Annotated in this window: 107 protein-coding genes and 5 pseudogenes (2 of these 112 cut by a window edge); 55 read left to right on the top strand and 57 right to left on the bottom strand. The window is 72.0% G+C overall.

The genetic code is table 11. The features are described 5' to 3' along the window. On the top strand, positions 1-322 hold the 3' end of the coding sequence (locus ACQP0U_RS24460; protein ID WP_433311233.1) for a helix-turn-helix transcriptional regulator. The gene continues 2,576 nt to the left of window position 1, outside the view; only the last 322 of its 2,898 coding nucleotides appear in the window; its start codon lies beyond the left edge, outside the window; it ends in the stop codon at positions 320-322. A 114-nt stretch (positions 323-436) separates the two neighbouring features. On the opposite strand, the gene ACQP0U_RS24455 is transcribed toward ACQP0U_RS24460, so the two are convergent. Next, positions 437-2,161, bottom strand: a complete 1,725-nt coding sequence (locus ACQP0U_RS24455) for a hypothetical protein (protein ID WP_433311230.1) — start codon at positions 2,159-2,161, stop codon at positions 437-439. A gap of 53 nt (positions 2,162-2,214) precedes the next feature. Further along, positions 2,215-3,210: a lipoyl synthase gene (lipA, locus tag ACQP0U_RS24450; protein ID WP_347659387.1), complete on the bottom strand. Its 996-nt coding sequence runs from the start codon at positions 3,208-3,210 to the stop codon at positions 2,215-2,217. 453 nt (positions 3,211-3,663) lie between these two features. On the opposite strand from lipA, the gene aspS reads away from it, so the two are divergent. Continuing rightward, the gene (gene aspS, locus ACQP0U_RS24445) at positions 3,664-4,950 is read left to right on the top strand and encodes an aspartate--tRNA(Asn) ligase (RefSeq protein WP_433311227.1); all 1,287 of its coding nucleotides are present in this window, start codon (positions 3,664-3,666) and stop codon (positions 4,948-4,950) included. Positions 4,951-4,988: 38 nt separating this feature from the next. On the opposite strand, the gene lipB is transcribed toward aspS, so the two are convergent. The 3 genes from lipB to ACQP0U_RS24430 all read right to left on the bottom strand — a co-directional run bounded on the left by lipB (position 4,989) and on the right by ACQP0U_RS24430 (position 8,862). Then, a complete protein-coding gene (gene lipB, locus ACQP0U_RS24440; protein ID WP_433311224.1) occupies positions 4,989-5,630 on the bottom strand; it encodes a lipoyl(octanoyl) transferase LipB in 642 nt (213 codons plus the stop codon). A gap of 48 nt (positions 5,631-5,678) precedes the next feature. After that, a complete protein-coding gene (locus tag ACQP0U_RS24435; protein ID WP_433311221.1) occupies positions 5,679-6,938 on the bottom strand; it encodes a hypothetical protein in 1,260 nt (419 codons plus the stop codon). A 91-nt stretch (positions 6,939-7,029) separates the two neighbouring features. After that, positions 7,030-8,862, bottom strand: coding sequence for a DUF2079 domain-containing protein (locus ACQP0U_RS24430; RefSeq protein WP_433311218.1), 1,833 nt, complete (start codon positions 8,860-8,862; stop codon positions 7,030-7,032). 217 nt (positions 8,863-9,079) lie between these two features. On the opposite strand from ACQP0U_RS24430, the gene ACQP0U_RS24425 reads away from it, so the two are divergent. Next, positions 9,080-10,303 (top strand): extracellular catalytic domain type 1 short-chain-length polyhydroxyalkanoate depolymerase, encoded by a 1,224-nt coding sequence (locus tag ACQP0U_RS24425; protein WP_433311215.1) that lies wholly within the window; start codon positions 9,080-9,082, stop codon positions 10,301-10,303. A gap of 114 nt (positions 10,304-10,417) precedes the next feature. Here ACQP0U_RS24425 and ACQP0U_RS24420 read toward each other — a convergent pair whose 3' ends face one another. Next, the gene (locus tag ACQP0U_RS24420; RefSeq protein ID WP_433311212.1) at positions 10,418-11,317 is read right to left on the bottom strand and encodes a TIGR01777 family oxidoreductase; all 900 of its coding nucleotides are present in this window, start codon (positions 11,315-11,317) and stop codon (positions 10,418-10,420) included. Positions 11,318-11,636: 319 nt separating this feature from the next. Between ACQP0U_RS24420 and ACQP0U_RS24415 the strand changes: the two genes are divergently transcribed. Further along, positions 11,637-12,488 (top strand): NAD(P)H-binding protein, encoded by an 852-nt coding sequence (locus ACQP0U_RS24415; RefSeq protein ID WP_433311209.1) that lies wholly within the window; start codon positions 11,637-11,639, stop codon positions 12,486-12,488. A 30-nt stretch (positions 12,489-12,518) separates the two neighbouring features. Here the strand turns inward: ACQP0U_RS24415 and ACQP0U_RS24410 are convergent, their stop codons facing one another. After that, positions 12,519-13,517, bottom strand: a complete 999-nt coding sequence (locus tag ACQP0U_RS24410) for an aldo/keto reductase (protein WP_433311206.1) — start codon at positions 13,515-13,517, stop codon at positions 12,519-12,521. A 56-nt stretch (positions 13,518-13,573) separates the two neighbouring features. Between ACQP0U_RS24410 and ACQP0U_RS24405 the strand changes: the two genes are divergently transcribed. After that, positions 13,574-13,960: a MerR family transcriptional regulator gene (locus ACQP0U_RS24405; protein WP_433311203.1), complete on the top strand. Its 387-nt coding sequence runs from the start codon at positions 13,574-13,576 to the stop codon at positions 13,958-13,960. Here the strand turns inward: ACQP0U_RS24405 and ACQP0U_RS24400 are convergent. Further along, positions 13,957-14,439: a hemerythrin domain-containing protein gene (locus tag ACQP0U_RS24400; RefSeq protein WP_433311200.1), complete on the bottom strand. Its 483-nt coding sequence runs from the start codon at positions 14,437-14,439 to the stop codon at positions 13,957-13,959. The two genes, ACQP0U_RS24405 and ACQP0U_RS24400, sit on opposite strands and share 4 nt — an antisense overlap. Before the next feature lie 114 nt (positions 14,440-14,553). After that, on the bottom strand, positions 14,554-15,891 hold the full coding sequence (locus ACQP0U_RS24395) for a low temperature requirement protein A (protein ID WP_433311197.1): 1,338 nt from the start codon (positions 15,889-15,891) through the stop codon (positions 14,554-14,556). 154 nt (positions 15,892-16,045) lie between these two features. Here ACQP0U_RS24395 and ACQP0U_RS24390 point away from each other — a divergent pair, with 154 nt between their 5' ends. Next, positions 16,046-16,981, top strand: a complete 936-nt coding sequence (locus ACQP0U_RS24390) for an SDR family NAD(P)-dependent oxidoreductase (RefSeq protein WP_433311194.1) — start codon at positions 16,046-16,048, stop codon at positions 16,979-16,981. Positions 16,982-17,044: 63 nt separating this feature from the next. Here the strand turns inward: ACQP0U_RS24390 and sucB are convergent, their stop codons facing one another. Both sucB and lpdA read right to left on the bottom strand, forming a co-directional pair. After that, positions 17,045-18,883: a 2-oxoglutarate dehydrogenase, E2 component, dihydrolipoamide succinyltransferase gene (gene sucB / locus ACQP0U_RS24385; protein WP_433311191.1), complete on the bottom strand. Its 1,839-nt coding sequence runs from the start codon at positions 18,881-18,883 to the stop codon at positions 17,045-17,047. A gap of 66 nt (positions 18,884-18,949) precedes the next feature. Continuing rightward, the gene (gene lpdA / locus ACQP0U_RS24380) at positions 18,950-20,341 is read right to left on the bottom strand and encodes a dihydrolipoyl dehydrogenase (protein ID WP_433311189.1); all 1,392 of its coding nucleotides are present in this window, start codon (positions 20,339-20,341) and stop codon (positions 18,950-18,952) included. Between the two features lie 178 nt (positions 20,342-20,519). Between lpdA and ACQP0U_RS24375 the strand changes: the two genes are divergently transcribed. Continuing rightward, positions 20,520-20,849, top strand: a complete 330-nt coding sequence (locus tag ACQP0U_RS24375) for a hypothetical protein (RefSeq protein WP_433311186.1) — start codon at positions 20,520-20,522, stop codon at positions 20,847-20,849. 47 nt (positions 20,850-20,896) lie between these two features. Here the strand turns inward: ACQP0U_RS24375 and ACQP0U_RS24370 are convergent, their stop codons facing one another. Further along, complete coding sequence (locus ACQP0U_RS24370; RefSeq protein ID WP_433311183.1) at positions 20,897-22,471, bottom strand: leucyl aminopeptidase; 1,575 nt, start codon at positions 22,469-22,471, stop codon at positions 20,897-20,899. Between the two features lie 162 nt (positions 22,472-22,633). Here ACQP0U_RS24370 and gcvT point away from each other — a divergent pair, with 162 nt between their 5' ends. Continuing rightward, entirely contained in the window at positions 22,634-23,764 is a 1,131-nt protein-coding gene (gene gcvT, locus ACQP0U_RS24365) for a glycine cleavage system aminomethyltransferase GcvT (RefSeq protein WP_433311181.1), read from the top strand. An 82-nt stretch (positions 23,765-23,846) separates the two neighbouring features. Here gcvT and ACQP0U_RS24360 read toward each other — a convergent pair whose 3' ends face one another. The 5 genes and pseudogenes from ACQP0U_RS24360 to ACQP0U_RS24340 form a co-directional block, all read right to left on the bottom strand. Then, complete coding sequence (locus ACQP0U_RS24360; RefSeq protein ID WP_433311178.1) at positions 23,847-25,151, bottom strand: DUF2314 domain-containing protein; 1,305 nt, start codon at positions 25,149-25,151, stop codon at positions 23,847-23,849. A 67-nt stretch (positions 25,152-25,218) separates the two neighbouring features. Further along, a pseudogene (locus ACQP0U_RS24355) lies at positions 25,219-25,991 on the bottom strand (adenosylcobinamide-GDP ribazoletransferase). Further along, positions 25,981-27,887: pseudogene (locus ACQP0U_RS24350) on the bottom strand (bifunctional adenosylcobinamide kinase/adenosylcobinamide-phosphate guanylyltransferase). The pseudogenes ACQP0U_RS24355 and ACQP0U_RS24350 overlap by 11 nt, the downstream one beginning before the upstream one ends. Positions 27,888-27,946: 59 nt before the next feature. Beyond that, positions 27,947-28,555 (bottom strand): hypothetical protein, encoded by a 609-nt coding sequence (locus ACQP0U_RS24345; RefSeq protein ID WP_433311176.1) that lies wholly within the window; start codon positions 28,553-28,555, stop codon positions 27,947-27,949. 144 nt (positions 28,556-28,699) lie between these two features. Continuing rightward, positions 28,700-29,773 carry a serine/threonine-protein kinase gene (locus ACQP0U_RS24340; RefSeq protein WP_433311174.1) on the bottom strand — a complete coding sequence of 358 codons (1,074 nt, stop codon included), beginning with the start codon at positions 29,771-29,773 and terminating at the stop codon, positions 28,700-28,702. Positions 29,774-29,917: 144 nt separating this feature from the next. Here ACQP0U_RS24340 and ACQP0U_RS24335 point away from each other — a divergent pair, with 144 nt between their 5' ends. Continuing rightward, positions 29,918-30,118, top strand: a complete 201-nt coding sequence (locus ACQP0U_RS24335; protein WP_433311171.1) for a hypothetical protein — start codon at positions 29,918-29,920, stop codon at positions 30,116-30,118. Next, on the top strand, positions 30,118-30,915 hold the full coding sequence (locus ACQP0U_RS24330; protein WP_433311168.1) for a site-2 protease family protein: 798 nt from the start codon (positions 30,118-30,120) through the stop codon (positions 30,913-30,915). The genes ACQP0U_RS24335 and ACQP0U_RS24330 overlap by 1 nt, the downstream gene beginning before the upstream one ends. Before the next feature lie 58 nt (positions 30,916-30,973). Here the strand turns inward: ACQP0U_RS24330 and ACQP0U_RS24325 are convergent, their stop codons facing one another. From ACQP0U_RS24325 to nadA, 6 genes are all read right to left on the bottom strand, one after another. Then, entirely contained in the window at positions 30,974-31,972 is a 999-nt protein-coding gene (locus tag ACQP0U_RS24325; RefSeq protein ID WP_433311165.1) for an aldo/keto reductase family protein, read from the bottom strand. A gap of 44 nt (positions 31,973-32,016) precedes the next feature. After that, positions 32,017-36,846 carry a WG repeat-containing protein gene (locus tag ACQP0U_RS24320; RefSeq protein WP_433311163.1) on the bottom strand — a complete coding sequence of 1,610 codons (4,830 nt, stop codon included), beginning with the start codon at positions 36,844-36,846 and terminating at the stop codon, positions 32,017-32,019. Between the two features lie 383 nt (positions 36,847-37,229). Beyond that, positions 37,230-37,790: a helix-turn-helix domain-containing protein gene (locus tag ACQP0U_RS24315; protein WP_433311160.1), complete on the bottom strand. Its 561-nt coding sequence runs from the start codon at positions 37,788-37,790 to the stop codon at positions 37,230-37,232. Positions 37,791-37,959: 169 nt separating this feature from the next. Beyond that, positions 37,960-38,553, bottom strand: coding sequence for a DUF3043 domain-containing protein (locus ACQP0U_RS24310; protein ID WP_433311157.1), 594 nt, complete (start codon positions 38,551-38,553; stop codon positions 37,960-37,962). A 114-nt stretch (positions 38,554-38,667) separates the two neighbouring features. Beyond that, complete coding sequence (murA, locus tag ACQP0U_RS24305; protein ID WP_030337972.1) at positions 38,668-40,023, bottom strand: UDP-N-acetylglucosamine 1-carboxyvinyltransferase; 1,356 nt, start codon at positions 40,021-40,023, stop codon at positions 38,668-38,670. 212 nt (positions 40,024-40,235) lie between these two features. Then, the gene (nadA, locus tag ACQP0U_RS24300; RefSeq protein WP_433311154.1) at positions 40,236-41,435 is read right to left on the bottom strand and encodes a quinolinate synthase NadA; all 1,200 of its coding nucleotides are present in this window, start codon (positions 41,433-41,435) and stop codon (positions 40,236-40,238) included. 68 nt (positions 41,436-41,503) lie between these two features. On the opposite strand from nadA, the pseudogene ACQP0U_RS24295 reads away from it, so the two are divergent. The 3 genes and pseudogenes from ACQP0U_RS24295 (at position 41,504) to ACQP0U_RS24285 (ending at position 44,371) form a co-directional block, all read left to right on the top strand. Next, positions 41,504-42,642: pseudogene (locus ACQP0U_RS24295) on the top strand (glycerate kinase family protein). A gap of 180 nt (positions 42,643-42,822) precedes the next feature. After that, positions 42,823-43,191 (top strand): iron-sulfur cluster insertion protein ErpA, encoded by a 369-nt coding sequence (gene erpA, locus ACQP0U_RS24290; protein WP_030337969.1) that lies wholly within the window; start codon positions 42,823-42,825, stop codon positions 43,189-43,191. A gap of 199 nt (positions 43,192-43,390) precedes the next feature. Further along, positions 43,391-44,371: a carbohydrate kinase family protein gene (locus ACQP0U_RS24285; protein ID WP_433311151.1), complete on the top strand. Its 981-nt coding sequence runs from the start codon at positions 43,391-43,393 to the stop codon at positions 44,369-44,371. A gap of 120 nt (positions 44,372-44,491) precedes the next feature. Here ACQP0U_RS24285 and ACQP0U_RS24280 read toward each other — a convergent pair whose 3' ends face one another. Together ACQP0U_RS24280 and ACQP0U_RS24275 are read right to left on the bottom strand one after the other, a co-directional pair. After that, on the bottom strand, positions 44,492-44,725 hold the full coding sequence (locus tag ACQP0U_RS24280) for a sulfurtransferase TusA family protein (protein ID WP_433311148.1): 234 nt from the start codon (positions 44,723-44,725) through the stop codon (positions 44,492-44,494). Continuing rightward, a pseudogene (locus tag ACQP0U_RS24275) lies at positions 44,722-45,871 on the bottom strand (cysteine desulfurase family protein). Before ACQP0U_RS24275 ends, ACQP0U_RS24280 begins: the two are co-directional and overlap by 4 nt. A 171-nt stretch (positions 45,872-46,042) precedes the next feature. On the opposite strand from ACQP0U_RS24275, the gene ctaC reads away from it, so the two are divergent. Then, positions 46,043-47,014 (top strand): aa3-type cytochrome oxidase subunit II, encoded by a 972-nt coding sequence (gene ctaC / locus ACQP0U_RS24270; protein ID WP_433311146.1) that lies wholly within the window; start codon positions 46,043-46,045, stop codon positions 47,012-47,014. A 9-nt stretch (positions 47,015-47,023) separates the two neighbouring features. After that, positions 47,024-47,449, top strand: a complete 426-nt coding sequence (locus tag ACQP0U_RS24265) for a cytochrome c oxidase subunit 4 (protein ID WP_433311143.1) — start codon at positions 47,024-47,026, stop codon at positions 47,447-47,449. Positions 47,450-47,590: 141 nt separating this feature from the next. On the opposite strand, the gene ACQP0U_RS24260 is transcribed toward ACQP0U_RS24265, so the two are convergent. The 4 genes from ACQP0U_RS24260 to ACQP0U_RS24245 form a co-directional block, all read right to left on the bottom strand. Continuing rightward, positions 47,591-47,797: a hypothetical protein gene (locus ACQP0U_RS24260; RefSeq protein WP_433311140.1), complete on the bottom strand. Its 207-nt coding sequence runs from the start codon at positions 47,795-47,797 to the stop codon at positions 47,591-47,593. A gap of 152 nt (positions 47,798-47,949) precedes the next feature. Continuing rightward, positions 47,950-48,993, bottom strand: coding sequence for an anthranilate phosphoribosyltransferase (gene trpD / locus ACQP0U_RS24255; protein WP_433311137.1), 1,044 nt, complete (start codon positions 48,991-48,993; stop codon positions 47,950-47,952). A gap of 91 nt (positions 48,994-49,084) precedes the next feature. Next, entirely contained in the window at positions 49,085-49,480 is a 396-nt protein-coding gene (locus ACQP0U_RS24250) for a hypothetical protein (RefSeq protein ID WP_145779657.1), read from the bottom strand. 103 nt (positions 49,481-49,583) lie between these two features. After that, positions 49,584-50,504: a cytochrome c oxidase assembly protein gene (locus ACQP0U_RS24245; protein WP_433311134.1), complete on the bottom strand. Its 921-nt coding sequence runs from the start codon at positions 50,502-50,504 to the stop codon at positions 49,584-49,586. A 108-nt stretch (positions 50,505-50,612) separates the two neighbouring features. On the opposite strand from ACQP0U_RS24245, the gene ctaE reads away from it, so the two are divergent. From ctaE to ACQP0U_RS24220, 5 genes are all read left to right on the top strand, one after another. Next, complete coding sequence (ctaE, locus tag ACQP0U_RS24240) at positions 50,613-51,212, top strand: aa3-type cytochrome oxidase subunit III (protein WP_112582810.1); 600 nt, start codon at positions 50,613-50,615, stop codon at positions 51,210-51,212. A 70-nt stretch (positions 51,213-51,282) separates the two neighbouring features. Continuing rightward, positions 51,283-52,119, top strand: a complete 837-nt coding sequence (gene qcrC, locus ACQP0U_RS24235; RefSeq protein ID WP_238680077.1) for a cytochrome bc1 complex diheme cytochrome c subunit — start codon at positions 51,283-51,285, stop codon at positions 52,117-52,119. Between the two features lie 64 nt (positions 52,120-52,183). After that, positions 52,184-53,272 (top strand): cytochrome bc1 complex Rieske iron-sulfur subunit, encoded by a 1,089-nt coding sequence (gene qcrA, locus ACQP0U_RS24230; RefSeq protein WP_433311131.1) that lies wholly within the window; start codon positions 52,184-52,186, stop codon positions 53,270-53,272. Further along, positions 53,269-54,900 carry a cytochrome bc1 complex cytochrome b subunit gene (gene qcrB / locus ACQP0U_RS24225; RefSeq protein ID WP_433311129.1) on the top strand — a complete coding sequence of 544 codons (1,632 nt, stop codon included), beginning with the start codon at positions 53,269-53,271 and terminating at the stop codon, positions 54,898-54,900. The genes qcrA and qcrB overlap by 4 nt, the downstream gene beginning before the upstream one ends. Before the next feature lie 193 nt (positions 54,901-55,093). Continuing rightward, on the top strand, positions 55,094-55,783 hold the full coding sequence (locus tag ACQP0U_RS24220) for a DUF4142 domain-containing protein (protein WP_433311126.1): 690 nt from the start codon (positions 55,094-55,096) through the stop codon (positions 55,781-55,783). A gap of 105 nt (positions 55,784-55,888) precedes the next feature. On the opposite strand, the gene ACQP0U_RS24215 is transcribed toward ACQP0U_RS24220, so the two are convergent. The 5 genes from ACQP0U_RS24215 to ACQP0U_RS24195 all read right to left on the bottom strand — a co-directional run bounded on the left by ACQP0U_RS24215 (position 55,889) and on the right by ACQP0U_RS24195 (position 61,394). After that, entirely contained in the window at positions 55,889-56,176 is a 288-nt protein-coding gene (locus tag ACQP0U_RS24215; protein ID WP_074313163.1) for an Lrp/AsnC family transcriptional regulator, read from the bottom strand. 79 nt (positions 56,177-56,255) lie between these two features. After that, positions 56,256-57,125, bottom strand: a complete 870-nt coding sequence (locus ACQP0U_RS24210; RefSeq protein ID WP_433311123.1) for a nucleotidyltransferase family protein — start codon at positions 57,123-57,125, stop codon at positions 56,256-56,258. Beyond that, positions 57,122-57,664 (bottom strand): NUDIX hydrolase, encoded by a 543-nt coding sequence (locus ACQP0U_RS24205; protein WP_238659345.1) that lies wholly within the window; start codon positions 57,662-57,664, stop codon positions 57,122-57,124. Before ACQP0U_RS24205 ends, ACQP0U_RS24210 begins: the two co-directional genes overlap by 4 nt. Before the next feature lie 53 nt (positions 57,665-57,717). Then, complete coding sequence (locus tag ACQP0U_RS24200; RefSeq protein ID WP_433321086.1) at positions 57,718-59,511, bottom strand: RelA/SpoT family protein; 1,794 nt, start codon at positions 59,509-59,511, stop codon at positions 57,718-57,720. Between the two features lie 128 nt (positions 59,512-59,639). Continuing rightward, on the bottom strand, positions 59,640-61,394 hold the full coding sequence (locus tag ACQP0U_RS24195) for a DEDD exonuclease domain-containing protein (RefSeq protein ID WP_433311119.1): 1,755 nt from the start codon (positions 61,392-61,394) through the stop codon (positions 59,640-59,642). Positions 61,395-61,521: 127 nt separating this feature from the next. On the opposite strand from ACQP0U_RS24195, the gene ACQP0U_RS24190 reads away from it, so the two are divergent. The 5 genes from ACQP0U_RS24190 (at position 61,522) to ACQP0U_RS24170 (ending at position 66,846) form a co-directional block, all read left to right on the top strand. After that, on the top strand, positions 61,522-62,973 hold the full coding sequence (locus ACQP0U_RS24190; RefSeq protein ID WP_433311116.1) for an NYN domain-containing protein: 1,452 nt from the start codon (positions 61,522-61,524) through the stop codon (positions 62,971-62,973). Positions 62,974-63,133: 160 nt separating this feature from the next. Continuing rightward, on the top strand, positions 63,134-63,853 hold the full coding sequence (locus ACQP0U_RS24185; protein WP_433311113.1) for a DinB family protein: 720 nt from the start codon (positions 63,134-63,136) through the stop codon (positions 63,851-63,853). A 237-nt stretch (positions 63,854-64,090) separates the two neighbouring features. Next, positions 64,091-64,309 carry a hypothetical protein gene (locus ACQP0U_RS24180; RefSeq protein ID WP_433311110.1) on the top strand — a complete coding sequence of 73 codons (219 nt, stop codon included), beginning with the start codon at positions 64,091-64,093 and terminating at the stop codon, positions 64,307-64,309. 156 nt (positions 64,310-64,465) lie between these two features. Next, positions 64,466-65,725, top strand: coding sequence for a M48 family metallopeptidase (locus ACQP0U_RS24175; protein ID WP_433311107.1), 1,260 nt, complete (start codon positions 64,466-64,468; stop codon positions 65,723-65,725). Beyond that, positions 65,722-66,846, top strand: a complete 1,125-nt coding sequence (locus ACQP0U_RS24170) for a glycosyltransferase family 4 protein (protein WP_433311104.1) — start codon at positions 65,722-65,724, stop codon at positions 66,844-66,846. Before ACQP0U_RS24175 ends, ACQP0U_RS24170 begins: the two co-directional genes overlap by 4 nt. A 13-nt stretch (positions 66,847-66,859) precedes the next feature. Here the strand turns inward: ACQP0U_RS24170 and ACQP0U_RS24165 are convergent, their stop codons facing one another. From ACQP0U_RS24165 to ACQP0U_RS24135, 7 genes are all read right to left on the bottom strand, one after another. Continuing rightward, on the bottom strand, positions 66,860-67,522 hold the full coding sequence (locus tag ACQP0U_RS24165; RefSeq protein ID WP_433311101.1) for a lysophospholipid acyltransferase family protein: 663 nt from the start codon (positions 67,520-67,522) through the stop codon (positions 66,860-66,862). A gap of 20 nt (positions 67,523-67,542) precedes the next feature. Continuing rightward, positions 67,543-68,127 carry a TetR/AcrR family transcriptional regulator gene (locus ACQP0U_RS24160; protein ID WP_433311098.1) on the bottom strand — a complete coding sequence of 195 codons (585 nt, stop codon included), beginning with the start codon at positions 68,125-68,127 and terminating at the stop codon, positions 67,543-67,545. Positions 68,128-68,215: 88 nt separating this feature from the next. Continuing rightward, entirely contained in the window at positions 68,216-69,874 is a 1,659-nt protein-coding gene (locus ACQP0U_RS24155; protein ID WP_433321083.1) for a putative bifunctional diguanylate cyclase/phosphodiesterase, read from the bottom strand. Between the two features lie 79 nt (positions 69,875-69,953). Then, positions 69,954-70,763, bottom strand: coding sequence for an SAM-dependent methyltransferase (locus ACQP0U_RS24150; RefSeq protein WP_433311095.1), 810 nt, complete (start codon positions 70,761-70,763; stop codon positions 69,954-69,956). 188 nt (positions 70,764-70,951) lie between these two features. Next, entirely contained in the window at positions 70,952-71,620 is a 669-nt protein-coding gene (locus ACQP0U_RS24145; RefSeq protein ID WP_030337723.1) for a response regulator transcription factor, read from the bottom strand. 7 nt (positions 71,621-71,627) lie between these two features. Next, positions 71,628-73,319 (bottom strand): sensor histidine kinase, encoded by a 1,692-nt coding sequence (locus tag ACQP0U_RS24140; RefSeq protein WP_433311092.1) that lies wholly within the window; start codon positions 73,317-73,319, stop codon positions 71,628-71,630. 14 nt (positions 73,320-73,333) lie between these two features. Continuing rightward, positions 73,334-75,148, bottom strand: coding sequence for an AMP-dependent synthetase/ligase (locus ACQP0U_RS24135; RefSeq protein WP_433311089.1), 1,815 nt, complete (start codon positions 75,146-75,148; stop codon positions 73,334-73,336). A gap of 119 nt (positions 75,149-75,267) precedes the next feature. On the opposite strand from ACQP0U_RS24135, the gene ACQP0U_RS24130 reads away from it, so the two are divergent. The 6 genes and pseudogenes from ACQP0U_RS24130 to ACQP0U_RS24105 all read left to right on the top strand — a co-directional run bounded on the left by ACQP0U_RS24130 (position 75,268) and on the right by ACQP0U_RS24105 (position 80,503). Then, positions 75,268-75,723 carry an SRPBCC family protein gene (locus ACQP0U_RS24130; RefSeq protein WP_433311086.1) on the top strand — a complete coding sequence of 152 codons (456 nt, stop codon included), beginning with the start codon at positions 75,268-75,270 and terminating at the stop codon, positions 75,721-75,723. A 31-nt stretch (positions 75,724-75,754) separates the two neighbouring features. After that, positions 75,755-76,447 carry a hypothetical protein gene (locus tag ACQP0U_RS24125; RefSeq protein WP_433311083.1) on the top strand — a complete coding sequence of 231 codons (693 nt, stop codon included), beginning with the start codon at positions 75,755-75,757 and terminating at the stop codon, positions 76,445-76,447. Between the two features lie 75 nt (positions 76,448-76,522). Beyond that, the gene (locus tag ACQP0U_RS24120; RefSeq protein WP_433311080.1) at positions 76,523-77,470 is read left to right on the top strand and encodes an ROK family glucokinase; all 948 of its coding nucleotides are present in this window, start codon (positions 76,523-76,525) and stop codon (positions 77,468-77,470) included. 11 nt (positions 77,471-77,481) lie between these two features. Then, the gene (locus ACQP0U_RS24115; RefSeq protein ID WP_433311077.1) at positions 77,482-78,174 is read left to right on the top strand and encodes an endonuclease/exonuclease/phosphatase family protein; all 693 of its coding nucleotides are present in this window, start codon (positions 77,482-77,484) and stop codon (positions 78,172-78,174) included. 116 nt (positions 78,175-78,290) lie between these two features. Further along, positions 78,291-79,697 (top strand): flavin-containing monooxygenase, encoded by a 1,407-nt coding sequence (locus tag ACQP0U_RS24110; protein WP_433311075.1) that lies wholly within the window; start codon positions 78,291-78,293, stop codon positions 79,695-79,697. 14 nt (positions 79,698-79,711) lie between these two features. Continuing rightward, positions 79,712-80,503: pseudogene (locus ACQP0U_RS24105) on the top strand (alpha/beta hydrolase). 19 nt (positions 80,504-80,522) lie between these two features. Here ACQP0U_RS24105 and ACQP0U_RS24100 read toward each other — a convergent pair. From ACQP0U_RS24100 to ACQP0U_RS24070, 7 genes are all read right to left on the bottom strand, one after another. Further along, positions 80,523-82,019 (bottom strand): alpha,alpha-trehalose-phosphate synthase (UDP-forming), encoded by a 1,497-nt coding sequence (locus ACQP0U_RS24100; RefSeq protein WP_433311073.1) that lies wholly within the window; start codon positions 82,017-82,019, stop codon positions 80,523-80,525. A gap of 158 nt (positions 82,020-82,177) precedes the next feature. Then, a complete protein-coding gene (locus ACQP0U_RS24095; RefSeq protein ID WP_433311070.1) occupies positions 82,178-83,029 on the bottom strand; it encodes a DUF308 domain-containing protein in 852 nt (283 codons plus the stop codon). A 198-nt stretch (positions 83,030-83,227) separates the two neighbouring features. After that, entirely contained in the window at positions 83,228-84,484 is a 1,257-nt protein-coding gene (locus ACQP0U_RS24090; protein ID WP_433311067.1) for a tyrosine-type recombinase/integrase, read from the bottom strand. Then, positions 84,481-84,777 carry a hypothetical protein gene (locus tag ACQP0U_RS24085; protein ID WP_433311064.1) on the bottom strand — a complete coding sequence of 99 codons (297 nt, stop codon included), beginning with the start codon at positions 84,775-84,777 and terminating at the stop codon, positions 84,481-84,483. The genes ACQP0U_RS24090 and ACQP0U_RS24085 overlap by 4 nt, the downstream gene beginning before the upstream one ends. Before the next feature lie 66 nt (positions 84,778-84,843). After that, positions 84,844-85,491, bottom strand: a complete 648-nt coding sequence (locus ACQP0U_RS24080) for a hypothetical protein (protein WP_433311061.1) — start codon at positions 85,489-85,491, stop codon at positions 84,844-84,846. Further along, a complete protein-coding gene (locus ACQP0U_RS24075; protein WP_433311059.1) occupies positions 85,488-85,631 on the bottom strand; it encodes a hypothetical protein in 144 nt (47 codons plus the stop codon). The genes ACQP0U_RS24080 and ACQP0U_RS24075 overlap by 4 nt, the downstream gene beginning before the upstream one ends. Continuing rightward, positions 85,628-85,795 carry a hypothetical protein gene (locus ACQP0U_RS24070; RefSeq protein ID WP_433311056.1) on the bottom strand — a complete coding sequence of 56 codons (168 nt, stop codon included), beginning with the start codon at positions 85,793-85,795 and terminating at the stop codon, positions 85,628-85,630. Before ACQP0U_RS24070 ends, ACQP0U_RS24075 begins: the two co-directional genes overlap by 4 nt. A 524-nt stretch (positions 85,796-86,319) precedes the next feature. Here ACQP0U_RS24070 and ACQP0U_RS24065 point away from each other — a divergent pair. The 9 genes from ACQP0U_RS24065 (at position 86,320) to ACQP0U_RS24025 (ending at position 91,969) form a co-directional block, all read left to right on the top strand. Then, positions 86,320-86,538, top strand: a complete 219-nt coding sequence (locus ACQP0U_RS24065; RefSeq protein ID WP_433311053.1) for a helix-turn-helix domain-containing protein — start codon at positions 86,320-86,322, stop codon at positions 86,536-86,538. Continuing rightward, positions 86,535-86,768, top strand: a complete 234-nt coding sequence (locus ACQP0U_RS24060; RefSeq protein ID WP_433311050.1) for a DNA-binding protein — start codon at positions 86,535-86,537, stop codon at positions 86,766-86,768. Before ACQP0U_RS24065 ends, ACQP0U_RS24060 begins: the two co-directional genes overlap by 4 nt. After that, a complete protein-coding gene (locus ACQP0U_RS24055) occupies positions 86,765-88,141 on the top strand; it encodes an AAA family ATPase (RefSeq protein ID WP_433311047.1) in 1,377 nt (458 codons plus the stop codon). The genes ACQP0U_RS24060 and ACQP0U_RS24055 overlap by 4 nt, the downstream gene beginning before the upstream one ends. A gap of 208 nt (positions 88,142-88,349) precedes the next feature. Next, entirely contained in the window at positions 88,350-88,580 is a 231-nt protein-coding gene (locus tag ACQP0U_RS24050; protein ID WP_433311045.1) for a hypothetical protein, read from the top strand. Between the two features lie 55 nt (positions 88,581-88,635). Next, the gene (locus ACQP0U_RS24045; protein ID WP_433311042.1) at positions 88,636-89,703 is read left to right on the top strand and encodes a hypothetical protein; all 1,068 of its coding nucleotides are present in this window, start codon (positions 88,636-88,638) and stop codon (positions 89,701-89,703) included. A gap of 231 nt (positions 89,704-89,934) precedes the next feature. Beyond that, positions 89,935-90,339, top strand: a complete 405-nt coding sequence (locus ACQP0U_RS24040; protein WP_433311039.1) for a helix-turn-helix domain-containing protein — start codon at positions 89,935-89,937, stop codon at positions 90,337-90,339. Between the two features lie 821 nt (positions 90,340-91,160). Next, positions 91,161-91,439 carry a hypothetical protein gene (locus ACQP0U_RS24035; protein ID WP_433311037.1) on the top strand — a complete coding sequence of 93 codons (279 nt, stop codon included), beginning with the start codon at positions 91,161-91,163 and terminating at the stop codon, positions 91,437-91,439. 3 nt (positions 91,440-91,442) lie between these two features. After that, a complete protein-coding gene (locus ACQP0U_RS24030) occupies positions 91,443-91,775 on the top strand; it encodes a hypothetical protein (RefSeq protein ID WP_433311034.1) in 333 nt (110 codons plus the stop codon). A gap of 2 nt (positions 91,776-91,777) precedes the next feature. Further along, positions 91,778-91,969 carry a hypothetical protein gene (locus tag ACQP0U_RS24025; protein WP_433311032.1) on the top strand — a complete coding sequence of 64 codons (192 nt, stop codon included), beginning with the start codon at positions 91,778-91,780 and terminating at the stop codon, positions 91,967-91,969. A 141-nt stretch (positions 91,970-92,110) separates the two neighbouring features. Here ACQP0U_RS24025 and ACQP0U_RS24020 read toward each other — a convergent pair whose 3' ends face one another. Further along, positions 92,111-92,659 (bottom strand): hypothetical protein, encoded by a 549-nt coding sequence (locus ACQP0U_RS24020; protein ID WP_433311029.1) that lies wholly within the window; start codon positions 92,657-92,659, stop codon positions 92,111-92,113. Positions 92,660-92,817: 158 nt separating this feature from the next. Further along, positions 92,818-93,033: a helix-turn-helix transcriptional regulator gene (locus ACQP0U_RS24015; RefSeq protein ID WP_433311026.1), complete on the bottom strand. Its 216-nt coding sequence runs from the start codon at positions 93,031-93,033 to the stop codon at positions 92,818-92,820. Positions 93,034-93,114: 81 nt separating this feature from the next. Between ACQP0U_RS24015 and ACQP0U_RS24010 the strand changes: the two genes are divergently transcribed. The 3 genes from ACQP0U_RS24010 (at position 93,115) to ACQP0U_RS24000 (ending at position 95,719) form a co-directional block, all read left to right on the top strand. Beyond that, entirely contained in the window at positions 93,115-93,438 is a 324-nt protein-coding gene (locus tag ACQP0U_RS24010) for a hypothetical protein (RefSeq protein WP_433311023.1), read from the top strand. Between the two features lie 25 nt (positions 93,439-93,463). Next, positions 93,464-94,624, top strand: a complete 1,161-nt coding sequence (locus ACQP0U_RS24005) for a hypothetical protein (protein ID WP_433311020.1) — start codon at positions 93,464-93,466, stop codon at positions 94,622-94,624. 402 nt (positions 94,625-95,026) lie between these two features. Then, positions 95,027-95,719, top strand: a complete 693-nt coding sequence (locus ACQP0U_RS24000; RefSeq protein ID WP_433311017.1) for a lysophospholipid acyltransferase family protein — start codon at positions 95,027-95,029, stop codon at positions 95,717-95,719. Between the two features lie 27 nt (positions 95,720-95,746). On the opposite strand, the gene ACQP0U_RS23995 is transcribed toward ACQP0U_RS24000, so the two are convergent. Further along, a complete protein-coding gene (locus ACQP0U_RS23995; protein ID WP_433321080.1) occupies positions 95,747-99,238 on the bottom strand; it encodes an AAA family ATPase in 3,492 nt (1,163 codons plus the stop codon). A 137-nt stretch (positions 99,239-99,375) separates the two neighbouring features. On the opposite strand from ACQP0U_RS23995, the gene ACQP0U_RS23990 reads away from it, so the two are divergent. Next, a complete protein-coding gene (locus ACQP0U_RS23990) occupies positions 99,376-99,633 on the top strand; it encodes a hypothetical protein (RefSeq protein WP_084597913.1) in 258 nt (85 codons plus the stop codon). A 181-nt stretch (positions 99,634-99,814) separates the two neighbouring features. Here ACQP0U_RS23990 and ACQP0U_RS23985 read toward each other — a convergent pair whose 3' ends face one another. Beyond that, entirely contained in the window at positions 99,815-100,507 is a 693-nt protein-coding gene (locus tag ACQP0U_RS23985; protein WP_091407574.1) for a Crp/Fnr family transcriptional regulator, read from the bottom strand. A 269-nt stretch (positions 100,508-100,776) separates the two neighbouring features. Between ACQP0U_RS23985 and ACQP0U_RS23980 the strand changes: the two genes are divergently transcribed. The 5 genes from ACQP0U_RS23980 to ACQP0U_RS23960 all read left to right on the top strand — a co-directional run bounded on the left by ACQP0U_RS23980 (position 100,777) and on the right by ACQP0U_RS23960 (position 104,431). Continuing rightward, entirely contained in the window at positions 100,777-101,274 is a 498-nt protein-coding gene (locus ACQP0U_RS23980) for a polyadenylate-specific 3'-exoribonuclease AS (protein ID WP_112582786.1), read from the top strand. Between the two features lie 78 nt (positions 101,275-101,352). Next, complete coding sequence (locus ACQP0U_RS23975; RefSeq protein WP_433311014.1) at positions 101,353-101,856, top strand: pyridoxamine 5'-phosphate oxidase family protein; 504 nt, start codon at positions 101,353-101,355, stop codon at positions 101,854-101,856. A gap of 162 nt (positions 101,857-102,018) precedes the next feature. Further along, positions 102,019-103,047, top strand: coding sequence for a 6-phosphofructokinase (locus ACQP0U_RS23970; protein WP_091408060.1), 1,029 nt, complete (start codon positions 102,019-102,021; stop codon positions 103,045-103,047). Positions 103,048-103,120: 73 nt separating this feature from the next. Continuing rightward, the gene (gene proC, locus ACQP0U_RS23965) at positions 103,121-103,939 is read left to right on the top strand and encodes a pyrroline-5-carboxylate reductase (protein WP_433311011.1); all 819 of its coding nucleotides are present in this window, start codon (positions 103,121-103,123) and stop codon (positions 103,937-103,939) included. A gap of 141 nt (positions 103,940-104,080) precedes the next feature. Further along, a complete protein-coding gene (locus tag ACQP0U_RS23960) occupies positions 104,081-104,431 on the top strand; it encodes a DUF2203 domain-containing protein (RefSeq protein WP_036412622.1) in 351 nt (116 codons plus the stop codon). Between the two features lies 1 nt (position 104,432). On the opposite strand, the gene ACQP0U_RS23955 is transcribed toward ACQP0U_RS23960, so the two are convergent. The 3 genes from ACQP0U_RS23955 to ACQP0U_RS23945 all read right to left on the bottom strand — a co-directional run bounded on the left by ACQP0U_RS23955 (position 104,433) and on the right by ACQP0U_RS23945 (position 106,755). Then, entirely contained in the window at positions 104,433-105,110 is a 678-nt protein-coding gene (locus ACQP0U_RS23955) for a class F sortase (RefSeq protein ID WP_433311008.1), read from the bottom strand. Beyond that, a complete protein-coding gene (locus tag ACQP0U_RS23950; RefSeq protein ID WP_433311005.1) occupies positions 105,107-105,976 on the bottom strand; it encodes a DUF4397 domain-containing protein in 870 nt (289 codons plus the stop codon). The genes ACQP0U_RS23955 and ACQP0U_RS23950 overlap by 4 nt, the downstream gene beginning before the upstream one ends. 107 nt (positions 105,977-106,083) lie before the next feature. After that, entirely contained in the window at positions 106,084-106,755 is a 672-nt protein-coding gene (locus tag ACQP0U_RS23945) for a class I SAM-dependent methyltransferase (RefSeq protein WP_433311002.1), read from the bottom strand. Positions 106,756-106,958: 203 nt separating this feature from the next. On the opposite strand from ACQP0U_RS23945, the gene ACQP0U_RS23940 reads away from it, so the two are divergent. Genes ACQP0U_RS23940 through ACQP0U_RS23930 form a run of 3 tightly spaced genes read left to right on the top strand, consistent with a single transcriptional unit; the run spans position 106,959 to position 109,240 of the window. Further along, a complete protein-coding gene (locus ACQP0U_RS23940) occupies positions 106,959-108,560 on the top strand; it encodes a glycosyltransferase 87 family protein (RefSeq protein WP_433310999.1) in 1,602 nt (533 codons plus the stop codon). A 13-nt stretch (positions 108,561-108,573) separates the two neighbouring features. Then, positions 108,574-108,822: a hypothetical protein gene (locus ACQP0U_RS23935; RefSeq protein WP_433310996.1), complete on the top strand. Its 249-nt coding sequence runs from the start codon at positions 108,574-108,576 to the stop codon at positions 108,820-108,822. 13 nt (positions 108,823-108,835) lie between these two features. Further along, on the top strand, positions 108,836-109,240 hold the full coding sequence (locus ACQP0U_RS23930; protein ID WP_433310994.1) for an Imm50 family immunity protein: 405 nt from the start codon (positions 108,836-108,838) through the stop codon (positions 109,238-109,240). A gap of 65 nt (positions 109,241-109,305) precedes the next feature. On the opposite strand, the gene ACQP0U_RS23925 is transcribed toward ACQP0U_RS23930, so the two are convergent. Then, complete coding sequence (locus tag ACQP0U_RS23925) at positions 109,306-109,980, bottom strand: NADPH-dependent F420 reductase (protein ID WP_433310992.1); 675 nt, start codon at positions 109,978-109,980, stop codon at positions 109,306-109,308. A gap of 298 nt (positions 109,981-110,278) precedes the next feature. Continuing rightward, positions 110,279-110,773 (bottom strand): glutathione peroxidase, encoded by a 495-nt coding sequence (locus tag ACQP0U_RS23920; RefSeq protein ID WP_433310989.1) that lies wholly within the window; start codon positions 110,771-110,773, stop codon positions 110,279-110,281. Between the two features lie 167 nt (positions 110,774-110,940). Between ACQP0U_RS23920 and ACQP0U_RS23915 the strand changes: the two genes are divergently transcribed. The 3 genes from ACQP0U_RS23915 to ACQP0U_RS23905 form a co-directional block, all read left to right on the top strand. After that, positions 110,941-112,566 carry a glycosyl hydrolase family 18 protein gene (locus ACQP0U_RS23915; protein ID WP_433310987.1) on the top strand — a complete coding sequence of 542 codons (1,626 nt, stop codon included), beginning with the start codon at positions 110,941-110,943 and terminating at the stop codon, positions 112,564-112,566. Between the two features lie 181 nt (positions 112,567-112,747). Next, positions 112,748-113,254, top strand: a complete 507-nt coding sequence (locus ACQP0U_RS23910) for a hypothetical protein (RefSeq protein ID WP_433310984.1) — start codon at positions 112,748-112,750, stop codon at positions 113,252-113,254. An 87-nt stretch (positions 113,255-113,341) separates the two neighbouring features. Further along, positions 113,342-113,714, top strand: the 5' portion of a protein-coding gene (locus ACQP0U_RS23905; RefSeq protein ID WP_433310982.1) for a class II 3-deoxy-7-phosphoheptulonate synthase. Its footprint extends 1,034 nt past the window's final position; the window shows 373 of its 1,407 coding nt (coding positions 1-373); the start codon lies at positions 113,342-113,344; the stop codon falls past the right edge of the window.

Genomic DNA, 113,714 nt, shown 5'->3' with positions numbered 1-113,714 from the left:
GGCCACCGAGATCGGCCGGCGGCTGGGTGCGACGCCGCTGGTCGAGGCGGCCACCACCCTGGCGCGGCGGGTCGGCCTGCGCGGTGCCTCCGGCGGCGGGGTCGGCGCGGACCTGCTGACCGCCCGGGAGCGGGAGGTGCTGCGGTTGGTCGCCGAGGGGCACAGCAACAGCAGGATCGCCGAGCGGTTGTTCATCTCGCCGAAGACGGCGAGCGTGCACGTCTCCCGGATCATCGCGAAGCTGGGCGTGACCAACCGGGTGGAGGCCGCCGCCCTGGCCCACCGCCTCGGCCTGCTCACCGAGGCCGCCGCCCCACTCTGACAGGCAACGAGGCCGCCGCCCACGCTGACACGCACCGAAGCCGCCGACCGCTCATCCAGGTCGGCGGCCGCGCTGCGAGGCCGCCACGCTGGCGCTTGTCGTGCCGGCGGTGGATCAGCGCGGCAGGTAGATGCGCCAGCCCTCGATCGTGACCAGGTCGAGGCTGCCCGGCGTGGTGCGCTGCCGCTCGTCGAGCACCTCCGCCAGCGGCGAGCCGGCCGGCGCGACCCAGGCCGGTGCCGCCGCGTTGTCCACCTCCCGCCGGTACGCGGGGTAGCGGTCGAACCCGGGGCGCAGGGTGTCGTCGACGACCGCGCAGACCACCTGCTCCGCGCTGGCGAAGGTGAGCCGGTTGCAGGTCCAGTAGCCGGCGCGCACGTGCCGTACGCCGAGCTGACGCAGGGTGCTCACCAACTCGGTGTGCCGGGCCTCGGCGGCCCGGGTGGCCGGGACGGTCTCCGCTGCCCGCCAGGTGGCGTGGGCGGCCGTGCCCAGCGTGGCGGCGAGCAACACCACCGCGATCGACCGGGCCAGCGTCGACCCGACACCGTGCTGGCCGGTCGCCGCCGGACGCAGCCCGTGCCGGGCCGCCGCCCACACCGGCCAGAGCAGCGCCGGCAGGGAGATGAGCAGGCAGGACAGGTAGCGGGAACTCTCCACCGGGGTGAGCCCGGCGGAACTGCTCACTGTGTACGCGCCGAGGGTGGCCACCGCGGCCAGCACGAGCGCCAGCCGGACCGCCCCCGCCACCCGGGGCGACACCGCCCCGGATACGACAGGGGCAGGGCCGGCAGCGGCAGGGCCGGAGTCGGCGGTGCGCAAGGCCCGCCAGGCGGTGACGCCGGCAATGACCAGCAGCAGCGGCAGGGCGAGCGCCCACCACAGCTGCCAGGTGGCGCACTGCCCGGGAGCGCAGAAGCCCATGCCCAGTCCGGGGCCGAGCACCAGGCCGCCGTGCAGCCGGTCCGGCCAACCCGCGCTGGCGTTCGCACCGCCGGCCGCGAGCACCGCGTGCAGCGGGTTGCGCCCGGTCAGCAGGCTGTGCAGCAGCAGCGGGGCCGCCCCCAGCACGGCCGCCGCCCCGAGCAGCGCCCCGGCGGCACCCCACAGCTCCCGGCGGCAGAACGCGACGAGGACCGCGCCGGTCGCGGCGACGTACGGCAGCACGAGCGGGTCGACCCAGAGCATCAGCCCGGCCAGGAATCCCCAGGACGCCCAGCGCGCCAGCCGCCAGCCGGGTCGCCAGGTGTCGGCAGGCCGCCAGTCGGGCTGCCCAGTGTCGGCCGACCGCCGCCCCGGGCGGCTGGTGGCCAGATCCAGGGCGAGCAGGGCCAGTGCCGCCCCGGCCGCGTTCATCTCGGGGTAGCCGCCGCCGGCGATCAGCTGGTTCTTGATGATCCGGTCGGAGCCCAGGGCCAGTAGCGCGACCACCAGCAGCCCGAACCACCGGTCCCCGGTCAGCCGCAGCGTCAACCGCCAGGTCAGCAGCAGGAACAGCGCGTACAGGGCCAGCGTGGGTAGCCGCAGCCCGAGCAGCGACGGCCCCCCGGCCACTGCGAACACCGGCGCGGCGAGGTAAGCCTCCAGCGTGCCCATGTACTGCTGGCCGTAGAACCAGACCGGGAAGCCCTCGCCCCGGGCGATGTGCAGCGCGGCCAGCCCCATGGTGGCCTCGTCGCTGTTCGTCGGCGGCGCGGCCCGCAGCAGCAGCCAGAGCCGGTAACCCACCCCGGCGAGCACTGCCAACCCGGTGAGCCAACCGACCAGGCCGGGACGTGCGCCGGGTCGCGGGCGGGGAGAGCCCTCGCCGCGCGGCTGCTCGCGTACGCCGACGGTCATCACAGGATCATGACACCCGGACGGCGAACGGCCGCGCGGCGCTGCCGGCGGGATCAGCCCGCAGTGGCGACCGGGGTGGCGGCGCGCGCGTCGAGCGCCTGCTTGTAGAGCCGGCCGGCCCGGTACGACGAACGCACCAGCGGCCCGCTCATCACCCCGGCGAAGCCGATCTCCTCGGCCTCCTCGCGCAGCTCCACGAACTCCTCCGGCTTGACCCAGCGGGTCACCGGGTGGTGCCGGGGCGAGGGGCGCAGGTACTGGGTGATGGTGATCAGCTCGCAGCCGGCCTCGTGCAGGTCGCGCAGCGCCTGCGAAACCTCGGCCCGCTCCTCGCCCATGCCCAGGATGAGGTTGCTCTTGGTGACCAGGCCGTCGGCGCGGGCCTGCCGGATCACGTCGAGCGAGCGGTCGTAGCGGAACGCCGGCCGGATGCGCTTGAAGATGCGCGGCACGGTCTCCACGTTGTGGGCCAGCACCTCGGGACGGGAGCCGAAGACCTCGGCCAACTGCTCGGGGACCGCGTTGAAGTCCGGGATCAGCAGCTCGACGCCGCAGCCGGGCTGCAGGGCGTGGATCTGTCGGACGGTCTCGGCGTACAGCCAGGCGCCGCCGTCGGGCAGGTCGTCACGGGCGACACCGGTGATGGTGGCGTAGCGCAGCCCCATCGAGACCACCGACTCGGCGACCCGACGCGGCTCGTCGGCGTCGAACTCGGCCGGCTTTCCGGTGTCGATCTGGCAGAAGTCGCAGCGCCGGGTGCACTGGTCGCCACCGATGAGGAAGGTGGCCTCCCGGTCTTCCCAACACTCGTAGATGTTGGGGCAGCCGGCCTCCTGGCAGACGGTGTGCAGCCCCTCGCGCGAGACGAGCCCGCGCAGCTGGGTGTACTCCGGGCCCATCTTGGCCTTGACCTTGATCCATGGCGGTTTGCGCTCGATCGGCGTCTCGGCGTTGCGCGCCTCGATCCGCAGCAGACGCCGCCCCTCGGGGGCCGCCGTTGCGGTGCGCGCTGCCTGGCCGGTCGTCGGCGCGGAGTGCTCGATCGTCACGAAAATGAGCCTACGCCGGACGGCGGGTGTCTATGTGCGTCGGGCGACCGGCGTCACGCCCCGAACGTTGTGACGCCGGACACCGGCCGGCCGGAAAAGGGCGTCACAGAAGAGGGAATCGGGTGCTACGGTCGCCGCCAACAGCGACGACGGAGCCGAGTAGCCCCCGACCCGCCAGTGCAGAGAGCCGCCGGGGCTGAGAGGCGGTCTGGCGCCGGGGCGCGAAGACCCTCCCGAGCTGCGGGAAGAACGGTTGCGGGTCCTCCCGTGCCCAGTAGAGCCCGCCCGGCTGGCCCCGGTCATCAGGCGACGAACGAGGCCCCCGCTCCGGCGGGGGCGAAGGTGTGGTGGCACCGCGAGGTTCCCGCTCGCCCACACCTCCCTGGGGCTGATGCGACGCTTCGCCACCCCAGGGCGGCGACGGCGTGGCGATCGACCGAGGAGCAGCCCGCCATGCAACGAACCCTGTCCCACCAACTGCCCACCAGGATCGGCACGACAGTGCGGATCGCCGGCTGGGTGCACCGCCGCCGACTGCTGAAGTCGGTGGCCTTCCTGATCGTGCGGGACGCCGCCGGCCTGGCCCAGGTGGTCGTCACCGACCCGGCGGTCCGCGCGGAGCTGGAGAAACTCACCGAGGAGACAGTGGTCGAGGTGGTCGGCACGGCCACGTCCAACGGCACGGCGCCCGCCGGGGTCGAGCTGACCGACCCGACGGTACGTCCACTCGGGCCGCCCGCCGTGCCGCCACCGTTCGACCTGTACCGGCCGGCGCTCACCGCGAGCCTGCCCACCCAGCTCGACAACGCGCCCACCGCGCTGCGGCACGCCACCCGGTCGGCCGCGCTGCGGATCTCGGCGGCGGCGGTGGCCGGGTTCCGGGCCGCACTCGACGTCCACGACTTCGTGGAGATCCATACGCCGAAGGTGGTCGGCTCCAGCACCGAGAGCGGGGCGAACGTGTTCGCGCTTGACTGGTTCGGCCGGCCCGCGTACCTGGCCCAGTCGCCGCAGTTCTACAAACAGCTGATGGTCGGCGTCTTCGAACGCGTCTACGAGGTGGGGCCGGTCTTCCGGGCCGAGCCGCACGACACCGTGCGGCACCTCGCGCAGTACACGTCGCTCGACGCGGAGCTGGGCTTCATCGCTGACCACCGGGACGTGATGCGCGTGCTGCGCGACACGGTGGCCGGGATGGTGGACACGGTGGGCGGGCGGGCCGGCGCCGCACTGGCGACGCTGGGCGCCACACCGCCGCAGGTGCCGGCGGAGATCCCGGCGGTGCACTTCACCGAGGCGCTGTCGATCGCCGGCGCGCCCGCCGACGAGCCGGACCTCGCGCCCGCCCACGAACGGGCGCTGGGCGAGTGGGCAGTGCGCGAACATGGTTCGGACTTCCTCTTCGTCACCGGCTACCCGATGGCGAAGCGGCCCTTCTACACCCACCCGGACCCGGCGCGGCCCGCGTACTCGAACGGGTTTGACCTGCTCTTTCGCGGTCTGGAGCTGGTCACCGGCGGGCAGCGGCTGCACCGGCACGCCGACTACCTGGCGGCGTTGGCGGCCCGGGGCGAGCCGGTCGAGCCGTACGTCGGCTACCTGGACGCGTTCCGGCACGGCATGCCACCGCACGGTGGCTTCGCCATCGGCCTGGAACGGTTCGTGGCCCGGCTGGTCGGCGCGGCCAACGTCCGGGAGGTCACCGCGTTCCCACGTGACCTGCACCGGTTGACGCCGTGAGCGTGGCGGCCCCCGGCGTCGCCGCCGGGGGCCGTCGCTCAGACCTCGATCAGGGTGGAGAGTCGGCGCTCGACGACCGGCAGCACGTCGGCGACGCTGATCTGGCGGCCCAGCTCGGCGGTGAGCGAGGTGACACCCGCGTCCCGGATGCCGCACGGCACGATCCGGTCGAAGTACGTCAGGTCGCAGTCGCAGTTGATCGAGAAGCCGTGCAGGGTGACGCCCCGGGCCACCCGGATGCCGATGGCCGCCACCTTGCGGGCCGGCCCCCTGTCGTCCTCGGGCACCCAGACCCCGCTGCGCCCCTCGACCCGGCCGGCGGTCAGCCCGAACTCGGCGCACACGTCGATGAGCAGCTCTTCCGTCCGGCGTACGTAGGCGACCACGTCCACCGGGTCGGGCAGGCGCAGGATCGGGTAACCGACGAGCTGCCCCGGCCCATGCCAGGTGATCTTGCCGCCGCGGTCCACGTCGACGACCGGAGTGCCGTCCATGGGCCGGTCCCACGGTTCGGTGCGCTTGCCCGCCGTGTAGACGCTCGGGTGCTCCAGCAGCAGCACGGTGTCGCCGCGCGCGCCAGCCACCACCGACTCGTGCAGGCGCCGCTGCTCGTCCCAGGCGGCCTGGTAGTCGAGCAGGCCGGCGCGGACGGCCGTCAGGCCGGGGGTCGTCGTTGTCACGGCAACCAGCCTAGTCCCGCTACCGGCGATCATCCCTGGTGAGCCGCCTCACCGGGCAAGGCGCACCCGGCGGACGACGAGGGCGACGGCGAGCAGCGTCGTCACCGCCAGCGTGAGGTAGAGCCAGAGCGGGGCGGCGAACGGCGAGGGGCGGGGCTCCGGCCCGCCGAACGCGGCCCGAGCCAGCAACTCGCCCGGCACCGCCAGGTCGGTCGACCCGGGCGGTGCGGTCACCAGCACCTCCCGGCCGCCGTCGGGCGACAACGCGGCGAGGATGGCCTGCCGGTCCTCGTCGTGGCCCGCCTCGATCGACTGCTTCACCACCGGGTCGCCCGCGCGCCAGCCGACGATCTTCGTGGTCGACGCGGAGACCGGCAGTGGTTGGCCCACGGCCTGGCCGGTGGCGGCGTCCAGGAACTCGATCCGCCAGGTGCGCTGCGCAGTCTGATCGGCCGTACAGCCGAGGCCGGCGCAGCCGTCGAAGGCGAGCAGCGCGATCCGCCGGCCGTCCGGGTGCCAGGCCGCGGGGCCGGCCAGCATCCGCCGATCGCCCAGCTCGACCTGCCAGCGGGGGCTGCCGTTGGTCGGGTCGACGACCACCAGCAGTTGTCGTTCGGCGATCAGCGCGGCCTCGTCCGGAGGGCCGGCGACCGCCACCAGGTCGCCGCCGGGTGACCAGGCCGCGGCGGCGTGCGCGGCGAAGGTGCCGACCGCGACCACCTCCTCGGTGCCCTGGTACGGGTCGAGGACGAGCAGGTCGTCGGGCTTCTCCGGGTTGTTGAGCTGTTGGTTGTCCGGCCCGAAGCTGATCACCTCGTCGTTGTTGCTGCGGGTGCTCAGGACCCGCTTCCCGTCCGGGGACCAGGCCAGCGGCCGCATCCCGGTGTGGATCGGGCGGCGCTGTCGCCCACTGACGAGGTCCAGCAACTCCCCGGACGGCCGCAGGTAGTGCCGCCCGTCCGGAGAGAGCAGCCCATGGTCCTCGGCGACGTGCAGCGGGATCAGCCGGTAACCGCCGTCCCGGCCGATCAGCACGCCCGTCGACTCCAGGAAGCGGGTGCGGCTGGTGAAGAAGACAAGCGCGGCCGGGCCGGTCGGGCGCTGCTCGACGGTGGCCTGCCACAGCCACGGTGAGTGCACCCGGGTCGGCACCGCGCCGCCGGTGCCGTCAGCCGCCGTGCTCGTCGCACCAGTGCCGTCAGTGGCCGTGCGCGTGGCGGCCGTGGCGGCTGGTGCGCTGAGCACCACCAGCGCGACCGCCGCACCGACCGCCGCCCCGCGCCGCAGTCGCCTGCCCGTCGTTCTCATCGCCCCATTAGAAGCCACCAGGGCCGATCACGAAGCCCCGCTCGGTCGCGCCGTGGCTGCCGATGTGCCGTGGCTGCCGTCGTGCCGTGGCCTACCGGTCGGCGGGTGGGATGCGCCAGAGCCAGACGTCGTCGACCCGTTGCGGCTCGCCGAACAGGGCGGTGCCGGTACGCCGCAGCGCCTCCTCGTCGACCTCGAACTTCGCGCCGTGCACCTGGTCGGCGAGCACCACCGTCTCGATGCGCCAGTGCCGCAGGTCCGACTGGACCTCCCGGATCGTTCCGTCGGTGACGATGGGGACCAGCCCGGTACGGCCGGCCTGGTCCATCAACGCGCTGAGGGTGCGCGGCACCGGACCGATCCGGCCTCGCCCGTCCGGCCCGCCGGGGCCGAGGAAGAAGCCTCCCGGGATGGCGAACTCGCCCTGCCGGTGCGACAACGCGTACGCCTGCCACCGCTGGCCGTCCGGGTAGATGTCCACGGTCAGGGGCACCGGGGTCAGCACCCCGTCGGGTGAGACGTAGTCCCGCCACGTGCCGGAGGTGATGAACCGCGGGATCGGCTCCCGCTCGTCGGTCAACAGCGGGGTGGGCAGCAGCGGGACCAGGGCCACCGCGAAACCGAGCAGCCAGGCCAGTTCCGTGGAGCGGTGCCGGGGCGGTGCGGCGCGCAACTGGTCGATGGCGAACGCCAGCAACAGCCCGACCACCGGCGCGACCACCAGCGCCAGCCGGGCCGGCAGCGCGGCGTTCACCACCGGCAGTTGTCCGACCACGTCGAACGGCATGGGGAGGTCGGTGCGTCGGCCGTCGATTTTGGCGACCGGCCCGAAGGAGAGCACCGTGAAGATCAGCGCGAGGGCGCCCAGCGCCCAGAGGGTGGCCCGGCGGTGCGCGTCGGCCCGCCGCCAGAGCGTGACGAAACAGACCACGGTGAGCACCAGCAGCGGGATGCCGAAGAACGAGTTCTCCTCGGTCGGGTTCGGGGCCAGCGACGTGCCCAACCCGGCCTCGCCGGCCAGCGAGCGGCGCGGGAAGGCGCCGAACGCCACGATGTCCTCGGAGTGGATCACCGGGTCGAAGCCGGTGCCGTGGAACCGCTGCGGCCCGGCGAAGTGCAACCACAGGGGGTACGACAGCAGCGCGCCGGCGACCACGGCGGTCACCCCGAGCCCGCGCAGGAAGGTGGGCAGCGCGGCGCGTGCCTCCACGCGGTTGGCCGGGTGCAGCGCCCAGATGGCGACGAACACGCCCAGCGCCAGCGCGGTGAAGAAGAGCCCCTCGGCGGCGATCGAGAAGGCCACCGCGACCAGCACGCCGAGGATCACCCCGTCGCGCAGCCAGTGCCCCGGTCGGCGCAGCGCGAACAGCCGCCAGATCAGCAGCGGCACCAGCCAACCGGCGGTCCAGTTCAGGTGCGCGTTGGCGTGCGACACCATGCCGGGGGAGTACGCGATGAACAGGGCGCCGACCCCGGCGGCCAGCCGGCTGCGGACCAGGTGCCGGGAGAGCAGCCAGTACCAGGCCAGCGCGGTGGCGAGCAGGTTCAGGGTGAGGATCACCAGGAACGTCGCCGGTGGCCCGATCAGGTACGTGAGCGGGGCGAAGACCACCGCGTACACCGTGATCGTCGTGTTGACAGCGAGGTTCACGCCGTCCGGGACGTTGATCAGGTAGGTGAAGAGCGGGTTGTCCCCGTGCGTGACGGCGTGCCCGCCGAAGGCCAGCAGCCACTCGAACAGCGCCTGGTCGCTGGAGTTGACGGTGATGGTGCGGACGTTCGGGTCCCGCCACAGCCCGCTGGTCACCCACACGGCGAGCGCGAGCGCCACCAGCACGACGATCAGGTCGGCCCGGCGGTCCCGGACGATGCGCGGCGGTGACGCGGGTGCGGGCCCGGTGGCCAGCGACGGGGAGGACGGCACGCAGCGGACGTTACCAACCGGACCTGGACGGGCCGGTCAGACCTGCAAGGACGGGACCGTTGGGGACGGATTCGGCCCTCCACGTCGACGGTCCGGCGTACACAGCGTCCGTCGTGAATGTGTGACTGTGCCCCATGTCATAGCGGCGACACATCGTCGTAACGTCTCGGCAACTCGACCGTGACCCAGTTCACAGTCCGCCCCCCAGGAGGCCGCCGTGCGCCGCTCCTCGTCCACCCTCACCCGGCTGCTCGGTGCGGTCGCCGGGCTCGCCCTCGCCGTCGCGGGCGCGGTCGCCGTCGCCGCACCCGCCCAGGCCGCCACCCTCAGCCAGGTCACCGGCTTCGGCTCCAACCCCGGCAACCTCGCCATGTACGCCTACCGGCCGGACGGCCTGCCGGCCAACTCCCCGGCCGTCGTCCTGCTGCACGGGTGTACGCAGAACGCCTCCGGCTACTTCGCCAACTCCGGCTGGCAGAAGTACGCCGACCAGTGGAAGTTCGCCCTGATCGTCGCCCAGCAGCCCTCCGGCAACAACGCCAACTCCTGCTTCAACTTCTTCGAGGCGGGGGACACCACCCGGGGTCAGGGTGAGGCGCTGTCGATCAAGCAGATGGTCGACCACGCCAAGGCGAACTTCGGGGTGAACGGCTCCCGGGTCTACGTCAGCGGGCTCTCCGCCGGCGGGGCGATGAGCGCGGTCATGCTGGCCACCTACCCGGACGTCTTCGCCGCCGGATCGATCATCGCGGGGATCCCGTACCGCTGCGCCACCAGCATGGTCAACGCGTTCAGCTGCATGAACCCGGGCGCGGACAAGACCCCGGCGGCCTGGGGCGACCTGGTCCGTAACGCGTACTCCGGCTACACCGGCCCGCGCCCCCGGGTGGCCATCTGGCACGGCACCTCGGACACCACTGTCACCCCGCTCAACGGCACCGAGTCCCGTGACCAGTGGACCAACGTGCGGGGCGTGTCGCAGACCCCGACCAGCACCTCGTCGCTGCCCGGCAACACCAGTCTCGAGGTGTACGGCAACGACGACGTACGGCTCTACCGGATCTCCGGGATGGGCCACGGCACCCCGGTCGACCCGGGCTCGGCTGCTGAGCAGTGCGGCACCGCCGGCGCGTACTTCCTGGACACCATCTGCTCGACGTACCGTGACGCGCTCTTCTTCGGTCTGAACGGCGGCGGGACCAACCCGACCCCGACCCCGACGGCCACCGCCACCCCCACCCCCACTCCGACGGCGACCCCCACCACGCCGCCGACCTGCGTGACGGCCAGCAACTACGCGCACGTGGCGGCCGGCCGGGCGTACCAGTCCGGCGGCTACGCCTACGCCAACGGCTCCAACCAGCGGATGGGCCTCTACAACACCTTCTACACCAGCGCCCTCAAGCAGACCGCCCCCAACTACTGGGTAATCGGCTGCTAACCCCCACCCGCGCCGCCCCCTGCTGACCCCTGTTGATCATGAAGTTATTGCCACGACACGCCGAGGCGAGTGGCAATAACTTCATGATCGACGCGGTGGGGTTGGGGGTGGGGGTTAGGGGTGCAGGGCTGCTTGTAGGGCTTGCGGGAGGGTTTCGTGCTGGTAGGGGTAGGTGGCTCGGGTCAGGACGCCGGGGAGGACGCGGGTGCTGGTGAGGGCCTCGTGGGCGAAGCCGCCGAGAGCCACCTTGAGAGCCAGCGCGGGGATCGGGATGATCGCCGGGCGGTGCAGTTGCCGGGCCAGCTCGCGGGTGAACTCGGCATTGGTCACCGGGTTCGGCCCCACCACGTTGACCGGGCCGGAGATGTCGTCCCGGGCCAGCAGGAACACTGTCGCGTCCAGCCAGTCGGCCAACGAGATCCACGGCAGCCACTGCCGGCCGCTGCCCAGCCGGCCGGCGATGCCCAGCTTGAACGGCAGCAACTGCGGCTTGAGCATCCCGCCGTCGCGGTGCAGCGGCAGGCCGGTGCGTAGCCGGACCACGCGTACGCCGGCGTCCTCGGCCGGCCGGGTCGCGGCCTCCCACACCCGGCAGACGTCGGCCAGGAAGCCCTCGCCGGCCGGCGCGTCCTCCTCGACCGCCCGGTCGCCGGTGTTGCCGTACCAGCCCACGGCTGACGAGTTGAGCAGCACCCGGGGTCGGTCCGTGGGAGGGAGCCCCGCGACGGTTGTCGCCAACGTGGTGGTGCTGTCCACCCGGCTGGTGCGGATCAACCGCCGGTAGTCGTCGTTCCAGCGCTTGTCGCCGACGCCCGCACCGGCCAGATTGACCACGGCGTCGGCTTCGGCGACCACTGCCGGGTCGAGCTGCCCGGCGGCCGGGTCCCACTGGCGCTCCTGCGACCCGCGCGGCCCCCTGCGGACGAGCCGGGTGATCTGGTGCCCGTCGGCGGCGAGCCGGTCGGCCAGCCGGGTGCCGAGGAAGCCGGACGCGCCGGCCAGAAGAATCCGCATACCCCCATCTTCGTCCAGAACGCCGCCGGTGGATGCACGGAGCCGCCGGCATCACCGACTCCGGGGCGCTCCGGCGAAGAATTTGCGCAGATCGGCGAGCAGCGCGGTAAGCGCAGGTCAACGGCTGTTCCGGGCACCGAAAAAGGCTGCCGCTCACGTTTGGTGGCCGTCGCGTTTCCGCAGGTCAGAGCAAACATGAATGCGTTGTTCACGATTGCTTCCGGCGTCCATCTGACTGACCATGAGCCATCCGAGTACGCCCCCGAATGGCGGGGTTGGCGCACCGTGCCCGCCGTCGGGCTTCCCGTGAGGAGGAACCATGCCGATCCTGGTGACCGGAGCGACCGGGACCGTCGGAGGCAGCCTGGTCCGGCAACTGGTGGCCGCCGGCCACGACGTACGCGCACTGACCCGCGATCCCGCGTCGCCGGCAGCGGCCGCGCTGCCCAGCGGGGTGGAGGTGCTGGCGGGCGACTTCGCCAAACCCCACACGCTGGCACCGGCGCTGCGCGGCGTGACGCGCATGCACCTGGTCGCGATGGATGGGTACGGGCCGCTGACCACCGGAGCGGAGATCTTGGAACTGGCCCGGAAGGCTGGCGTCCGTCGGGTCACCCACCTCGGTCACAATGATCCGAGCCGCGCTGACGACGACCCGCTCGAGGCCCCGCACCGCCCGCTGCACCGGGCGATCGAAGACTCGGGTCTGGAGTGGACGCACGTGTTTCCCGGCGAGTTCATGGCGAACACCCGGGACTGGGCGCACACCATCCGGGCCGAGGGGGTGGTCCGGGCACCGTTCGGCGACTGGAACAGCGCCCTGGTCCACGAGGCGGACATCGCCGCGGTCATCCTGGCGGCGCTCACCGGCGACGGCCATGCCGGCCGGGTCTACCAGCCGACAGGTCCGGAGCCGGTCCGGCGCCGGGACGCGGTCGAGATGATCGCTGCGGCGATTCGCCGCCCGGTGCTCTTCGAGGAGTTGACCCCGGAGGAGGCCCGGGAGTACTGGAAGGACGACTATCCCGCCGAGGTGATCGAGTGGTTCCTGGAGATGGGCCAGTATCTCGACGGCAACGCCTGGGTCGCCCCGGACGTCGAGCAGGTGACCGGCCGCCCCGGGCGCCCGTTCCGACAGTGGGCCGTCGAGCACGCTGATGACTTCCGCTGACGACGCCCGGGGCGTGGACCGGCCCGGTGGTCAGGCCGTGGGGGTTGGGCGTAGGTCGGCGAGGAGGCGCTCCACCTCGGCGTAGGACTCGGGGCTCAGGGGGCCCTGCTCCAGGGTGGTCAGGTTCTCGTCGGCCTGGGCCACGGTGCGCAGGCCGGGGATCGGCACGGTGCGAGGGCTGCGTGCCAGCAGCCAGCCGAGCGCGCCCTGGGCCAGGGTGCGCCCGTCGGCGGTGAGCGCCGCACGGACCTGGTCGACCCGCGCCGCCCAACGGGGCGTCGGCCGGCCGTCGGTGAACCACTCCAGCCACTCAGGTGCCCGTCCGCGCACGTCGTCCGCCCCGACCGCCCGGGTCGACCCGGTGAGCAGCCCCATCGCCAACGGCCCACGGTTGAGGCTGGCCAGGTCGTGCTTGTCGCAGACCGCCAGCACCGCCGCGTTGTCGCGCAGCACCGACTCGTCGTGCTGGATCGCGGCGCAGTGCGGGCCGGCAGCCGCGAACGCCTCCGCCGAGGCCGGGTCGTCGGTGCTCCAGCCGTACGCCCGGATCTTGCCCTGGTCGACCAGGGCCTCCAGGGTGTCGACCAGATCGAGCGCGGCGGGCACCGGCAGCGCGTTGATGTGCAGTTGGTAGAGGTCGACGTAGTCCGTGCCGAGCCGGCGGAGCGAGTCCTCCAGGCTGCGCACCGCGAAGGCCGGGCTGGCGTCGGTGCCGAGCGCCCGCCGGGTGGCTTCCTCGCTGACATTGCCGAACTTGGTGGCGATCACCACGCTGTCCCGTCGTCCGGCCAGGGCCTGACCGAGGATTCGCTCGCTGTGCCCGGCGCCGTAGTTGCTGGCGGTGTCGAACAGGGTCACCCCGAGGTCGAGCGCCCGGTGGATGGTGCGGATCGACTCGTCGTCGTCCACCTCACCCCAGCCGAACGGCTGCCCGTCGTCACCCCAGAGCGGGCCGCCGATGGCCCAGCACCCCATACCGATCGCGCTCACCGTGATGCCGCTGCGTCCCAGCGTCCGTGTCGTCGTCATGGTCACCAGCCTCCAACCTGGAGCGCGCTCCAGGTCAAGCACTACCATCACGCGACATGAGCGGTTACGCCCCCTCGGAGGCCGCCCGCCGCAGCGGCTTCAGCCTGGACACTCTGCGGTACTACGAGAAGATCGGCCTCCTCGCGGACGTGGAGCGGACGGCGGGCGGGCAGCGGGTCTTCACCGACGACGACCTCGGCTGGCTGGAGCTGTTCCGCTGCCTGCGCGACACCGGGATGCCGATCGCCCAGATGCGCCGCTACGCGCAACTGGCCCGCGACGGCGAGCACACCGCCGACGAGCGGCACGAGCTGCTGCGCCACCACGCGGTACGGGTCGAGGCGCAGATGCGCCTGCTCGAGCGCCAGTACGACCACCTCCGGGAGAAGATCCGCCTCTACGAGCGACTGCCCGCTGCCGCCCCGGGACCGGAGGCTGGCTAGCGGGGGCCGGGCGCGGTCAGGCCGAGCAGTTCCTCTGTCGTTCCGGGTCGACCGGTGAGCGTGTTCAGTGCGGTGACCAGCCGCTTCTCCTCGTAGCGGAAGTGCGACTCCAGCAGGGCGGCCAACCCGGCCAACTCCGCGCGCACCTGGGCGACCGGCACCGCCGCGTCGCCGCCCAGCAGTGCCTCGACCCGTTCCAGGATCCCGGCCACCACCTCGTGATCGGTGATCAGGTTGTCGATGACCGGGCGCAGCTCGGGGACCTCCTCGGCCAGCAGCCGGAACGCGCCCGCGTCCTCACCTGTGTGGTGTCGGCCGAGCGCGGCACAGAAGGTCAGGCAGTGCGCCCGCAGGTCGCGGGAGGGGGTGTCCAGGCTTCTCTGCAGCCGGGCCAGTTCCGCGCTGAGCCAGAGGTGGATCTCGATCATCTGATTGCCGACGGCGGCGAGCCGGCCGGCCGGTGAACCGGTTGGGTGCACGTTCGTCCCATGCTGTCCCCGCGCCTCCATGCCCACGGCGGCCTTCGGGCCGGGTGCACTGCGACGCTGCGCCGAAGTCTAGCCGTGCACGCCCCGGCCCCGGAAGCACCGGAGTCACGGCGTGGTCGGCTCGTCGGTTTCCCGAACGTCGTGCCAGCGTGCACGCCAGGCGGCCTCGTGGGCCTCGTGGGTGGTCCGCTCCTCGAAGACGGCGGCCCGCAGCGCGTGCCGGGACTGCGACATCACCATCACCTCCACTGCCACCAGCGCCACGCAGATCACTGTCGCGAGGGTGAGCGCGCCCAGCGCCGGCAGGTGCTGGCCGACCGGGAGGGCAGCCGTGAGCACCACGATGACGCCGACGCGGGTCCAGCTGACGGTGTGCAGGGTGCGCAACTGGAAGAGCAGGTTGACGGCGAAATAGCAGATCAACCCGCCGAAGAGCATCGGCACCGCAGGTCCTTCGGCCTTCTCGCTGATCCCGCCGGCCGGGTCAGTGATCTTGTGTAGAACCTCCTCGTTGCCGATCGAGAAGAGGATCACCCCGGCGATCATCGGCAGGTAGAGGTACGCGTACGCGTCGCGGGCCATCGCCACCCGGGGGGCGCCCTCCGCCGCGTGCAGGGCGATCCGGGCGGCCGGCCCGATGAAGTCGAAGTGGGTCCACCAGAGCGCCGCGGTGACCACGATGCCGAGCGCGGCGGCGGCCACCGCAGGCCAGGTGACCGGCTTGCCGAGCAGGTTGCCGCCCACCCCCGTGGAGATGATCGACTCACCCAGCGCGATGATCAGGATGAGGTCGTAGCGCTCGGTCCAGTGCTCGGCGCTGGTCACCCCCCAGCCCCAGGTCCCGACGATGAAGCCGGTGGCGTACTGGACCAGCACCACGGCGATCCACAGCGCGTCGCGGACCATGGCGGCCCGGTCGGGGTCGGCGATCTGCGGCGGGATCAGCGCGGCGGCCAGCAGCAGCACGATGCTCACCGCCAGCTCCGGGGCGAACCGGCGCAGTTGCCGCCGCTCCTGCGGGCTGTCCCGCACCACGTGCTGATAGAGGATCATGTGTACGGCCCGGACCACGACGTAGCTGATGGCCACCAGCATCGGGCCGGCGGCGCTCCCCTTCGGGTCGCTGAACGCCTGCGGCAGCGCCAGCGCGAACGCGAACAGGGCGACCATCGCGATCACCATGAGCACCGGGACGTAGCCCTCGCCGAGCCGGACCCGGGTGGCGACCAGGCTGTGCACCACCCAGATCCACCAGAGCACGGCGAGCACCAGGCCGGCGTGCAGCAGTTGCCGGCCGGAGATGTTCGCGGCGGTGGCCCGGGTGATGATGAAGAACGAGAAGACGAAGACCAGATCGAAGAAGACCTCGAACTTGTCCACCCGGGCGCCGGGGGCGATCGGGACGGCCGGTCCCAGCTGTCCACCCCGCCGGTAGCCGCCCACGCCCCCACTCTGGCAGCGTCCGGGCTGGTCGGAGGCCCGAACAGCGATGGCAGTGGAGTGCGGCGTTACCTCCGTCCCGAGTCGGGGAAGCATCCTGACCACGGCCTCCCGCAGCGGGCCGGTCGGTCCGCCCTACCCCGGACAAGGATGGACAATGACGACGAACAACCCGATCACCACTTCGTTCACCCATCACTCCACCGCCATGGACGTGATTCAGGGCGTGGACCTCGTCGGGCGGCGGGCGATCGTCACCGGCGGGTCCTCCGGGATCGGCGTGGAGACCGCCCGCGCCCTGGCCAGCGCCGGTGCGGAGGTCACCCTGGCCGTCCGCAACCCGGACGCGGGCCAGCAGGCCGCCAACGACATCACCGACACCACAGGCAACGACCGCGTCCTGGTCGCGCCGCTCGACCTCGCCGACCAGGGTTCGGTTGCCGACTTCGTGGCCAACTGGGACGGCCCGTTGCACATCCTGGTCAACAACGCCGGCATCATGGCCGCACCCCTGTCCCGCACCCCGCAGGGCTGGGAGATGCAGTTCGCCACGAACCACCTGGGGCACTTCGCGCTCGCCACCGGGCTGCGCCCGGCACTCGCGGCCGGCGACGGGGCCAGGATCGTCTCGGTCAGCTCCGCCGCCCACCTGCGCTCACCCGTGGTCTTCGAGGACATCCAGTACGACAAACGGGAGTACGAGCCGTGGCAGGCGTACGGGCAGTCCAAGACGGCCAACGTGCTGTTCGCCGTGGACGCCACCCGGCGGTGGGCCGACGACGGCATTCTCACCAACTCGCTGATGCCCGGCGCGATCCGGACCAACCTCCAGCGTTACGTCAGCGAGGAGGAGCTGAACCGGCTGCGCTCCGGTAACGCGGCGACCTGGAAGACAGTCGAGCAGGGTGCCGCCACCTCCGTGCTGGTCGCCGCGTCACCGCTGCTCGACGGCGTGGGTGGGCGCTACTTCGAGGACTGTCAGGAGGCCGCCCCCAACCAGCCCGGTGGGCGGACGGGCGTCGCGGCGTACGCGTTGGACCCGGAGGCCGCCGAGCGGCTCTGGCAGGTCTCGACGGCCCTGCTCAAGGGCTGACGAGCACAGACGAGAGGGCGCCCCGGTCGACGACCGGGGCGCCCTCTCGGCGTTGCGGGTAGATCAGGCCAGGCCCAGCTCCGACTCGAAGTTGCCGGCCTCCAGCCGCTCCTTCACCGCGGCCAGGAAGCGGGCCGCGTCGGCGCCGTCGATCAGCCGGTGGTCGTACGACAGGGCCAGGTAGACCATCGACCGGATCGCGACGACCTCACCCAGCTCCGGGTCGTTGACCACTACCGGCCGCTTGACCACGGCACCCGTGCCGAGCATCGCCGACTGCGGCGACGGCACGATCGGGGTGTCGAAGAGCGCGCCCCGGCTGCCCGTGTTGGTCAGCGTGAACGTCGCCCCGGCGATCTCGTCCGGGCTGATCTTGTTGGTCCGGGTCCGCTCGGCCAGGTCCGCGACCCGCTTGGCGATGCCGCCCAGGTTGAGGTCACCGGCGTTGTGGATGACAGGCGTCAACAGCCCACGCTCGGTGTCCACGGCGATGCCGAGGTGCTCGGCCTCCGGGTAGGTGATCGTGCCCCCGGCCAGGTCCATCCGGGCGTTGACCACCGGGTACGTCTGCAGCGCCTCGATGGCCGCGAGCGCGAAGAACGGCAGGAAGGACAGCTTCACGCCGTGCCGCTGCACGAAGGAGTCCTTCGCCTGGGCGCGCAGCTTGGCGACCCGGGTGACGTCCACCTCGATCACGGTGGTGAGCTGCGCCATCTCGTGCAGCGACTCGTGCAGCCGGGTGGCGATGGCCTTGCGGATGCGCGGCAGCTTCTCGGTGGTGCCCCGCTTGCCACTCGGCTGCGGCTTGGCGGCCGGCTTGGCGGTGGGCGCCGACGGTGCGGCGGCCGGTGCGGCGGCCGGAGCGGCAGCGGCGGCCTTCGCCTTCTCGGCAGCCTCCAGCACGTCCTGCTTGCGGATCCGGCCACCCACGCCGGTGCCGTTGAGCGCGGCCAGGTCGACGCCGTGCTCGCTGGCCAGCTTGCGCACCAGCGGGGTCACGTACCCGGCGGCCTCCTCGCCGGCACCCGGTGCCGGCGCGGACGGGCGCGGCGGCGTCGGGGTCGACGCGGCCGGCTGCGCGGCCTGCTCGGTCTTCGCCGGCTGCGCCGAGCTCTCGGTCTCCGCGGCGGGCTCGTTGTAGGAGGCGCCCTGCGTCGGCTCCTCGACCTTCGGCGCCGGCGTCGGCTCGGCCTTCGGCGCGGGCTTGGCCTCCGCCTTCGGCTCGGGCTTCGGCTCGGGCTGCGCCGGGGCGGGAGCACCGCCGGCAACGCCGATGATCGCCAGGTCGGCGCCGACCGCGGCGGTCTCGTCCTCGGCGACCTTGATCTCGAGCACCGTGCCGGCGACCGGCGACGGGATCTCGGTGTCCACCTTGTCGGTGGAGACCTCCAGCAGCGGCTCGTCGACCTCGATGGTCTCACCGACCTGCTTCAGCCAGCGGGTGACCGTACCCTCGGTGACGCTCTCGCCCAGGGCGGGCATCTTCACCGCGGTGCCCTCGCCCGACGAGGCGGCGGCCGGAGCCGGCGCCTCGGCCGGAGCCTCGTCCTGGGCCACCTCGTCGGCGGTGCCCTCGGCGGCGGCCGTCGGCTCGGTGGCCGGCTCGACCGACTCGGCCGGAGCCTGCTCCTGCGGGGCGGCCTCGCCACCGCCGGTCGACTCGCCCTCACCGGAGATGACAGCCAGCTCGCTGCCGACCTCGGCCGTCTCGTCCTCGCCGACAACGATCCGGCTCAGCACGCCCGCAGCGGGCGACGGGATCTCGGTGTCGACCTTGTCGGTCGAGACCTCGAGCAGGGGCTCGTCAACCTCGACCGTGTCGCCCTCCTGCTTGAGCCAGCGAGTGACGGTGCCCTCGGTGACGCTCTCGCCGAGCCGGGGCATGGTGACCGATACCGGCATTTTCTGAGACTCCTTCATTCCCCTGGTGGGATCTTCGCCCGTCGCCGGACGCCGCGGTTTGGATGATCAGGCGTGCGCGTGCAGCGGCTTGCCGGCGAGGGCCAGGTGCGCCTCGCCCAGGGCCTCGTTCTGGGTCGGGTGAGCGTGCACGAGCTGGGCGACCTCGGCCGGGTACGCCTCCCAGTTGTAGATCAGCTGTGCCTCACCGATCAGCTCACCCACCCGGGCGCCGATCATGTGCACGCCGACCACCGGGCCGTCCTCGACCCGAACCAGCTTCACGAAGCCGGTGGTCTTGAGGATCTGGCTCTTGCCGTTGCCACCCAGGTTGTAGTTGTACGTCTTGACCTTGTCGGCGCCGTACTGCTCCTTGGCCTTGGCCTCGGTGAGACCCACCGACGCCAGCTCCGGGTCGCAGTAGGTGACGCGCGGGATGCCCACCTCGTCGATCACGGCGGGGGTCTGCCCGGCGATCTCCTCGGCCACGAAGATGCCCTGCTGGAAGCCCCGGTGCGCGAGCTGGAGGCCGGGCACGATGTCGCCGACGGCGTAGACGTTCGGCACGCTGGTGCGCAGCCGCTCGTCGGTCAGCACGTAGCCGCGGTCCATCTTGACGCCCTGCTCCTCGTACCCGAGGTTGGCGGTGTTCGGGCCGCGACCGACGGCGACCAGCAGCAGCTCCGCCTCGACGGTCTCGCCGCCCTGGATGGTCAGCTTGACGCCGCTCTCGGTCTTCTCGACCTTCTCGAACGGCTTGCCGACCTTGAAGTTGATCTTCCGCTTGCGGAACGCCCGCTCCAGCGCCTTCGACGACTCCTCGTCCTCGGCGGCGACCAGCCGGGGCAGCGCCTCGACGATCGTCACGTCCACGCCGAAGGACTTCCACACGCTGGCGAACTCGACGCCGATCACGCCGCCACCGAGCACGATCACCGACGACGGCACCCGGTCCATCGTCAGGGCGTGGTCGCTGGTGATGATCCGCTCGCCGTCGACCTCCAGGCCGGGCAGGCTCTTCGCGTACGAGCCGGAGGCCAGGACGATGTTGCGGCCGGTGTAGCGCTTGCCGTCCACCTCGACCACGTTCTTGCCGACGAGCTTGCCGGCGCCCTCGACGATCGTGATCCCCTTGTTGCCCTTCAGCATGCCCTGCAGGCCCTTGTACAGGCGGGAGATGACGCCGTCCTTGTACGCGTTGACCCCGGCCATGTCGATGCCGATCAGCTCGGCCTTCACACCGAACTGCTCCGACTCGCGGGCCTGGTCGGCGATCTCGGCCGCGTGCAGCAGGGCCTTCGTCGGGATGCAGCCGTTGTGCAGGCAGGTGCCCCCGAGCTTGCCCTTCTCCACCAGCGCGACCTTCAGGCCCAGCTGGACGGCGCGCAGCGCGGTCGCGTAGCCGCCGCTGCCACCTCCGAGAATGACAATGTCGAAGGTCGCTTCGTTCGGCTCGCTCACGTCCAACTCCCAGGTCGCGTCGCTGCATCGGGGGTCACGGGGATGTAACACGGACACACCCCACCTCGGTCATCTTGTCACCACTGGGCACAGGGTGCGTACTGAGGTGCCCAACGACACGTCATCGACACGTACCCTTGGCACCGTTGTCGATGACGCACGGTGGGGGAGAGATCCGGTGGGGTTGTTCCGGCGCCGCAAACAGGCGGCTGTGCCGAGCCATGACCGTGCCGCCGATCGTGGCGATCTGGTCCATCTGGAGAACTTCATCCGGAGCCGGCGCGGCGTCGAGGCTTATATCGAGCCCAGGACGACCGTGACGGAGACCACCGTCATCCTGATCGCCGACGACGGGGAGTGGACCCGCCGGCGGATCGACGGCCCGGACGGGGCCCGGCGTTTCGCGCACCGGATGGGCATCCCGGTGTACGACGTCCGGCTGATGGGCTACCCGCAGCGGATGCGCGACTTCAACGAGCGCCGCAAACGTCGCCCCGAGCGGTACTGAGACACGCGAAGGGGCCCCTGCTCAGGGGGCCCCTTCGCGCGTGTCCGTCAGCCGTTGGTGGCGACATCCTCGACGAGCTGCACCAGCGTGCGGACCGGAACACCCGTGCCGCCCTTGGTCCAGTAACCGGTCGGCTCGCCCGAGTGGTAGCCCGGCCCGGCGATGTCGATGTGCGCCCAGGCCACGTCGTCGGTCACGAACTCGCGCAGGAACACGCCGCCCTGCAGCATGTGACCGGCCCGGTCCATTCCGGCGTTGACCTGCGAGATGTCCGCCACATCCGACTCCATGCCCTTACGGACGTCGTCGGGCAGCGGCATCGGCCAGGCCGGCTCGCCGACGGAGTCGCCGACCACCTTCACCCGGTCGCACAGCTCCGGGGTGCCCATCACGCCGGCCACCCGCTTGCCCAGCGCGATGACCTGGCCACCGGTCAGGGTGGAGGTCTCGAACAGGTAGTCGGTGCCGTCCGCGCAGGCGCGGGCGATGGCGTCGCCCAGGATCATCCGGCCCTCGGCGTCGGTGTTGAGCACCTCGACCCGCTTGCCGTTGAACATCGTGATCACGTCACCGGGCCGGTAGCTGGTGCCCGACGGCATGTTCTCCGCCATCGGCAGGTACGCGCTGACCGCCACCGTCGGCTTCAGCGCGGCGATCGCCAGCATGGCCGCGCCCACCGCGGCGGCGCCCGCCATGTCGGACTTCATCTCCCACATGCCCTGCGCCGGCTTGATCGAGATGCCGCCGGTGTCGAAGGTGATGCCCTTGCCGACAAGCGCGACCCGCTTGCCGTTGCCACCGCCCTGCGGGGTGTAGGTCAGCTTCACCAGCCGCGGCGGGGCCTCCGAACCCTGCCCGACCGCGACGATGCCGCCGTACCCGCCAGCGGCCAGCGCCGCCTCGTCCAGCACCTCGACGCCGAGACCCGCCTCGCGGGCCGCGCTCGCGACCGCGTCGGCGAACGACGGCGGACGCAGCTCGTTCGGCGCGGTGTTCACCCAGTCCCGGCTGAGCCGGACCGCGCCGGCCACCGCCTGCGCCCGGGTGATCTCGGCCTGGGCACCCGCGTCGCCGGCATCCGGCACCGCGATGAGCACCTCGGCCACCGGCTCCCGCCGGGTCGGCTGGGGCCGGGTCTTGTAGCCGGCGAACCGGTACCCACCCAGCAGCGCGCCCTCGGCGACCGCGCGCAGCTCGGCAGACGCGTCCGCGTCGTCCGGCAGCGGCAGCGCCAGCGCGACGGTCGGTGCGCCCGCCAGGGCCCGGATCGCGGCACCGGCGGCCCGGCGCAGCGTCTCCGGGGCCGGGGCGGCACCCGACGGCTCCGGGCCGAGCCCGACCGCGGTGACCAGCGGGGCGGTCACGGTGCCCAGCGTGGCCAGCTTGATGACCTCACCCGGCCCGCCCGTCGCGCCGAGCAGCGCGAGGGTTTCGGTCAGCTTGCCGTCGAACGCGGCCGCGATGCTCTCCGCGCCGCTGGCGAGCAGCAGGGTGCCGGCGAGGCCGCTGGTGGCGCCCTGCTCTCCGGTCTGGCTGTGCACGCCGATCACGATCGCGTCGACGGCGAGCTCGGCCGGGTCGGTGTCGACCAGGCTCAGGTTGGTGGTGCGGGGTGAAGTCACTGAAGCTACTCCGGGCGGGCCGGGCCGGTCGCGGCGTCGCGTACCAGCGGTGAAGGTCTCCGGCGGAACCTACCTGCCGGACGTCATGGCTGTCCCGCCGACAGCGCCAGCGGGCTCCCGCCGATGCTAACCAGCGACGTTGCCCCCGGTAAGTTGCCACCCATGACCGACGTGACCTCCGACGCCGCCGCGACCCGGCTGCGCCGTTCCCCGCTGCACGAGCGGCACACCGCCGCCGGAGCCAAGTTCGCCCCCTTCGGGGGCTGGGAGATGCCGCTGGAGTACGCCGGCGGCGGGGTGCTCAAGGAGCACACCGCGGTGCGTACGGCGGTCGGGGTCTTCGACGTGTCGCACCTGGGCAAGGCCCGGGTGAGCGGCCCCGGCGCGGCCGACTTCGTCAACTCCTGCCTCAGCAACGACCTGGGCCGGATCGGCCCGGGCCGGGCGCAGTACACGCTCTGCTGCGACGACGCCACCGGTGGCGTGGTGGACGACATCATCGCCTACCTCTACGCCGAGGACCACGTCTTCCTCATCCCGAACGCGGCGAACACCGCGGAGGTGGTGCGCCGGTTGCGCGCCGCCGCGCCCGCGCAGGTGAGCGTCACCGACGAGCACGAGGCGTACGCGGTGCTGGCCGTGCAGGGCCCCCGCTCGGCCGAGTTGCTGGCCGCCCTGGACCTGCCCACCGAGCACGGCTACATGAGCTTCTCCGCCGCGAGCCTGGCCGGAGTCGAGCTGACCGTCTGCCGTACCGGCTACACGGGTGAGCTGGGTTACGAGTTGGTGGTGCCGGCGGAGCACGCGGTGGCCGTCTGGGACCAGCTCTTCGCCGTCGGCGCGACGTTCGGGCTGCGCGCCTGCGGGCTGGCCGCCCGGGACACGCTGCGTACCGAGATGGGTTACCCGCTGCACGGGCAGGACCTCTCCCTGGACATCAGCCCGGTGCAGGCCCGCTCCGGCTGGGCGGTCGGTTGGGACAAGCCGGCCTTCTGGGGCCGCGACGCGCTGCTCGCGGAGAAGGCGGCGGGCCCTCGGCGTACGCTGCGCGGCCTGGTGGCCGTCGACCGGGCCATCCCGCGGCCCGGCATGACCCTGCACGTGGGTGACACCCAGGTCGGCATCGTGACCAGCGGCACCTTCTCCCCGACCCGCAAGCAGGGCATCGCGCTGGCCCTGCTGGACACCGACGCCAACCTCACCGACGGCGACGAGGTCGAGATCGACATCCGAGGCCGCCGAGCCCCCCTGACCCTGACGAAGCCCCCCTTCGTAACCCCCTCAGTGCGGTAACCCCCCCGCGCCTTCCCGCCGGCCTGGTTGATCATGAAGTTATTGCCACGACACGCCGCTGGCGGTGGCAATAACTTCATGATCAACGCGGGTGGGTGTCGGGGGTGGGGGGTTCGCCGGAATCCAGGACTGCCTGGGTCCAGCCGCCTTCGATGACGCCTGTCGCGTCCAGGATTGCCCAGTCGACCACTCCGGACGTCTCCACCACGACGGGGGCGCCGATGCGGACGCTCTGGTCGGTGTTGGCGTCGCTGGCGCTCACGCCGACGATGCGCTCCGGGGTCTCCCACGAGGTGACGCCCGCCCAGACGTACTCCGGGCCGTCGTCTCCGGGCAGGCCGTACTTGACCACGAGCTGCGACTCGGTGGGGAGCTGGCCGGCGACGAACCGGGCCCGCGCGCCGTCGAGCGCGGCGCGGGCGGTGGCGACCGCACGGCTCATCGCGTCACCGGAGCGGGCGTAGCGCACGTCCGGCTGGATCCCGGAGAACAGGGTCGCGCAGGCGGCGGCGTAGTAGCGCCCGTCCGGCCCAGGGTGCCCGGCCGGCGGGCGCAGGCTGAGGAACGAGTCGGCCTCCGGGTCGGTCGCCGGGTCCAGTTCGAGGCGGAGCAGCACCGGGGCGGTGGCGCCGTGCTGCTCCGGGTTGCCGTACGCCACCGCGATGTCGTGCCCGGTGACAGTGGCCAGCACCGGCAGCTGCACGAACGCCGGCACCTCCTCGCCGGTGAGCCCGTCGGTCCAGTCCCGCAGCAGCCGGCGCGCCGCCCCGGTCATCACCGCACCCCAGGCACGGGTGAGGTGGTCGGGCACCCCCTGGGTCTGCAACTCCAGCAGGCCGAAGCGGCGCAGCCCCTTGGTGGTGAACCACAGGCCCTCGGTGTCCGACGAGTACGGCACCAGCACCCAGTCGACAAGTCGGATGTGGCCCTGCTCGTCGGGGAGGGAGCGCAGCGCGGTCGCCGGGTCGAGGAACTGGAGGCCGAAGACGTCCACCACGTCGCTGTCGACGGACTCCGCGACGGCGGCCGCGACAGCCCTGGCGGACCACTCGTGCGCGGGTGGCCAGCCGGGCCGGTACTCGGCCTGGACGACCACCAGGTGCGTCGCCGCCGCCAGCCGGGCCAACTGCTCCTTGGTGGCGCCGAACGCGGTGAGCAGGTCCGGTGGCAGCTCGGGGAACTCGGCGATCGGGCGGGTGTCGACGCTCATCAGCGGGCTGTCGAGCATCTGCCGGGCCAGCCCGTGCACCGGCTCGGCCAGTCGGCCGGTCAGGGCCGCCACCGCGGTCTTCGCACTGACCTTCGGTAGCCCCGTCATCGGCACCAGGTAGGTCGCGCTGAGCGATTCCGGCACCGGTACGGGCAGGAAGTCGTCCGTGATGAGCATTGTGGGATCCCCCGGTGGCCGCGCCGGTGTTGTCGAGCCGAACGCTACCCGGCCCGCCGTGCCCGGTTCAGCCGGACAGCACCAGACCCAGGTAGACCAGCGTGGTGACCACCTCGACGGTCGCCCCCAGGACGTCGCCGGTGATCCCGCCGAGCCGGCGTACCACGTGGGTGAGCAGCGGTAGCGCGACGGCGACGGCGGCGACGACGGCCAGTGGCCCCTGCCACGGACGGCCCGGAACCGCGGGCACCGCCAGCAGTACGACGGCGACCGCGCCGACGGCCACGGCCACCGGGCCGACCGTGCCGGCGACCAGCGCGCCCAGCCCGTCGGGCCGGGCCGCCGGCACTCCCCGCCGGCAGGCCACCGTGACGCCGAACCGCCCGGCCGCGGTCGCCGCGACCACCGCCGCGAGACACGCCGGCCAGGACCGACCCGCCAGGTCGGCGAGCGCCGCCGCCTGCACCAGCAGTACGACCACCAGGGCGACCACCCCGAACGGGCCGACGTCCGGCTTCTTCATGATCTCCAGGGCGGCCGCGCCCCGCCGGTACGAGCCGAGCGCGTCCACGGTGTCGGCCAGCCCGTCCAGGTGCAGCCCCCGGGTGAGCAGCGCGGCGGCGCCGACGGTCACACCGGCCGCCACCAGCGGGGAGCGAGCGCGCCGGCCAGCAGCAGCACACCGGCCAGCAGGGCGCCGAGCACCGCGCCGACCAGCGGGGCGAGGGCCATCGCCGTGCCGGCGACCGGGCGATCGATGCGCCCGGCCCGCACCGGAAGCGTGGTGAACGTGGTGACCGCCAGCCGGGCTCCCGCGAGGAGCCGTGGCTCAGCCGGCACGCCAGCCCGACGCCGCCTGCTCGTCCGCCCCGGTGCTGGCCGGGCCCGGGCCGGCCGGTTCCGGCTCGGCGAAGTCGGGCTCGGCGAGATCCGGGTCGGCGTAGCTCGGGTCGGTGGACTCGGGCTCGTCGGCCGCCGGGTCGGTGTCGTCCGCGCCGCCCAGCGACGGGTGCGGCGGCAGCGCGGCGGACAGCGCCAGCACCGAGCGCAGCAGCGGCAGCGCGACAAGGGCGTTCGCGCCCTCGCCGAGATCCAGCCGCAGGTCGAGCAGCGGGGTGAGCCCCAGCACGTCGGCGGCGAGCCGCACGGCCGGGTGCCCGCCGTGGTCGGCCAGGAGGCACCAGTGCCGGGCCTGCCCGGCCAGGTCACGGCTCACCATGCCGGCGGCCATCCCGACCGGCCCGTCGAGCAGCACCGGCACCCGGCGGGCGGTGGCGCCGAGCAGCACACCGGTGGCCACTGCCACGTCGCCGCCGCCCAGCTCGGCCAGGATGTCCTTGGCGCCACGCGACGAGCGTCGGGTGCGGTGCAGCGCATCGCGTACCGCCGCGCAGCGGATCATCCACGCCGCGTCGTCGATCTCGCCGGATTCGGTGATCACCCGGCCCAGCACGGCGGGCGGCTCCGCGCCCGCTGTCGCCGCTAGCACCGCCGCGGCGGCCGCCTCGGTGCCGGCGCCGCACGCCCCGAGCACCAGCAGTTGTACGCCGGCGTCGGCGGCCTGTTCGGCCAGTCGCCAGCCGTAGCGCAGGGCGGACTCCACCTGCTCCGGCGCGAGCGCCGGCTGGTCCTCGATCGGCGCGGAGGCCGGAGTGTCCACCACCTGCAGACTGGCGCCGCTCTCGGCGGCCAGCCGCGCCAACGCGCCCCGGCCGGCGCGGGCCTGCGCGGCGCGGCGCGCGGACTCACCGGCGACGGTGCCGGCGGCCGCCCCGCCGGCGTGGTCGCCGTGCAGCAGCAGTACCCGCACCGAGCCCCAGGCGGCGGGGGTCGAGGTGCCCTGGGTGGCGGCGGCGAAGCCCACCACCCGGTCCAGCACGCCCAGCCCGGCGCCCGGTACGTCAAGCGTGGCCAGTCGGTCCACCGCCTGCGGGCCCGCGTACTCGTCGGGCATCGGCAGCTCCATGCCGGGCTGGATGACCAGCCCGGTGGCCACCATCGGCAGCGCCATGGTCGGTGCGGCCCACGGGTTGCCCGGCTCCGGGGTCGGGGCGGCCGGCGGCGTGTGGGTCAGCACGTCGGGCAGCTGCACCTCGGGGTCGCCTCGTCGTCGGCGAGGCTCGCCACGGCCGCTGCGGTGGCGGCGGCGGTCGGCGCGGTCGCGGGAGCGGCCGGCTCGGTCGCGGCGGCGACCGGCTTGAGCCAGACCGGCTGACCGGCGACGACCAGCACGACCGCGTCGCAGGCGTCGGCGACCGCGCGGTTGGCCGCGCCCAACGCGTCGGTGAACGCCCGGCCCAGCGGGGTGGTCGGCACCAGCGACAGCCCCACCTCGGGGCTCACCAGCACCACCCGGGCGGCGCACCCGCGGATCGCCTCGGCCAGCTCGGCGATCGTCGCCACGTCGTCGGCGGGCTGGTGATCCGGGTCGAGCAGCACCGTCACCCAGCCGCCCAGGTCGTCGACGAGCACCGTCTCGTTGGGCTCGGCGGACTCCAGGACGTCGGCCAGCCGGCGCGGGTCCTCGGTGGTCTCCTCGGTGGTCCAGCTACCCGGCCGTCGGGCGCGGTGCGCCGCCAGCCGGGTCGCCCACTCGGTGTCCTCCGGGTCGCCCTCGGGCGCGGTGGCGACGTAGCGGACCACCGGCGCGTCGGTGACCAGGGACTCGGCGAACTCGGACTTGCCGGACCGGATACCGCCGAGCACCAGGACCGTGTTCCACCCGTCTACGGACATGCCCGTACCTTAAGGCCGCCCAGGGTTGCGGTGCCTGCCGGCCCGGTGCTCGCCGTCGTTCAGTCGCAGTGTTCGAACCCGCTGCCGTAACTGACTCCGCCGGTGGAGCCGCCCCACTTGACGCACGTCCCGGCGGCGCTGGCCCGCACCGGGCCGGCGTAGTAGTCGAAGGACCCGCTGTCGGTGCTGCGCTTGCGCCCCTGCACCTCCAGGTACGCCGAGGCCGCCGACTTCGCGCCGACCGCGGTGTCCTTGAGGGTGACCACGCAGTTGGTGCCGGTGCCCGCGTGGTACAGCAGGAAGACCCGGCCCTTGCGCTGCCCGTCACCGCCGGTCAGCGTCGCTGAGTCGATCATCTGGTAGCCGCTGCCGCACGCCTGCGCGGCCGTGTACGGGTTGGGTCGGCTCGACGGGGTGCGACCGGGCGTCGGTCGGTTGCTCGTCGTGCCGGTCGGCGTGCCGCCCGGCGTCGTGGTCTGCGGGTTCGGGGCGGCGGACGGCGCGTCGGTTCCTCCGCCGGAGACGGTCGGCCCGGCGGACGCGGTGCGGCTGGCGCCCGGGGTGCCGCTGGGCGGGGGCCGGACGTGCTCGCACCCGCGTCGTCGAGCACGTCGCCGCCGGGGCTGCCGCCGATTCGCCGGCCAGCGCGGGCGGACGATCCGCCCCACCCGGCTCCCCGTCGGGCCGTAGTGCCGCCACGGCCACGGCGATCACCGCCACGAGAGCGACCGCGCCGACCCCGATCAGCAGGTGCCGACGTCGGCCGGACGGCCCCCTCCCCAACACGTCCTCGCGGGTCGACCCCGGCCCGGTCACCGGCGAGGCCGCGAAGCCTGCCGGCATGCGTACGGCGGCAGCCCCGATCGGCGCGGGCCGCCCGGTCGGCGTCGGCCCGGCCGAGGGCGTCGGTGCCGCCGGCGGCGCGGGGGCCGGCGTGGCCGGCGGCGTCGGGACGGGAGGCGCAGCGGCCGGGGTGACCGGATGGGCCGCGGGCGCTCCGGGGTGGGACCGGCCAGCGCCCACGGTGGGCGGGCCGAGACCGGGATGCGCGCCAGGGTCGCGTCGCGGGCCTCGGCGGCGGCAGCGGCCAACTCAGCGGCGCTGCCGAACCGGTCCTCCGGACGCTTGGCCAGCGCGCGCGCCACCACGGCGGCGACCGCCGGTGGGGTGTCCGCCGGCAGCGCCGCCGGGTCCTCCTGGGCGTGCCGGAGCGCCACCGCGAGAGGGTTGTCACCGTGGAAGGGCGGCTGCCCGGCAAGGCAGAAGTACGCCACCGCGCCGAGCGCGTAGACGTCGGTGGCGGCCGAGACCGGCTGCCCGGTGGCCTGCTCGGGGGACATGTACGAGGCGGTGCCGAGCACCATGTTCGCGGCGGTGAGCCCGGCCATGTTGCGGGACCGGGCGATGCCGAAGTCGACGAGCACCACAGTGCCGTCGGCCTTGACCAGCAGGTTGCCCGGCTTCACGTCGCGGTGCACGATGCCGGCGAGGTGGGCGGTGTGCAGCGCGTCCGCGGCCTGGGCCAGCACCGACATGGTGGTGGCCGGATCCAGCCGCCCCACCGTGCGCACCCGGGCGGACAACGGCTCGCCCTCGACGTACTCCATCACCAGGTAGTCGACCTGGCTGCCGTCGTCGAGCGCGGCCTGCCCCACGTCGTGCACCGGAACCACACCGGGGTGCCGCAGCGCGGCCAGCATCCGGGCCTCGGCCCGGAACCGGGCGGTGAACTCCGGATCGGCGACCAGCGACGGCAGCAGCACCTTCACCGCGACCTCGCGTTCCAGCAGCACGTCCGTGCCGCGCCAGACCGCGCCCATCCCACCTGTGGCCACCCGCTCGCCCAGCCGGTACCGGTCGCCGAGCAGCACTCCCCGTGTCAACACCGGGCCACCGTACCGGCCGGCGCCGATGGGATCGATCCACCCCGTGGGTCCCGCCGGGGCGAGCGAGCGGCCGTTGCTCGCCGGGCCGACTACGCTGGCGAGGGTTCGTCCCACGGGGACTTCAGCGGCGAGGGGAGACGCGGCATGGCGTGGAGCTGGCGGTACGAGGGCACGGACGGTCAGACGGTCGAGGGACCGGCGGAGTCGTTCGGCAGCCAGGCCGACGCCGAATCCTGGATCGGTCAGACCTGGCGGGAGCTCGCGGCGTCCGGCGTCACCTCGGTCGCGCTCCTGGAGGACGACCGGGTGGAGTACCGGATGAGCCTGCTGCCCACGGCCGAGTGATGGCCTACGACCGCCCGGGCGGCGACGGGCTGGTCCTCGGCGTACCCAGGGCGGCGTTCCGGCCCAGCCCGGTCTTCCTCGGCCTGGTCGCCCTCTTCGCGGTCAGCGGGGTGCTGACCTGGAACGGGTACGGCAACGTCCGGTTCAACGTGTTCCTGTTCGTGGTGTCCGGCTGGCTGGTGTCGCTCTGCCTGCACGAGTACGCCCACGCGGTGGTGGCCTACCGGGCCGGCGACCGGGACATCGCACACCGCGGCTACCTGACGCTCAACCCGTTGAAGTACACCCACCCGTTGCTGTCGATCGTGCTACCGGTGGTGGTGGTCCTGCTCGGCGGCATCGGCCTGCCGGGTGGCGCGGTCTGGGTGGACCGGCACGCCATCCCGGGTCGACTGCGGCACACCCTGGTCAGCCTCGCCGGCCCGGCGACAAACGTGCTGTTCACGCTGGTGTTGGTGGCGGCGGTGCGGTTCGGCACCCAGTCGGGTGGTCCGGTGGAGTTCTGGGCCGGGGTGGCGCTGCTCGCCTTCCTCCAGCTCACCGCCAGTGTGCTGAACCTGCTGCCGGTGCCCGGCCTGGACGGCGGCAACATGATCCAGCCGTGGCTCAACCCGCAGTGGCGCAAGATGTACGACCTGTTCGCCCCGTACGGCTTCATCCTGCTCTTCGCGCTGCTGTGGAACCCGCGCATCGGCGGCTGGTTCTTCGACGCGGTCTTCGCGGTCGGTGACCTGCTCGGTCTGCCCTCGTGGCTCTACGCCACCGGCCTGGAGCTGATCCGCTTCTGGCAGGGCTGAGCCGACCTGACCCGGCCCGGCCGGCGCGAGGGTTCGCGCCGGCCGGGCCGGAATCCCGTCAGGGACGCTGCGCGGGGGACTCGGTCTTCGCCGGGTCCCGCTCGACGATCGGTGCCACGATGTCGTCGATCGCCTTCAGCAGGTCGGCGTCGAGCTTCACGCCGGCCGCCTTCACGTTGTCGTGCACCTGCTCGGGGCGGGACGCGCCGATGATCGCCGACGAGACGTTCGGGTTCTGCAGCACCCACGCCACGGCGAGCTGGGCCATGCTGAGCCCGGCCTGCTCGGCGAGGGGCTTGAGCTGCTGGACCCGGGTCAGCACGTCGTCGTTCATGAACCGGGAGATGAAGCCCGCACCGGACTTCTCGTCGGTGGCGCGGGACCCGGCCGGCGGCGGCTGGCCCGGCAGGTACTTGCCGGAGAGCACGCCCTGCGCCATCGGCGACCAGACGATCTGCCCGATGCCCAGTTCCTCGCTGGCCGGCACGACCTCGGCCTCGATGACCCGCCAGAGCAGCGAGTACTGCGGCTGGTTGGAGACCAGCGGGATGTGCAGCTCCCGGGCGAGTGGGTGGGCGGCGCGCAGCTGCGCGGCGGTCCACTCGGAGACGCCGATGTAGTGCGCCTTGCCGGAGTGGACGACGTCGGCGAACGCCTCCATCGTCTCTTCCAGCGGGGTGCTGCCGTCGTAGCGGTGGGCCTGGTAGAGGTCCACGTAGTCGGTGCGCAGTCGGCGCAGCGAGCCGTTGATCGACTCCATGATGTGCTTGCGGGACAGACCACGGTCGTTGCGGCCGGGGCCGGTCGGCCAGTAGACCTTGGTGAAGATCTCCAGGCCCTCACGGCGCTCGTTCTGCAGCGCCCGGCCGAGCACGTCCTCGGCCCGGGTGCCGGCGTACACGTCGGCGGTGTCGAAGGTCGTGATCCCCGCGTCGAGGGCGGCCCGGACGCAGGCGAACGCGGCGTCCTCCTCGACCTGCGAACCGTGGGTGATCCAGTTGCCGTACGAGATCTCGCTGACCAACAGGCCGGAACGGCCCAGGTGTCGGAATTCCATGTTCCGACCCTAGCTCTAGTGGATCACTGATGCTGACCGGCGACTCAGAGCACCGGGTTGGCGTCGGTGAGTAGTCGGTCGATCTCCTCCAGCACCTCGGCGCGATCGCGGTGCACCGGGTCGATGAGCGGCACGCCGCGCCGGTCCAGCGCACCCCACCGCCCGTTGCCGCTCTCGACCAGGAAGGCCACCGGGTGGATGACAAGCACCGGGTGCGCCGGCGGGACCAGCACCGTGCCGGTGCGGTCCACCACGCCCCGCCGACCCGCCACGTCGACCACGGCGAGCCCCTCGTCGGTGAAACCGTCGATCTGCTGGCCGTCGGCCAACTCGGTGACGAAGCCGTGGTAGCGGGTGGGCACGACGATGCGGCCGGTCCGGTCGACAGCCCCCCACCCCTCGCGCCGCACCGCGGCCAGCCCACGCCGGAACGGTCGTACCTCGGCGAAGTTGGGCGCGACCTGCACCGCGCCGGTCGCGTCGATCGCGGTCCAACCGCCCTCGCCGACCACCCAGGCCAGGCCGTCGCTGAACGGGTGCGCGGCCCGGAAGGACGGCGGGATCACCGTCGTACCGAGCAGGTTGATCAGCGACCAGCGGTCGGTGTCCGGCCGCCGGACCCAGGCCAACCCGTCGTGGAAGGGCTGCGCCTCCGCGTACCGGGCGGGGATCGCCACGTCACCGTCCGGGCTGGTGTAACCCCACAGCGACCCGTCCCGCTCCGGCAACGGGGGCCGGTCGCGGTCGAGCACCTCGTCCCGACCCCGGGGGTACGGCCCGAAGCCATCCGCCTCGGCCCGGACGGTGACCGCGTCGAGGGCCAGCCGGACCCGGTCCAGCAACTCGGCGTCGGCAGCCCCGCGCAGATCGAGCGCCTTCTCGAAGTGAACGCAGGCCTCCATGAGCCGTCCCTGGTCGTAACACGACCGCCCGGCGTGCTCGTGCAACGCGGCCCGCAACCGGTCCGGCAACTCGATCGAATTGGCCTGGGCGAAGAGCTGGTCCGCCTCGGCGAAGTCGCCGCGCCAGCGCAGCACGTGCGCCAGCCGGGCCTGGGCCAACGCGGTCCGGCGCAGCTCCCCGGTTGCCTCGGCGTAGGTGAGGGCGAGCCGACCGTCGGCCAGCGCGTCGTCCAGGTCGCCGAGAATCCGCGACGCCACCGCCCGCAGGCTGAGCAGCCGGGCCCGGGCGCGGTTGTCGACCGCCGAGCCCAACTTCTCGGTCAGTCGCCGCCGGATGGCCCGCAGGTCGTCCGGCTCGGTCAGCTCCTCGCGCAGGGTGACCGGGTCCAACCGCCAGCGGTACGCGGCCAGCACCTGCTCCGGATCGCCCGGGTCGGCCAGCGACGGGCGGGTCGCCACCGGGGGTGCGTCGTCGGGCGGCGCGGACACCGGCACGTTCTCCCCGTCCGAGCCGATCCTCGCGTCGGGTGCGGCCGAGGCGGGTGGCGCGGACGTCGGCTCCACCGACGCCGGAGGCGCGGAGACGGGCGCTGGTGGCGCGGAGACGGGCGCTGGTGGCGCGGAGACGGGCGTTGGTGGCGCGGAGACGGGCGCCAGGGAGTCCGGCTGCGCTGACGCGGGTGGTGCGGACACCGGGGCCGCGGACGGCGTTGGTGGCGCGGAGACCGGTGCTGCGGAGTGCGGTGGCGCGGAGACGGGCGTCGGCGGTGCGGAGACGGGTGCCGTGGCGAACGCTGGCGGCGCGGAGACGGGTGCCGTGGCGAACGCTGGCGGTGCGGAGACGGGTGCGGCAGGCGGGGCCGATACCGGAGGTGCCGGGGGAGCGGAGACCGGCGTGGCCGAGGCGGGCGGTGCCGAGACCGGCGGTGCCGAGACGGGCGGTGCCGAGACCGGTGGGTCCGAGTCGTCCGCAGAACTCGCGGACAGTGCCGGGTCGCCCGGCCACTCGTCGGCTAGCCAGCCATCCGTCGGGATCGGGCTCGGATCGTCAGTCGCGTCCGCCGGCTCGTCGTGCGGCGCGAGTTCGTCTGACTGGCCCTGCTCGACCGGATCGGTGTCGTCGTTCGGGGGAGCGCTGAGGGGCTGCTGGTCGACCTCGACCTCGACCTCGGCTCCGATCTCGGCTTCGTGGGCGGGTGGCGCGGAGACCGGGGCGAAGGCGTCGTCTGGTGTCCACCCGCTGGCGTGCTCGTCGGCCACGTCGAGGTGGGTGTCGGCCGTCGGTGTCGACGTCTCCGCGTCCGATGTGGCAGGTGTCGTGGAGAGGTCGGGCTCACCTGCCGTCGCCTCGTCGTCGGCCGGGTCGAACGACTGCTGGTCCGTCGCCGGCTCGTCCTGGTCGGACTCGGTGGGCTGAGCGGAGCTGAACCACGCTTCCGGCCCGCGGGGGCCCGGGACGTCGTCCGGCTCGCGAACGGGCGCCAGCGGCTCTTCCGAGGGCGGCGGGGGTACGTAGCGGCGGGGCGTACCGGGCGCCGGTGGGAGCGCCGGCGCGACGTCCTCCGCCAGCGGCTGCGAGGCCGCAGGAGCAGGAGCCGCCGGGGCCGGGTCGGCCGGGGCCGGGCGGGTTGCCGGTGGTCCAGGTGCCTGCCACGTGGGCGGTGGAGCCACCGACGGGCGCGCGTCCGCCGTCGGGGCCGGCCGCTCGGGCGAGTACGAGCGTTGCGGCGCCGCCTGTCGATCCGGCGTTGCCTGTCGATCGGCGGAGTGCGGCCGCTCCGGCGAGTACGGGCGGTCCGGGGAGACCGGGCGGCGGTCGGTCGGTGGGGTGCCGGCCAGCGGGTCGCCGACCCGGCGGCGGTCCAGGCCCGGCTCCTCGCCGCGACGCTGCTCCGCCGGTCGGTCGCCGGTGGCCGGGCCGGGGTAACGCGGCGGCGGCGTGGGGTGCGCCCCGGACGCCGGTGGCGGTTCGGCCAGCGGTCGGCGTCCCGATGCCGGCGGGGCATCCGACCGCTCGTCGGCACCGGGCGGGTCCACCGGCGCGGGCAGGTACTCCAGCCGCAGGCGTGCGGCGGGTGGCCCCGAGACGGGCCGGTCGGAGGCGGGCGAGACCGGGGCAGCCGACACCTGTCGGTCCCAGCCGGGCGCGGCGGGGGAGACGGGCGCCGGGGACACCGGCCGTTCCGCGGCGGCGGGGGCGGCTGACACCTGTCCGTCCCAGGCGCGCGCGGCCGGAGAGACGGGCGCCGGCGACACCGGCCGTTCCGCGGCGGCGGGGGAGACCGGGGCCGCCGACACCGGTCGGTCCCAGCCGGGCGAGACCGGGGCTGGCGACACCGGTCGGTCCCAACCAGGGGAGACCGGGGCAGCCGACACAGGTCGGTCCCAGCCGGGCGAGACGGGGGCCGGCGACACCTGTCGCTCCGGGGCGACCGGGGGAACAGGCATGGCACGGCCGGACGTGGACGGCGCCGCCGCGGCTGGGCGTACCTGTCGCTCGTCGTACCGCGCCGGGGAGGCCGCGGGTCGCTCGTCAGGCCGGGACGGCGTGGCCGCCGGCCGTTCCTGCCGGGCGGCCGGCCGCGACGCGGTGCCCGGCTCAGCGCTGCGGTACGGGTCGGTCGTGCGGTACGGGTCGGCGGTGCGGTTCGGGTCGGGGCTGCGGTTCGGGTCGGGGCTGCGGTGGGGGTCGGTGCGGTGCGGGTCTGCGGCGCGCTGTGGGTCGGTGCGGTGGCCCGGCTCCCGGGTGCGGTCCGTGGTGCGGTCCTGACGCACCGGACCCGGCGCTGGCCAGGGCAGACTGCCGTCCGACCGCTGGGCCGGCTGCGGCCGGGGCTCGCGGTACGAGTCCTCCCGAGGCGCGTCCTCGCGGTACCCGTTCTCGCGGTACGCGTCCGGGCGGGCCTGCTCGCGGGGTCGCCGGTCCGGGTACGCCTCGGCGCGGGCCGCCGCCTCACGGGGCTGCTGCCGGTGCGGGTCGGTGTCGGGCCGACGCCTGTCGTCGTCGGGGCGGGGCTGGTCGGGCAGGTCCGGCTCGGGCCGACGCCGTCGTCCACCGTTGGGTGCGGGTGCTGCGCCGACCCCCTCGTCCGCGCGGTAGCGCGGCTCTGGGCGGCGCGGGTCGTCGGCGGCCCGGTCCGGGTACCCGTCGGAGCGGTATCGCGTACGGCCGTCCACGGGTGCCCACGGGTCGGCCCCGTCGGCGATCCGGCCGTCGTGGTCGTGGTTGGGTCGGACGCCGTACCCGTCGCCGGGCTGCCGTTCGTAACCGGCGGCTGTTCGCTCCGGTGTGCCGCGTCGACGTGGTGCGTCGTCCGGCTCGGGCACCCAGCCGGGCTCGGGCCGGGGCCCGGGGGAGACCGGCGGCGTGCCCCGGTAACCCCGATCCCGCTCGGCGGGCTCCTGCCGGGGACGGCGGCTGTCGTACCGCTCGGTGCTGGGCTGGTCCCGGTGCCAGGCGGCTTCCCGCGCGGGCCCCCGCTCGTCGGGCGGTCGTCGGTCGGACCAGGCGGTACGTCGGTCCGACTCGGGGGAGCGGCGTTCCTCGCGGCGGGGTGGCTCGGGCAGCGGTCGACGGTACGGCTCGTGGTCGTAGTGGCGGGAGTCGGCGCTGTCGGGTCGGCCGTAGGTGGACGTGTCAGTTGAGCGCTCGTCGCCGCGGGGTCGGCCGTAGGTAGGTGTCTCGTCCGGCTCGTCGTCCACCCACGACCGGCCGTGGGGCGCTTGTTCCGCCGGTGGTTCGTCGGACCACGAGCGGCCGAGGTAGGTGCCGTCCGGGCGGGTGGGCGCGAGCGGCGGCACCTCGGCGCGGCCGGACACCGTCGCCCGGCCGCGCGGTGGCGGCTGGTGCGGCATGCCGATGTCGCCGGGGTAGCGCTGGCCGGGGAACTGGGGGTGCCACTCGGTGGTCGGTTCGACCACCCAGGACGGTTCGTTCGGGTCTGGCCACCGGTCGGCGTAGCGGCCGTTCATCCGTCGAGCCCGTCGCCGCACCCGGCCGCCGGGCCGATTCTCGCCGGGGGTGAGCTGTCCGCAGCCGTCGCCGGGGGACCGCTGGGCGTCCGGTCGCCGCCTGCCACGCCCCGGTGGCCGGCTCGCGTCCGCTCGCTCACGCGTTGTCACCTCGTTGCAAATTGTCGCGCTGGGGCCGCACATGCCGGTCAGGTCGCCGCTCTGGCAGGCCGTGGCTGCGGATGGAGGGTAACGGCGTGGGCTCGCTCACCGCCACTGTGGTGCCGCCCACCGGCGCAAACGTTATCCCATTGGTTTCGGACATTTGGTCCTATAAGCGAATCTGCTCTCCGACCCTACCGCACTCGGCGACCAGCCGGCTGCGGAGGGATGGCCGCCCTCGTTCAGGGATGCTCCATGATGAGGACGGCGAACGTGCCGGGAGCGAGCGCCTCGTAACGGTGCGGTGCGTCGCCGGGGAACGTGGCGTAGTCACCGGGGTCGAGTTCGACAGGCGCCGCCTCGGGTCCCACCCGCAGCCGGCCGGCGGCGACCACCACGTGCTCGACGCTGCGGGGGGTGTGTCCGTGGCCGGCCCGGACCGCGCCCGGTTCGAGCCTGATCAGGTAGACGTCCCGACGCAGGTGCGCCGCACCGGCGCTGAGCAGCGTTCCGCTGAAGTCGGCCTGCTCGGAGCGGACGTGCGACCCGTCGCCCGCCCGGATGACCCGTACGCCGTCGTCGACGGGCTCCACCAGCCGGCTGAACGGCACACCGAGTGCGACGCCCAGCGCCCAGAGCGTCTCCACACTCGGGTTGCCGGTGCCCGACTCCAGTTGGGAGAGAGTGGACTTGGCCACCCCCGCCCGGCGGGCCAGCTCGGTCAGCGAGATGCCTACCCGTTCCCGCTCCCGGCGCAGGGCGGCGGCGATGGTGGCCAGCGGGGCAGCCGGTTCCGAAGGCATGCCTTCGCTCCATTGGGTCACACGTTCGGTCTGGCGAACAACGGCAACCCGTTCAGCATGATGACCGCACGACAAGATCCGCGCAGTTACGGCGAAACTGCTGCCTCGAATGTCGGAGGCAGCAGCTTCGCTGGTGTCGCGCGGATCGTGGAGGTGGGGAAGCCCGGGATCAGACCTTGTCGCCCAGCTTGACCTGGGGCGCCGGAGCGCGCATCCGCCGGAAGGTGATCGACCGCATGACCGCGTAGAGGAAGAGCGAGCCCATCCGCTGGTCGGTCTTCGGGAAGCGCTCCCGGACCAGCTTGCTGATCTTGCGGCAGATCAACACCGAGTCGATGACCACGCCCAGCGCCAGCGCGCCCCAGAGCACGTTGGAGATCAACCGAACCAGCGGCGGCATGGCCGCGTTCGACCCGACCAGCACGATCAGGGCCCCGCCGAAGAACCAGGTGCCGACGGTACGCCGGGAGTCGACAACGTTGCGGGCCAGCAGCCGCTCCGGGCCACGGTCGCGCGGGCCACCCTCGCGGCGGAACTCCGACGCGGCCTCGGCGCGCAGTTGGCGGCGACGCTCTCGCTCCTCCTCCTTGGTGAGGGGGCGAGTGGGGCCGGCCGGACGACGGCCGACGGTCGGTCGCTTGGGCGTCTCCCGACCCTTGGCCGGGGTGTAACCCCGGGAACGCTCAGCGGTCTCCTCGGGGGTCACCGAGGTGACGGCCTCGTCGACGAGGTCGGTGGACTTGCGGCGAAAGAGCGACGGCACGCGGCAAGAGTAGCCAACCGCCCGCGCCCGGTGCACATCGCGGTGCAACGGGCGACGGCCCCAGGTCGCAGTGCGCTGACCTGGAGCCGTCGTAGCAATGAAGGGTGACCGAGGTTACGGACGCTCGGCGTGCGCGCCCAGATCGGCGAGCTTTGCCTCGAAGTCCTCGTAGCCCCGGTTGATCAGGTCCACGCCGTACACCCGGGAGGTGCCCTCGGCCGCGAGCGCCGCGATCAGGTGGCTGAACCCGGCCCGCAGGTCCGGGATGACCAGGTCGGCGGCGTGCAGCTTGCTCGGCCCGGCGATCACCGCGGAGTGCTTGAAGTTGCGCCGGCCGAAGCGGCACGGGGTGCCGCCGAGGCAGTCCCGGTAGACCTGGATGTTGGCGCCCATCGAGTTGAGGGCCTCGGTGTAGCCCAGCCGCTGCTCGTAGACCGTCTCGTGGACGATCGACAGGCCGCGGGCCTGGGTCAGCGCCACGACCAGCGGCTGCTGCCAGTCGGTCATGAAGCCGGGGTGCACGTCGGTCTCCAGCGCCACCGCGTTCAGCTCGCCACCGGGGTGCCAGAAGCGGATGCCGCCCTCCTGGCCCGGGTCGCCCAGCTTCGGCGCGCGGGCGTCGGTGACCTCGTACTCGCCGCCGACCGAGCGGAAGATGTTCAGGAAGGTCATCATGTCGGCCTGCTGCGCGCCCAGCACCTCGACGTGACCACGGGTCGCCAGGGCGGCGGCCGCCCAGCTCGCCGCCTCGATCCGGTCCGGGATCGGCCGGTGGGTGTAGCCGTGCAGCTTGGGCACGCCCTGGATCTCGATCACCCGGTCGGTGTGGACCTTGATGATCGCGCCCATCTTCTGCAGGATGCAGATCAGGTCGATGATCTCCGGCTCCACCGCGGCGTTGCGCAGCTCGGTGACGCCCTCGGCCATCACTGCGGTCAGCAGCACCTGCTCGGTGGCGCCGACGCTCGGGTACGGCAGGGCGAACTTGGTGCCGTGCAGCCCGTTCGGCGCGGACAGGTGCAGCCCCTCGGGCCGCTTGTCGACGGTGGCACCGAACTCCCGCAGCGCCTGGAGGTGGAAGTCGATCGGGCGCGGGCCGATGTGGCAGCCGCCCAGATCCGGGATGAACGCGTGCCCGAGGCGGTGCAGCAGCGGGCCGCAGAACAGGATCGGGATCCGGCTGGAACCGGCGTGCACGTTGATCTGGTCGGTGCTGGCGCTCTCCACGTTCGCCGGGTCGAAGACGAGCTCGCCGTCCTCGGTGCCGTCGGTGACCTTGACGCCGTGCAGGCCGAGCAGACCGCGCACCACCTCGACGTCGCGGATCTTCGGCACGTCGAACAGTCGGCTCGGGCTGTCGCCGAGCAGCGCGGCGACCATCGCCTTCGAAACCAGGTTCTTCGCGCCGCGCACGCGGATCCGCCCTTCGAGCGGAGTGCCTCCGTGCACAACCAGGACGTCGTCGGTCAACGCAACCTCCAGCGCGTCGGTGCTGCCGTGTTGATGGTGGGGCGCCTGAGCCTCTTCGCTACCCCGGATGCGGCCATGTCGAAACGGCCCGCGTGTGTCGTCGCTTGGGCAGCATAGCCCTCGGTGACGAAAAAGGACTCGGTCACATCGGCGTGTGTGGCATTAATCGGTGATCCGGCACTTTTGCGTACCAAGAGCGCTACAGATCGTGATCAGGACGTCGTCGGTGGCGGGGTGTCCGCGCCGGGCAGGGCGAGCATCTGATCCAGCGCCACCCGGGCGTGGTGCGCGGTGTCGGTGTCCACCGTGATCTGGTTGACGACCCGGCCCGCGACCAGCTCCTCAAGGGCCCAGACCAGGTGCGGCAGATCGATCCGGTTCATCGTCGAGCAGTAGCAGACGGCCTTGTCCAGGAACATGATCTGCTTGTCCGGGTGCGCCAGCGCGAGCCGGCGGACCAGGTTCAGCTCGGTGCCGAGCGCCCACGCCGAGCCGGCCGGAGCCGCCTCGATCGTCTTGATGATGTATTCGGTGGAGCCGACGTGGTCGGAGGCCGTGACGACCTCGTGCCGGCACTCCGGGTGGACCAGGACGTTGACCCCGGGCACCCGCTCCCGTACGTCGTTGACGCTGTCCAGCGTGAACCGGCCGTGCACCGAGCAGTGCCCCCGCCACAGGATCATCTTGGCGTCGCGCAACTGCTCGGGGGTGAGCCCGCCACCGGGCTTGTGCGGGTCGTAGAGAACACAGTCGTCGAGCGACAGGCCCATCTCCAGCACCGCGGTGTTACGGCCCAGGTGCTGATCCGGCAGGAAGAGCACCTTCGACCCCTGCTCGAAGGCCCAGTCCAGGGCGCGCTTGGCGTTGGACGAGGTGCAGACCACGCCGCCGTTGCGCCCCACGAAGCCCTTGATGTCGGCCGAGGAGTTCATGTACGTCACCGGCACCGTCTCACCGGCGATGCCCAGCTCGGTCAGCGTGTCCCACGCGGCCTCGACCTGGCCCAGGACCGCCATGTCCGCCATCGAGCAACCCGCCGCGAGGTCGGGCAGGATCACCCGCTGGGCGTCGGTGGTGAGGATGTCGGCGCTCTCGGCCATGAAGTGCACGCCGCAGAAGACGATGTACTCCGCGTCCGGACGGGCCGCGGCCTCCCGGGCCAGCTTGAACGAGTCGCCTGTCACATCCGCGAACTGGATCACCTCGTCGCGCTGGTAGTGGTGCCCCAGCACGAAGACCTTGCTGCCCAGCTTCGCCTTTGCGGCGGTGGCACGGGCCACCAGATCCGGATCGCTGGGCGCCGGCAGGTCGCCCGGACACTCGACGCCGCGCTCGGTGTCGGGGTCGCTGCCCCGGCCGAGCAGCAGCAGAGCCGTCGCCGTGTTGGAGGGTTCCACCCAGGTCGAAGTCACGTAGCCCATGGTCCCACAGCAGGAGCGCGACGCAGCTTCGCTCGGTGTGGGCTGCCACACTGCTCGGCATGCGTGTGCTGCTCTGCCCGGACAAGTTCGCCGGCACCCTGCCCGCGCCGGAGGTGGCCGCCGCGGTCGCCGCCGGTTGGCGCACCGTCACCGACGGAGACGATCTGCTGATCCGGCCGCTCGCCGACGGTGGGCCGGGCTTCGTGGAGGTGCTCGCCGAAGCCCTCGGCGGCCGGCGGGTGCCGGTGTCGACGGTCGACCCGCTGGGCCGGCCGGCGGCCGGTGAGATCCTGCTCACCGCCGACGGCGCCACCGCCTATCTAGAGAGCGCGCAGGCGTGCGGCCTGCACCTGCTCTCCGCGGCCGAACGCGACCCGAAGACCACCACCTCGTACGGACTGGGTCTGCTGGTGGCCGCCGCCGTGGAGAGCGGCGCCCGCACTGTGGTGATCGGGCTGGGCGGCTCCGGCACCAACGACGCCGGCGCCGGAATGCTCGCCGCGCTGGGCGTGACCCCCCTCGACCAGGGCGGCGCCGCGCTGGCGTACGGCGGGGCGGCGCTCGCCGCGGTCGACGCCCTGGACGGCGCGCCCCGGCTGCGCGGCGTCCGGCTGGTCGCGGCCACCGACGTGGACAACCCCTGCTCGGCCTGCACGGGGCGAGCAACGTGTTCGGCCCGCAGAAGGGCGCCGACCGCGCTGACGTGCTGCTGCTCGACGCGGCCCTGGAGCGTTTCGCGGCGGTGCTGGAACGGGACCTGGCCGGCTGCCCGGCGGGGCTCGGCGTTCTGCCCGGTGGTGGGGCCGCCGGGGGCATCGGCGCGGCGCTCCTCGCCCTGGGTGGCGAGTGCGAGTCGGGGATCGGCCTGGTCACCCGGGCCACCCGACTCGACGACGCGCTGGACACCGCCGACCTGGTGATCACCGGGGAGGGGTCGTTCGACCACCAGTCGCTGCGCGGCAAGGTCGTCGCCGGGGTGGCCGGCGCCGCCCGCGACCGCGGAGTCCCCTGCGTGGTGGTGGCCGGGCAGGTGAGCACCGGCCGGCGGGAGGCCGCCTCGGCCGGGGTGACCGACGCGTACAGCCTGGTCGAGCACTTCGGCGGCGAGGAGGGTGGCGGGCTCGACGCCGCCCTGAGCCGGCCCGCGGAGGGGCTGCGCGAACTGGGCGCCCGGCTGGCCCGGCAGTGGAGCCGCTGAGCGCCTCGACAGCCCGTGCGCCCGCCACGACCGGGGGCGACCTGCGGCGGGGGTCACGCCACGCGGGTGCGGCCGGCCGGGGCGGCGTACGATCGGTTGAGGACCACAACCGGGAATCACTGGACGGCGCGCGACGTTGGCCAGTGCGTCCGGACCCAAACCGCGCAGGGAGACTTCCACGTGACCACGCCAGCGCAGACCGAGTCGACCGAGGCCCAGGCCCCTACTTCCGTCGTCCTCACCGACGTCGCGGCGCAGAAGGTCAAGGCCCTGATCGAGCAGGAGGGCCGCGACGACCTGCGGCTCCGCGTCGCCGTGCAGCCGGGCGGCTGCTCCGGCCTGCGGTACCAGCTCTTCTTCGACGAGCGTTCGCTCGACGGTGATGTCGTGACCGACTTCGGTGGTGTCGAGGTCGTCGTCGACCGGATGAGCGCCCCGTACCTTTCCGGCGCGACGATCGACTTCGCCGACCGGATCGACGCCCAGGGCTTCACGATCGACAACCCCAACGCGGGCAGCTCCTGCGCCTGCGGTGACTCGTTCAACTGAGTCACACCACACACCAGCGACGATGGGGCCGTTCTCCGGGACGGCCCCATCGTCGTACCCGGTCGGGGGTCAGCACGGTCTGGGAGCGGTCCCGAAGGGGGCCGTGGCGGGTTGGTTGCCGTTGTCCGACCGAGCGGTGACCATCGGGTTGCCGTGCCGGTAGGCTGACCGCGCCCTGCTCCCGACCCCGAGGGTTGACATGAAGATCGCCGTCACCGGCTCGATCGCCACCGATCACCTGATGAGCTTCCCCGGTCGTTTCGCCGACCAGCTCATCGCCGATCAGCTCCACAAGGTGTCCCTCTCCTTCCTGGTGGACGACCTGGTGCTCCGCCGCGGCGGCGTGGCGGCGAACATCTCCTTCGGGATGGGTCAGCTCGGCCTGCGTCCGGTGCTGCTCGGCGCGGTCGGCGCCGACTTCGCCGACTACCGCTCCTGGCTGGAGCGCCACGGCGTGGACTGCGACTCGGTGCACATCAGCGAGGTGGCGCACACCGCCCGCTTCGTCTGCACCACCGACACCGACATGTGCCAGATCGCGTCGTTCTACGCCGGCGCGATGAGCGAGGCCCGCAACATCGAGCTGGCCCCGGTCGCCGATCGGCTCGGCGGTCTGGACCTGGTGCTGGTCGGCGCCAACGACCCCGAGGCGATGCTGCGCCACTCCGCCGAGTGCCGCACCCGCGGGTACGCCTTCGCCGCCGACCCGTCCCAGCAGCTCGCCCGGATGGGCGGCGAGGACGTGGTGGCGCTGATCGAGGGCGCCGAGTACCTGATGACCAACGACTACGAGAAGTCGCTGCTGCAGAGCAAGGCGCAGCTGAGCGACGACCAACTGCTGGACCTGGTCAAGGTGCGGGTCACCACGCTGGGCAAGCACGGTGTGGAGATCGCTGGGCGCGGCATCGACCCGATCCACGTACCGATCGCGCGGGAGATCCGGGCGGTCGACCCGACCGGCGTCGGCGACGGCTTCCGGGCCGGCTTCTTCACCGCGCTCTCCTGGGGCCTCGGCCTGGAGCGGGCCGCCCAGGTCGGCTCGTTGCTGGCCACGCTGGTCCTGGAGACCGTCGGCACCCAGGAGTACGACGTCCGCCGCGACCTGTTCGTCAAGCGGCTGGCCGAGTCCTACGGTGACACCGCGGCAGAAGAGGTCCGCCCCCACCTCCTCCCCGCGTAGCCCGCACCCCCACCCCCACCCCGGCGATCTTGCACTTTCTGTCGCCGTTTCGCGGCTTCTGCACACCTACGTCCCCGCAGAAACTGCAAGATCGCGGGGGTCGGAGGGTGTCGGGGTGGGTTAGTGGGTGCGGCGGACGTCGTAGGCCGGGCCGTCCGGGCCGTTTATCGAACCCAGGTACTCCTGGCCGCGCATCCGGCACCAGGCGGGGATGTCGACAGCCGCCGCCGGATCGTCGGCCAGCACCCGGACCACCGTGCCGACCGGCACCTCGGGCATCCGTCGCGCCGCCGCGATCACGGGCAGCGGGCAGCGCTGCCCCCGGCAGTCGATCACCTCGTCCGGCATCGTCACAGCCCCACCACCCCGGCCTCGGCACGCAGCCCGGCGACGATCCCGGGCAACTCGGTCAGGAACCGCTCCACGTCCGCCTCGGTCGTCTCCCGGTGCATGCTGACCCGCACGTTGCCGTGCGAGAGCACCCCCATCGCCTCCAGCACGTGCGACGGACGCAACGTGGACGAGGTGCAGGACGAGCCGGACGACACGGCGAAACCCCGCCGGTCCAGGGCGTGCAGCAGAGCCTCGCCGTCGACGTACAGGCAGCTGAAGGTGACCAGGTGCGGCAGCCGGAGCACCGGGTCGCCGACCACCTCGACGTCGGGCACCTCCGCCGCTACCCGATCCCGGACCCGGTCCACCAGGGCGGCCAGCCGGGTCGCCTCAGCCGCCGCGTCGGCCGCCGCCGCCCGCAGGCTCGCCGCCGCCGCCACGACCGCGGGCAGGTTCACCACCCCGGGGTACGCCCACCCTCCCGCTCGTCGGCCGGCCAGGGCGAATCCCAGCGAGTGCCCTTGCGGACCGCCAGCACCCCCACCCCGGTGGCCCGCCCCACTTGTGGGCGCTCGCCGTGAGCACCGACCAACCGGCCGGCAGCGGCACCCGGCCCACCGACTGCGCCGCGTCCACGTACAGCGGCACACCCGCGTCGGCGCACACGGCGGCCGCCTCGGCGACCGGCTGCACGGTCCCCACCTCGTGACTGGCGGTGATCAACGCGGCCAGCGCGACCCCCGGCGCCCGAACGGCCGTCGACCAGGCGGTGAGGTCCAACCGGCCCAACCGGTCGACCGGCACCTCGGTGGCCGTCCCGCCCGTGCCGACGTGCCGCTCCGCCGCGTGCAGCACCGCCGAGTGCTCGATCGCCGAGTGCACGAGCGTCGACCCGACCCGGCGCCGCCCGGCCAGGCCCCCGAGAACCGCGCCGTGGGCTGCGGTCGTACCGCTGGGGGTGAAGGACACCTCATCGGCGCGGACGCCGAGCGTCAGCGCGGTGGCCTCGCGGGCGGCGTCGAGCAGTTGCCGGGCCCGCCGGGCCTGCGTGTACAGCTTGCCCGGGTCGGCCCAGCCGTCGTCGAGCGCGGCCAGCAGCGCCTGCCGCGCGACCGGATGCATCGGCGCGGCGGTCGCCGCGTCCAGGTAGACCGGGGATGCGCTCACAGACCAACACGCTATCGCGGCGGTATGCCCAGGATCCCCCCGATGGGGGTCGGACAGTGACCCCACCACGGTTGAGTCCGTCATGGTCGAGTAATCTGCGACCGTCGGTGACGCCTTTGCCGCCGGTGCTGAGGAAAGACGCACCGCGGCGCGCTAGGGAGGCAGGACCAGGTGGTCGCAAGGAGTTCGGAGGTACGGCCGTCGGCCGTACGGCACAGCGCTTCCCCAGGGGTTGGTGGACGCCGGGGACGTGGTGCTGGTCGCCTGGCCGGGCTCGGTCTCGGTGGCGTGGCGCTGTTGTTTCTGCTCACGGGCTGTGACGTGGGTCAGGCCTTCCACGGCTTCGGCTGGCCGCAGGGCGGCATCTCGCCGGAGTCCAAGCGGATGTACGACCTGTGGATCGCCTCCTGCATCGCCGCGCTCGCCGTCGGCGTCTTCGTCTGGGGCCTGATCTTCTGGTGCGTCGTGCGCTACCGCAAGCGCGGCAACGCGCTGCCGGTGCAGACCCGCTACAACATGCCGATGGAGTTCCTCTACACCATCGCGCCGATCCTGATCGTCTCCGTGCTCTTCTACTACACGGCGATCGTGCAGACCGACGTCGACAAGTTGTCGAAGAACCCGGACGTCACGGTCGAGGTCGTCGCGTTCAAGTGGAACTGGCAGTTCAACTACCGCGACGGTCAGGGCCCCGACGCCCGCACCACCGCGTCGACGCTCGGCACCAGTGAGGTCATCCCGGTGCTGGTGCTGCCGACCAACCGGTCCATCCGGTTCGAGGAGACCAGCCGCGACGTCATCCACTCGTTCTGGGTGCCGGAGCTGCTCTTCAAGCGGGACGTCATGCCGGGCAAGATCCGCAACGTGTTCGAGGTTTCCAGCCTGGACGCCGAGGGCGCCTACGTCGGGCGCTGCGCCGAGCTGTGCGGCAGCTACCACGCGTTCATGAACTTCGAGCTGCGGGTGGTCTCGCCGGAGAAGTACGACCAGTTCCTCGCGGCCAAGCAGAGCGGCAAGTCCACCCAGGACGCGCTGTCCGCGATCGGTGAGGAGCCGTACGCGGAGACCACCGAGCCGTTCGACACGCGGCGGACGCAGGACAACTTCAACCCGGACAAAGTTCCGGCCCGCACCGGAAGCTGAGGCAGCGGCATGAAGACCGAGTGGCGTATCTTCCTGATCATCGCCGGGTTCCTCTTCGGTGCCACCATCCTCTACGGCGCCTGGACGCACGGGGAGTCGGGCGGCGTCGAGTGGGTCGGCACCGTCGCCCTGCTGCTGTCGTTCCTGCTCTGCTCGATGTGCGGTGGCTTCTTCTGGTTCGTCTCCCGCCGCATCGACCTGCGCCCGGAGGACCGCCCGGACGCCGAGATCGCCGACGGCGCTGGTGAGGTCGGCTTCTTCAGCCCGGGCAGCTACTGGCCGTTCGGTCTGGCGCTGGCCGCCGCGATCGCGGCGCTCGGCATGGTGTTCTGGCAGTACTGGCTGATCGGCGCCGGCCTGGTGGCAGTTGTCTTCGCCGCCTGTGGGCTCCTGTTCGAGTACTACAGCGGCACCCGGCGTACCGCCGAGCACTGATCCACCCGGTCGCCGTGGCGACCGACCCCTGCACGACGAAGGCCCGTTCCCCGAGTGGGGGAGCGGGCCTTCGATCATGCTCCGAGCCGAGCCGAGCCGAGCCGAGCCGAGCCGAGCCGAGCGCGGGCCGGCGCCGTACGGTCAGGCGGCGCGGCGGCGGGCGGGTTGGCGGCGGCGCGGGGCGGCCAGCCGGGTGACCGGGAAGGCGAACACGCTGACCACCACGGCGGCGCCGCAGCCGGTGCAGCTCAACTCTGGACAGTCGGTGCCGTGGCCGTCGACGCAGGGCGGTGCCTCGAACAGCGCCACGCCCTCGCAGACGTCGCAGTGGAGCTCGCGGTGCGACACGGGCGTCTCCTCTCGAAACCAGGCGGACCGCTCCCGGACACGACAATGACGCAGCAACGGGAAGCGGAGAACTACTCGGCTGTAGTTTCCCAGACGGGTCCGACAAACCCTCGCGCGCCGTCGCCCACTCGTCGGCGTCCGCGCCGACGGGGTCAGGCCGTGGCGGTCTCGATCCAGCGGTCCAGGGTCGCGGCGGCAGCGCCGGAGTCGATCGACTCGGCCGCGCGGGCCAGGCCGGCGCGGAGCGCCTCGGTCAGGTCGCCGTCGAGCGGGCCCTGAGTGGCCAGCGCCGCCGCCGCGTTGACCAGCACCGCGTCCCGGACCGGGCCGGTCTCGCCGGCCAGCAGGCGACGGGCCACACCCGCGTTGTACGCAGCGTCACCGCCGCGCAGGTCGGCGAGGGTGGACCGGGGCACCCCCAGGTCCGTCGCGTCCAGCACGGCCTCTCGTACGTTGCCGCCCTGGGCAGCCCAGATCCGGGTCGGCGCGGCGGTGGTGAACTCGTCCAGCCCGTCCTCGCCGCGCATCACGATCGCCGAGTCGCCACGGCCCGCGAACACGCTTGCCATCACCGGGGCCATCCGCAGGTCGAAGCAGCCGACCGCGCCGGCCCGGGGGCGGGCCGGGTTGGTCAGCGGGCCGAGGAAGTTGAAGAAGGTGGGCACGCCCACCTCGCGGCGGACCGGGCCGGCGTGTCGCATCCCGGGGTGGAACCGGGCCGCGAAACAGAACCCGATGCCGGCCTCCTCGACACAGCGGGCGACCTGCTCCGGGCCGAGATCCAGTGGGATGCCGAGGAACTCCAGCAGGTCGGCGGTGCCGCACAGGGAGGAGGCGGCCCGGTTGCCGTGCTTGACGACGCGGACGCCCGCGCCGGCCACCACCAGCGCCGTCATCGTGGAGATGTTGACCGTGTGGGCGAGGTCACCGCCGGTGCCGACCACGTCGAGCGCGGTGCGGCGCAGCTCCTCGGGGAGCGCCACCGGGACCGCGCGACCCAGCATCGCCTCCACCAGGCCGGCCAGCTCCGCGGGGGTTTCCCCCTTGGCCCGCAGCGCCACGGCGAAGGCGGCGATCTGCGGGGCGCTCGCCGAGCCGGTCATGATCTCGTCCATCGCCCAGGCGGTGTCGGCGGTGGAGAGTTCGTCACCGCGCAGCAGCGCGTTGAGCAGGTGCGGCCAGGTCCGATCGCCCATGGCGGGCCTCCCGAGCATGCGAAGTGCGGGTTGGCTGGAACCGGTGCCGAGGAGACCCGGCGCCGTGGCGGTGCCGGAGGAGCGGGGGACGTCAGGCGGGTGCGTGCGTCCGCAGCAGCTCGGCCACCGTGCCGCCGGTGGTCACCGGGTCGAGCGGGTGCACCAGCGTCGCGTCGACCTCGGCGTACGCGGCGAGCCATCGGTCGGCGGCGCGGGCGATCACCAGGCAGGTCGGGGGAGCGTCGTCCCGGTCGTCCTTGATCTGCCGGGCGATGCCGATGCCGCCGCCCGGGCTCGCCTCACCGTCGAGCAGCAGCAGGTCGATCTCGTAGTCGTCGACCAGCCGGATGGTCTCCGCGTAGGTCGACGCGTCGACGAACTCGATCTGCAGACCGGGAGCGGGCCGGGTGCCGACGGCCATCCGCATCCGGTCACGGACCTGCGGGTCGTCGCTGTAGAGCAACACGGTGCACAGACGATCGCTCATGCCGGAACTCCCACCTCGTAGCTGCTCGCAGATCGTACCGGTCGGCGTGACGTAGCCGACATCCCGCCCGGCGTCGCGCGTCGGGGCGTACCGTCCGGGCAGCTCAGGCGGGCGCGGCGTCGGCGGCGCGTTCGCGGGCCTCCTGGCGGTCCAGCTCGCGGTCCACCCGGCGGGCCTCCCGTTCGGACTGCTTGACCCACTGCACCACGAGCACCGCGAGCATGGTCACACTGACGAACTCGCCACCTGCCCAGAGGATGCCGCCGGCGACCACCTGGTCCTGCCAGGGGTCGACCCAACCGAGGTTGAGCGACGGGTACCAGTCGCCGCCGAAGAGCGTGCTGCTCTGCATGATGGTGAGGCCGAGCACGGTGTGGAACGGCACGGAGAGCAGCATCAGCAGCGCACGGGCCGGGTACGGCCAGCGGCCGGGCAGCGGGTCGAGGCCGAGTAGAGGCCAGAAGAACACGCAGCCGGTCATGATGAAGTGCGCGTGCACCAGCTCGTGCGCCCAGGCGTGTTCGAGGGTGTAGCGGTACAGGTCACTGAAGTACAGCACGAACGGGTTGACCACGAAGATGGCGAACGCCACAAGCGGGAAGCTGTAGACCCGGGCGACGCGGCTGTGCACGATCGCGAGCAGGCGCTTGCGCGGCCCGACCGGCAGGGTGCGCAGGGCCAGGGTCATCGGCGCGCCCAGCGCCAGGAAGATCGGCGCCACCATGGACAGCACCATGTGCTGGATCATGTGCACGGACAGCAGCGCGGTGTCGTAGGCGTGCAGCCCGCTGACCGTGACGAGCGCGATGCCGCCCAGCCCGGGGCCGAGGAAGAACACGGTACGGGCCACCGGCCAGCGGTCGCCGCGCAGGCGCAGCCGGTACACCCCGTAGAGGTACAGCCCGGCGGCGAGCACCAGGCCCAGGGCCAGCCAGCTGTCCAGCCGGGTCTCGCTCAGCACCGCGCCGACGGTGAACGGCGGCGGGGCCGAGGTGGCGGCGAAGATCGGATCGACGTGCAGCACGCTTTTCAGGCTAGGCCAGGCGAACCGGACCCTGACGCTCGGGCCACGGAAGGCGCAGGTTTGCCACCCCGCTGATCGCCGGCCCCGGTCAGGGGCAATAATGACGGCGTGACTGCGGCCCCAGCCATTGACAAGAGCCGGATCCACTCTCTGACCCGACCAAACATGGTCAGCGTCGGGACGATCGTGTGGCTCTCCAGCGAACTCATGTTCTTCGCGGCGCTGTTCGCGATGTACTTCTCGATCCGCGCGGCTGCGCCGGAGCAGTGGGAGAAGCACACCGAGGCGCTGAACATCCCGTACGCGACCACCTTCACGGTGATCCTGGTGCTGTCCTCGGTGACGTGCCAGCTCGGCGTCTTCGCGGCGGAGAAGGGTGACGTGCACGCGCTGCGGCGCTGGTTCACCGTCACCTTCGTGATGGGCCTGATCTTCGTCCTCGGCCAGCTGAACGAGTACCGGCACCTGGTCGCCGACGGCATCAAGATCAACGAAGACGGGTACGGGTCGGTGTTCTACCTGACCACCGGCTTCCACGGCCTGCACGTGACAGGTGGTCTGATCGCCTTCATCATCTTCATGGTCCGTACGACCATGGGCCGGTTCACTCCGGCGCAGGCGACGTCGGCGATCGTCGTGTCGTACTACTGGCACTTCGTCGACGTCGTGTGGATCGGGCTGTACGCCATGATCTACTGGCTCCAGTGATCTTGCGCGTCACATTCCGCGCTGCTGCTCCGTCCCCTGAGACAGGTCCAACCGGTTAAGGACACCGCTCATGACTTCTGACAACGACCGCCGACGCGGTCTGCTCGCGCGGTTGCGTGAGCGGCCCGCCGCGCGCAGCAGGGGCCGCCGCCGGCTGGGCGCCGCGGTCCGGCTGATCGCCGCGCTGATGCTCGCCGGCGGCGCTTACACAGTCTTCGCCCCGGGCGCCCAGGCGCAGGACAACCCGCAGCTGACCGGCGCCGCTGCCGAGGGCAAGGCGCTGTTCGACGTGAGCTGCGTGACCTGCCACGGCCGCAACGCCCAGGGTGTCGAGGGCCGCGGGCCGAGCCTGATCGGCGTCGGCGCGGCATCCGTCGAGTTCCAGGTCAGCTCCGGGCGGATGCCGCTGGCCCGCCAGGAGGCCCAGGCGCACCGCAAGCCCCCGGTCTTCACCGACGAGCAGACCCGTCAGCTGGCCCAGTACATCCAGGAGCTCGGCGGCGGCCCGGTCGTCCCCGAGGGTGACGACCTCCGCGAGGACGGCAACATCGCGTCCGGCGGTGAGCTGTTCCGGATCAACTGCTCGCAGTGCCACGCCTTCGGTGGCGGCGGCGGTGCGCTCTCCTCGGGCAAGTTCGCCCCGAGCCTGCACCCCGCGACCGACCGCCAGATCTACGCGGCGATGTTGAGCGGCCCGCAGAACATGCCGGTGTTCGGCGACAACCAGCTCCGGCCGGAGCAGAAGGCCGACATCATCGCCTACATCCAGGAGACGCTGAAGCACGACCAGGACCCGGGTGGGTTCAACCTCGGGCGGTACGGCCCCTCCACCGAGGGCCTGGCGATCTTCCTGGTTGGCATCGTGGCGCTCGTCTTCGCCAGCCTGTGGATTGCAGGCAAGTCGTGACCGAGCGGATACTCAGTTTCAGCGCCGTGGTGCCGCTCGGCACCACCCGTAGCGAGGTGACGGCATGAGCACCCACACCGAGCACCAGGCCCCGCAGGGCCGGGAGCCGCTCGACGTGAACGACCCCAAGCTGACCCGGTTCGACGTCGTTCGTGAGGGCGCACGCCGGGACGACATCGAGATCGTCCACTACGAGCCGCAGGTGCTGCCGGGCACCAAGGCGGAGCGTCGGCTGACCCGGGTGGTCGCCGGCTTCTTCCTGATCACCGGCCTGGCCGCGACCGCCTTCCTGGCCATCTACATCTGGTGGCCGTGGCAGTACGAGGCGGGCCGGGGTGGCGACAAGTTCTACACCCCGCTGCTCGGTTTCACCCTCGGCATCGCGCTGCTCGCCGTCGGCTTCGGCATCCTGACCTGGGGCAAGAAGTTGCTGCCCAAGGAGGTCTCGATCCAGGACCGGCACGAGGGTCAGGTGGATGAGGAAGGCCGCACCATCACCGGCCAGACCATGCTCTACATGGCGGACGAGCTGGGCGTGAAGCGTCGCCCGCTGCTCGGCATCTCGCTGCTGGCCGGTCTCGCGCCGGTCGCCGCGGTCGCCGCGGCGCCGCTGGTCGGCGGTCTGATCTCGCAGCCGCACAAGAACAACCAGATGTTCACCACCGGGTTCGCCATGGCCGAGGGCGGCCAGCGGATCCGCCTGGTCCGCGAGGACGGCCGTCCGATCCGCCCGGCTGACATCAGCACCGGTGGGCAGATCACCGTCTTCCCCGGCATCGATCACGGCGTGAGCAACAAGCACGCCGACTCGCCGACGCTGCTGATCCACCTCCGCGACTCCGACGCGCAGGAGTCGCGCCGGGCCAACGAGCGGGTCGGCCACGGTGACTACATGTGGGGCAACTACGCGGCGTTCTCCAAGATCTGCACGCACGCGGGATGCCCGGCCAGCCTGTACGAGCAGCAGACCAACCGGCTGCTCTGCCCGTGCCACCAGTCCCAGTTCCTGATCACCGACAACGCCCGGCCAGTCTTCGGCCCCGCCAGCCGGCGGCTGCCGCAGCTGCCGATCGAGGTGGACTCCGAGGGCTTCTTCGTGGCGAAGTCCGACTACACCGAGACCGTCGGGCCTGATTTCTGGGAGCGGCCATGAAGCGTCGAAAGTTTGACCTTGCGGCGACGCCGGGCAAGGCCGCGGTGGGAGTGGACGACCGCTTCCAGGTGGCCACCCCGCTGCGCAAGCTGCTGAACAAGGTCTTCCCGGACCACTGGTCCTTCCTGCTCGGCGAGATCGCGCTGTTCTCGTTCATCGTCCTGCTGCTGACCGGTGTGTTCCTCACCTTCTTCTTCGAGCCGGCGATGACCGAGGTGGTCTACGACGGCAGCTACGCGCCGTTGCAGGGCACCCCGATGTCCGCCGCGTACGCCTCCAGCCTGGACATCTCGTTTGATGTCCGGGGCGGTCTGGTGATGCGGCAGATGCACCACTGGGCGGCGCTGCTGTTCATGGCCGCGATCGTCGTGCACATGCTGCGGGTCTTCTTCACCGGTGCCTTCCGCAAGCCGCGTGAGACCAACTGGATCATCGGTTCGCTGCTGTTCTGGGTCGGCTTCCTGGCCGGCTTCACCGGCTACTCGCTGCCGGACGACGGCCTGTCCGGCACCGGCCTGCGGATCGCCTCGGCGATCATGCTGTCCATCCCGGTGATCGGCTCCTGGGTCACCTCGTCGATCTTCGGCGGCGAGTTCCCGGGCACGATCATCATCAGCCGGTTCTTCATCGCCCACGTGCTGCTCATCCCGGGTCTGCTGGTCGCGCTGATCAGCGTCCACCTGGGCCTGGTCTTCAAGCAGAAGCACACCCAGTGGCCCGGCCCCGGCCGGACCAACAACAACGTGGTGGGCGAGCGGATGTTCCCCCGGTACGCGTTGAAGCAGGGCGGCTTCTTCATGGTCGTCTTCGGCGTCATCGCGCTGATGGGCGGTCTGTTCCAGATCAACCCGATCTGGCTGTTCGGCCCGTACGAGGCGTGGGTGGTCTCGGCCGCCAGCCAGCCCGACTGGTACGTCATGTTCCTCGACGGGTCGACCCGACTCATGCCGGCCTGGGAGATCCCCATCCCGATCGGCGACGGGTACGTCATCCCGCCGCTGTTCTGGCCGACTGTCGTGCTGCCCGGCATCCTGGTGGGCCTGTCGACGATGTACCCGTTCCTGGAAGCCCGGCAACTCAAGGACCGCAAGAGCCACAACCTGCTCGAGCGTCCCCGGGATGCCCCGGCCCGGACCGCCGTCGGCGCCATGGCTGTCTCGTTCTACATCGTGCTGACGCTCTCCGGCGCCAACGACGTGATCGCGGACAAGTTCCAGATCAGCCTGAACGCGATGACCTGGGCGGGCCGGATCGGCCTGCTCGTGGTCCCGCCGCTGGCGTACTACGTCACCTACCGGCTCTGCCTGGGTCTGCAGCAGCACGACCGGGAGGTGCTCGCGCACGGCGTGGAGACCGGCATCATCCGGCGCATGCCGGACGGCCGGTTCGTCGAGGTGCACCAGCCGCTCAGCGCGTCGAACGGGCACGCGGACGGTCACGGCCAGCTGGAGTACGTCGGCTGGGTCGTGCCGAAGAAGATGAACCGGCTGGGGGCCCTCGGCCCGGCCATCCGGGGCTTCTTCTACCCGATCGAGAAGCCGGTCGAGGCGCCGGTCTCGCCGGGGCACCCGCCGGTCGAGGCCCGGCCCGAGCGCGAGGAGATCGGCAGCGGCGAGAGCCGCCGCTGACCGCCCAATCGCACAGTTACGGGGCGCCCGCCGGATTCCGGCGGGCGCCCCGTCGTATCCGCACCCCCCGACCCATCCGACCAGGAGTCGGACGCCCACGGTAGGACCGGTCGACCCTGCGCGACGGGCGATCGCAGGAATAACCCCGGTGAGCCGGGTATCCGTGCGGTCCAACGTCTCAAGGGGGGGAAGCATGTTGGGTATCAAACGCCTCGGCCTGTTGGCCGCGCTGGTACTGGTCGGTGTCGCGCCGGCTGCGGCCGCGCAGGCCGCGGCACAGCCGTCAACGCAGGACACCCAGTACCTGCAGGCGGTACACCAGGTCAACCTGTTCGAGATCACCGCTGGTGACCTGGCCCAGCAGAAGGGTCAGGATCAGGGGGTCAAGGACCTGGGCGCGATGTTGAAGACCGACCACACCCAGTTGGACCAGACGGTGCAGCAGACCGCGTCCCAGCTCGGGGTGGAGCTGCCGAATGAGCCCAGCGCCGATCAGCAGGCGGTCATCGACAAGCTGAACAACGCCAGCGGCGCGGAGTTCGACCGGCTCTGGGTGACAAGTGAGCTGGCCGGTCACGTCCAGGCCATCCAGGCCACCCAGACGGAGATCTCGCAGGGCTCCGAGCCGTCGGTGGTCCAGTTGGCGCAGACGGCACTTCCGACGCTGCAGACGCACTACGACGAGTTGGTGGCGCTCGCCAACAAGCTGGGCATTCCGGTCCCGCAGACCAGCGCCAGCGGTACGCCCAGCCCGGGCGGCACCGGCACTGAGTCGCCGGCTCCGGGCGGCACCGGCACCGAGTCGCCGGCTCCGGGTGGTGGCACCGAGTCCCCGGCTCCGGGCGGCGGCACCACCGAGGTACCGGCTCCCAGCGAGAGCTGACGTAGCCACAGCAGACGGCCGGTCCACCCACGCGGTGGACCGGCCGCCCTGTGCCCGCTGCACGCCGCCCTGGGGCCGGCACCGGCCCTGTGAGACGGCGGCGGGTCAGTCGGCGCTGGCCAGGCCGATCGCGAACGCCTCCTCCAGGTCGTGCTGGGAGTACGCCCGGAAGGCGATGTGCGACTCGGTGTTGAGCACGCCCGGGACCTTGGAGATGCTGCCCGCGATGACCTGGGCGATCTGGTCGAACTCGCGGACCCGGACGATGGCGATGAGGTCGACGTGCCCGGCCACCGAGTAGACCTCGCTGACACCGGGAAGGTTGGCCAGGTTCTCCGCCACCTCGGGGATCGCGTCGGTGGCGCAGTCGATCAGCACGATCGCGGTGATCACGGGGCAATTCTCCGTTCGTCGGCGTCGTCGCCCATGCTAGATGTTCCGGCGCGAGACCGGAGGCGGGAGCCGTCGGGGCTCAGCCCTGGGCGGCGCAGGGCACGGTCAGGTCGCTCCCGGCCCGGATCACGTTCCGCAGCCGCTCGCCGGCGCGTACGGTCGCGCCCGGCCAGACGACAGTGCGGGACACGTCGCCGTCCACCCGCGCGCCCGCGCCGACCACCGACTCCACGCAGCGGCCGGTCACCGTCGCGGACTCCTCGACGAGAGTGCCGCCGGCTGCGGCGTGCAGGTTGGCCGCCAGGTAGTCGGCAGGGGTGCCGGTGTCGAAGAAGGTGCCCGGGTAGGGCACCACCGTCAGGGCGCCCGCCGCCTCGGCCGGCCTCCACACGGCGCGGACCAGGTCCGAGAAGACGACAGGCAGGTCGCGGACCAGCCGCCAGGGCAGCAGCGAGAAGCCGGTGAAGCTGTGCCCGGCGAAGGTGCCCGGCGCCGCCGGGTCCGCGGCGGGTTGGCCGAGCAGGCGTACGGTCTGGCCGTCCCACCCGTCGAGCAGGGCGGCCACGTCCGGGCCCGGGGGAGCAGCCGGGTCGGCGAGGTACGCGTCGGCGTTGCCGACCAGCACCGGCCGCCCGTCGATCCAGTCCAGCAGGTTGGCCACCCCACCCGCGGTGCCCAGCGGGTCGCCCGGCTCCACCGACAGGTGCGCGCGGTCGCCGACGTGCGCCACCACCTGGTCGCCGAGGTAGCAGGCGTTCACCGCGACGCGGTCGGGACCGGTCAGGCCCAGGCCGGCCAGCCGCGCCAACGCCCGCTCCAGCAGGGATACGTTGCCCACCGGGCAGAGCGCCTTGGGCACCCGTTCGGTGAGTGGGCGCAACCGCGTGCCCTCGCCGGCGGCCAGCACCACCGCGCACAGCTCGGCCGGCACACCTGCCACGCCGGTCACGGGGTGTCGTCGGGCACCGGTGGCGGGAACTGCCCGGCCAGCGGCCCGATGTCGTAGTAGGCGAGCAGCCGGGCCGTCGGCCAGGTCAGCTTGGGCAGGTCGTCCAGGGGGTGCCAGGCAGCCTCGAAGACCTCCCCGCCGTCGACTGTCAGCTCGGTGCTGGACGCCGGCACCTCGGTCTCGAAGACCATGTCCACCCAGCCCTTGGCGTGCACGATCGCGTTCGGCACCGCCGGGCGCAGCCGGGACGGTGGGAGCCGGACACCGGACTCCTCGAACAGCTCACGGGCCGCGCCCACCACCGGGGCCTCGCCCCGGTTGAGCAGGCCGGCGGGGAGGGACCAACCCTTGCCGGGCGGCTGGCGCAGCATGAGCAACCGACCCGCGCCCGTCGCCTCGGAGTCACGGACCAGGGTCACCGCGCCGACGATGTACTTGGGCACGGCCAGCCGGACCAGGCGCCGACGCACCGGCAACGGCAGCCGGTAGAAGGCCTGGTAGAAGAGGGCCCGACCGGTGGCGCGGGAGCGGGGGATCATGACTCCAGGCTAGTGGTCACGAATGTCCTTCGGACGCGCTGGGGCCCGCCGGGTCACTGTCGATGGTCGACCAGGTCGATGAGCTGGCGGACCACGGTGTCCGGTTCGATCACCCGGTCGAAGACCGCGACCAGCAGGGTCTCCAGGTCGGGGTAGCCCAACTCCTCCGAGAGGCGCAGCAGCGGAAGGTCACTGGCGAGGCCCCGATTGTGCTGGCGCAGCGCGAGCCCGATGGTGGCCCGACCGAGGCGTACCTTGTCGCTGATCGTGATGCCCGGCTCGGTGTGCTCGGCGAACCACCTGTTGATCTGCATCTGCGCGTGCGGCGACTTGACGAAGCCCAGCCACTCCCGGCGGGGGCCGCGCGGCGCCACACCGGCCTCGAAGCCGTTGTCGCCGTCGTTCTCGGTGAAGATCTCGACCACGTCGCCCTCGTCCAGCTCCGAGCTGAGCGGGGCCAGGCGACCGTTGATGCGGGCGGCGAGGCAGTGGTCGCCCCGGTCGTTGCCCAGCTCGTACGCGAGGTCGACGGGTGTGGCACCGGCCGGCAGCACGATCTGCCGCCCGTCGGCGAAGACCTGGATCTGCCCCTCGGCGAGGTCGCAGCGCAGCGACTCGTAGAACTGTGCCGGATCGGCGGCGTCCGGCTCCCAGTCGAGCACCCGGCGCAGCCAGTCCAACTGCTCGGAGCGGGCCGCGGCGCTGCTGCCGCCCGAGCGGGGGAAACGGAAGTCGGCGGCGATGCCGTACTCGGCCGACCGGTGCATCTCCTCCGTGCGGATCAGCACCTCCACGGTGCGGTCCTGCGGGCCGCAGACGCTCGTGTGCAGCGAACGGTAGAGGTTGTTCTTCGGTGAGGCGATGAAGTCCTTGAAACGGCCGGGCACCGGTCGCCAGGTGCCGTGGATCGCGCCCAGCGCGGCGTAACAGTCGGTGGCCGGGCCGTCGACCACCACCACGATGCGGGGCAGGTCGTACGGGGCGGTGTGGCCGCCGGCGATGGTGTCCTTCCAGATCGAGTAGAGGTGCCGGGGACGGGGGGTCACCTCGGCGTCGACCCGGCTGCGTCGCAGCGCCACCCGGGCCCGGGTGACCACCGAGTCGAGGTAGGAATCCCAGCCCGGCCGATCGTGCACGTGCCGGGCCAGCCGGGCGTGCTCGTCGGGCTCGAGGTGCAGCAGCACCACGTCGTCCAGCTCGCGCTTGAGGGTCTGGATGCCCAGCCGGTCACAGAGCGGGACCAGCACCTCCTGGGTCTTGCGGGCGATCCGTTCCCGCGACGACGCCGAGCGCACCCCGAGCGTGCGCATGTTGTGCAGCCGGTCGGCCAGCTTGATGATCAGCACCCGGACGTCCTTGGCGGCCGCGACGATCATCTTGCGGACCGTCTCCGCCTCGGCGGCCTTGCCGTAGAACGCCTTGTCGAACTTGGTCACCCCGTCGACCAGGTGGGCCACCTCGCCGCCGAAATCCTCGGAGAGCGCCTGGAGGGTGTAGCGGGTGTCCTCAACGGTGTCGTGCAGCAGCGCCGCGACCAGGGTGGTGGTGTCCATCCCCAGCTCGGCGCAGATCTGCGCCACCGCGAGGGGATGGGTGATGTACGGCTCCCCGCTCTTGCGGAACTGCCCGCGGTGCATGTTCTCCGCGATGGTGTACGCACGGCGCAGCACCGCGGGGTCGGTGCCGGCGTGGATGCCACGGTGGGTGCGCACGAGCTGGGTGACCGGGTCGGAGTCGGTGGTCGGCCAGCTGAGCAGCGACCGCAGCCGGCGGGCGAGCGGCAGCTCACCCGGCTGTGTCGGCAGGGCGCCCCCCAGGGCGGCGCCGTGTCCGGCGTCGACGTCCACGAGGGACACCTCCTCACCCCGGCTCCGCATCGCCGGAACCCGGCGGCGGGGAGCAGGCCCACGAATCGGGCAGGACTGCACTTCTCTAACAGCCTAAGCGAGTCGACGTAGTCCGATCGGTCAGTTGGTCATGAGCGTTCGGTCGAGAGTTGGTGGGACGCGCCGCCCTCGGCCTTCGCCAGCAGGTCACGGAACCGGCCCGCGCCACTCGCCGGAGAGGACCAACCGGAGGACATCTCGACGAGTCGGGTCTCCGGTCGCTCCAACCAGGACAGGATCCGCTCGGACTCCTCGGCGGTGGCGGCCGGCACCGGACCGTGCCCGCCCGACACCGTCTCCGCGGTGGCCCGGATCGTGGTCAACGTGGGCCGCGGGTGGGCGCCCGGTGGGGACACCCCCGCGCCGGCCAGCCGGCCGTGCCGGACCAGCGCCAGCTCCCAGCCGCCCCGGGCGGCCGGCCGGGCCGCGGCCAGCTCGACGATCCCGGTCAGCGCGGCCAGCCGCTGCATCCGCACTGTGGCCCGCAGCACGGCGGCCAGCCGGGACCGCACCACGGCGGCCTCCTCGTAGCGCTGGTCGCGGGAGAGCACGTCGATCCGCGCGAGCAGGGCGTCCACCACCGGCTGGGGGTCGCTCGCCGTCGCGGTGCGGAAGGGCGCGGCGGCGCTGTCGTCGTACTCCTCGGGGGTGATCTTGTGCTCGCAGGGCGCCGGGCAGCGACCCAGCTCGGCCAGCGCGCAGGCCGGCGTGACGGTACGCAGCGAGAGCCGGTGCGTGCACTGACGCAGCGGCACCGCGTCGTGGAAACCGGCGGCGGCCAGCTCGGCGGCCCGCCGGGAGGTGAACGGGCCGAGGTACGCGGTGTCGGTGGGGGAGAGGTCGCGGACGACCGACAGCCGAGGGTACGGACCGTCGGTCAGTTTGAGCCAGACCATCCGCTCCGGGTATTTGGACCGGCGGTTGTACGGCGGCGCGTGTGCGGCGATCAACCGCAGCTCACGGACCTCCGCCTCCAACGAGTGGGCGCACTCCACCGCCTCGACCCGCTCGGCCGCGCCCAGCATCTCGGAGATCCGGGCGCGTTTCTCACCGGCGGTGAAGTAGCTGCGCACCCGGGTGGCGATGTCGACGGAGGTGCCCACGTAGAGCGGCCTGTCGTCGGCGGCCCGGAAGATGTAGACCCCGGGGACCTTGGGCAACCCCTCGGCCAGGTGCCGCTTGCGGCGCTGGGTGGGGGTGACCGCGCGGGCGAACTCGATGGCGTCGCCGACCGTGTCGACCCGGTGCCCGCCGAGCCGACCGATCAGCCCGTGCAGCACGTCGACGGTGGCCTTCGCGTCGTCGAGCGCCCGGTGCGTGGGCTGGGTGGCGGTGCGGAAGTAGGCGGCCAGGGTGCCCAGCTTGCGGTTGGGCACCTCGTCGCGGGTCAGCACCCGGCGGGCGAGCGCCGCCGTGTCCAGTACCCGGGGGTTGGGCCAGCGGTAGCCGTGCCTGGCGCAGGCGGCCTTGAGGAAGCCCACGTCGTACGGGGCGTTGTGGGCCACCAGCACCGCGTCGTCGATGAACTCCAGGAAGCTCGGCAGCACCTGCTCGATCGGTGGCGCCGGCACCAGCATGGCCTGGGTGATGCCGGTCAGCACGGTGATGAAGGGCGGAATCGGCTGACCTGGGTTGACCAGGGTCGCCAGCTCCCCCAACCGTTCGCCACCGCGCACCTTGACCGCGCCGATCTCGGTGATGCCGCCGCCGTCCGGCGCGCCGCCCGTCGTCTCCAGGTCGACCACCACGAAGGTCGTCGCGTAGAGCGGCAACGCCGGGTCCACCCCGCCCACCGCCGGGTCGAGACCGGCAAGTGACTCCTGGACGTACTCCGCCTGTGCCATCGGCGGCACGTTAGCGCCACGGTCCGACACTCCCGTCACAGCCGTCCCAACCGTCACCATGGGGCTAGGATGAGAGATCGGCTCACTCACCGGGCGGTGGGCCCGGTCGCGGTGGGAGACTTGCCACATGCCCCTCACCGAGCCGTACGACGACCACCTCCCGCAGGAGGACCCGGTCGCGCTCGACGGTGCTCTGGGCAACCCGGACGACAACGTAGTCAACGACACATCCGGCGCAGCCGAGCCGAATACGGGCGACGGCCCCGGCGCCGAGCCGGAGCCGACCCTGCCCGAGCCGGTCCGGCAGCGGATCGTGACGTTGACCGCGGCGGTGCTGCCCACCCTCCCCACTGACGAGGTCCCGGTGCCGTTGCGCCGGGTCGCCAAGTTCGCCCCCAACCGCCGCGCCCGGCTCGGCGCGCCGGTCATCGCCGCCCAGCTCACCGCCGACCCGCTGTTCCGGCAGCGGGTCACCGCGCGGGTCCTGGCCGACGCCGGTGACCTCGGCGCGGCAGTGGTCGAGGGCACCGCGCCGGCCGCCGCCGACCCGGTCGAGGTGGCCGCGCTGGCCTACCTGGCCCGGCCCCGTGGCTGGCGGGAGCTGATCGACGCCAGCGGCGCGGCCGTGCGCGCCGAGGCGGACAGCGCCGTCGTCGCCGAGTTGGTCCGCGAGGCCGAGCAGCGGGCCACCCGGGCCGAGCACGACCGCGCGGTGGCCCGGGTCGAGGCCGAGAAGCTCCGCGACGAGCTGGCCCGCGTCCGCGAGGAGCTGGGTCAGCTCCGCGAGGAGTCCCGACAGGTGGCCCGCACCCTGCGGGAGACCCAGGCCCGCGAACGGAAGGCCACCGAGCTGCTGGCCACCGAGCGGGGCCGGGCCGCCCGTGCCAGCGCCGACGTGGACGCCGAACTCCGCCGCGCCCGGGCCCGGCTGGCCGAGGCCGAGGCCGCCGCCGGGGTGGCCCGGGCCAGCGCCAAGGAGGCACGTTCGGTCGACGACGCCCGACTCTGGCTGCTCCTGGAGACCATCGGCCAGGCCGCTGTCGGGCTGCGGCGGGAGCTGGCGCTCGACCCGGTGGACAAACTCCCCGCCGACTTCGTCGCCGACGCGTTCGCCGAGCAGCCCGGCACCGCCCCGGCCAACCCCGCCGCCCGCGCCCGCGACACCGACGACCCGGCCCGGCTCGACCAACTGCTCGCCCTGCCCCGGGCGCACCTCGTGGTGGACGGCTACAACGTCACCAAGCGTGGCTTCGGCGAGATGTCCCTGGAGCAGCAGCGCAAACGCCTGATCACCGGGCTGGGCGGGATCGCCGCGCAGACCGGTGACGAGGTCACGGTGGTCTTCGACGGTGCCGAGCGGATGCACGGGCTGCCGCCCGCGCCGCGCGGCGTACGGGTGCTCTTCTCCCGCAAGGGCGAGACCGCCGACGAGCTGATCCGGCGCCTGGTCCGCGCCGAGCCGGCGGGCCGTCCGGTGGTCGTGGTCTCGTCGGACCGCGAGGTCGCCGACGGGGTACGCCGGCACGGGGCGTACCCGCTGGGCGCGGACTCGCTGCTACGGCGGCTCGCCCGCTCCTGACGTCTGCACGACACGCTGGTTCCACGTCGACACGTCCGGACTCACCATGGTCAGCTTCGGCGGCCTGGATGTGAGGACGAATCAATGCTGGGAGTACACGGGTTTCCTGTCGTACACAGGGGTTAGCGTCACCGCCGTTCGCCGACGGGAGGGGGTCGCCATGACCCAGGACAACGCCAGGGACTTCGTTGACAGAGACCTGCGGGGTGCCCGGTTCAACCGGGCGACGCTGGCCGGCGCCGTGATGCGCGGCGTCGATGTGGACGGCCTGGACATCGACGCGCCGTGGCTGGCCGACAGCACGTTCGTGGTCAACGGCGTCGATGTCGTGCCGCTGGTCGAGGCCGAGCTCAACCGACGGTTCCCCGGGCGCGAGCTCCGGCAGACCAAGGATCCGGACGACCTGCGCGTGGCGTGGGCGGTAATCGAGGGAGCCTGGGCGGCGGCGGTCGACCGGGTCCGGTCCATGCCCCCGGGTGCTGTCGACGTCTCGATCGACGGGGAGTGGTCGTTCGCGCAGACACTGCGCCACCTCGCGTTCGCCGCCGACGTGTGGCTGGGCAAGGTGGTCCTGGGCCTGCCGCAGCCGTTCCACCCGTTCGGTCAGCCGCACGTCGAGTACGAGACCGACGGCTTCGACATGTCGGTCTTCACCACCGAGCAGCCGACCTTCGAGGCGGTCCTGCGGGTGCGGGCCGAGCGGCAGGCCATGGTGCGCGACTTCCTGGCGACCGTCACGCCGGAGCTGCTCGCCGAGCCTCGGCCCAGCGCCTGGTGGCCCGAGCACATCGTGTCCGTCCTGCACTGCCTTCACGTGATCTTCGCCGAGGAGTGGCAGCACCTCCGCTTCGCACTGCGGGACCTCGACGCGCAGGGCTGAGACGGCGGTCGGGCAGTCCTACGGACCAGCGGCGTGATCGTCACGGGTTTGGTGAAGTCGCGGTGTCCAGGCGATCGGGATGGCCCGATTTCGCTGATCTGGAGTGGATCTAGCCCTGAAACGGGCGGTCGGACGGGGTTCCTGTCGTACCCGGTGGTTAGCGTCGATGTGACCGACGGTGCTCGGTCGGCGACGACGAGCCGTCGGCCGTGCACCGCGAGCCGATCAGGAGGCGGGATGCTTATCGACTGCGACGGGTGCGCGAGGCGGGCCGACGGCTGTTCCGGCTGCCCGTTGACCGCCCTGTTCGACGAGACGTCACCGGCGGCCGGGTTGGTCGCCGCCGAGGTCGAGGCCATCGAGGTGTTCGCCCGGGCCGGCTTCGACGTGGAGGTGCTGGCCGCGCCCGCGCGCCCGGAGGCGGCTCGCCGCCGTGGCGCCCGCCGCGTCGCCTGAGCGCGACACCGCGCCCGGAAGCGGGCTTTTCGCGGGCCATAGGATGAGCGGTCACGGCGGGAGGAGCGGCGCGATGAGCGGGGAACGACGGCACGACGGCAGGCTCGTCGACGGCGCGCTCGAAGGTGGCGGCAGAGCCCGCCAGGCGGTGACGCGGTGACCCCGCGCGGTTGGGCGCTGCTGGCCCTGGCCGGGCTGACCATCGCGCTGGTCGTGCTGGCCGCGCTGCTGATCCCGTGGCACCGCCCACCGGCACCCCGGGCCGACCAGCTCGCCGCGCTGCGTGACCTGCCGGCCGAGCAGGTGGCCAAGGGCCGGGAGTTCCGGGCCGCGCTGCGCCCCGGCGGCTACGCCGCGCTCGCCGTTGGGCTGCTGATCGCCCTCGCGCTCGGGTTGACCCCGCTGGGCAGTCGCCTGGTCGAGCTGGTGGGCCGGCCGTTCGGCGGGCACTGGGCCGCGCAGGCGGTGCTCGGCGGGCTGGCGGTGGTGCTCGTCGCCGACCTGGTGACGCTCCCGTTCGCCGCCTGGCGGCAGAGCGTGCTCACCCGCTACGGGCTGAGCACCAACGGGTGGAGCGGCTGGGCGGTCGACCTGCTCAAGTCGTACGCCGTCAGCGCGGTGATCGGGGCGGTGGCGCTGTTCGGCTTCTACGCGGTCATCCGACTCGCCCCGCGCTGGTGGTGGGCGTTCGGCGCGGGCGGCGCCGCGGTGCTGGTGGCGCTGCTGTCGTTCGTGCTGCCGGTGCTGGTGGAGCCGGTGTTCAACCGGTTCACGCCGATGGAGCAGGGCCCTCTGCGCACCGAGCTGATGAGCATGGCCGCCAGAGACGGTGTGCCGGTGCGTGACGTGCTGGTCGCCGACGCCTCCCGCCGCACCAGGGCCGTCAACGCGTACGTCTCCGGTCTCGGGCCGACCCGGCGGGTGGTCGTCTACGACACCCTGCTGCGCGAGGCGACCCCCGCCGAGGTGACAGCCGTCGTGGCGCACGAGTTGGGGCACGCGAAGGACTCCGACGTGGCGGCCGGCACGCTGACCGGGGCGTTGGGCGCCGCGGCGGCAGTGGTGGCGCTCTACCTGCTCGGCTCGTGGGGGCCACTGCTGCGGTTGGCCGGTGTCGACTCGGTGGCCCAACCGAGCGCGTTTCCGCTGCTGGTCGCCCTGGTCACGGTGGCCGGGCTGGTCGCCGCCCCGGTGCAGGCGCTGATGTCCCGACGGGTGGAGGCGCGAGCCGACGCGCACGCGCTCGCGCTCACCAACGACCCGGAGTCCTTCGAGTCGATGCAGCGCCGGCTCGGCTCGGTCAACCTCGGCGATCCCGACCCGCCCCGCTGGGAATACCTCTACTCGGCCTCGCATCCGTCCACCGTGGAGCGGATGGCCGCCGCCCGCGCGTACGCCCGGGAGGCCGGCCGATGAGCCGCACGCTGCTGATCACCAACGACTTTCCGCCCCGTCCGGGTGGGATCCAGTCCTTCGTGCACAACCTCGCGGTCCGTCAACCGGCCGGCTCGGTGGTCGTCTACGCGTCGAACTGGCGCGGGGCCGCGAAGTTCGACGCCGACCAGCCGTTCGAGGTGATCCGGGAACGCACCAGGGTGCTGTTGCCCACCCCGTTGATCGCCCGTAGGGCGGCCCGGTTGGCGCGCGCGTACGACTGCGACACTGTGTGGTTCGGCGCGGCGGCCCCGTTGGGGCTGCTCGCGGCCGGCCTGCGGCGACGGGCCGGCATCCGCCGGGTGGTGGCGCAGACCCACGGCCACGAGGTCGGTTGGGCGGCGGTGCCGGCCGCCCGGCCGGCGCTGCGGCGCATCGGTCGAGGCGTGGACGTGACCACCTACCTCGGCGAGTACACCCGCAGCCGGTTGGCCCGCGTCCTGGACGGGGTGACCGACCTGCGCCGCCTCGCGCCCGGGGTCGACGTGGACACCTACCACCCCACGGTGGACGGCGAACAGGTCCGGGCCCGGCTCGGGTTGACCGACCGTCCGGTGGTCGTCTGTGTGTCCCGGCTGGTGCCGCGCAAGGGTCAGGACACGCTGATCCGGGCCCTACCGGAGATCCGCCGCCGGGTGCCCGACGCGGCGCTGCTGATCGTCGGTGGCGGGCCGTACCGGGCGACCCTGGAGAAGCTGGCCCGCCAGACCGGCGTCGAACGGGACGTGGTGTTCACCGGCACGGTGCCGTCGGTCGAGTTGCCGGCGCACTACGCGGCCGGTGACGTCTACGCGATGCCGTGCCGCACCCGCAACCGTGGCCTCGACGTCGAGGGGCTGGGCATCGTCTACCTGGAGGCATCCGCGACCGGCCTGCCGGTGGTGGCCGGTGACTCCGGGGGCGCACCGGACGCGGTCCGCGAGGGGGAGACCGGCTACGTCGTACGCGGCCGGGACGTCGCCCAGCTCGCCGACCGGGTCGCCCGGCTGCTCGCCGACCGGGACCTGGCCCGCCAACTGGGCTCGGCCGGCCGGGCGTGGGTGGAGCGGGAGTGGCGCTGGGAGGCGCAGGCGGAACGCATGGCGGCACTACTCGCCGGCTGATCACCGCCCGGGTTCAGCTCTCCCGGGCCGGCGCGTAGCGCGGCACGTACTCCTGGCCGGTGAGCTTCTGGATCGCCGCCATCACCTCGTCGGTGACCGTCCGGATGTCGCGCGGCCCGTTGATCCGGTCGGCGACCGGGATCGGCGGGCCGAACCGCAGGGTGATCGGGTGTCGACGGGGCAACCGCGCGTCGACCGGCAGCACCTCGGCGGTGCCGAGCACGCCCACCGGGATGATCGGCACCCCGGCGTCGCGGGCCAGCCGGGTCATCCCGACGCGGCCCCGGTAGAGCCGCCCGTCGGGGGAGCGGGTGCCCTCCGGGTAGACGGCGACCAGACCGCCGGCGCGCAGCACAGGTACGGCGGCGTCGAGGGCGCGCAGCGCGGCGCGGCCGTCGGTGCGGTCGACCGGGATGGCGCCCATGCCGGCGACGATCCGCCGGTTGAGCCAGCCGCCGGGACCCCGACCGTTGAAGTACTCGACCTTCGCCCAGAAGGTGACGTGTCGGGGCGTCGAGGTGACGAGGAACAGCTCGTCGGCGACGGACAGATGATTGCCGGCGAGGATCGCGCCGCCGTCTCGGGGCAGATGCTCCAGCCCCTCCACCCGGGGCCGCCAGCCGAACCGCAGCGCGGTGCCGACGGTCAGCTTGGTGACGTCGTACAGCAGGGGCACGTGTCCTCCGGGGTCGAGTTTCAGGCCCGCGCGGGGCCGAGGTGGGCCTCCAACGCGGCGCGCAGCAGGGCGTCGTCGTCGGTGGCGCCGGTGGCCAGCGGCAGGCTGCCCCAGGCCCAGAGTTGGGCGATGCCGTGCAGGTTTGCCCAGAGCGCGCCGGCGAGCACCGCCGCGGGCGCGTCGGTGGGCCGGCGCACCTGCGCCACCAGCTCGGCCAGGACGGCGAACAGCGGCAGGCTCGTCTCACGCAACCGCAGCCGGCCGCTGTCCAGCAGGTCGTGGCGGAACATCAGCTCGTACATGCCGCGGTGGGCCGCCGCGAAGTCCAGGTACGTCCGGGCCAGTGCTACCAACCGGGTACGCGGATCCGGGTCGATGTCACGCATCGTCTGCTCGACCCGAGTGGTGAGGTCGGCGAAGCCCTCCCGTGCGATGGCGGAGAGCAGGTCGACGTGGGTGGGGAAGTAGCGGCGCGGCGCACCGTGCGAGACCCCGGCACGCCGGGCGATTTCCCGTAGCGACACCGCCGACTGGCCCTCGCGCAGCACCAGGTCCACCCCGACGGCCACGAGCCGCGCCCGCAGCCCCGTCTCGTCCGCACCCATAGACACTGTCTACCAGCCGCCGTAGACGCTGTCTACCTCGGGGGCGGCGGGGGTGCCGGTGAGCCGAGCGGTGGTGCGGCCGGGAGGGTCAGCGGATGCGGGCCAGGATGCGATCGGCGGGGGCCGGGCGGCCGAAGTGCCAGCCCTGGGCGGCGTCGCAGCCGATCGCGCGCAGCCGCTCGGCCTGCCCGGCGGTCTCCACCCCTTCGGCGGTGACGGTCAGGTCCAACGCGTGCGCCAGCGAGACCAGCGAGGCGAGGATCCGCTCGTCGGTGCGGCCGACGGAGGGTGACCGCAGGCCGGCCACGAACTCACCGGCCACCTTCAGCTCGGTCACCGGCAGGTCCCGCAGGTACGCCAGGTTGCTGTAGCCGGTGCCGAAGTCGTCGATGGCGATGCGCACCCCGAGGTCGGCGAGGACCCGCAGGGCGCGGACCGGCTCCTCGGCGGTGCTCATCATCGTGCTCTCGGTGATCTCCAGTTGGAGCCGCTCCGGCGGCAGGCCGGTCTGCCGTAGCAGCGCGCGGACCTCCTGCACCAACCCGGGCCGGTGCACCTGCCGTACCGCCAGGTTGACGCTGACGAACGGCGCGGCGGCACCCCCGGCCGACCACGCCTCGGCCTCGCGGCACGCCTCGGCCAGCACCCACCCGCCCAACTGGACGATCAGGCCGGTCTCCTCGGCCAACCCGATGAAGCTGTCCGGGCGCAGCACTCCCAGCTCCGGATGCCGCCAGCGGACCAGCGCCTCCACGCCGACCAGGCTGCCGTCGCGGAGTGAGGTCAGCGGCTGGTAGTCGAGGTAGAACTCGCCCCGCTCCAACGCCGCGGGGATGGCCGCGGAGAGCGCGTAGCGGGCCAGTTCACGTTGGTTGCGCTCGGCGTCGTAGAGGGCCCAGCGCGCCCCGCCGGCGGACTTCGCCCAGTGCAGGGTGCTGTCGGCGGCCCGCATCAGGTCGGTGGGGTTCGCCCCGGCCACCTGGCGCTCGACGATGCCGACGCTCGCCGAGATCTGCAGCTCGTGCCCGTCCACGAGCGCCGGTGTGCGAACCGCGGCGAGCGCGGTCTCGGCCACCGCCACCATGTCGTCGGTGCCGGCGGTGCGTTCCACCAGGATGACGAACTCGTCGCCGCCGAGCCGGGCCACCAGGTGCTCACCCATCGCCTTGCGCAGCCGCTCGGCGACCGTGGCCAGCAGCAGGTCACCGATCTGGTGGCCCAGGGTGTCGTTGACGACCTTGAAGCGGTCCAGGTCCAGGAAGCACACCCCGACGCGCTGCGCGCCCCGGCCCGGCTCGTTGAGCGCGGCGGTGAGCCGTTCGGTGAACAGCGTCCGGTTGGGCAGGCCGGTGAGCGGGTCGTGGGTGGCCTGATGCCGGAACCGGGCCTCGCTGGCCCGCAGCGCGCGTTCGGCCTGGGTGCGGGCCCGCATCGCGGCGCGGCGGATCGACTCCTGCTCGTCGAGCGTCCGGTCGCGCAGCGCGCGGGCGTAGCCGGTGGCCACGGCCGCCAGCAGCCGGGCCATCCGGTCCTCGACGTCCTCGGCCACCAACCCCAGGTCGCGCACCAGGCGGAGCTGGATGACCTCGACGGTACGACCCAGCCCCTCGGCGGAGGCGATGTGCGCGGCGACCAACTCGGCGCCGACCCGGTGCCCGGCACGCAGGTCGAACGGTTCGGTGAGCAACGCGCCGGCCAGTTGCCCGGTGAGCCGGTCCAGCAGGGCCTCCAACTGGGCCTGCGTCATCGGTAGGTAGCTGGTGCCGGAGACCGCCTTCGCCCAGGCCCGGGCGAATGTGCCCGGATGGGGGGTGACCCCGGGCGACTCAGCCACCGAGGCGCCCGACGCCGCCCATGAAGACCGCTTGCTCGGCGTTCTCGGCGCTCTCCGGAGTGTCGGGTCGCCACTGGGGCACCCAGACCACGCCGGGATCGAGCAGCTCGAACCCGTCGAAGAGCGCGGTCAGCTCGGCGCGACCGCGCACCCACAGGGGGTTGTCGGTGCGCCGGTAGACCCGCTCGGCCTCGGCGCGTTCGTCCTCGCTGCGCCCGTCGTCGCTGGCCTGTGACAGCACGAGGTAGCTGCCGGGCGCCAGCGCGTCCCGTAGCGTCCGCAGCAGCTCGGCCGGTCGGTCGTCGTCCGAGACGAAGTGCAGGACGGCCACGACCATCACGGCCACCGGTTGGCTCAGGTCGAGCAGCTTGCGGACGTCCGGATGGGCCAGGATCGCCTCCGGGTTGCGCAGGTCCTCCTGGACCACCGCGGCCTGCTCGTTGCCGGCGAGGATCTCGCGGCTGTGCGCCACCGCCACCGGGTCGACGTCCACATAGACCACTCGCGACCGCGGGTCGAGCTGCTGGGCGATCTCGTGCACGTTGCCGACGGTCGGGATGCCCGAACCGATGTCCAGGAACTGCCGGATCCCGGCGTCGGCGAGGTGGTGCACGGCCCGGCGCAGGAACGCCCGGTTGGCCTGGGCCATCAACGGCGCCTCGGGCACCGCGGCGACCATCGCCTGCGCCGCGGCCCGGTCGGCGGCGAAGTTGTGCGAGCCGCCGAGGTAGTAGTCGTACATCCGCGCGACGCTCGGGCGCTCGATGTCGATGGTGTCGGGTGCCCAGTCCGGCCGCTGCATGCGTTCACCCCTCGAGTCCGCGACGCGAGCGTCGTCGCCCGCGCGGGTATTGTGCACCCGCCCCGCACGCCAGACCATAGCGCGCCGGAGGTTGCCCGCCGACGTCGGTCGATGCGCGACGGTCCGCGCCGGCCGGAGCTGGCGCGGACCGTCGGTCGCGACGTCCCGCTCGACGAGCGGGTTGCCTGTCAGAACTTCGGCGCGTCCGGTGCCTCGAGCAGGCCGAGCCGGAGCGCGGTCATCAGGGCCTGGGCCCGGTTGGCCGCGCCGAGCTTCTCGTAGAGCTTGGAGATGTGCGTCTTCGCCGTCGACTCGCTGACGAACAGCTGCTTGGCGATGCCGGCCACGCTCATGCCATCGGCGAGCAGCCGCAGCACCTGCCCCTCCCGGGGAGACAACTGCGGGCCGGACGGGGCGAGTCGACGCTTCATCGCCTCGGCCAGGTCAGCCGCCGTGAACGCGCTGGGGGAGGAGGCGGCGTGCCGTGCGGCGGCCACCACCTCGTCGGCCGGGGCGGTTTTCGGCACGAAGGCGCTCGCACCGGCCTCCAGGGCGCCGAAGAGCTGGTCGTCGCCGGCGTACATGGTCAGCACCACGATGCCCATCGACGCGCTGGACTTGCGCAGGGCGCGGGTGGCCTCCAGGCCGCTGCCGTCGGGCAGCCGCAGATCCATGATCACCACGTCCGGCTGCAAGGCGCCGGCCTGGCGTACCCCCTCCGCCGCCGTGGCCGCCTCACCGACGACCTCGAACTGGCGGTCGCGCTCGAAGGCGTGCCGCAAACCCTTGCGAATCAGGTCATGATCGTCGACAAGGAGGACCTTGGTACGGGTGGCCGGTATCGGACTTGTGGTCATCCTCGGGTTACTCCCCTTCTGGTGCTGCGCTGCCGCGCACGTTATCGCGCCGGGCCGAGGTGCCGAGAACCACCGCCACGGTCGTGCCGCTGGGTTGCCGCGGCCTGATCTCCAACCGGCCCCGGATACGTTCCGCCCTCTCGGCCATGATCGCAAGACCGTACCGTCCGTCCGGGCGCTGGTCAGCCATCCCCTGACCGTCATCCGACACTTCTATTTGCGCGTACGGGGGGTCGATCTCGCACGTGACCCACAAATTCGACGCCCCGGCGTGCTTGCGCGCGTTGGTAACCGCCTCCTGCGCGATGCGCAGCAACTCGGCCTCGGTGGCGGCCGGCAGCCGGGCGGTGGACTCGTCCAGCGAGAGGTGCACCCGCAGCCCGCCGGACGCGCCCACGGTGCGCGCGTACTCCGCGATCGCCGCGGCCAGCCCACCCTGCCGGTCCACCTCGCTGCGCAGCTCGAAGAGGCTGAGCCGCAGCTCCTGGATCACCCGGGTCACCTCGCCGCGCAGCGTACGCAGGGCCTCGGCGGTCTCGTCGGCGTCGTCGAAGACGGTGGCCAGGGCGTTGTCGATGCCGTAGCCGACCATCACCAGCTCCTGTGCCACCCCGTCGTGGATCTCCCGGGCCAGCCGCTGCCGCTCCTCGTTGGTGGCCAGTGAGCGCACCTCGTCGAAGAGCAGCGCCGCCTCCAGCCGCAGCGTGGCCGGGCGGGTCAGTGCTGTCACCCGGGACACCACCGGTGGCGGGTACGCCTGCGCGACGTCGGCCTCCAGCACCACCAGCCCCACCGTGCGCACCCCGGCGACCAGCGGAACGATGAGCGCGGACACGTCCCCACCGCGGTGCGAGCGGGACTGTGACCGGGCGGCGGTGGTGGCCTGCTGGGTGGCCCAGGCGTCGGCGATCGCCGAGTCCGCGTCCAGCGTCGTCTCCCAGTCGACCCGGTCCACGCCGGCCTGGGCGAGCACCACGAGCCGACCGCCGCCGCTGGCCGACAGCACCGCGCCCCGGTCGGCGCGGGCCACCGTGCGCAGCTCCTCCAGCAGGTGCTCGGAGATGCCGCCCGGATCGAGTGTCGCGCCGGGCAGCTGCCGGGCCACCGTCCGGAGCTGGGTCAGCAGCCGGGTGGCCTCGGCGTACGGCTGGGGTTTGCCCTCACCGCGGACCGCCATCACCCGGTGCAGCGTGCCGGCGGCGTAGAGCCCCAGCGCCGCCAGGATCAGCCACTGCGCGCAGACCGCGAGGTAACCCGGCTGGCCGAGCTGGGGCCCGCCGTCGACCTGGGTCAGCGCGCCGCTGACCAGCAGGGTGGCACCGGTGACCACGAGCAGCGCGGCGCCCTCGGGGAAGCGGCGGCGCAGCGCGGTGACGGTCACCGGGACCGCCAGGTAGGGCAGCACCGCCGAGGCGCCCAGGCCGTCGACAGTGCCGCCGATGGACGCGACGGCAGCGACGTGGCTCGCGGCCAGCCCCAGCACCACCACCTCGGCGACCCGGCTCAGCGGGCCGATCAGCCGGTGCTGCGGTGCCAGCAGCGACGGCAGCCCGGCCACCGCCAGCAACGCGATCCACCACAGCTGGGCGACGTCGCGGGTGGCGAACAGGGTCAGGATGGCGATCAGCGCCAGCATCACCAGGCGGGCGGCCGCGGCGAGGGGATGCGGGTGCGGTGCGGTGGCTGTGGATGCGGGCACGTGACGGATGGTAGTCAGCCTCGGTAGATATCGGCGATCTCCGCCGCGTACGTCTTGTGGACAACCTGGCGCTTGACCTTGAGCGACGGGGTCAGCTCGCCGGTCGCCTCGGTGAAGTCGTGGGGCAGAACCCGGAACACCTTGATCGCCTCGGCCTTCGACACGGCCTGGTTCGCGGTGTCGATCGCGGCCTGGATCTCGTTGCGGAGGCCCTCGTGCTCGCGTAGCTGCTCGATGGTGGTGTCCAGGGGCATCCCGGCACCCTCCAGCCAGGTCGGCAGCGCCTCCTCGTCGACGGTGACCAGTGCCGCGATGAACGGCTTGGCGTCACCGACGACGACACACTGGCTGATCAACGGGTGCGCCCGGACCAGGTCCTCCAGCACCGCCGGGGCGACGTTCTTGCCGCCGGCGGTGACGATCAGCTCCTTCTTGCGGCCGGTGATGCTGAGGTAGCCGTCGGCGTCGAGCTGGCCCAGGTCGCCGGTGCGGAACCAGCCGTCCGTGCTGATCGTCTCGGCCGTCGCGGCCTCGTTGCGCCAGTAACCCTGGAAGACCAGCTCGCCGGAGATCAGGATCTCGCCGTCGTCCTCGATCCGCACTGTCACGCCGGGCAGCGGACGGCCGACGCTGCCCATCCGGGTGCCGGTGGGCAGGTTCGCCGCGGCGGCGGGCGAGGTCTCGGTGAGGCCGTAGCCCTCCAGGACGGTCACGCCTATACCTCGGAAGAAGTGGCCGAGCCGGGCGCCGAGTGGCGCCCCGCCGGAGATCGCGTCCCGGCACCGTCCGCCGAGCGCGGCGCGCAGCTTGCCGTAGACCAGCCGGTCGAAGACGACGTGCTGGGCGCGCAGCGCCAGGCCGGGCCCGCCCGGGGTCTCCAGCGCCTCGCTGTACGCGATGGCGACCTGCTCGGCGCGGGCGAAGATGCCACCCTTGCCGTCCGCCTCGGCCTTCTGCTTGGCGGCGTTGTAGACCTTCTCGAACACCCGGGGTACGGAGAGCACGAAGGTCGGCCGGAACGCCTGCAGCTCGGCGACCAGGTTCTTGGTGTCGGCGCAGTGCGCCATGGTGGCCCGCGCCTGTACGACGCCGATCTGGATGAGTCGCGCGAAGGCGTGCGCCAGCGGCAGGAAGAGCAGGGTGCTCGCGCCGGCGTTGAACAGGTTCGGCAGCACCGGCACCGCGTTGGCGATGTCGGCGTACATGTTGCGGTGGGTGAGCACGCAGCCCTTGGGCCGGCCGGTGGTGCCGCTGGTGTAGATGATCGTGGCCAGGTCGCCGGCGCGGACGGCCTTGCGCCGCCGCTCGACCTCGGCCAGCTCGACAGTGGCGCCGGCCTTGACCAGCTCGTCGACCCCGCCGCTGTCGATCTGCCAGACCTGGCCCAGCTCGGGCAGCCGGTGCCGGACACCGGCGATCAGGGCGGCGTGCGCCTCGGTCTCCACCACGACGGCGACCGCGTTGGAGTCCTCGATGATCCAGGCGGCCTGCTCGGCGCTGGACGTCTCGTAGATCGGCACGGTCACCGCGCCGACGGCCCAGATGGCGTAGTCCAGCAGCGTCCACTCGTAGCGGGTGCGGCTCATCAGCCCGACCCGGACACCGGGCTCGATGCCGGCGGCGATCAGCCCCCGGGCCACGGCGGCCACCTCGTCGCGGAACTGGAGGCAGGTCACGTCGGTCCACGTGGTGACGGCGCCGTCGGCGCTCGCGGTGGGGCGGGCGAACTGGACGGTGTCGGGCGCGACTTCGGCGTTGTCCCAGACCGGATCGGTGAGGTTGGCCGCGTCGCCAACTGTGACGATCGGCGGGACGGAGAACTCGCGCACCTGCACTCCTTCGTGCTCGCACTGTCTGGTCCGGCCGTCGCCGTGGGCGTCGGCCTGTGTCGAAACCTACCCGGCGGGCGGTCGGGGTGAGTCAGGCAGGAGGCGGGTAGCCTCCCCCCATGGCGGACTCCTCCACCCAGTCGATCAACATCGGCGCCGCACCGGATCGGGTGACGGCGGTCATCTGCGACTTCGCGCGCTACCCGGAGTGGACCGACGCGGTGCGTCGCGCCGAGGTCATCGAGGAGTACGAGGACGGCTACGCCAGTCAGGTGCATTTCACCATCGACGCCGGGGTGATGGCCGACGAGTACGTGCTCGCCTACGAGTACGCCGAGGACCTGTCCCGGATCGAGTGGCACCTGGTCGCCCCGTCGAAGATGCAGAAGGCCCAGCGTGGTTCGTACGACCTGGTGGGTAACCCGGACGGCAGCACCACGGTGACCTACACGCTTGAGGTCGACCTGTCGGTCGGCATGCTCGGGATGTTTCGGCGGAAAGCCGAGAAGATGATCATGGACACCGCGTTGAAGCAGCTCAAGCGCCGGGTAGAAGCAACCGGCGCGGCGCAGTGACGTGTCCGGTGGCACGGTAGAGGAGCCGACGGTGGGCGGAACGGATCCGGGTTCGGCCCGGGAAGAGGCAGAGCGGCTGGTCGCCACCCTGCTGGCGGGGGCGCGACTGGCCTCGGCCGGCTCGGCGGGCGGCGCGTTCGGCTCGTTGGGCGGGATGCTGTCCGGTGTCCTCGGTCACAGTGAGCGCCCGGACGGCCGCTCCGGTGCCGGTGGTGCTTTCGCCACCGGTTCGGCCGAATGCTGCGTCTGCCCGGTCTGTCGGGGCATCGCCGCGTTGCGCGACCCGAGTCCGGAATTCGCCGAGCGTCTCGCCACCGGCGCCGGTGACCTCGCCGCGGGCGTCGCCAGCCTGCTCCGCGCGTTCTCCCCGGCGGAACCGTCCGCGCCGAGGCCCGCCGAGCCGGCCGCGTCGCCGATGCCGGCACCCACCGCGAGCACCGACGACGCGTCCCCCGAGCCACCCCCGGGCACCCCGTCCACAGCGACCGCCGACGACCACGTGTGGCGCGATGCCACCCGTACCGGGCATGATTCTCAGCCGGCGCCGGAGCGGGATGTCTGGTCGGTCGCCACCCGGACGGCGGACCCACTCGCCCCGGCCGCCGTACCACCCGTCGACGAGGCCGGGCCGGCGACCGTACCGGCACCGACCACCCGTCCCGTGGTGCCCGCCTCGCGGGTGCCCGATGACGCCGACGCGGAAGCATCGGGCGACGGCGCCTGAGCGCGGGACATTCCGACCCGACCGGCACTGGGCCGGGGCAGGGGCCGGACAGCACAGCAGAGGGGGGCGGTAGCGGTGACGCTGACCATCGGAGTCGACGTCGGTGGCACGAAGGTGGCCGGCGGTGTCGTGGACGACACCGGCGCGGTCCTCGTGCAGACCCGACGGGACACTCCCGCCGATGACGTCGCAAAGACCCGTGACGTCATCATCGAGCTGGTCAGCGAGCTGGCTGCCGGGCGGACCATCGAGGCCGTCGGCATCGGCGCGGCCGGTTGGATCGACGCCAGCCGTTCCACTGTGCTCTTCGCCCCCAACCTGGCCTGGCGTGACGAACCGCTGCGCGAGTACGTCAGCGAGGCCGTCGGTCTGCCGGTGATCGTGGAGAACGACGGAAACGTCGCCGCGTGGGCCGAGTTCCGCTACGGCGCGGCCCGCGACGCCGACGACTCGATGATCATGTTCACCATCGGCACCGGTGTGGGCGGCGGCATCGTCCTCGGTGGCGAGCTGATGCGCGGGGCGCACGGCATCGCCGCGGAGCTGGGCCACATGCTGGCCGTGCCGGACGGGCACCAGTGCGGCTGCGGCCGGCTGGGCTGCATCGAACAGTACGCCAGCGGCAGCGCCCTGGTCCGGTTCGCCCGCGCCGGCGCCCGGCAGGAGCCCAACCGGGCCACCGCCCTGCTGAAGCTGGCCGGCGGTGAGGCCGAGGCGATCACCGGCCCGATGGTGACCGCCGCCGCGCAGGGCGGCGACCCGGTCTCCGCCGAGGCGTTCGCCCAGATCGGCCGATGGTTGGGCACCAGCCTCGCCGACATGGCGCAGATCCTGGACCCGCAGACCCTCGTGGTCGGCGGCGGTGTGATCGACGCCGGTGACCTGCTGCTCGGCCCCACGCGCCGCTCGTACCTCGACGCGCTCGCCCAGCGTGGTCGCCTGCCGGTGGCCGAGGTGCTCCCGGCGGAGCTGGGCAACAGCGCCGGGGTGATCGGCGCCGCTGACCTGGCCCGCCGGATCTGAGGCGGTCCGGGATGGGCGTGCCGCTGCGCGTGGTGTCGTACAACATCCACAGCCAGCGCGACGACACCGCCGCGCTGGCGGCGGTGGTCCGGGCCGCGACGCCGGACGTGGTGATCGTGCAGGAGGGGCCACGCCGGTTCCGGTGGCGGCAGAAGTCCGCCACGTTGGCCGAGTCGTTCGGCCTGGTGGTGGCCGCCGGCGGGCTGCCCGCCCTGGGCAACCTGCTGCTGACCAGCCTGCGGGTCCAGGTGCGGGGCACCCGCTGTCAGCGCTTCCCGCTGACCCCCGGCCGGCACCTGCGCGGTGCCGCGTACGCCGACTGCCGGGTGGGCGACGCCGAGTTCACTCTCGCCGGCTCGCACCTGTCCACCGACCCGGCCGAGCGGCCCTCCCAGGCCGCCGAGTTCAAGCGGGGGCTGGACGCGGCGACCAGCCCGGTGCTGGCCGGGGCGGACCTCAACGAGGGACCGGACGGGCCCGCCTGGGCCACCGTGTCGCGCGGGTTGACCGACGCCGCGGTCGCGGCCGACCGGGCCGAGCGGCTCACCTACTCCTGCGCCGACCCGCGCCGACGCATCGACGCGCTCTTCGTCGACCCGCGGATCACAGTTGTCGACTACGACGTGGTGGACACCCCGCAGACCCGCCGCGCCAGCGACCACTTCCCGGTCCTGGTCGACCTGCTCCTGCCCACCACCGGCTGACCCCCGACGCCTGCTCGACAGTCGACGCGTCCGGCTCAGGACTGGACATCCGGCCCGGTTGTGGAGAGGATTTCGCGGCGACCGGCACGCCTGCCGTACCAAAGGAGATCTTCCCGGTGTCCACCTCCACCGACCACGGCCGGCCCGACCCGGAGGCGACCTCGCCCGCGGCGAACAGCGACGGCCGCCCCGTCTCCGACCGGGGCGACACGGTCTGCGTCATCGGGGCCGGGGCCAGCGGCCTGACGGCCATCAAGAACCTGCGCGAGCACGGGTTCGGCGTGGACTGCTACGAGCGGGAGACGGGCGTCGGCGGCGCCTGGAACTGGCGGCACGACCGCAGCCCGGTGTACGCCAGCACCCACCTGATCTCGTCGAAGCCGTTCACCCAGTTCCCCGACTTCCCGATGCCGGACTCCTGGCCGGACTACCCGCACCACGGTCAGCTGCTGTCGTACTTCGAGCGGTACGCCGACCACTTCGACCTGCGCTCGCACATCTGGTTCGGGACCGAGGTGATCCGGGTCGAGCCCGTCGAGGGGGACCGGTGGGACGTGACCACCCGCTCCACCGGCGGGTACGGCCCCGAGCGCACTGCCAGGTACGCCGCCGTGGTGATCGCCAACGGCCACAACTGGTCGCCGAAGCTGCCCCGCTACGAGGGCCTCGAACAGTTCCGCGGCGAGATCATGCACGCCTCGTCCTACAAGGACCCGGCGCAGCTGCGCGGCAAGCGGGTGCTGGTGGTCGGCGCCGGCAACACCGGCTGCGACATCGCCGTCGAGGCCGCCCAGCAGGCGTCGCGCTGTTGGCACTCCACCCGGCGCGGTTACTGGTACGCCCCGAAGTACGTCCTCGGTCGCCCCGCCGACCAGGTCAACGACAGCCTGCTGGCGCTGCGGGTGCCGCTGCGGCTGCGGCAGTGGCTCTACCACTGGACGTTGCGGCTGACCGTCGGCGACCTGACCCGCTTCGGCCTGCCCAAGCCCGACCACCGGGTGTACGAGACGCACCCGATCGCGAACAGCCAGCTCGTCTACTACGTGGGCCACGGCGGGATCGGCCCGGTGCCGGACATCGCCCGGTTCCACCCGTACGCCGTGGAGTTGGCCGACGGCCGGGAGATCGACCCCGAGGTGGTCGTCTTCGCCACCGGGTACCTGCCGCGCTTCGAGTTCCTCGACGCGTCGGTGTTCGGTGACAGCGCCGGCGCCGGCCGGCCCACGTTGTGGCTCAACGCCTTCACGCCGGGGCATCCGACCCTGGCCGTCGCCGGCCTGCTGCAGCCGGACTCCGGTCTGTTCACCCTGTCGCACTGGCAGACGGTGCTCTTCGCCCGACTGCTGCGGGCCCGTCGGGACCGGCCGGAACGGGCCACGGCGTTCGCGCAGCGGGTGCGCGACCGGGCCGGTGAGCGGTACTCCGGGCCGGTGAAGGACAGCAGCCGGCACTGGTTCGAGGTCGGGCACGCCGACTACCTGCGCGCCATCCAGCGCGCCCTTGTCGAACTGGAGGGCAAGTGACGGACCTGCGGATCATGCGAGGTCGGGAGTGGTCCCGACCGGTCCGGCCGGCCCGGCGGGAGGTGCTCAGCGCGGTCCCCGAGCTGGAGGAGGGACGTCCGCCGCTGCTCTTCGTTCCCGGGTTCGGGCACGGCGCGTGGGCGTTCGCCGAACACTGGTTGGCTCACGCGGCGTCGCGGGGGTTCCCGGCGTACGCGGTGAGCCTGCGCGGGCACGGTGGCAGCGAGCCGGCGCCGGAGGCGACGCTGCGGGCGTACGCCCACGATGTGGTCCAGGTGGCCGCGAGCCTGCCGCGGCAGGCGGTGCTTGTGGGGCACGGCGCCGGGGCCCTGGTGGTGGCGCACGCGTTGGCCCGCTACCCGGCGCGCGGCGCGGTGCTGGTGGCGCCGGTCTTCGGCGGCTGGGGAGTGCTGGGCGCGGCGTTGCGCCGCAACCCCGCGGCACGCTGCCGGCGGTGTTCGGCGGGCCGTTGCGGCTTAACCGGGGCAGCTGTTCAGCCGCGAGTTGCCCGACGAGGACGCCCGGCGGTACGTCGGACGCCTCGGTCGGGCGGGTCGGCGGGCGCAGTGGGCGCTGCTGGGTGAGCCGGAGGCCGAGCCGGCCGTGGGCGCGCCCCGGTGCTGGTGCTGGGCAGCCCGGACGACCGGGTGGTGCCGGCGTCGACGTTGACCCGGGTGGCCCGTCGGTACGGGTCGGCCCCGCTGCTCTTCCCCGGGATGGGCCACGACCTGATGCTTGACGCGCGGTGGGCGGAGCCGATCGACGCGATCCTGGACTGGTTGGAGAAGGAGCCCGCGGCGCACTGAGCGACCAGGCCGCCGGCGGTCAGCCGCCGGCCTGGTGAACGGCAGGGCTGCCGGTCGGGGTGGCCGGCCGGGGCACCCGAGCGGTGCCGTCGGAGCCGGTGTCGGTGCTGGTCAGGCGACTGACCAGGGCGCCGCCCTCGTCGAGGGCGCGCAGGTAGGAGCGGGCCCAGGCCCGGATGTCGTGCTGGTGCAGATGGGCGCGCATGGCCCGCATCCGCTGGGTGGTGTCCGCCGGGGTGGCCCGCAGCGCCGCGCGCAGACCCTGCTTGAGCCCTTCCAGGTCGTGCGGGTTGACCAGGTACGCCTGGGACAGCTCGGCGGCGGTGCCGGCGAACTCGCTGAGCAGCAGCGCGCCGGTGTCGTCGACCCGCGCGGCCACGTACTCCTTGGCGACCAGGTTCATCCCGTCGCGCAACGGCGTCACCGCCATCACGTCGGCGACCCGGTAGAGCGCGGCCAGCTCGGCCCGGTCGAAGGGCTGGGTGAGGTAGTGGATCGCCGGCTCGCCGACCCGGCCGAACTCGCCGTTGATCCGGCCGACCTCGCGCTCGATGCGTTCGCGCAGGATCTGGTACTGGCCGACGCGTTCCCGGCTCGGCATGGCTACCTGCACCAGCACCGTGTCGCGGACCTTGACGTCGCCGCTGGCGAGCAACTCGCTGTACGCCTTGAGGCGCTGCTCGATGCCCTTGGTGTAATCCATCCGGTCCACGCTGAGGATGACCTGCCGGGGATCGCCGAGGTCCTGACGGAGCCGGTGGGCCCGAGCGGCAACGTCCGGGCGGTCGGCGAGCGCGGCCATCTCGGCGGTGTCGATGGAGACCGGGAACGCGCCGATGCGGACGACCCGGTCGTCGATGCCGATCCGCCGGTCGGTGGCCGGCAGCTCCAGCACCTTGGTCACCAGTTGGGCGAAGTTGTGCGCCGCCTGGGCGCGCTGGAAGCCGACCAGGTCGGCGCCGAGCATGCCGCGCAGCAGTTCGGCCCGGCGGGGCAGTTGCATGAAGAGCTCCGGCGGCGGGAACGGCACGTGCAGGAAGAACCCGATGCGCAGGTCCGGGCGGAGCGCGCGGAGCTGACCGGGGACCAGTTGCAGGTGGTAATCCTGCACCCAGACCACCCCGCCCGGCTCGGCCACCTGGGCGGTCGCCTCGGCGAAGCGCTGGTTGACCCGCTGGTACGCCTCCCACCATCGGCGGTGGTGCTGCGGCTGCTCCACGGCGTCGTGGTAGAGCGGCCAGAGGGTGGCGTTGGCGAACCCCTCGTAGTGGTCGCGCAGGTCTTCCGGGCTGAGCGCGACGGTGTGCATCCGTACGCCGTCCACGTCCGGCAGGGAGGGTGCCGGCCCGGTGCCACCGGCCCAGCCGACCCAGGTCGCCGGGGTGTGCCGTAGGAGCGGGTGCAGTGCGCTGACCAACCCACCAGGGCTGCGTCGCCACTCGCAGGCCCCGTCGGGGGCCTGATTGTCGTCGATGGGGAGGCGGTTGGCCACCACCACGAGAGAACTCTGTCGCATCTCGGGCATTCCGATCAGCAGAGGACTGACCGCCGCGAGCAAGGAAAAACCGGTCAGTCAGCGGGGGAAGTGACGTACAGCGGTATTCCTACTGACAGTAAGTTACACCACTGTTACGCCCCCGGCGGGGCGCTGCTGTCCCGGGATGCGGGCCGACCTCAGACGACGGCGCCGTTGTCCGGGTCGTCCTCGTCCTCGTCGCCGGGGCGCAGCCGCCAGATCAGCGTGACGAAACCGGCCAGGATGCCGGTGAACCCGAACAGCGTGACCGCCGAGCGGTCGATCGGGAGCAGCCACGGGAACAGGAACAGCGCGAACCCGACGACCACCCCGAGCACGCCGATCACCGCGTACTTGCTGACCCGGGGCAGCGGCGGCGGTGGCGGCGGGTGGTAACCCTCGTCGTCCTCGTCGTCGGGAAGGTCGGCGCCGAAGGTGTCCAGCCCGTCCAGCAGCGAGGGCTCGTCCGGTCGGGTGCCGCGCCCCACCGAGATCCCGGAGATGTCAGTGGCGGACGGTAGCCGGCGAACGTCGGTGGCGGTCGGACCGGGCTCGTCGGCACCGGAACGGGTCAGCGGCCCGGCGGTCGGCTCGTCCCGCGCGTCCCGTTCGTCCACGTCCTCCGAGGCCGGCCACGGGTGGTCACCGGGCGTGGAGGTGGTGTGGAAGCCTGCCACGATCCGTGCCCACTCGGCGTCGATGTCCGGTTCGTCGCGAGCCGGCGGCTGCTCCGGAGTGGTCTCGTCGGCGAGCTGGGTCAGATAGTCCCGTGCGGTGGTCAGGTGTGAGCGGTCGACGTAGAGCCGGTCGACCGGCCGGGCCGGCACGGTGGTGGTGCGGGTGACCGGGTTGAGGTCCGCGGAGGGCTGGAGGTAGGCGGCGATCCCGCCCGCGGCCAGGACGTCGAGCAGGTGCTCACCGACGCGCGGATCGACGTCGCCGACGACGGCGTACTCGTTCGCGTCGAGCCCGTTGTCCCGCCGACCCCGGCGGGCCCCACCCGCTGACACCCGGACATCCCCCTTAACGCGCCTTCCGGCGCGGCCACCTCTGCCCTTCGACGCCCGTCCGCACGCCGTGCTCTGAATCGTGACACGTCAGGGCATGGTTCCGGGAGTGCGTTGTGTCGCGTCTTCCAAAGTCAGAGCCCCTGCCGCTGGTCACGGCAGGGGCTCTTTGTCCGTTCTTGCTAGGGGAGCGTTAGGGAACTAGCCGGTCGCGGCCCTGCTGGCGAGCTTTTCACCCACCAACTGGGCGACCCGGCGGTGTGTCTCCGGGTACAGGTGGGCGTAGAGCTGCAAGGTCGTCCGGACGTTTGCGTGACCCATCACCTTCGACAGCATCTCGATCGGCACCCCCGCGTCGGCCGCGATCGACGCGAACGTGTGCCGCAGGTCGTGGAACCGCAGCGGCGGCAGCTCGGCCTGCCGAGCCCGTTTCGCGAACACCCGCCCGACCGTGTCCGGGAACAGCGGCTTCCCGTCCTCGTGGGTGAACACCCAGCCCTCGTCGTTCCAAGCTGGCCCCCACTGCAGGCGTTCCCGGTTCTGCTGCGCCCGCCACTGCCGCAGGACGGCGACCGTCCCAGGGAACAGCGGGACGGTCCGCTCACCCGACCGGGTCTTCGGGTGGTCGACCACCGAGACCGCCCCGGCGACGGTCACCCGCTGCCGCCACACCCGGGCTGTCCCGGTGTCCAGGTCGACGTCCGCCCAGCCGAGGGCGAGCAGCTCCCCCCGGCGCAGCCCTGTGTGCACCGCGAGGTGGATCAACGGGGCCAGGCGGTCGGACTGCCGGTCGAGCCAGTCGAGGAACAGCCGGGCCTGGTCGGGGGTCCATGGGCGGACCTCGGTGGGTCGCCACGTCGGCAGCTCCGCGTGCGGGGCGACGTTCCGGGGGACCAACCCGGCTTTCTCCGCGCTCCGCAGGCAACCCGACACCACCCCGTGCATCCGGACGATGCTGGCGGGGGAGATCGACGGGGGGACCTTCCGGCCGTTCTTGGTCGCCTCCTCGACCTGCGCCCGCCGGTCCCGCAGGATCGCCCCGTACGCCCGGGTCAGGTGGTACCCGGTCAGCTCGGTCAGCTTGTACCGGCCGAGCTGGGGGACCAGGTGCAGCCGCAGGGCGTCGGTGTGCGCTCGGGCACTGGACGGTTTCAGCTCGCCCCGTTCGATCTTCCCGGCCAACCATTCGGCGGACCAACCAGCGAAGGTCGTCCGGGGGTTCGCGCTGATCTTCCCGTCCCGGTCGGCGGTCCCAACCTCCTCGCGGGCTTTCATCGCCTCCCGCCCAGTCTGGAACCCGCCCTTGGTGACCTGCCGGCGGCGGCCGTCCGGCCCGGCGGGCAGCTCGATGTGGAACGCCCAACGGTGCTCGGCGCACCTGTTGGCAGGGCAGTCGCGGTTGCACCGCTGGTACACCCCGGCGATCTTCTGCTGGCGGTACACGAACGGCCGGTTCACCGCTGGTTCCTCCTCTTCTCGCGGGTGCTGATCGGGGTGCCTTCGACTCCTGCCGGGAGGGGCTGCCCGGCGGGGGTGTCCTGGTCGTGCCCGTACTCGGCGGCTGCCGGTCGGGGGCCGTAGATGAAGCTGTCCATGGCGGTGAGCAGGTCGGCGAGGTCGGCGCTGGTCAGTTCGGGGTAGCCGTGTCGCAGCAGGACGACCCGCAGGTCGAGCAGCAGGCCGTACGACAGCCGGTGGTCGGGTTCGTGGCGGGGGACTGGGTAGTTCGTGCTGGTGGGTAGGTTGTCCACGGGTCGCCTCCTGTTAGGCGGTCAAGGCCCCGGGTTGGTGGTGGTGCACCGTCCCGGGGCCGTCTTCTATTGGGGCTGCGCGGTTGGTGCCTGGTCGGTGTTGCGTTGGGCTTCCTTGAGCCGCCTGCCGACGGTTCCCATGTCGATGCCGAGTTGCTGTGCGATGGCCTTCATGCCGACGCCTTGTCGGTGCAGCGCAAGACATCTGGCGGCCTGTTCGGCTCGTTCGCTCGCGCCGTAGGGGGCGAATCTGTTCCGGCGAGCCTCTGACGAGGCAAGACGAAACACCAGGCGACCCCCGGTTGCGTTATTGGCGACCGCCGCACGGTGCTCGGCAATCACGGCTTGGCGCGCCGCGAGGCGGTCCGGTCCCACCCAATCCCTCACTTTGGACGGGATCACCTCGAAAGCGATGGCGAGGCTAGCTATGCCCTCGCCCGCCTCGAATCGGCGGACGCAGTCGTCGATCTCTTCCGCCGTGACCGCCGGGCGAGCCCCATTCCACTCCATCGCGGCCAGGCGGGCTCTACGCACGTCCTGACCGATCCGGCTGGCGGTGGTCGAATAGCCGAGCCCCACTGCCCGTGCAATGTCGGCAATCCGCTCACCAGCCATGAAACGACGTCGGCATTCGGCAGCCTGTTTGGCTAACTCAGCCTCGGTGTAGGGGGAGACAAAAGGCTGACGCCAAATGTCGAGGACGTTCTTGGTCAACTGTTGCCCCTGGGGCGAAGGTCGACGGTGGGGGTGGGCTGGGCCGTCGCCGGCCTGGCCGAAGTGGGCTGCGGTTCGGGCCGCAGCGCGAGCGCGGCGGCGACCCGTTCGGCCAGCCAGTCGCGCGGATCGGCCTTCACTGCGCGGTCTCCTGGTTGCGGCGGGCGAGGTACTCGGTGATCGCCTCGCGGATCAGGAAGTTGACCGGCCGTCGGTCCTGGTGGCGGAGTTGTTCGAGGTCGGTCTTCATGGGGGTGGGCAGCAGCAGCAACACCTTGGCGTCATTGCGCGGTTCTGGGTCCATTTTGAGGGCTCCTCGAATTGGGTTCTATTTGCGGAGCCCTTGCCGCCCAGGGTGGGTAGGCGACAAGAGCCCCGCAGAAAAATCCCACCACTAGAGCACGTCAACGCACAATCTATGGGCGGTATAGCAGCGCGATAGGTCTGTCACAAAGGGGAGAAGTTCGTCCGGTCTGTGGGCGACGCCACCTCTTAATGCGGAGCGATTTGCCCGTTTCACGTGGAACAGAACACGCGGCGCGGCACGCGGTGTGCGTGGCCTAGCGAACATGGTTTGCGACCGGCGAGGACTGCTTTACTGGTTGTCGTAAGGCCAACTGAGCGTCAGCGGTCCAAAAGAGTGGCGAGCCCAAACGAGCGGCCTCCCGCCAGCGTCGGACCAGAGAGAGCGTCCTGCGGAACAACGGACGCCGCTGCCGAGCGCAACACCCCACGTCGAGCTGCCCGTCGAGCCACAAGGACGGTCACCCAAGGACGACGTAGGGGTCTCGGCAAGCACGCTCCCGAACCGACTTCGGGAGACCCTCCATGGCAACACGACGCACATTCAGCGGCAGCAAACTCCGCGCCAGGCGGAAAGCTGCCGGTCTATCGCTCAGAACCCTCGGGCGGAAGCTCGACACCGAATACACCAACATCAGCAAGTGGGAGAACGGGCACCGGTCGCCCAAGGCGCTCACCCTGCTCCAGCTCGCCGAAGTGCTCGACTGCCAGGTCGGCGACCTGTTCGAGGCGGTGGCCGAGTGAACGTCGACGTCCCCACCGCTGACGACGTCCGCGCCTTCCGCGTGACCGTCGACCTGCCCACAGCCGGCAGGTGCTTTGGGATCGGCCGAGACCTGTCCTACAACCTCGCCCGGCAAGGTGCGTTCCCGGTCCCTGTCCTGCGGCTCGGCCGTCGGCTGGTCGTCACCCGGGCCGCGCTGCTTCGGGCGCTCGGAGAGGCCACCGAAGCCCCGGACGGGGGTGCCCGGTGAACGACCGTCCCCAGGCAGCAGAAAGCCCCCAGGAAGCCGCCACCGGAGACGACAACCTGAGGGCCAGCTGGACCAACACCCCACACGACAACCAAGGTGAGACCGAGGCAAGATCAATTCTACCAGCGCAAACGTCCACGGCAGAGGGCTACGGGTTCGAGGACGTCGATGGACCCGACGAGGAGACCCTCAAGGCGCGGAGGGCCGAACTGGACGAGGCAAAGCGACTGGCCAACGTCCAGCGGATCAACGAGATCGCGGCCGAGGAGTACCTCAAGCTCTGCGGACGGGACGTCGCCCGGAAGAAGTTCAACGCCGAGCAGATGAGCGCAGCCGCCTCTCAGCGGAAGCTCCGGCTGCTCGACGGCTGGGCGTTCATGGAGGAAGACGAGGGCGACGACACTCCGGTCTGGGGTACCGCCGACATCCCGCTGTGGGCGGTCGGGGAGCCGTTGATGATCTTCGGCCCGAACGGCGTCGGCAAATCCACCCTGTCGCACCAACTCGTGTTCGCCCGGATCGGCTTGGTCGACCAAGTCATGGACCTGCCGGTGCTGGCTAGCCCCGGCAAGGTGTTCTACGTCGCGGCGGACCGGCCAAAGCAGATCAAACGGGCGATGCGGCGGCTGCGGAAGCCGGAGCAGCGGGAGGTCCTCAAGGAGCGGTTGATCGTGCACAAGGGGCCGCTGCCGTTCGACGTGACGGTCGACAAGGACGCCCTGGCCGACCTCGCCCAGTCCCACGGCGCGACCACGATCTTCATCGACTCGCTCAAGGACGTCTGCCCAAAGCCGAGCAACGAGGAAGCCGCCAACGGGTACAACAGCGCCCGGCAGGAGGCGATCGCCCGGGGGATCGAGTGGGTGGAGGACCACCACAACCGCAAGGCCAGCGACGACAACAAGACCCCCAACACGATCGAGGACGTCTACGGCAGCCGCTGGTTGACGGCCGGTGCCGGTTCGGTCCTGTGCCTCTGGGGCGAGGCGGGCAGCACTCAGGTTCGGCTCACACAGTTGAAGTCGCCCGGTGGGTTCATCCAGCCCCAAGACCTGACGATCAACCACGCGACCGGCGAGATCGGCGCGCGGGTGGTCCTCGGGATCACGGACCTGCTCAGGAACAGTGGTCGGGAAGGAATCACGGTCGCCGACGCGGCCCGGTTCTGGTCGGGCACAGACAAGCCGGTCAAGCGCGACATGGAGAACGCTCGTAACAAGCTCAAGCGGTTGGTCGAGCAGGGAACGGCCATGACGCACAAGGACAAGGTGGACAAGCTCGACCGCTTCACCCTCTCGCCCGTCGCCGCGCCACAAATGAAGGTGTCCACCGGCTACCAGCAAGACGGGCTCGGGTTCGGCTGGAGTCCATAGATCGGCATCCATAGTGACACGTTGGTCACTGCCAACGTAGACACCAATCTATGAACCAACGCCTCCAACGGCAGGTAACAAGACGCCGGTCAGAGGCACCAACGCACCAACCAACGCCACCAACGTCCCACCAACGTCCGGGGGGGTTCTTTTAAGACCCCCGGCGTTGGCGGTGGACACCAACGACCAGGAAGAAGGACCGTGAGCCATGGCCAAAACCCGAACCCAACCCCGACTCCGACTCACCCTCCACTACCGACCCCGACGAGACACCCACCGCACCACCGATTGGTACACCTGCACCACCTACGAACTCACCCCCGGCTGGGTCATCCTCCACAACGCCCAACAACACGACTGGTACCGACGACCCGTGCAACCCACCACCACCCGACTGGCCATCCCAACCAACCGCATCGCCGAAATCACCCAACACTGACCAGGCGCAGCCCCGCACGATCCCGGCGCCAACGCCAACCTGAAAAACTAGAACCGTGACTACTACGGAACCGGACCGGGACGCGGAACAGGCCGGCACTACCGACAACCGGCTCGCGACCATCATTCGATTCGCACTACGAGGCGTGTGGGTAGAGCCGAGCACCCTGGGCAGCCAGTACACGTGGGACTTCGAGGGGTATCACGCCACCCTCACCCTGCCCCGTCACCCCGACGACTTCGCCAGAGACGACGAACCGGAAGTCGAACCACATCCGGCCATCACCGCAGCGCCCGTCTTTTCGGGCAGCGGCAGCCACGCCGCCGCCGTCGTGCACCTTGTCGAAGTTCGCGTCGCCTTCGACGGTGATCTCTGGCTGAAAGACAGGGATCAGTGGATCAAAGCGCGGGAGCAAGCCAGCGCAGACACTGCCAGCTCACGCCAGGAGTACGAGAGCAAAGTCGAGCAGCTCTGGACTCGTGGCCGCGATGTAGCCGAACGGCTGACCCATGCGTGGCTGGCACACGTCCGCACCATCGCAGGACAGCCCTGGCTGGGCATCACGGCCGAGATTCCGCAGCAGTACGGCCGCAGCCGTTTGGTTGACGAAGCCACAGGGGTCGGCTTCCTGGCTTTCGGCACCCGGCAGTCGCTAATAGTGCGCCACGGAGGGCTCGCGCTCTCCGCCGACCAGCTCAACCATGCACGTGATCAGGTGCTCACCGGCGACCCACCCGCAGCGGAAGCCTTGCTCGCTGACGCGCGGTTCCTGGCCAGCGGAGCTGACACCGTCGATGCCCAGCGAGCCGTGCTGATTGCCGCCATCGCCTGTGAGGTCAAAGCCAAGCGAGTCGCCATCGAGCGAGCCAAACCCGAGCGTCGCCAAGGGCTCGGCGGGATGTCCGACCTCGACAAGATCGTCGACCAGTTCTACCAACAAGCCTTCGGCGTATCCCTCAGGCTGTCGAACCAAGCGCTGTTCAGGAAAATCAAGCGGCTCAGCGCCCTGCGGAACAACATCGCGCATAGGGGCGAGCCGGTCGATCGCGAGGAGTGCGACCAACTCATACTCGCCGCGACCCAGCTCTTCGACTGGCTGGACTCGATCCAACCCTCGCCGTAGGAAGCTGCTGCCGGCCTTCCGCAGGCCGCCCGCCGGGGCCTGGTCGGTGCCCCTCTGTGGCGGGTCCGAGCAGGATCTGGCCTAGCGCTCGCCCTAGCGGCGGGGTTCCCGCCGCAGGTCAGGACGGGTCGGACGTGTCAGGAGCCCCTGCACGGCAGGGTTCGGGGTGCCCATCGGTGGCGGCCGGGTGTGTTTTTCTTGACGCGGAAGTTGATCTTGAGAGGGGGCAAAGTGGCTGCGAGGACCGCGTTGGAGCGCGCCACGGAGGAGCTTCGGGCGTTGGAGTTGCGCCGCAAGGGCATCGCGTTGGACGAGATCGCGGCGGAGATGGGCATCAGTCGGCGGTCGGTTGACCGGCGGTTGAAGAGCGCTCTGGAGCGGATTGGGTCGGAGACGACCGAGCAGGTCCGGCGGCGGTCGGAAGACCAGATTGACGCGGTCTTGCGGCACGCCTACCGGCTGCTGGAGCTGCCGAACCTGTCGGTGAATGAGCGGGTGCGGGTGCTCGGGTTGGTGTTGCAGTGCGACCGGCAGCGGACGGATCTGTTCGGGGCGAGGTGGCCGTCGCATCTGATCGCGACGTTGGAGATCGACAACGCTAAGGAGTTGCTCGATGCCGCTCGTTCTGCCAAGTAACCGGCGCACGACGCATGACGTCTGCGGGTTGACCTGCCCGGATTGGTGGGCGACCCGCAAGGAGGTCGAGCGGGAGCTGGTGACGATGTTGTACGAGGCGCAGCGGAAGGTGGCGGTGCGAGAGGGCCGTCCGGATCCGGGGCGGTTCGTGGAGCCTAGGAAGCCGTGCACGGAGGCGTCTCGGAAGCGGGCGGCGCGGGAGTTGGCCGGGTTGGTGGCCGACGCGAAGCAGGTGCATGGGCAGCGAGAAGCGGAGCTGCGGGCCGGGTTGGCGTGGTCGCCGTTGCCGGGCACTCCGGCCGAGCCGCCGCAGCCCGCGCCGGAACCGTTAAGGCCGAAGCCTCGGGAGGCCGTTCCGGAGCGCTCGGCGGGCGGAACCCGCCCTGACCCCCGGGAGCCGGTTCCTGTGGCTCCGGAGACCACGGAAGACCCCACACCGACCCCACCGAAGAAGCGACCCCGCCGCCCTGCAGGGTTCATCGACTCGATCGACACCGTCCCGGGCAGTCGGCGACGGTGACCGGTGTACCACCCCAGGGTCGATGACCAGTTCGGCCCGTGCGTACCAACCCGACGCTACGGTAGAATTGGCACAGACGTACGAACCCGGTTAAGTCGACCCGGAGCGCTGCCGCACCACCGCCCAGGCCCGGCGGGGGTCCCGCAGCGACGACGACAACCGGCCCCCGCCCGAACCGCAGACCGTGCCCAGAACGCCGATCGGCCCGGCTCAACAGAGCCCGCCCGACTCGCACCCTCGCCACGTCGCCCAGGGGCAACCACCCAACACCCAATCGAACTACATGCGAATTGAGGCACAGGTGAGCGTGCAAGACGACGCGACCGCCGCCCTCGACTGGGCGACCGCCCGGGAGCAGGAGTTGGTGGCCGAGCTGGCGACCGCGCAGCAGATGCGGCGGCTGGTCGAAGCGAAGATGGCCGAGTTGCAGCAGCCGAAGTGCGAGAACCGCCGCGCCCAGGAGCGCGAGGTTCCCGACCAGTTTGTGGCGCTGCGGATCGCCAACCTGAACACGGAGCTGACCGAGGTCCGCCGGGTGCGGTCCCTGGCCGAGTGGGCGCTCGCCCCGCAGGAGGTCTGAGCGATGCCGAAGACCAGAAGCAGGTACACCCCGCCGCCGTTGAGCCAGCGGCAGCAGGAGGAGCTGACCCGACAGCGGGCGGTCGAGCGGCAGCAGGAGCTGGAGCGGCTGTACCCGTCGGCGGCTGATCTGGCGCAGCGGCACCAAGCCGAGCAGGAAGACGGGATGCGTCGAATGCTCGGCAGCAGCGAGGACGGCCGGGCGTGGGCGCAGGAGGTGGCGGCGAAGCAGCCGCGAGCCAGCCATGGTCCGGGGGACGAACACCCCGCGTGGGTGGTCAAGGCGGCCGAGCGCAGCCGCCCGTTGGACCGGGTGCAAGACGACGAGGAGTGGTGACGATGGGCAAGGTTGTTCGGGGCGGGCAGCGTTCGGCGAGGGCGACCCCGCTGGGCAAGGTCCAGCCGACGGAGGACGTCGCGGCGTCGGGTCGGGCGCTGGAGCGGGACCGGTCGGCCAAGGACGCGGCGGATGCCCGTGGCCGGGCGGCGCACACCAAGACGGTCGAGGGTACGCAGCACACGACCTCCTGACCGGCGCAGACTCCGGCCCCCGTCCCTGTTGCTTCTTCCAGCAGGGCGGGGGCCGGTCTGTGTCGCCGGAGGGCGGTCTACCTGTCCCGTCCCGCATGGGTTGGACGATCTGCGTCTGCCCGCCGGGGAGATCTCCTGGGATCAGTCCGACAGATCCGGGTCAGCCATCGCGGCACGGAGGCAAGACTGCAACTCGGACAGGTCTCGATGTATGCCGATAATGAATCGGCTGTCAGCATCCAAGTAGGGCTGGCCCTGGGGAGTGTGGTTCGGACTGCCTTCGTACAGCTCCCAGTACACGCTCTCCTCCGACTGGCGCAGCCGGTACCACGCATCCCGTACGGATCTCGGGGCTAGAAGCTTGACCTGTGCGGTGAGCTTTTCGTGGTGGATTAGGCCGTCTGCTCCTCTGGCTTTGGTGATGCCAAGTTCGTCGGTGACCGCACTCAAGGCTTCCTCGAAGTTCTGCGAGTACTCGGCCAGATCTACGTAGAGCTTGATCCGCAGCTCGCGAAGCCGATCGGCCCTCTCGCGCTGCCAGCGGATATCGTCTATCTCTCGTTCCCTTCGCCACCGCTCGTCTTCCCGCTTCTTGCTTGCACGCTGGGTGAGCCAAGCTGCGGTCACGGTGCCACCGACGCCAGCCGCAGCCACGACGATCGGCACCCACAAGGGAGTGGTTGCTTCCATCTCTCCAGTTTCGCCCTTGCCGACGAACCCCTGCGCTTCCGGCCGGGTCGTCGTGGGGGTCTCCCGTGGCTCCCGGCGGCCTCCCACCGCCCGGCGGGGTGTCAGGGCGGGGTCGGGCGGCGCGGCGCGGGGGAGGGCTTCCGAGGCGGATTTGGCTGTTACTCGGCTTCGTCGCCGTCAGTGACTCGGGGTGGCCGATGCTCGGTGATCCACGCTTCAACGTCGGCACGCAGCCAGACGGTCATGCCATGCAGGCGCTGGAACGGCTCGGGGAAGGTCGGGTAGCGCACGAGCTGGCGCATCCGGGTGCGGCTCACGCCGAGCAGCTCTTGCAGCTCGTGTGGACCGACCAGCGGCCCCGGGACCTCACCCACAGGTGGACCGTATTGGCGACGCTTCTGCCGGAATGGGTCTACCTACTTGCGCAGACCCGTTCGGGTGGCCAAAGTAATCCCGTGGTGACCGTCCGGAGGCCCGAGACCCGGCGGGTGGTCGCCCACCTCACCACCGACTGGAGGGAGCGGCACGTGGACCAGGGCACCGAACTGGAGTGGTTGCGCGAGCGGGTCAAGGGTTTGGAGACCGCATTGCAGTGCTCGCGGCGGGAGTTGATCGATGTGCGGTGTCGGTTGGCGTTGATCGCCCGGGTGGCCGAAGACCTTGAACGGGCGAAGCGGGCTCCCGGGGTGGCGTTCGGTGCGATCAACGCGGCGTTGTACTCGGAGCCGTCGACCGTGCGCCAGGTGCGCCGGCATCTGTCGCGGCGGCGGTCGATGTAGGGCGGGCTGTCCTGCCCCGACTGATGTGGACGGCGAGTTTTTTTGTCGCACCGTGCAGGTAGCGTGGTCGGTCGATGTGGCCAACGCCGAGGGGGCAAAGGTGGGCAATAGCTTCAAGCCCAACCGGAAGGGGTTTCGGGACTTGCAGCGCGATCTGCAGAAGCAACTCGACAAGTACCCGGTCCGGATACCGGTCCAGGGGGAGATCGCCGGGGGCGGGGGCATCGCCAGCGGCGGCGGCAACGGTGCCGGCGGGGGGTCGGTCACCGGGTCGGAGTTGGAACTCGTCGCAGGTTGGATCGTTGACTGGGTCTACGAGGGTTCGAAGAACGGGAATGGCTATCCGTCGGCCATCGGCTCGTTGATCGACAAGCTCGGCTTGGGCGACTTCCGTCCTCGGGCCGAACCGCAGATCGACGTGGCAATCGACTTCCTCAAGGGCAGGGGATGCGTCGATGAGATGAGGCTGATGGGTGGCAGCGGCCTTGACCGGATGATCAAGCTCACCGAGATCGGCCGTACCGAGGCGGTGGCCCGGTTGGAGCGTCGCAAGGACAGCCGTGCTCGCCGTATGGCCTGCCGGGACGCGGTCCTGCGATGGGTGTACGAGCGGGACGCCAACGGTGAATCGACCGAGATCGCCGAGATCGCGGCCAGCCCGTACGGCTGGTTCAACGGGGAACTGTTCGGCGCGGCGGACCTGGTGGGTGCGGTCCAGTTCCTCCGGGAGCGGCGGCTGTTGGCCGAGACCGACGAGACCCCGACGATCGAGCCGGCCGGGACCGAGTGCATCGAACAGTATGGAGGTGTCGTGGACTACTTGAACCGGGGGGACGGGGCTGGCGTGAACATCACGATCATGGGCAACAACAGCGGCCAGCTCGCAGTGGCGAACCGGGACGTTGCCCAGAGCCAGACCAACACCAACGAGGTCGAGGCGCTCGCGATCTTCGCGAAGGCCCTTCGCGAGTTCGGTCAGCTCCTCCCGCCCGAGCAGCAGCCCGAGTATGAGGAGGTCGCCACCGCCCTGGAGCGGGAGGCGGCGAAGACTGAGCCGAACAAGAGCTGGGTCCAAGGGCTGATCGGCCGCGCGAAGGATCTGTTGGAGGGTGCTCCGGAGAACCTGCACAACCTGGCTCAGGTGACGAAGGTCGTGCTCGACATCTACAACCAGGGCCTGAGCTGATCGAAGGACGCACCTAGCCGTTAGGGCCAGAGCTAGGGAACGGAGCCGGACGGGCGGCGACGGAGCCGTACGGAGCCGGATCGCCGAGCGACGGGGCCGAAGTCAGACGGCCTAAGCCGGACGGAGCCGGACCGGGCCGGACGGCAGACGCCCCGTGAATCGTGACACGTCAGGGCATGGTTCCGGGAGTGCGTTGTGTCGCGTCTTCCAAAGTCACGGCTACTCCCGCAGGTCGCGGCGGGGCTCCTTTGTCCGTTCTTGCGCGACAAGTGCGATCTCAGTGGGCCGGGGTCGATGCGTCGGCCCCGGGGTTTCGTCCGTTGTGGCGAGAGCGCTCGCTTCGTAGGCTCGTCGGCGACGACGGCTGGCGCTGTCGCGGGCACACCACGGGAAAGGACGCCGGTGCTCTACTGGCTGCTGAAGTACGTCATCCTCGGTCCGCTGCTCAAGCTGATCTTCCGCCCGCAGGTGGAGGGCCTGCGCAACGTGCCGGCGACAGGTCCGGTGATCCTGGCGAGCAACCACCTCTCCTTCTCCGACTCGATCTTCACGCCGCTGATCACCGCCCGGAAGGTCACCTTCGTCGCCAAGGCCGAATACTTCACCGGCAAGGGGCTCAAGGGCTGGCTGACCAAGATGTTCTTCGTCGGCACCGGCACCATTCCGGTGGACCGTTCCGGCGGCCGGGCCGCGCGCGCAGCCCTGGACACCCAGTTGCAGGTGCTGCGTGCCGGGGGAGTGGCAGGCATCTACCCCGAGGGCACCCGCTCCCCGGACGGGCGGCTCTACCGGGGCAAGACCGGGGTGGCCCGGCTCGCCCTGGAGAGCGGCGCGGTGGTGGTGCCGGTGGCGATGCTCAACGCCGACGAGATCCAGCCGCCGGGCAAGCTCATCCCCAAGATCGACCGGGTGAGGATCCGGTTCGGCGCGCCGCTGGACTTCTCGCGCTACGCCGGCCTGGCCGGCGACCGGTTCGTCGAGCGCGCGGTCACCGACGAGATCATGTACGAGTTGATGGAGCTCTCCGGTCGGGAGTACGTCGACATCTACGCCCAGAAGCTCAAGGACCCCGTCCCCGCGCCGCTGGCCGCCTGAGCGCCGCCGTGCCGGCCCGGTCTGCGGTCAGGGCAGGTGGAGCAGGGCGGGGGCGTGGTGACGGGTGGCGAAGTCGTGCAGGCGGGCGCGGGTCGCCGCGGCGGCGGGTGGGTCGGTCCCGGCCAGTGGGCCGATGGCCAGCGCCAGCGTGATGACCTCGTCGGTCACGTCGGCCATCCGGGCGTAGCTCGCCGACGCCGAGCGCAGCAGGTTCGCCGCCGTCGGGGCGTCCCCGGCGTGCCGGGCCAGGGTGGCGTCGGCGACCTGACCGGCGGCGTGGGCCCACGGGGTCATCCGGGGCGCCCGGTCGAGCATCCGTCGGACCAGCCGGGCCGCGTCCGCGCCGAGCACCCCGGCGACGTGCCCGACGGCCGGCACCCACTCCGCGAACGGAATCATCCTGGTCCGTTGCCAGTCCTCGTCCAGTTCGGTGAGGAGCGCCATCGCCTCGTCGCGGCGGCCCTGCACCGCCCGGCACAGGGCGGCGTGCGCCAGGGTGGAGCGCAGCACCCGGTGGAATCCGGTGCGCCGCGCCGCGACCAGCGCCTGCTCGACCAGATCCCCACCCGCCCCGTCGGGCTCAGCGGTCTCGTCGGGTCCAGCGGTTCCGACCAGTTCGGCTCCGGCCAGCCCGCGCATCCAACCCGAGACCGCCACGATGTGCAGATCCCACTCCGCGGTCGGCCGCCGGGTCGACTCCGCAGCCATCGCCAGCGCCGCCGTCCAGTCACCCGCGTAGTACGACCGTGCCCACTTGTCGGCGAAGCTGGTCGCCAGGCTGTGCTCGCCACCCAGGTCGAGGGTGAGCTGTTCGTCGACCAGCCGGGCCGAGCCGGCCAGGTCGCCCTCCTCCTGCAACGCCCAGGCCAGGTTCTGCACCGCGCGGCGTCGACTGGTCAGCCGCTCCACCCGGCAGTGCTCGGTCACCTCCGCCAGCTCCGGGAACGCCGAGGCCGAACCGGCCAGGTAGCGCGCCACCGCCAGGGTGATCCGCGCGTTGGCCTGGACCTCGCGCAGTTGGAGCCGCTCGGCGAGGGACTCCGCCGCCCGCGCCGCGGTGCACGCCGGGTCGGTCTCCGCGTTCAGCATGTGCACCCGGGCCAGCTCCAGCAGGGCGCCAGCCTTCTCCTGACTGTCCGGCAGGTCGCCGTAGATCCCGATCGCCTGGTCCAGGCAGTGCAGCGTCGTCGAACGGTCGGCCCGACTCCACGCGGCGGTGGCGAGCAGCGTCCAGGCGCGCGCCGCCCCCGTCCGGTCGCCGCTCGCGGTGAGCCGCTCGGCCAACCGGGTCAGGGTGTCCGTGCCCCCCGCCACCAGGAAGGCGTCACCGTCGCGATAGAACGCCAGCTCGGCGTCGAACAGGTCCAACGCCGGGTCCGGCCCGACATCCAGGGCCAGCGCCCGGCCGACCAGCGAGGCGGCGGTGTCCAGCGCGTGCAGCTCGTACGCCCGGCGGGCCGCCCGGTGCAGCGCGGCCCGCGCCGACGGGGCATAGGGGGCGGTGTCCAGCCCGACGGTCCGGGCGATCTCGTGCGCCGCCCAGCGATGGTTGGCCAGCACCTCGGCCAGGTCGTACTGCCGGCCGTCGGTCAGCTGCGCCATCCAGTCGGCGGTGCGGTGGTGGCGCAGCACCCGCTCGGCCCTGGGCAGCCGCTGGTAGCAGACGTCGCGCACCAGGATGTGCCGGAACCGGTACTCGGACTGGCCGGGCATCGTCGACGTGCTCTGCTCGTACACCAGGTCGCGACGTTGCAGGCGGTCCAGCGCACGCTCCACCCACTCCACCGGCCGCCCCAGCGCCATCGCCACCGGCGCGGCCCAGAACACCACGCCGACCACGGCGGCGGCCTGGAGCACCGCCCGGTCGGCCGGGTCCAGCAGGTCGAGCCGGTTGGCGATGACCGCCTGCACGGTGCGGGGCATCTCCGCGCCACCGTCGAGGTCGAGGCGGGGGGTCGGGCCGACCGCGTCGAGCAGGCCGCCGTCCAGCAGCATCCGGGCGTACTCCTGGGCGTAGAGCGGGTTGCCGTCGGCGAACTCGATCAGCGGGGTACGCGAGCTGGACGGCAGCGTCGCCTGCCCGAGGAGCAGCGAGTAGAGCGTGTCGATGTCGGTGTCGTGCATCGGCGGCACCGAGATGGACATCGCGCCACTGATCGTGCCGGTCCAGGCCGGGTTGCGTTCCCGCAGCTCCGGCCGGGCGGTCGCGACGACCAGCAGCGGTACGCCGCGCGCCGTCGCGCCCAACTGCTCGACGAAGGCGAGCATCGCCTGGTCCGCCCAGTGCATGTCCTCGAAGACCAGCACGGTCGGGCCGGTGGTGGCCAGGGCGAGCAGGAACCGCCGCCAGGCGGCCTCGGTCTCACCGGGGGTGAGTCGTTCGCCGGGGACGCCGATCAGCGGCCCGAGCGCCTCGGCCAGCCGGGTCGCGTGCGGGTCGGCGAGCTGCCCCAGACGGGCCCGCAGCCGCTCGCGCAGCGCGGCCGGGTCGTCGACCTCCGGCACACCCACCCAGGTCTTCACGATGTCCGACAACGCGGCCCAGGTGACGTTCTCGCCGAACGGCGGGCACTGCCCGACGAGCCAGGTGATCGGCGGGCCGGGCAGGCTCCCGGCGTGCCGGGCCAGCTCGCGCAGCAGCCGGCTCTTGCCCACGCCGGCCGGGCCGAACACCGTCACCAACTGGGAGGTCCGCTCGGTCACCATCCGGTGCAGCGCGTTGACCAGCAGGCCGCGTTCGTGCTCGCGGTCCACCATCGGCGTCAGCTCGGCGGCGCGCGGGTCCCGGTGTGGTCGCACCTGGACGGCCAGCCAGATCCGGCTCTCCGCGGACCGGCCGCGCAGGGTGACAGGTGGTTGGTCGGCGTACTCCATCTCGTGTCGGGTGGCCGACCAGGTGCTCTCGTCGACGACGACGCCGCCCGATGGGGCGAACGCCTGCAGGCGGGAGGCCGTGTTGACCACGTCTCCGGTCACGAAGGCCTGCCCACCGTCACGGGTGGCGGAGAGGTCGACAAGTGCCTCGCCGGTCGCGATGCCGACCCGGAAGCCCAGCGGCGGTTGCGGACCGGCGGGTTGGCGGGCCAGGCTCCGTTGCAGCTCCAGGCCGGCGCGTACACACCGCAACGCGTCGTTGTCGGTGGCCACCGGCGCGCCGAACAGCGCCATCGCCGCATCGCCGATGTACTTCTCGACCACCCCGCCGTACTGGTGCACGATCCGGCGCACCGTGGCGAAGTAGGTCTGCTGCAGACCGCGGGCCTGCTCCGGGTCGGCCCGCTCCGCGTACCTGGTGAAGTCCACGATGTCGACGAAGAGCACGCTGACCTGACGCCGGTCCTCCTGCACCGCGACGACGTGGTCCCGCAGCGGTTGACCGCAGCTGGTGCAGAAGTTGACCTCGGTGCTGTTGGCGTGCCCGCAGTGCGCACAGTTGACCCCGAGCGGCTGGCCACACCCGCCGCAGAAGCGGTCGTCCGGCCCGGCCGCGCGGGCGCAGTGTCCACACTTGAGGTCGATGTTCAGCTCCGTGGGCGAAAGAGGTCAGTATCGCGTCCGATGCGCCAAGTCGGGTACCCGACGTGCGGACGGGCGACGTCATCGATCGGTCGGGGTTAGTGTTCCGTACCAGGAAGTTTCATGTCAGGGAGAGTGCCGTGCAGGTACGACTGTCCGCCTCGTGGACCGATCCGGGTGGCACGCTGTGGGCTCCGGGCGACACGATCGACGTCGATGCGGTGACTCTCGCCGAACTGGAGGAGCAGGGCATGGTGGAAGAGCCTGAGGGCCAGTCGGGCGGGTCGGGGGAGACCACGACCACCTCGTCGAGCACGTCCACGGCTGGTAAGCCGACCGACCCTAAGAAGATCGGTCCGGGGCCGGGTGCGCCGCCGGCCGACAGCACGGAGAACTGATCGTCCGGGTGCGGCTGGCGGGCCGGTGGGTCCGCCGACCGCACCCGTTCTGCTTCGCGTGATAGGTGACGCCGGCTGCCACGGGTAGCCGGCGTCACTCGTGCGTCCGGGCCAACGTTGGTCGGTGGCGGCGTCCACATCGAAGATCTGGTTGGCGACGACGTCAGGACGGGCCGGTAGGTCAGCGGTCGGCCATGCCGGCACGGCGGCGCAGCGCGGCCACGTCGGTCACCACGATCCGGCGGCCCTCGGTACGCAGCCAGCCACGGCTTGCGAACGAACCGATCGCCTGGTTGACGCTCTGCCGGGAACCACCCGCCATCTCGGCCAGCTGGCTCTGATTGAGCTCGATCGTGATCATCGGTGCCTGGCTCTCGCCGGCCAACCGGACGAGCGTCTTCGCCACCCGACCGGGCAGGTCGAGGAAGACGTGGTCGGCGTTCTGCTCGGTGAGCCGGCGGATCAACCCGCCCAGTGAGCGCATCACCGCGTCCAGGATGCGTGGGTTGGAGTGCACCAGCTCCATGAACGCGCCCCGTGAGAGCGCGAGCGCCGCGCAGTCCTCGATGGCCTCCGCAGAGGCGGACCGGGTGGACGCGTCGAGCAGGGAGACCTCGCCGAGCACGTCCGGCGGACGGATAACCGACAGCACGGCCCGCTCGCCGGTGGGGGCGGTGCGGAACACTGCCACCGCGCCGCGACGCAGAACGATCAGCGACTCGCCGGGGTCGTTCTCCACGAAGAGCAGTTGGCCCTTCCGGTAGGTACGCGGAACAGCGGCAGCGATGACGCGCTGCCGCACCTCGGGCTCCAGCCCGGCGAACATCTCAACACCCGTGAGCGCGTCACCCGGCTCTGGCAGGCGAACCTCCACGGCCCAACCCCTCCCCCGGTCATGGACCACAACTCGCTCACCGGGCGAACCTGATGGGCCCCGACAAGGTGAACTGACACCGATTCGGCGTCCGGTAGCGGTACACATCAGATCATGACGGTCCGGTCGCTTGCTGTACACCCCTCGAAGCACTTCCGTGACCGTCACGAGCTGTGATGTGCCGTTCACGAGGTGTCGCCGCGGCTCGGTCCACCTCCGGGTGGGCCCCGCCGGGCACTGCCGTGCGGCGGTGGGCGAGGATGCCCGGAATGGTCTACCGCTACTTCTACGACTGCGAGTTCATCGAGGACGGCACGACCGTCGACCTCGTCTCGATAGGTGTCGTCGACGAGTACGGCCGCGAGTTCTACGCGGTCTCCACGGAGTTCGACGACTCCCGCGCCGTGCCCTGGGTCCGACGCAACGTGCTGGACAAGCTGCCCTCCCCGGCGGACCGGGCCTGGCGCTCGCGTGAGCGCATCCGCGACGACCTGTACGACTTCCTGGTCGAGCCGATCCGGGACCGGCCGGGGGAGCAGTTGGAGCTGTGGGCCTGGTTCGCCGCGTACGACCACGTGGTGCTCGCCCAGCTCTGGGGTGCGATGCCGGCGCTGCCCCGGGAGATTCCCCGCTACACCAAGGAGCTGCGGCAGCTCTGGGACGATCGTGGTAGGCCACCCCTGCCGGACGCGGACGCGGCGCGGCACGATGCTCTGGTCGATGCCCGGCACAATCTGGCCCGCTGGCGGGCGATGACCGCCCGCTGAGTGGTGGCCGCGCCGCTGTAGGTTTGACCGGTTCTGTCCCGGGCATCGGTTCGACCAGCCGAGCCGAGGGAGATTGCCATGAGCGACCAGCCGACCAGCGCCGCGGAGGCACGCGCCCGGGTCACCGGCCTGGCCCGGGCCGCGCGGATCTGCATGCTGACCACGACTGCCCTGGACGGGCGGCAGGTGAGTCGACCGATGGGGCTCCAGGAGGCCGAGTTCGACGGCGAGCTGTGGTTCTTCGCCTACGCCGACTCGGCCAAGGTCCGCCAGATCCGGGTGAACCCGGAGGTCAACGTCGCCTTCTCCGACCAGAAGCACAACGCCTGGGTGTCGATCTCCGGCACCGCCACCGAGGCTTTCGACAGGGCCCGCGCCGAGCGGCTGTGGAGCCCGCTGCTCAAGGCGTGGTTCCCCGACGGGCTGGACACCCCCGGTCTCACGCTGATCAAGGTGCACACCAGCTCCGCCGAGTACTGGGACTCGCCCAGCAGCAGCGTGGTGAACCTGCTCGGTTACGCGAAGGCCGCGGTCACCGGCCGGCCACCGAACGTCGGCGAGAACCATGAGGTGACCTACTGACCGGGGGCGGGTGGCCGGGGCGCGCTGTCGTCGTACCAGCGGGCCGACTACAGTGCGCAGTGACGGCCCGCCCCGGGCCGGCAACGGCGCCGATGGTCTGACCTGACACATATCCTGGGGCAAATCGGGCTTTACCTGATGCTCCAGGAGGATGAGCGGATCATGCGTATCGGCGTGCTCACCGGCGGCGGCGACTGCCCCGGTCTCAACGCGGTCATCCGGGCGGTGGTCCGCAAGGGCGTCGCCACTTACGGTCACGAGTTCGTGGGCTTCCGGGACGGCTGGAAGGGCCCGCTGGAGGGTCTGTCCCGGCCCCTGGATATCGCCGACGTCCGCGGCATCCTGCCCCGCGGCGGCACCATCCTCGGCTCGTCCCGGACCAACCCGTTCAAGATCGAGAACGGCGTCGAGCGGATCAAGGACAACCTTGCCGCCCAGGGCGTGGACGCGCTGATCGCGATCGGCGGCGAGGACACCCTCGGCGTGGCCACCAAGCTCTACGAGCTGGGCGTGCACGTCGTCGGCGTGCCGAAGACGATCGACAACGACCTCGGCGCCACCGACTACACCTTCGGCTTCGACACCGCTGTCAACATCGCGATGGAGGCCATCGACCGCCTGCACACCACCGCGGAGAGCCACCACCGCACCCTGGTCGTCGAGGTGATGGGCCGGCACGCCGGCTGGATCGCCCTGCACGCCGGCCTGGCCGGCGGCGCCAACGTGATCCTGCTGCCCGAGCGCCAGTTCGACGTCGACCAGGTGGCCGGCTACGTCGAGAAGCGCTTCCAGCACCAGTACGCCCCGATCGTCGTGGTCGCCGAGGGCGCCCAGCCGCTCGACGGCCAGATGGTCCTCGCCAACCAGGAGCTCGACTCGTTCGGCCACGTCCGCCTCGGCGGCATCGGCCAGTGGCTCGCCGAGCAGCTGGAGGCCAAGACCGGCAAGGAGGCCCGCACCGTGGTGCTGGGCCACATCCAGCGCGGTGGCACCCCGACCGCCTTCGACCGGGTGCTCGCCACCCGCCTGGGCCTGCAGGCCATCGACGCCGTCAACGACGGTGACTGGGGCAAGATGGTCGCAATGCAGAGCACCGACATCGTCCGGGTGCCCCTCGCGGAGGCCACCCGCGAGCTGAAGACCGTGCCGCTGGAGCGGTACGCCGAGGCCGAGGTCTTCTTCGGCAGCTGATCGATGGTCGGCGGCGCGGCGGGCCTGCGGGTCCGCCGCGCCACGACCCAAGGCGAGGGGGGTACCTGCCGACGTGGCAACCGAGGTGCACACGGTCGCGGTGATCGGCGCGGGCAAGATCGGTGAGCTGATGCTCTCCGGGCTGCTGCGCTCGGGATGGCCGGTCGACCGGCTGCTGGCCACCGCCCGCCGGCCCGCTCGCGCAGAGGAGCTGACCGCCCGCTACGGCGTACGGGTGGTCGACAACCTGACCGCGGTGGACGAGGCGGCGGTGCTCGCGGTCTCGGTGAAGCCACAGGACGCCGCCGCGCTCCTCGACGAGATCGGCCCCAAGGTGCCGGCCGACAAGCTCGTCATCTCGCTCTGCGCCGGCCTGCCCACCAGCTTCTTCAACAGCCGGTTGCCCGACGGCACCCCCGTGGTGCGGGTGATGACCAACACCCCGGCGCTCGTCGACCAGGCGATGACCGCGATCTCCGCCGGCGCGTACGCCACCGGGGCGCACCTGACGTTGGCCGAGGAGATGTTCAAGCCGCTCGGCCAGACGATCCGGGTGCCCGAGTCGCAGCAGGACGCGGTCACCGCGCTCTCCGGCTCCGGCCCGGCCTACTTCTACCTGCTGGTCGAAGCCATGATCGACGCAGGGATCCTGCTCGGGCTGCCCCGCCAGGTGGCGCACGAGTTGATCGTGCAGACCGCGATCGGGTCGGCGGTGATGCTGCGCGACTCCGGCGAGCACCCGGTCAAGCTGCGCGAGGCGGTCACCTCGCCGGCCGGCACCACCATCTCCGCGATCCGCGAGCTGGAGAAGCACGGCGTACGCGCGGCGCTGCTCGCCGCGCTGGAGGCCGCCCGGGATCGCGCCCGCGAGCTGGCGGCGCAGGCCGACTGAGCGTTCGGGGCGCATCGCGCCGAAGCGTTCGGGGGCGCATCGCGCTGGAGCGTTCGGGGCGCCTCGCGCTAAGCGTTCGGGCGCATCGCGCTGAAGCGTTCCGGGCACGTCGCGGGGCCGTGCGTGCCGCATACTGGCCCGGTGTTCACACTTGCCCAGGCCCGGCACCTGGTGGCCACTCTGCAGCCGCGCGTCGACGAGTTGATCCGGGTCCGGGCTGACCTGGCCGAGTTACGCGCCGACCTGGCCGACCACGGCGTCAGCGCGCTCGGCGGGCTGGCCGAGGTGAAGGCGCTGGAGGCTCGGCTGCACGCCGTCGTCGACGAGCTGCACCAGCACGACATCCAGGTCAAGGGCATCGCCCCGGTGCTGCTCGACTTCCCCGGTGAGCGGGCCGGCCGCGCCGTGCTCTGGTGCTGGCTGGAGGGCGACTCCGACGTGCGCTGGTACCACCGGGCCGAGTGCGGTTTCGCCGGCCGCCGTCCCCTCTGACTCAGCCCGCCGCGGATTCCGGCAGGACCGGGTCGGGGGCCTCGGTCACCGCGAACACCACCACGTTGTCGACGTAGTGGCCCCGCCGCCTGTCGAAGTCGCCCCCGCACGTGACCAGGCGCAGCTCCGCGCCGGGCGTCGGCCCGTACACCACTGCCGTCGGGAACTGGTCCTTGCGGGTACGCAGCGACCCGGTCACCCGGAACGACAACAGATGCCCGCCGCGCCACACCTCCACGTGGTCACCGGGCCGTAGCTCGCCGAGCCGGGCGAAGACAGCCGGGCCGCGTCGTGAGTCCAGATGCCCGGCGAGTACGGCCGGGCCGGTGTCGCCCGGGGCCGGGCCGCCGCCGTACCAGCCGGCGGTGTGGAAGTCGGTCGGCGGAATCAGTGCTCCGGCGCGGTCCAGGCCCAGCACGGTGAGCGGTGAGTCGACGCCGATGCGCGGTACGCGTACCCGCGTGGGTGGACCGTGTGGCGCGGGCGCGGCGGCCATCGACGGGCAGTCGTCGCCGCAGCCGGGGTGCCAGCTCGCCACCGGCGGTGGCGGGCCGGTGGTGGCCAGCCCGACCCCGGTGCCGGCGGCCAGGCAGACCGCCGCGCCGGCCGCGACCAGCGCGGCCAGCGGTATCCGGCGGTCACGGTGGCGCCGGATCGACGGGTCGGGCCCGGCGCTCACCAGGTGGTGCGCCGCCGCCGACGCCAGAGCAGCAGGGCCACCGCGCCGGCCGCCGCGGCCAGCACGCCGGCCACCACCGGGTACGCGTCGAGCCCGGCCCCGGCGGTGCCTCCGGCGCCGGTGTCCACCCCGCCGGCCGGGACGACGGTGCCGCCCTCGGCGTCGCGGCGCAGCTCGGCGGTGAGCCCGCCCTGCTTCGCGTCGAGCACCAGCAACGAGTAGACCGCGCCGCCGGTGAGCCGCACCTCGGCGTCGGTGCTCGGCCCGCCGGCGCCCGTCAGCTTCAGCCGCCAGCTGCCCGGCTCGACCTGCTGGTAGTCCGTCGTGGTGGCGAACTGCACCGCGTCGGCGATCATCGGGCCGTCGGCGGCGGCCACGTCGAGCACCGGGGTCCGCACCGACGCCTGCACGACCCGCACCTTGGCGCGGCCGTCGGTGGGGGCGCTGAGATCGTCGTTGAGCACCCGCAGGCCGAGGTCGGCGTACCGGCCGACACCGGCCACCGTGAAGGCGTCGCCGCTGGTCACCGCGACCTCGGTGGTGAGCACCGGGGGATCGCTGGCGGGCGCGCCGGCCTCGCGCATCGCCACCGCGTACCGGCCTGGGGCGAGTTCGAGGTAGTCGGAGACCACGCCGTAGGCGACCCCGTTGAAGACCCGCGGTTTCGCCGCGCCCGGCGCGGCCAGGTAGACGTCCACCGCCGGGGTGTCCGGGGAGAGGTGCGCGAGCCGGACGTATCCGACGGTGTCCGCGCCGGTCGCGGCGCTGGCCGGAACCGGGATGGCGGCGGCGGCGAGGGCGGCGGTGAGCAGGAGCGCGCCGGAGCCGGCCAGCAGCCGGCGGGGCACGGTACGGAGCGTGTGCATGTCGCCTCCGGGGGCACGTTCGGTGAGCGGGCGGCAACCCAGAGAACAGGGTCCCGTGAACAGGACTGTGGCGCAAGTTGCCACAGCGATGTTTTTGCCGGCTGCCGCTACCGATCGCGGAGGGCGAGGAGGCCGAACAGGTCGGGGACTCCGCCCGGGCCCGCCTCGACGACCCGGACCAGCCGAAGACCGACCGCCACCGTCGCGTTGACCAGGTCGGCGAGGGGGAGGTGCCAGGCACCCATCCGTACCCGCACGCCGCTGGTGTTCCAACTGTCGAAGCTGCGGGACCGGTCGGCGTACCGCGCGTCGACGACGACACTCGGATGCCGTCCCCAGTCGGCGAACGCGCCCACGAAACACGGGTGCACACCCACGTGCACGAAACGTCCGCCGGGGCGCAGCACCCGGGCGACCTCGCGGAGCACGGCCGGGTAGTCGGGCAGGTCCGTGCTGGCCAGCACACACGTCGCGGCCGGCACCGACGCGTCGGCGACCGGTAGGGCGACCGCATCACCCCTGACCACAGGCAACCGCCTCCGCGCGTGCCGCAACTGCCCGCCGGACAGGTCCACGCCCACCGGCGTCCAACCCAGACCCGTCGGCACCGAGGCGTGCGCGCCGGTACCGCAGCAGATGTCGAGGCATGGCCCCTCGCCCGTGCCGAGCAGGTCCGCCACCGTCGCGTGCACCCGCCGCAGATAGTCGCCGCCGCCGGAGATGAACCCCTCGTACCAGTCCGCGTGGGCGTCGTACGCCGGCCTGCCCGCCGTTGCCATGCACTGAGGCTACGAATCGACACCCGTCCCGCGACACCCGTTCTTCCGAGGGCAGACGTCCACCGACTGCGCGCCGAACTGGCACATCGGGTGGCCCGCGTTGCCGACCAGCCGTTGCTCGACTCCACGACCTGACCGGCCGGAGCCCCACGTCCGCCTCTGCGGGTCCCACGAGGGCCATCGCGGTCGCCTATTCTCGGGCGATGCGGGATCGCCGGGTGGCGCTGGCGTGGGCGGCCTTCGTCGTCGTCGCGCTGGTGTCCTGTGTGCTCGTCCTGCGCCGTCCGGATCGCCTCTCCGACCTGCACATCTACTACGGCGCGCTGTCCGACCTGCGCGCCGGCAGGCCGCTGTACGGATATGTGGCGGCCAACGGCGGCCCGTTCACCTATCCGCCGTTCGCCGCTCTCGTGCTGTTGCCGATCACCGCCGTCGGCGAGGGCGTACTCCAGGGGATCTGGCTGGTGGCGACGTGCGCGGCTGTCGTCGCCATCGCCGGGTCCGTCGGTGTCGCGTTGACCACCCGACAGTCCCGGCGCCAGCTCGTCGTGGCGCTGGCGGCCACCGTGCTGATGCTCTCCGCGCCGGTGCAGAGCAACCTACGCTTCGGGCAGGTAAGCATCTTCATCGTGCTGATGGCCCTGCTCGACGGGCTTGGCGTCGTCCCGCCCCGGCTACGCGGGACGCTTGTCGGGGTGGCCGCGGCGATCAAGCTCACCCCACTGCTGTTCGTGGTCTACTTCCTCGCCGTCGGGCGCTACCGCGACGCCGGCCGGTCGGCGGCCACGTTCGTGGCCTGCGCGGGGCTCGCCGCGATCGTGCTGCCCGGGGAGAGCTGGGCCTACTGGACCGAGACCGTGCGGCAGACGTCGCGCATCGGCAATCTGGCCTCGTTGGGCAACCAGTCCCTGCACGGAATGTTGCTGCGCGTCGGCGTCGACGAGACCGCGCTGCCCCTGCTCTGGGCCGGCCTGGTGGCACTGATCTGCGTGGCGGCGCTGCTGCGGGCCCGCCAGTTGACGAGGCACTGTCGCCCCGGGCACGCCGCCGTCCTCGTCGGCTGCGCCACAGTGGCCGCGTCCCCGGTGTCCTGGACCCACCACCAGGTGTGGCCGGTGCTCGCCGCGATGCTGCTGATCGGCGCGTCCGGCGTCACCCAGCGGGCCGCCGGTGCGGCGCTGCTCGTCGCCATGGTCGTCTCGTTGGGCGCGGTGCTCAGCCCGGTCTCGACGCGGCCGGGGGTGCAGTTCCTCTTCGAGAACGCCCGTGCCGTCGGGGTGTGCCTCCTGTGCCTCGTCGGCTTCGGCGGTGTCGCCGTCGCCGCCCAGCGCACGAGCAGACGGACGGCCGCCGGCCGTGCCTGGCTGCGGGTGGGCGTCACGGCCACGGTGGCTGTCGCGTTCTTCGCCGTGCAACCGCTGCCGGCCGGTGCCGACCCCACCTTCAAGGCGTACAGCCTCGACGACGTGGTCAACCCGCGATACTTCTTCGTCTGCCGGGGGCCGGCCGAATGCACCGAGTACGCCACCGACGCGCCGGTCACCTTCGGCACGCGGGCCGAGAAGACCAAGGTCCGGGTCAACGGCGTGGTCTCCCCGCAGGTGACCCGCCTGGAGTACTACTCCGCACCGGGTGGCGCACCTCGGGCCATCCCGCTGCTCGCCGCGTACCCGGGTTCGCGTACCTTCTCGTTCCGGTCCGCGACGATGGCCCACGGTCGGCTCGTCGCGTACGCCTCGGACGGGCAGCCGATCGCCAGCTACGACGACGAACTCGCCGCCGCCCTCCGCACGACCACCCGTTAGGAGGTTGGGCGAGGTGTCGGACATTCCGCTCAAGCGCTACGGCCGGGTGGTGACCGGGGAGAACGAGGGCTATGTCATCCACGTCCACCGGGACAAGGAGATCACCGGCGGGTACTACGTCTTTCTGGTCGACCAGCTTGAGGATCCGTCAGACGGCGGAGACCACTGGGTGCGGGACCAGGAGGAGTTGGCAGCTCTTTTCCGTCTCTCCGAGTGGACCATCGAATGGAGCGGATGGCGGTGTACGGGTCCATGCGCCTGAGTCTCGGGGCGACATGAGCTGGATCGACCTGGTCACGAATCCGCAGGGCCTCCGGGAGATCTTTCCGGAGGGGCCTCCGCCATTGAGCGGGGTCAGCCTGCACGGGCTGGTCGTCGAGCGTGAGGGACCAACTCTTCGGCTCAGACTGGACCTGCCCGCCTACCCGGCTGACCCGCCGGCCAGATGGCACCGCGCCGGATTCAACACGGTTCAGATCGAACTTCTCTTCGGCGGCGTCAGTGAGCTACGACTGGTCGGCATCTCCACCGACGTGATCGCCGATCTGGAGATTCGACCCGCAAGCGGGGTGAGCCTCGAGGTCCGCTCCGCGTCGATGGTCGTATCGGCGTTGGCCGCGTCGGTCACGGTGTCCGAGGTGGTGGCGTACGTGGACAGTGGGCGGGAATCCGACCGTTAGGCGGCTCGCCGCCGCCCTCCGCACGACCACCCGGTAGGTGGTCGCGGGAGGGCGGCTGGCGTTGCTCAGCGGGTGGCGGCGGCCAGGGCGGTACGCAGCTTCGTGGCGTCGCCCGGGGCGGGGTGCTCCCAGTCGGTCGGGCTGGCGGAGTAGAGCGTGCCGTACGCCGGGGTGTCCGGCTGGAAGCGCCACCCCTCGGCCAGCGGGCCGGCGTCGACCGTGTCGTAGCCGATCCGGTCCAGGAAGGCAGTCACCTCGGCCTTCGCGGCGGGGTCGTCACCGGCGATCGCGAGGGCGCTGCGGTCGGCCGCGCCGGAAGGCCGGGGGAGCGCGGCCAGGCCCTTGAAGTAGATGTTGTTGAAGACCTTGACCACCCGCGACTCCGGCAGGTGCCGCTGCAGCAGCTCACTGCTGGTGATCTCGCCCGCGTCCAGTTCCGGGAAGGTCCCGTCGCGTTGCGGGTAGTAGTTGTTGGTGTCGATGACGACCTTGCCGGTCAGCGGCTCGACGGGCACCGCGCGGTACGCCTTCAGCGGCACGCTGACCACCACCAGGTCGCCGACCTGCGCCGCGTCCTGCGTGGTGCCGGCGCTGGCGTGCGCGCCCAGGGTCCCCACCAGGTCGGCGAGGGTTTCCGGGCCTCGCGAGTTGCTCAACACCACGTCGTATCCGGCGTCGACGGCCAGCCGGGCCAGGGTGCCGCCGATGTTGCCACTGCCGATCAGTCCCACAGTTGTCATGCTCGTCCCCAACTCCGTCCACCCGCGACGCATTCCCGACCATCCTGGTGGGTTATTCGGCTGCCCGCTGCGTCGTGAGCCCGTCCCGCACAACGTACTGCTCGCGCTGGTCGCCGACCGGCGCTCCGGGGACGTGCCACTCTCCGGTGACGAGCGGGTGGTCCGGGGGCCGCCGCCCGGCGTCGTCGACCCGCCTTGATCACGCTCGATCCGGGATGTCGTGGTGTCGGGAAGGCGGGAGGCCACCACATCCATGGTCGAGCGTGATCAAGGCGGCTCTGGTGGAGCCCGGAGGTCGTCAGGCCGGGATCGGGAGGGTCTTCTCGATGGCGGCGCGTAGGTCGGTGGAGCTGGGCTCGACCGTGGGGGCGAAGCGGGCGGCGACCGAGCCGTCCGGGGCTACCAGGAACTTCTCGAAGTTCCAGCGCACGTCACCGGTGTGCCCGTCGGCGTCCGGGGTGTCCACCAGCGCGGCGTAGAGCGGGTGCCGGTCGGGGCCGTTGACGTCGACCTTCTCGGTCAGAGGGAAGGTGACCCCGTAGTTGACCTGGCAGAAGTCGCTGATCTCGGCGGCGCTGCCCGGCTCCTGCCCGGCGAACTGGTTGCACGGCACGCCGAGCACCACCAGACCCTGGTCGGCGTAGGAGTCGGCGAGCGTCTGGAGGCCCGCGTACTGCGGGGTGAGGCCGCAGCGGGAGGCCACGTTGACGACCAGCAACGCCTTGCCGCGGTAGCGGGCCAGGTCGGCGGGGCCGCCGTTGAGGGCGTCGATCGGGATGTCGAAGACGGTCATGGGCCGAGGCTACGCGCCGGCCGGGCATCGGCCGGGGGTGGGCGCAGCGTACGCACTCCGTGCACCAGGAGAAATCGAAACATGCACATCTTGACGAACTGATGACGCCGTGAGTACCGTCTCACCATCTCTTTTGGAAAGTTTCCTAACAGTTCGGGAGACGCCTCATGAAAAGATCGCTCCGCCGGGCCCTCTGGGCCGGTGCCGTGGTCGCCGTGACCGTCGCAGCGGTGCCGGTGACCACCGCGTTCGGCGCCGGCACGGTCACCACCACCTTCACCAAGGCGCAGGACTGGGGGACCGGTCACGAGACGAGGGTGACCGTCACCAACGGCTCCAGTGCCACGGTCACCACCTGGCGCATCGAGTTCGACCTGCCGTCGGGCACCACCATCAGCAGCGCGTGGGACGCCGACGTCACCAGCAGCGGCAACCACTACGTCGCGGTCAAGAAGAGCTGGGCCGGTGGCATCGCTCCCGGTGCCTCGTTCAGCTGGGGCTACAACGGCAGCGGCGCCTACAAGGCACCGTTGAACTGCACCATCAACGGTGCTGCCTGCGGCGGCGGGACGACCCCGCCGACCACGACGCCGCCGACCACCACCCCACCGACGACGACGCCGCCCACCACCCCTCCGCCCACCACGCCTCCGCCGACCACCAACCCGCCGAACCCGGGTGGCAAGAAGATCGTCGGCTACTTCGCCGAGTGGGGCGTCTACGGGCGCAACTACCACGTCAAGAACATCCAGACCAGCGGCTCGGCCGCCAAGCTGACCCACATCCTGTACGCCTTCGGCAACACCACAGGCGGTCGTTGCGCCATCGGTGACAGCTACGCCGACTACGAGAAGGCGTACACCGCGGCGGACAGCGTGGACGGCGTCGCCGACACCTGGGACCAGCCCCTGCGCGGCAGCTTCAACCAGCTGCGCAAGCTCAAGCAGCTCAACCCGCACCTCAAGGTGATCTGGTCGTTCGGTGGCTGGACCTGGTCCGGCGGCTTCACCCAGGCCGCGCAGAACCCGGCCGCGTTCGCCGAGAGCTGCTACAACCTGGTCGAGGACCCGCGCTGGGCGGACGTCTTCGACGGCATCGACGTCGACTGGGAGTACCCCAACGCCTGTGGTCTGACCTGTGACAGCAGCGGCCCGAACGCGTTCAAGAACGTGATCAGCGCGCTGCGGTCGAGGTTCGGGTCCAACGCCCTGGTCACCGCCGCCATCACCGCGGACGGCACCAACGGCGGCAAGATCGACGCTGCGGACTACGCCGGTGCCATCGGCAACCTCAACTGGCTGATGCCGATGACCTACGACTACTTCGGCGCGTTCGCCGCTCAGGGTCCGACGGCACCGCACTCCCCGCTCACCTCGTACAGCGGCATCCCGACCCAGGGCTTCTACTCCGACGCGGCGATCCAGAAGCTCAAGAGCAAGGGCATCCCGGCCAGCAAGCTGCTACTGGGTATCGGCTTCTACGGTCGGGGCTGGACCGGTGTCACCCAGGCGGCACCGGGTGGCAGCGCCACCGGGGCGGCGCAGGGCACCTACGAGGCCGGCAACGAGGACTACAAGGTCCTCAAGAACACCTGCCCGACCACCGGCACGATCGCGGGTACCGCGTACGCCAAGTGCGGCAGCAACTGGTGGAGCTACGACACCCCGTCGACCATCAACGGCAAGATGACGTACGCGAACAACCAGGGCCTCGGTGGCGCGTTCTTCTGGGAGCTCTCCGGTGACACGAGCAACGGCGAGCTCATCGGCGCCATCAAGGGCGGTCTCGGCTGAGCCGAAGGCCGACGCACCACCCACACGGCGGGAAGGGGCCCGCACCGTCCCTTCCCGCCCGTGACACAGCGGCCCGGTCGACGCCCAGCGTCGACCGGGCCGCCGCCGTTGGGTTCGCTCAGCCCGATGTGGCAGACTCGCGGCTCGGCACGTCTCGATCTCACCGTCGACGGAGGTGATCATGCGCCGGATCCACCGCAGGCTGGCGGCGACCGCCGCCGGGCTGGTGCTGCTGCCGGTCGCCCTGGTCGGCTGCGGGATCGGCGGCAAGGACAAGGACGAGTCCGCCGCCAAGCCGGCCCGAGCCCCCGCCGAGGAAGCCGCCACCCGCTCCCGTGAGCGCGTGCAGGCGTACCTCGACGCCATGGCGGCCAAGGACGTCGCAGCCGGCCGCAGCCAGCTCTGCGCTCTGCTGCACGACGGCTTCGACCTGGGCGCCACCGGCCCCAACGGTGACTTCGCCGACCACTTCCAGGTGCCGGAGGCGGCCATCACCGGCATCCGGTCCGGTCCGCTCGGGCAGGAGGTCAGCGTCTCGGTCTCGGTCACGGTCGGCAAGCGCACCGTCACCCGGCCGCTGCTCTTCACCGTCACCCGGGACGGCAGCGACTGGTGCATCGCCGGGGAAGCGCCGGGTGGACCGGCCGCTCCGACGCCGAGCGGCGTCGCCCCCACCCCCGCGTCCTGACCAGCGCCCGGCAGATTGATCTCCCATCTGCCGGAACCGTCCCCCTCGCCGCCCGGGCACTCCGACCGTCGCCGTACGCTTTCTGTCATGCGCCATGAGTGGCATCAGCTGAGCCATCCCGCGGTGGGCAGCCCGGGCCTGCAGACCAGCCGACCGACAGTCGACTCCGCCGAGGACGCCGCGCTCGGCCTGGACCGATGGCGGGAGCTGCCCCGCGAGCAGATCCCGCCGTGGTCCGACCCGGCTGCCGTGGCCGCGGTCTGCAAGGTCCTCGACACCGTGCCGTCGGTCGTCGCGCCCTACGAGGTGGACCAGCTCCGGCAGAAGCTCGCCCTGGTCTGCGAGGGCAAGGCGTTCCTGCTGCAGGGTGGCGACTGCGCCGAGACGTTCGTGGACAACACCGAGAGCCACTTGCTGGCCAATGCCCGCACCCTGCTCCAGATGGCGATCGTGCTGACCT

Origin of the sequence: Micromonospora sp. CA-269861 (genome assembly GCF_050948505.1) — a bacterium.
In the GTDB taxonomy this organism is placed as follows: Bacteria; Actinomycetota; Actinomycetes; order Mycobacteriales; family Micromonosporaceae; genus Micromonospora.
This window is presented reverse-complemented; position numbering and strand designations above follow the sequence as displayed.

Bases quoted from the DNA above. Each gene is read 5' to 3' on its own strand.
- qcrC (WP_238680077.1), top strand. From the start codon at position 51,283: ATGACTTCTGACAACGACCGCCGACGCGGTCTGCTCGCGCGGTTGCGT.
- ACQP0U_RS24185 (WP_433311113.1), top strand. From the start codon at position 63,134: ATGACCCAGGACAACGCCAGGGACTTCGTTGACAGAGACCTGCGGGGT.
- ACQP0U_RS23975 (WP_433311014.1), top strand. From the start codon at position 101,353: ATGAGCGACCAGCCGACCAGCGCCGCGGAGGCACGCGCCCGGGTCACC.
- ACQP0U_RS23980 (WP_112582786.1), top strand. From the start codon at position 100,777: ATGGTCTACCGCTACTTCTACGACTGCGAGTTCATCGAGGACGGCACG.
- ACQP0U_RS24415 (WP_433311209.1), top strand. From the start codon at position 11,637: ATGCCGATCCTGGTGACCGGAGCGACCGGGACCGTCGGAGGCAGCCTG.
- ACQP0U_RS24130 (WP_433311086.1), top strand. From the start codon at position 75,268: ATGGCGGACTCCTCCACCCAGTCGATCAACATCGGCGCCGCACCGGAT.
- gcvT (WP_433311181.1), top strand. From the start codon at position 22,634: ATGACCGACGTGACCTCCGACGCCGCCGCGACCCGGCTGCGCCGTTCC.
- ACQP0U_RS24220 (WP_433311126.1), top strand. From the start codon at position 55,094: ATGTTGGGTATCAAACGCCTCGGCCTGTTGGCCGCGCTGGTACTGGTC.
- ACQP0U_RS24195 (WP_433311119.1), bottom strand. From the start codon at position 61,394: ATGGCACAGGCGGAGTACGTCCAGGAGTCACTTGCCGGTCTCGACCCG.
- ACQP0U_RS24320 (WP_433311163.1), bottom strand. From the start codon at position 36,846: ATGAACGGCCGCTACGCCGACCGGTGGCCAGACCCGAACGAACCGTCC.
- ACQP0U_RS24065 (WP_433311053.1), top strand. From the start codon at position 86,320: ATGGCAACACGACGCACATTCAGCGGCAGCAAACTCCGCGCCAGGCGG.
- ACQP0U_RS24250 (WP_145779657.1), bottom strand. From the start codon at position 49,480: ATGAGCGATCGTCTGTGCACCGTGTTGCTCTACAGCGACGACCCGCAG.
- ACQP0U_RS24050 (WP_433311045.1), top strand. From the start codon at position 88,350: ATGGCCAAAACCCGAACCCAACCCCGACTCCGACTCACCCTCCACTAC.
- ACQP0U_RS24025 (WP_433311032.1), top strand. From the start codon at position 91,778: ATGGGCAAGGTTGTTCGGGGCGGGCAGCGTTCGGCGAGGGCGACCCCG.
- ACQP0U_RS24190 (WP_433311116.1), top strand. From the start codon at position 61,522: ATGCCCCTCACCGAGCCGTACGACGACCACCTCCCGCAGGAGGACCCG.
- ACQP0U_RS23970 (WP_091408060.1), top strand. From the start codon at position 102,019: ATGCGTATCGGCGTGCTCACCGGCGGCGGCGACTGCCCCGGTCTCAAC.
- ACQP0U_RS24315 (WP_433311160.1), bottom strand. From the start codon at position 37,790: ATGCCTTCGGAACCGGCTGCCCCGCTGGCCACCATCGCCGCCGCCCTG.
- ACQP0U_RS24070 (WP_433311056.1), bottom strand. From the start codon at position 85,795: ATGGACCCAGAACCGCGCAATGACGCCAAGGTGTTGCTGCTGCTGCCC.
- ACQP0U_RS24335 (WP_433311171.1), top strand. From the start codon at position 29,918: ATGGCGTGGAGCTGGCGGTACGAGGGCACGGACGGTCAGACGGTCGAG.
- ACQP0U_RS24390 (WP_433311194.1), top strand. From the start codon at position 16,046: ATGACGACGAACAACCCGATCACCACTTCGTTCACCCATCACTCCACC.
- sucB (WP_433311191.1), bottom strand. From the start codon at position 18,883: ATGCCGGTATCGGTCACCATGCCCCGGCTCGGCGAGAGCGTCACCGAG.
- ACQP0U_RS24145 (WP_030337723.1), bottom strand. From the start codon at position 71,620: ATGACCACAAGTCCGATACCGGCCACCCGTACCAAGGTCCTCCTTGTC.
- ACQP0U_RS24360 (WP_433311178.1), bottom strand. From the start codon at position 25,151: ATGCTCATCACGGACGACTTCCTGCCCGTACCGGTGCCGGAATCGCTC.
- ACQP0U_RS24160 (WP_433311098.1), bottom strand. From the start codon at position 68,127: ATGGGTGCGGACGAGACGGGGCTGCGGGCGCGGCTCGTGGCCGTCGGG.
- ACQP0U_RS24205 (WP_238659345.1), bottom strand. From the start codon at position 57,664: ATGATCCCCCGCTCCCGCGCCACCGGTCGGGCCCTCTTCTACCAGGCC.
- ACQP0U_RS24115 (WP_433311077.1), top strand. From the start codon at position 77,482: ATGGGCGTGCCGCTGCGCGTGGTGTCGTACAACATCCACAGCCAGCGC.
- ACQP0U_RS24180 (WP_433311110.1), top strand. From the start codon at position 64,091: ATGCTTATCGACTGCGACGGGTGCGCGAGGCGGGCCGACGGCTGTTCC.
- ACQP0U_RS24150 (WP_433311095.1), bottom strand. From the start codon at position 70,763: ATGCAGCGGCCGGACTGGGCACCCGACACCATCGACATCGAGCGCCCG.
- ACQP0U_RS23950 (WP_433311005.1), bottom strand. From the start codon at position 105,976: ATGCACACGCTCCGTACCGTGCCCCGCCGGCTGCTGGCCGGCTCCGGC.
- ACQP0U_RS24020 (WP_433311029.1), bottom strand. From the start codon at position 92,659: ATGGAAGCAACCACTCCCTTGTGGGTGCCGATCGTCGTGGCTGCGGCT.
- ACQP0U_RS23920 (WP_433310989.1), bottom strand. From the start codon at position 110,773: ATGACCGTCTTCGACATCCCGATCGACGCCCTCAACGGCGGCCCCGCC.
- ACQP0U_RS24030 (WP_433311034.1), top strand. From the start codon at position 91,443: ATGCCGAAGACCAGAAGCAGGTACACCCCGCCGCCGTTGAGCCAGCGG.
- qcrA (WP_433311131.1), top strand. From the start codon at position 52,184: ATGAGCACCCACACCGAGCACCAGGCCCCGCAGGGCCGGGAGCCGCTC.
- aspS (WP_433311227.1), top strand. From the start codon at position 3,664: ATGCAACGAACCCTGTCCCACCAACTGCCCACCAGGATCGGCACGACA.
- ACQP0U_RS23915 (WP_433310987.1), top strand. From the start codon at position 110,941: ATGAAAAGATCGCTCCGCCGGGCCCTCTGGGCCGGTGCCGTGGTCGCC.
- ACQP0U_RS24265 (WP_433311143.1), top strand. From the start codon at position 47,024: ATGAAGACCGAGTGGCGTATCTTCCTGATCATCGCCGGGTTCCTCTTC.
- ACQP0U_RS24420 (WP_433311212.1), bottom strand. From the start codon at position 11,317: ATGCGGATTCTTCTGGCCGGCGCGTCCGGCTTCCTCGGCACCCGGCTG.
- ACQP0U_RS24405 (WP_433311203.1), top strand. From the start codon at position 13,574: ATGAGCGGTTACGCCCCCTCGGAGGCCGCCCGCCGCAGCGGCTTCAGC.
- ACQP0U_RS24455 (WP_433311230.1), bottom strand. From the start codon at position 2,161: ATGACCGTCGGCGTACGCGAGCAGCCGCGCGGCGAGGGCTCTCCCCGC.
- ACQP0U_RS23945 (WP_433311002.1), bottom strand. From the start codon at position 106,755: ATGGCAACGGCGGGCAGGCCGGCGTACGACGCCCACGCGGACTGGTAC.
- ACQP0U_RS24435 (WP_433311221.1), bottom strand. From the start codon at position 6,938: ATGAGAACGACGGGCAGGCGACTGCGGCGCGGGGCGGCGGTCGGTGCG.
- ACQP0U_RS23930 (WP_433310994.1), top strand. From the start codon at position 108,836: ATGAGCTGGATCGACCTGGTCACGAATCCGCAGGGCCTCCGGGAGATC.
- ACQP0U_RS24285 (WP_433311151.1), top strand. From the start codon at position 43,391: ATGAAGATCGCCGTCACCGGCTCGATCGCCACCGATCACCTGATGAGC.
- ACQP0U_RS23940 (WP_433310999.1), top strand. From the start codon at position 106,959: ATGCGGGATCGCCGGGTGGCGCTGGCGTGGGCGGCCTTCGTCGTCGTC.
- ACQP0U_RS23910 (WP_433310984.1), top strand. From the start codon at position 112,748: ATGCGCCGGATCCACCGCAGGCTGGCGGCGACCGCCGCCGGGCTGGTG.
- ACQP0U_RS24325 (WP_433311165.1), bottom strand. From the start codon at position 31,972: ATGGAATTCCGACACCTGGGCCGTTCCGGCCTGTTGGTCAGCGAGATC.
- ACQP0U_RS24155 (WP_433321083.1), bottom strand. From the start codon at position 69,874: ATGACGCAGGCCCAGTTGGAGGCCCTGCTGGACCGGCTCACCGGGCAA.
- ACQP0U_RS24170 (WP_433311104.1), top strand. From the start codon at position 65,722: ATGAGCCGCACGCTGCTGATCACCAACGACTTTCCGCCCCGTCCGGGT.
- ACQP0U_RS24330 (WP_433311168.1), top strand. From the start codon at position 30,118: ATGGCCTACGACCGCCCGGGCGGCGACGGGCTGGTCCTCGGCGTACCC.
- ACQP0U_RS24100 (WP_433311073.1), bottom strand. From the start codon at position 82,019: ATGCGACAGAGTTCTCTCGTGGTGGTGGCCAACCGCCTCCCCATCGAC.
- ACQP0U_RS24410 (WP_433311206.1), bottom strand. From the start codon at position 13,517: ATGACGACGACACGGACGCTGGGACGCAGCGGCATCACGGTGAGCGCG.
- ACQP0U_RS23925 (WP_433310992.1), bottom strand. From the start codon at position 109,980: ATGACAACTGTGGGACTGATCGGCAGTGGCAACATCGGCGGCACCCTG.
- trpD (WP_433311137.1), bottom strand. From the start codon at position 48,993: ATGGGCGATCGGACCTGGCCGCACCTGCTCAACGCGCTGCTGCGCGGT.
- qcrB (WP_433311129.1), top strand. From the start codon at position 53,269: ATGAAGCGTCGAAAGTTTGACCTTGCGGCGACGCCGGGCAAGGCCGCG.